104 protein-coding genes and 2 pseudogenes (2 of these 106 only partly in view) are annotated in these 111438 nt (G+C 72.6%); 43 read left to right on the forward strand and 63 right to left on the reverse strand.

Features of this window, described 5'->3' with window-relative positions:
- Window positions 1–392 carry the 5' portion of a TetR/AcrR family transcriptional regulator gene (locus tag ABD419_RS14035; protein WP_344487402.1) on the reverse strand. It extends 178 nt beyond the left edge of the window, so only the first 392 of its 570 coding nucleotides appear in the window; it begins with the start codon at window positions 390–392; the stop codon falls past the left edge of the window.
- 103 nt (window positions 393–495) lie between these two features.
- On the opposite strand from ABD419_RS14035, the gene ABD419_RS14040 reads away from it, so the two are divergent.
- Window positions 496–912 carry a DUF4267 domain-containing protein gene (locus ABD419_RS14040; RefSeq protein ID WP_344487404.1) on the forward strand — a complete coding sequence of 139 codons (417 nt, stop codon included), beginning with the start codon at window positions 496–498 and terminating at the stop codon, window positions 910–912.
- Between the two features lie 69 nt (window positions 913–981).
- Here the strand turns inward: ABD419_RS14040 and ABD419_RS14045 are convergent, their stop codons facing one another.
- On the reverse strand, window positions 982–2280 hold the full coding sequence (locus ABD419_RS14045) for an MFS transporter (RefSeq protein WP_344487406.1): 1299 nt from the start codon (window positions 2278–2280) through the stop codon (window positions 982–984).
- 175 nt (window positions 2281–2455) lie between these two features.
- Here ABD419_RS14045 and ABD419_RS14050 point away from each other — a divergent pair, with 175 nt between their 5' ends.
- A complete protein-coding gene (locus tag ABD419_RS14050; RefSeq protein WP_344487408.1) occupies window positions 2456–3001 on the forward strand; it encodes an ArsR/SmtB family transcription factor in 546 nt (181 codons plus the stop codon).
- A gap of 167 nt (window positions 3002–3168) precedes the next feature.
- Here ABD419_RS14050 and ABD419_RS14055 read toward each other — a convergent pair whose 3' ends face one another.
- The 5 genes from ABD419_RS14055 to ABD419_RS14075 form a co-directional block, all read right to left on the reverse strand.
- Window positions 3169–4800 carry a glycerol-3-phosphate dehydrogenase/oxidase gene (locus ABD419_RS14055; RefSeq protein ID WP_344487409.1) on the reverse strand — a complete coding sequence of 544 codons (1632 nt, stop codon included), beginning with the start codon at window positions 4798–4800 and terminating at the stop codon, window positions 3169–3171.
- 35 nt (window positions 4801–4835) lie between these two features.
- On the reverse strand, window positions 4836–6365 hold the full coding sequence (gene glpK, locus ABD419_RS14060) for a glycerol kinase GlpK (RefSeq protein WP_344487410.1): 1530 nt from the start codon (window positions 6363–6365) through the stop codon (window positions 4836–4838).
- A 55-nt stretch (window positions 6366–6420) separates the two neighbouring features.
- Window positions 6421–7194 (reverse strand): MIP/aquaporin family protein, encoded by a 774-nt coding sequence (locus ABD419_RS14065; RefSeq protein ID WP_344487412.1) that lies wholly within the window; start codon window positions 7192–7194, stop codon window positions 6421–6423.
- 276 nt (window positions 7195–7470) lie between these two features.
- Complete coding sequence (locus ABD419_RS14070) at window positions 7471–8235, reverse strand: IclR family transcriptional regulator (protein WP_344487414.1); 765 nt, start codon at window positions 8233–8235, stop codon at window positions 7471–7473.
- 217 nt (window positions 8236–8452) lie between these two features.
- Entirely contained in the window at window positions 8453–9703 is a 1251-nt protein-coding gene (locus ABD419_RS14075; RefSeq protein WP_344487416.1) for a cellulose-binding domain-containing protein, read from the reverse strand.
- A gap of 163 nt (window positions 9704–9866) precedes the next feature.
- On the opposite strand from ABD419_RS14075, the gene ABD419_RS14080 reads away from it, so the two are divergent.
- Window positions 9867–10757, forward strand: coding sequence for an SMP-30/gluconolactonase/LRE family protein (locus ABD419_RS14080; RefSeq protein WP_344487418.1), 891 nt, complete (start codon window positions 9867–9869; stop codon window positions 10755–10757).
- A 26-nt stretch (window positions 10758–10783) separates the two neighbouring features.
- Here the strand turns inward: ABD419_RS14080 and aspT (ABD419_RS14085) are convergent, their stop codons facing one another.
- From aspT (ABD419_RS14085) to aspT (ABD419_RS14095), 3 genes are read right to left on the reverse strand one after another with little or no spacing between them, the layout of a single operon-like run.
- Window positions 10784–12469, reverse strand: a complete 1686-nt coding sequence (gene aspT, locus ABD419_RS14085) for an aspartate-alanine antiporter (protein WP_344487420.1) — start codon at window positions 12467–12469, stop codon at window positions 10784–10786.
- Window positions 12470–12475: 6 nt separating this feature from the next.
- On the reverse strand, window positions 12476–14095 hold the full coding sequence (locus ABD419_RS14090) for a bifunctional aspartate transaminase/aspartate 4-decarboxylase (protein WP_344487422.1): 1620 nt from the start codon (window positions 14093–14095) through the stop codon (window positions 12476–12478).
- 25 nt (window positions 14096–14120) lie between these two features.
- Window positions 14121–15818, reverse strand: a complete 1698-nt coding sequence (gene aspT, locus ABD419_RS14095) for an aspartate-alanine antiporter (protein WP_344487423.1) — start codon at window positions 15816–15818, stop codon at window positions 14121–14123.
- Between the two features lie 233 nt (window positions 15819–16051).
- On the opposite strand from aspT (ABD419_RS14095), the gene ABD419_RS14100 reads away from it, so the two are divergent.
- From ABD419_RS14100 to ABD419_RS14155, 12 genes and pseudogenes are all read left to right on the forward strand, one after another.
- Window positions 16052–17866 (forward strand): ABC transporter substrate-binding protein, encoded by a 1815-nt coding sequence (locus tag ABD419_RS14100; protein ID WP_344487424.1) that lies wholly within the window; start codon window positions 16052–16054, stop codon window positions 17864–17866.
- On the forward strand, window positions 17863–18912 hold the full coding sequence (locus tag ABD419_RS14105; protein WP_344487425.1) for an ABC transporter permease: 1050 nt from the start codon (window positions 17863–17865) through the stop codon (window positions 18910–18912). The genes ABD419_RS14100 and ABD419_RS14105 overlap by 4 nt, the downstream gene beginning before the upstream one ends.
- Window positions 18909–19835 carry an ABC transporter permease gene (locus tag ABD419_RS14110; RefSeq protein ID WP_344487427.1) on the forward strand — a complete coding sequence of 309 codons (927 nt, stop codon included), beginning with the start codon at window positions 18909–18911 and terminating at the stop codon, window positions 19833–19835. The genes ABD419_RS14105 and ABD419_RS14110 overlap by 4 nt, the downstream gene beginning before the upstream one ends.
- Window positions 19832–20815 (forward strand): ABC transporter ATP-binding protein, encoded by a 984-nt coding sequence (locus ABD419_RS14115; RefSeq protein ID WP_344487429.1) that lies wholly within the window; start codon window positions 19832–19834, stop codon window positions 20813–20815. Before ABD419_RS14110 ends, ABD419_RS14115 begins: the two co-directional genes overlap by 4 nt.
- Window positions 20802–21788: an ABC transporter ATP-binding protein gene (locus ABD419_RS14120; RefSeq protein WP_344487431.1), complete on the forward strand. Its 987-nt coding sequence runs from the start codon at window positions 20802–20804 to the stop codon at window positions 21786–21788. The genes ABD419_RS14115 and ABD419_RS14120 overlap by 14 nt, the downstream gene beginning before the upstream one ends.
- Complete coding sequence (locus ABD419_RS14125; protein ID WP_344487433.1) at window positions 21785–22615, forward strand: M55 family metallopeptidase; 831 nt, start codon at window positions 21785–21787, stop codon at window positions 22613–22615. The genes ABD419_RS14120 and ABD419_RS14125 overlap by 4 nt, the downstream gene beginning before the upstream one ends.
- A complete protein-coding gene (locus ABD419_RS14130) occupies window positions 22608–23915 on the forward strand; it encodes a M20/M25/M40 family metallo-hydrolase (protein ID WP_344487435.1) in 1308 nt (435 codons plus the stop codon). The genes ABD419_RS14125 and ABD419_RS14130 overlap by 8 nt, the downstream gene beginning before the upstream one ends.
- Before the next feature lie 9 nt (window positions 23916–23924).
- Window positions 23925–25904, forward strand: a complete 1980-nt coding sequence (locus ABD419_RS14135; RefSeq protein WP_344487437.1) for a prolyl oligopeptidase family serine peptidase — start codon at window positions 23925–23927, stop codon at window positions 25902–25904.
- Window positions 25901–26824, forward strand: a complete 924-nt coding sequence (locus tag ABD419_RS14140) for a S66 peptidase family protein (protein ID WP_344487439.1) — start codon at window positions 25901–25903, stop codon at window positions 26822–26824. Before ABD419_RS14135 ends, ABD419_RS14140 begins: the two co-directional genes overlap by 4 nt.
- Window positions 26825–26956: 132 nt before the next feature.
- A complete protein-coding gene (locus tag ABD419_RS14145; RefSeq protein WP_344487441.1) occupies window positions 26957–28732 on the forward strand; it encodes a glycoside hydrolase family 3 protein in 1776 nt (591 codons plus the stop codon).
- Window positions 28733–28752: 20 nt separating this feature from the next.
- Window positions 28753–29991: an exo-beta-N-acetylmuramidase NamZ family protein gene (locus ABD419_RS14150; protein ID WP_344488026.1), complete on the forward strand. Its 1239-nt coding sequence runs from the start codon at window positions 28753–28755 to the stop codon at window positions 29989–29991.
- Window positions 29992–30254: 263 nt separating this feature from the next.
- Window positions 30255–31277 (forward strand): annotated as a pseudogene (locus tag ABD419_RS14155) (serine hydrolase domain-containing protein); the annotation flags it as partial.
- Window positions 31278–31760: 483 nt separating this feature from the next.
- Here ABD419_RS14155 and ABD419_RS14160 read toward each other — a convergent pair.
- Window positions 31761–32765, reverse strand: coding sequence for an SDR family oxidoreductase (locus ABD419_RS14160; protein ID WP_344487443.1), 1005 nt, complete (start codon window positions 32763–32765; stop codon window positions 31761–31763).
- Between the two features lie 78 nt (window positions 32766–32843).
- Here ABD419_RS14160 and ABD419_RS14165 point away from each other — a divergent pair, with 78 nt between their 5' ends.
- Entirely contained in the window at window positions 32844–33506 is a 663-nt protein-coding gene (locus ABD419_RS14165) for a VOC family protein (protein ID WP_344487445.1), read from the forward strand.
- An 8-nt stretch (window positions 33507–33514) separates the two neighbouring features.
- Here the strand turns inward: ABD419_RS14165 and ABD419_RS14170 are convergent, their stop codons facing one another.
- Together ABD419_RS14170 and ABD419_RS14175 are read right to left on the reverse strand one after the other, a co-directional pair.
- A complete protein-coding gene (locus ABD419_RS14170) occupies window positions 33515–33694 on the reverse strand; it encodes a DUF2273 domain-containing protein (protein ID WP_344487447.1) in 180 nt (59 codons plus the stop codon).
- A gap of 65 nt (window positions 33695–33759) precedes the next feature.
- Entirely contained in the window at window positions 33760–34662 is a 903-nt protein-coding gene (locus ABD419_RS14175) for a cupin domain-containing protein (RefSeq protein ID WP_344487449.1), read from the reverse strand.
- An 81-nt stretch (window positions 34663–34743) separates the two neighbouring features.
- On the opposite strand from ABD419_RS14175, the gene ABD419_RS14180 reads away from it, so the two are divergent.
- Window positions 34744–35361: an NAD(P)H oxidoreductase gene (locus tag ABD419_RS14180; protein ID WP_344487451.1), complete on the forward strand. Its 618-nt coding sequence runs from the start codon at window positions 34744–34746 to the stop codon at window positions 35359–35361.
- On the opposite strand, the gene ABD419_RS14185 is transcribed toward ABD419_RS14180, so the two are convergent.
- Genes ABD419_RS14185 through ABD419_RS14210 form a run of 6 tightly spaced genes read right to left on the reverse strand, consistent with a single transcriptional unit; the run spans window position 35358 to window position 37895 of the window.
- Window positions 35358–35921 (reverse strand): hypothetical protein, encoded by a 564-nt coding sequence (locus ABD419_RS14185; protein ID WP_344487453.1) that lies wholly within the window; start codon window positions 35919–35921, stop codon window positions 35358–35360. The genes ABD419_RS14180 and ABD419_RS14185 overlap by 4 nt on opposite strands.
- On the reverse strand, window positions 35918–36439 hold the full coding sequence (locus tag ABD419_RS14190) for a DUF6286 domain-containing protein (RefSeq protein WP_344487455.1): 522 nt from the start codon (window positions 36437–36439) through the stop codon (window positions 35918–35920). The genes ABD419_RS14185 and ABD419_RS14190 overlap by 4 nt, the downstream gene beginning before the upstream one ends.
- A complete protein-coding gene (locus ABD419_RS14195) occupies window positions 36436–36801 on the reverse strand; it encodes a hypothetical protein (protein ID WP_344487457.1) in 366 nt (121 codons plus the stop codon). Before ABD419_RS14195 ends, ABD419_RS14190 begins: the two co-directional genes overlap by 4 nt.
- The gene (locus ABD419_RS14200; RefSeq protein WP_344487459.1) at window positions 36791–36970 is read right to left on the reverse strand and encodes a DUF2273 domain-containing protein; all 180 of its coding nucleotides are present in this window, start codon (window positions 36968–36970) and stop codon (window positions 36791–36793) included. The genes ABD419_RS14195 and ABD419_RS14200 overlap by 11 nt, the downstream gene beginning before the upstream one ends.
- 2 nt (window positions 36971–36972) lie before the next feature.
- Window positions 36973–37440 (reverse strand): hypothetical protein, encoded by a 468-nt coding sequence (locus ABD419_RS14205; RefSeq protein WP_344487461.1) that lies wholly within the window; start codon window positions 37438–37440, stop codon window positions 36973–36975.
- A 14-nt stretch (window positions 37441–37454) separates the two neighbouring features.
- Window positions 37455–37895, reverse strand: a complete 441-nt coding sequence (locus ABD419_RS14210; RefSeq protein WP_344487463.1) for an Asp23/Gls24 family envelope stress response protein — start codon at window positions 37893–37895, stop codon at window positions 37455–37457.
- Window positions 37896–38067: 172 nt separating this feature from the next.
- Between ABD419_RS14210 and ABD419_RS14215 the strand changes: the two genes are divergently transcribed.
- Window positions 38068–39525: a glycoside hydrolase gene (locus ABD419_RS14215; RefSeq protein WP_344487465.1), complete on the forward strand. Its 1458-nt coding sequence runs from the start codon at window positions 38068–38070 to the stop codon at window positions 39523–39525.
- Between the two features lie 55 nt (window positions 39526–39580).
- Here ABD419_RS14215 and ABD419_RS14220 read toward each other — a convergent pair whose 3' ends face one another.
- The 6 genes from ABD419_RS14220 to ABD419_RS14245 form a co-directional block, all read right to left on the reverse strand.
- Entirely contained in the window at window positions 39581–40660 is a 1080-nt protein-coding gene (locus ABD419_RS14220; protein ID WP_344487467.1) for a cellulose binding domain-containing protein, read from the reverse strand.
- Window positions 40661–40835: 175 nt separating this feature from the next.
- Window positions 40836–41408, reverse strand: a complete 573-nt coding sequence (locus tag ABD419_RS14225) for a GNAT family N-acetyltransferase (protein WP_344487469.1) — start codon at window positions 41406–41408, stop codon at window positions 40836–40838.
- Window positions 41398–42894 (reverse strand): APC family permease, encoded by a 1497-nt coding sequence (locus ABD419_RS14230; RefSeq protein ID WP_344487471.1) that lies wholly within the window; start codon window positions 42892–42894, stop codon window positions 41398–41400. Before ABD419_RS14230 ends, ABD419_RS14225 begins: the two co-directional genes overlap by 11 nt.
- Before the next feature lie 20 nt (window positions 42895–42914).
- Window positions 42915–43586, reverse strand: coding sequence for a GPP34 family phosphoprotein (locus ABD419_RS14235; protein ID WP_344487473.1), 672 nt, complete (start codon window positions 43584–43586; stop codon window positions 42915–42917).
- A gap of 237 nt (window positions 43587–43823) precedes the next feature.
- Window positions 43824–44198 carry a hypothetical protein gene (locus ABD419_RS14240; RefSeq protein WP_344487475.1) on the reverse strand — a complete coding sequence of 125 codons (375 nt, stop codon included), beginning with the start codon at window positions 44196–44198 and terminating at the stop codon, window positions 43824–43826.
- A gap of 80 nt (window positions 44199–44278) precedes the next feature.
- Window positions 44279–45226 (reverse strand): helix-turn-helix transcriptional regulator, encoded by a 948-nt coding sequence (locus tag ABD419_RS14245; RefSeq protein WP_344487477.1) that lies wholly within the window; start codon window positions 45224–45226, stop codon window positions 44279–44281.
- Between the two features lie 102 nt (window positions 45227–45328).
- Here ABD419_RS14245 and ABD419_RS14250 point away from each other — a divergent pair, with 102 nt between their 5' ends.
- Window positions 45329–45736: a VOC family protein gene (locus tag ABD419_RS14250; RefSeq protein WP_344487479.1), complete on the forward strand. Its 408-nt coding sequence runs from the start codon at window positions 45329–45331 to the stop codon at window positions 45734–45736.
- Between the two features lie 114 nt (window positions 45737–45850).
- Here ABD419_RS14250 and ABD419_RS14255 read toward each other — a convergent pair whose 3' ends face one another.
- Complete coding sequence (locus tag ABD419_RS14255; RefSeq protein WP_344487481.1) at window positions 45851–46690, reverse strand: helix-turn-helix transcriptional regulator; 840 nt, start codon at window positions 46688–46690, stop codon at window positions 45851–45853.
- Window positions 46691–46790: 100 nt separating this feature from the next.
- Between ABD419_RS14255 and ABD419_RS14260 the strand changes: the two genes are divergently transcribed.
- Window positions 46791–47555 (forward strand): SDR family oxidoreductase, encoded by a 765-nt coding sequence (locus ABD419_RS14260; protein WP_344487483.1) that lies wholly within the window; start codon window positions 46791–46793, stop codon window positions 47553–47555.
- A gap of 46 nt (window positions 47556–47601) precedes the next feature.
- Here ABD419_RS14260 and ABD419_RS14265 read toward each other — a convergent pair whose 3' ends face one another.
- Window positions 47602–50892, reverse strand: a complete 3291-nt coding sequence (locus tag ABD419_RS14265; protein ID WP_344487485.1) for a DUF4132 domain-containing protein — start codon at window positions 50890–50892, stop codon at window positions 47602–47604.
- 109 nt (window positions 50893–51001) lie between these two features.
- On the reverse strand, window positions 51002–51367 hold the full coding sequence (locus ABD419_RS14270) for a VOC family protein (protein ID WP_344487487.1): 366 nt from the start codon (window positions 51365–51367) through the stop codon (window positions 51002–51004).
- An 82-nt stretch (window positions 51368–51449) separates the two neighbouring features.
- Between ABD419_RS14270 and ABD419_RS14275 the strand changes: the two genes are divergently transcribed.
- Window positions 51450–52388 (forward strand): helix-turn-helix transcriptional regulator, encoded by a 939-nt coding sequence (locus ABD419_RS14275; RefSeq protein ID WP_344487488.1) that lies wholly within the window; start codon window positions 51450–51452, stop codon window positions 52386–52388.
- A 175-nt stretch (window positions 52389–52563) separates the two neighbouring features.
- A complete protein-coding gene (locus ABD419_RS14280) occupies window positions 52564–53310 on the forward strand; it encodes an SAM-dependent methyltransferase (RefSeq protein ID WP_344487490.1) in 747 nt (248 codons plus the stop codon).
- Between the two features lie 61 nt (window positions 53311–53371).
- Here the strand turns inward: ABD419_RS14280 and ABD419_RS14285 are convergent, their stop codons facing one another.
- Together ABD419_RS14285 and ABD419_RS14290 are read right to left on the reverse strand one after the other, a co-directional pair.
- Entirely contained in the window at window positions 53372–53608 is a 237-nt protein-coding gene (locus ABD419_RS14285; protein WP_344487492.1) for a hypothetical protein, read from the reverse strand.
- Between the two features lie 131 nt (window positions 53609–53739).
- Window positions 53740–55194: a family 43 glycosylhydrolase gene (locus ABD419_RS14290; RefSeq protein WP_344487494.1), complete on the reverse strand. Its 1455-nt coding sequence runs from the start codon at window positions 55192–55194 to the stop codon at window positions 53740–53742.
- Between the two features lie 243 nt (window positions 55195–55437).
- Here ABD419_RS14290 and ABD419_RS14295 point away from each other — a divergent pair, with 243 nt between their 5' ends.
- From ABD419_RS14295 to ABD419_RS14305, 3 genes are read left to right on the forward strand one after another with little or no spacing between them, the layout of a single operon-like run.
- The gene (locus tag ABD419_RS14295; RefSeq protein WP_344487496.1) at window positions 55438–57384 is read left to right on the forward strand and encodes a serine hydrolase domain-containing protein; all 1947 of its coding nucleotides are present in this window, start codon (window positions 55438–55440) and stop codon (window positions 57382–57384) included.
- Window positions 57385–57408: 24 nt separating this feature from the next.
- Window positions 57409–58749: a sensor histidine kinase gene (locus ABD419_RS14300; protein ID WP_344487497.1), complete on the forward strand. Its 1341-nt coding sequence runs from the start codon at window positions 57409–57411 to the stop codon at window positions 58747–58749.
- Window positions 58746–59393 (forward strand): response regulator, encoded by a 648-nt coding sequence (locus tag ABD419_RS14305; protein ID WP_344487498.1) that lies wholly within the window; start codon window positions 58746–58748, stop codon window positions 59391–59393. The genes ABD419_RS14300 and ABD419_RS14305 overlap by 4 nt, the downstream gene beginning before the upstream one ends.
- A gap of 135 nt (window positions 59394–59528) precedes the next feature.
- Here ABD419_RS14305 and ABD419_RS14310 read toward each other — a convergent pair whose 3' ends face one another.
- The 9 genes from ABD419_RS14310 to ABD419_RS14350 all read right to left on the reverse strand — a co-directional run bounded on the left by ABD419_RS14310 (window position 59529) and on the right by ABD419_RS14350 (window position 68995).
- Window positions 59529–60455, reverse strand: a complete 927-nt coding sequence (locus tag ABD419_RS14310; RefSeq protein ID WP_344487499.1) for an NAD-dependent epimerase/dehydratase family protein — start codon at window positions 60453–60455, stop codon at window positions 59529–59531.
- An 82-nt stretch (window positions 60456–60537) separates the two neighbouring features.
- A complete protein-coding gene (locus ABD419_RS14315; RefSeq protein ID WP_344487501.1) occupies window positions 60538–61635 on the reverse strand; it encodes an N-acetylglucosamine kinase in 1098 nt (365 codons plus the stop codon).
- A gap of 4 nt (window positions 61636–61639) precedes the next feature.
- Window positions 61640–62836, reverse strand: a complete 1197-nt coding sequence (locus ABD419_RS14320; RefSeq protein ID WP_344487503.1) for a family 16 glycosylhydrolase — start codon at window positions 62834–62836, stop codon at window positions 61640–61642.
- Window positions 62837–62884: 48 nt separating this feature from the next.
- The gene (locus tag ABD419_RS14325; RefSeq protein ID WP_344487505.1) at window positions 62885–63727 is read right to left on the reverse strand and encodes a carbohydrate ABC transporter permease; all 843 of its coding nucleotides are present in this window, start codon (window positions 63725–63727) and stop codon (window positions 62885–62887) included.
- Window positions 63724–64638: a carbohydrate ABC transporter permease gene (locus ABD419_RS14330; RefSeq protein ID WP_344487507.1), complete on the reverse strand. Its 915-nt coding sequence runs from the start codon at window positions 64636–64638 to the stop codon at window positions 63724–63726. The genes ABD419_RS14325 and ABD419_RS14330 overlap by 4 nt, the downstream gene beginning before the upstream one ends.
- A gap of 22 nt (window positions 64639–64660) precedes the next feature.
- Complete coding sequence (gene ngcE, locus ABD419_RS14335; protein WP_344487508.1) at window positions 64661–66013, reverse strand: N-acetylglucosamine/diacetylchitobiose ABC transporter substrate-binding protein; 1353 nt, start codon at window positions 66011–66013, stop codon at window positions 64661–64663.
- 88 nt (window positions 66014–66101) lie between these two features.
- Complete coding sequence (locus ABD419_RS14340; RefSeq protein ID WP_344487510.1) at window positions 66102–66869, reverse strand: sugar isomerase domain-containing protein; 768 nt, start codon at window positions 66867–66869, stop codon at window positions 66102–66104.
- Complete coding sequence (locus ABD419_RS14345; RefSeq protein ID WP_425556056.1) at window positions 66866–67786, reverse strand: MurR/RpiR family transcriptional regulator; 921 nt, start codon at window positions 67784–67786, stop codon at window positions 66866–66868. Before ABD419_RS14345 ends, ABD419_RS14340 begins: the two co-directional genes overlap by 4 nt.
- Window positions 67787–67927: 141 nt before the next feature.
- Entirely contained in the window at window positions 67928–68995 is a 1068-nt protein-coding gene (locus ABD419_RS14350; RefSeq protein WP_344487511.1) for a hypothetical protein, read from the reverse strand.
- A gap of 241 nt (window positions 68996–69236) precedes the next feature.
- On the opposite strand from ABD419_RS14350, the gene ABD419_RS14355 reads away from it, so the two are divergent.
- Together ABD419_RS14355 and ABD419_RS14360 are read left to right on the forward strand one after the other, a co-directional pair.
- On the forward strand, window positions 69237–70202 hold the full coding sequence (locus tag ABD419_RS14355; protein WP_344487512.1) for an NAD(P)-dependent alcohol dehydrogenase: 966 nt from the start codon (window positions 69237–69239) through the stop codon (window positions 70200–70202).
- Between the two features lie 45 nt (window positions 70203–70247).
- On the forward strand, window positions 70248–71177 hold the full coding sequence (locus ABD419_RS14360; RefSeq protein ID WP_344487514.1) for a diacylglycerol/lipid kinase family protein: 930 nt from the start codon (window positions 70248–70250) through the stop codon (window positions 71175–71177).
- Here ABD419_RS14360 and ABD419_RS14365 read toward each other — a convergent pair.
- A complete protein-coding gene (locus tag ABD419_RS14365) occupies window positions 71174–72193 on the reverse strand; it encodes a LacI family DNA-binding transcriptional regulator (RefSeq protein WP_344487516.1) in 1020 nt (339 codons plus the stop codon). The two genes, ABD419_RS14360 and ABD419_RS14365, sit on opposite strands and share 4 nt — an antisense overlap.
- Before the next feature lie 264 nt (window positions 72194–72457).
- Here ABD419_RS14365 and ABD419_RS14370 point away from each other — a divergent pair, with 264 nt between their 5' ends.
- The 4 genes and pseudogenes from ABD419_RS14370 to ABD419_RS14385 all read left to right on the forward strand — a co-directional run.
- Window positions 72458–73453, forward strand: coding sequence for a LacI family DNA-binding transcriptional regulator (locus ABD419_RS14370; RefSeq protein ID WP_344487518.1), 996 nt, complete (start codon window positions 72458–72460; stop codon window positions 73451–73453).
- On the forward strand, window positions 73450–74979 hold the full coding sequence (locus ABD419_RS14375) for a ribokinase (RefSeq protein WP_344487520.1): 1530 nt from the start codon (window positions 73450–73452) through the stop codon (window positions 74977–74979). Before ABD419_RS14370 ends, ABD419_RS14375 begins: the two co-directional genes overlap by 4 nt.
- Complete coding sequence (locus ABD419_RS14380; protein WP_344487522.1) at window positions 74976–75431, forward strand: RpiB/LacA/LacB family sugar-phosphate isomerase; 456 nt, start codon at window positions 74976–74978, stop codon at window positions 75429–75431. Before ABD419_RS14375 ends, ABD419_RS14380 begins: the two co-directional genes overlap by 4 nt.
- 51 nt (window positions 75432–75482) lie before the next feature.
- Window positions 75483–76769: pseudogene (locus tag ABD419_RS14385) on the forward strand (MFS transporter); the annotation flags it as partial.
- Window positions 76770–76895: 126 nt separating this feature from the next.
- On the opposite strand, the gene ABD419_RS14390 reads toward ABD419_RS14385, so the two are convergent.
- The gene (locus ABD419_RS14390; RefSeq protein ID WP_344488030.1) at window positions 76896–77840 is read right to left on the reverse strand and encodes an anti-sigma factor RsbA family regulatory protein; all 945 of its coding nucleotides are present in this window, start codon (window positions 77838–77840) and stop codon (window positions 76896–76898) included.
- Window positions 77841–78191: 351 nt separating this feature from the next.
- Here ABD419_RS14390 and ABD419_RS14395 point away from each other — a divergent pair, with 351 nt between their 5' ends.
- Window positions 78192–78989 carry a SigB/SigF/SigG family RNA polymerase sigma factor gene (locus ABD419_RS14395; RefSeq protein ID WP_344487524.1) on the forward strand — a complete coding sequence of 266 codons (798 nt, stop codon included), beginning with the start codon at window positions 78192–78194 and terminating at the stop codon, window positions 78987–78989.
- A 5-nt stretch (window positions 78990–78994) separates the two neighbouring features.
- On the opposite strand, the gene ABD419_RS14400 is transcribed toward ABD419_RS14395, so the two are convergent.
- From ABD419_RS14400 to ABD419_RS14410, 3 genes are all read right to left on the reverse strand, one after another.
- Window positions 78995–79960 carry an anti-sigma factor RsbA family regulatory protein gene (locus tag ABD419_RS14400; RefSeq protein WP_344487526.1) on the reverse strand — a complete coding sequence of 322 codons (966 nt, stop codon included), beginning with the start codon at window positions 79958–79960 and terminating at the stop codon, window positions 78995–78997.
- Window positions 79957–80298, reverse strand: a complete 342-nt coding sequence (locus ABD419_RS14405; RefSeq protein WP_344487528.1) for an STAS domain-containing protein — start codon at window positions 80296–80298, stop codon at window positions 79957–79959. Before ABD419_RS14405 ends, ABD419_RS14400 begins: the two co-directional genes overlap by 4 nt.
- A gap of 123 nt (window positions 80299–80421) precedes the next feature.
- Window positions 80422–80571, reverse strand: a complete 150-nt coding sequence (locus ABD419_RS14410) for a hypothetical protein (protein WP_344487530.1) — start codon at window positions 80569–80571, stop codon at window positions 80422–80424.
- A gap of 149 nt (window positions 80572–80720) precedes the next feature.
- On the opposite strand from ABD419_RS14410, the gene ABD419_RS14415 reads away from it, so the two are divergent.
- Window positions 80721–81548 (forward strand): alpha/beta fold hydrolase, encoded by an 828-nt coding sequence (locus tag ABD419_RS14415; RefSeq protein ID WP_344487532.1) that lies wholly within the window; start codon window positions 80721–80723, stop codon window positions 81546–81548.
- A gap of 19 nt (window positions 81549–81567) precedes the next feature.
- On the opposite strand, the gene ABD419_RS14420 is transcribed toward ABD419_RS14415, so the two are convergent.
- Window positions 81568–82314, reverse strand: coding sequence for a TetR/AcrR family transcriptional regulator (locus tag ABD419_RS14420; protein WP_344487534.1), 747 nt, complete (start codon window positions 82312–82314; stop codon window positions 81568–81570).
- A 121-nt stretch (window positions 82315–82435) separates the two neighbouring features.
- Between ABD419_RS14420 and ABD419_RS14425 the strand changes: the two genes are divergently transcribed.
- From ABD419_RS14425 to ABD419_RS14445, 5 genes are all read left to right on the forward strand, one after another.
- On the forward strand, window positions 82436–83668 hold the full coding sequence (locus ABD419_RS14425) for a DUF418 domain-containing protein (RefSeq protein WP_344487536.1): 1233 nt from the start codon (window positions 82436–82438) through the stop codon (window positions 83666–83668).
- A gap of 143 nt (window positions 83669–83811) precedes the next feature.
- The gene (locus ABD419_RS14430; protein WP_344487538.1) at window positions 83812–85212 is read left to right on the forward strand and encodes an erythromycin esterase family protein; all 1401 of its coding nucleotides are present in this window, start codon (window positions 83812–83814) and stop codon (window positions 85210–85212) included.
- Between the two features lie 507 nt (window positions 85213–85719).
- Window positions 85720–86556, forward strand: coding sequence for a CPBP family glutamic-type intramembrane protease (locus tag ABD419_RS14435; RefSeq protein ID WP_344487540.1), 837 nt, complete (start codon window positions 85720–85722; stop codon window positions 86554–86556).
- Complete coding sequence (locus tag ABD419_RS14440; RefSeq protein ID WP_344487542.1) at window positions 86553–88007, forward strand: sensor histidine kinase; 1455 nt, start codon at window positions 86553–86555, stop codon at window positions 88005–88007. Before ABD419_RS14435 ends, ABD419_RS14440 begins: the two co-directional genes overlap by 4 nt.
- Window positions 88004–88660: a response regulator gene (locus ABD419_RS14445; protein WP_344487544.1), complete on the forward strand. Its 657-nt coding sequence runs from the start codon at window positions 88004–88006 to the stop codon at window positions 88658–88660. Before ABD419_RS14440 ends, ABD419_RS14445 begins: the two co-directional genes overlap by 4 nt.
- Here ABD419_RS14445 and ABD419_RS14450 read toward each other — a convergent pair.
- The gene (locus ABD419_RS14450; RefSeq protein ID WP_344487546.1) at window positions 88653–89354 is read right to left on the reverse strand and encodes a MerR family transcriptional regulator; all 702 of its coding nucleotides are present in this window, start codon (window positions 89352–89354) and stop codon (window positions 88653–88655) included. The genes ABD419_RS14445 and ABD419_RS14450 overlap by 8 nt on opposite strands.
- A 59-nt stretch (window positions 89355–89413) precedes the next feature.
- Between ABD419_RS14450 and ABD419_RS14455 the strand changes: the two genes are divergently transcribed.
- Window positions 89414–90049 (forward strand): hypothetical protein, encoded by a 636-nt coding sequence (locus ABD419_RS14455; protein ID WP_344487548.1) that lies wholly within the window; start codon window positions 89414–89416, stop codon window positions 90047–90049.
- 5 nt (window positions 90050–90054) lie between these two features.
- On the opposite strand, the gene ABD419_RS14460 is transcribed toward ABD419_RS14455, so the two are convergent.
- Window positions 90055–90579 (reverse strand): NUDIX domain-containing protein, encoded by a 525-nt coding sequence (locus tag ABD419_RS14460; RefSeq protein ID WP_344487550.1) that lies wholly within the window; start codon window positions 90577–90579, stop codon window positions 90055–90057.
- Window positions 90580–90739: 160 nt separating this feature from the next.
- Between ABD419_RS14460 and ABD419_RS14465 the strand changes: the two genes are divergently transcribed.
- Entirely contained in the window at window positions 90740–92704 is a 1965-nt protein-coding gene (locus ABD419_RS14465) for an ABC1 kinase family protein (RefSeq protein WP_344487552.1), read from the forward strand.
- Between the two features lie 52 nt (window positions 92705–92756).
- On the opposite strand, the gene ABD419_RS14470 is transcribed toward ABD419_RS14465, so the two are convergent.
- From ABD419_RS14470 to ABD419_RS14480, 3 genes are read right to left on the reverse strand one after another with little or no spacing between them, the layout of a single operon-like run.
- Window positions 92757–93200 carry an SRPBCC family protein gene (locus tag ABD419_RS14470; protein WP_344487554.1) on the reverse strand — a complete coding sequence of 148 codons (444 nt, stop codon included), beginning with the start codon at window positions 93198–93200 and terminating at the stop codon, window positions 92757–92759.
- A gap of 12 nt (window positions 93201–93212) precedes the next feature.
- Window positions 93213–93569, reverse strand: a complete 357-nt coding sequence (locus ABD419_RS14475) for an ArsR/SmtB family transcription factor (RefSeq protein WP_344487556.1) — start codon at window positions 93567–93569, stop codon at window positions 93213–93215.
- Window positions 93566–94021: an SRPBCC domain-containing protein gene (locus tag ABD419_RS14480; RefSeq protein ID WP_344487558.1), complete on the reverse strand. Its 456-nt coding sequence runs from the start codon at window positions 94019–94021 to the stop codon at window positions 93566–93568. Before ABD419_RS14480 ends, ABD419_RS14475 begins: the two co-directional genes overlap by 4 nt.
- A gap of 103 nt (window positions 94022–94124) precedes the next feature.
- On the opposite strand from ABD419_RS14480, the gene ABD419_RS14485 reads away from it, so the two are divergent.
- From ABD419_RS14485 to ABD419_RS14495, 3 genes are all read left to right on the forward strand, one after another.
- Entirely contained in the window at window positions 94125–94661 is a 537-nt protein-coding gene (locus tag ABD419_RS14485; protein WP_344487559.1) for a P-loop nucleotide/nucleoside kinase family protein, read from the forward strand.
- Between the two features lie 100 nt (window positions 94662–94761).
- Window positions 94762–95601, forward strand: a complete 840-nt coding sequence (locus ABD419_RS14490; protein WP_344487561.1) for a class I SAM-dependent methyltransferase — start codon at window positions 94762–94764, stop codon at window positions 95599–95601.
- Between the two features lie 3 nt (window positions 95602–95604).
- Window positions 95605–96537: a DMT family transporter gene (locus ABD419_RS14495; RefSeq protein WP_344487563.1), complete on the forward strand. Its 933-nt coding sequence runs from the start codon at window positions 95605–95607 to the stop codon at window positions 96535–96537.
- 25 nt (window positions 96538–96562) lie between these two features.
- Here ABD419_RS14495 and ABD419_RS14500 read toward each other — a convergent pair whose 3' ends face one another.
- The 13 genes from ABD419_RS14500 to ABD419_RS14565 form a co-directional block, all read right to left on the reverse strand.
- Complete coding sequence (locus tag ABD419_RS14500; protein WP_344487565.1) at window positions 96563–96973, reverse strand: VOC family protein; 411 nt, start codon at window positions 96971–96973, stop codon at window positions 96563–96565.
- 48 nt (window positions 96974–97021) lie between these two features.
- Window positions 97022–97780, reverse strand: a complete 759-nt coding sequence (locus ABD419_RS14505) for a helix-turn-helix domain-containing protein (RefSeq protein WP_344487567.1) — start codon at window positions 97778–97780, stop codon at window positions 97022–97024.
- 79 nt (window positions 97781–97859) lie between these two features.
- A complete protein-coding gene (locus tag ABD419_RS14510) occupies window positions 97860–98384 on the reverse strand; it encodes an acyl-CoA thioesterase (RefSeq protein ID WP_344487569.1) in 525 nt (174 codons plus the stop codon).
- Between the two features lie 152 nt (window positions 98385–98536).
- On the reverse strand, window positions 98537–100006 hold the full coding sequence (locus ABD419_RS14515; RefSeq protein ID WP_344487571.1) for an aldehyde dehydrogenase (NADP(+)): 1470 nt from the start codon (window positions 100004–100006) through the stop codon (window positions 98537–98539).
- Window positions 100007–100014: 8 nt separating this feature from the next.
- A complete protein-coding gene (locus ABD419_RS14520; RefSeq protein WP_344487573.1) occupies window positions 100015–101016 on the reverse strand; it encodes a proline racemase family protein in 1002 nt (333 codons plus the stop codon).
- Window positions 101017–101073: 57 nt separating this feature from the next.
- The gene (locus tag ABD419_RS14525; RefSeq protein ID WP_344487575.1) at window positions 101074–101991 is read right to left on the reverse strand and encodes a dihydrodipicolinate synthase family protein; all 918 of its coding nucleotides are present in this window, start codon (window positions 101989–101991) and stop codon (window positions 101074–101076) included.
- A complete protein-coding gene (locus tag ABD419_RS14530) occupies window positions 101984–103657 on the reverse strand; it encodes an FAD-dependent oxidoreductase (RefSeq protein WP_344487577.1) in 1674 nt (557 codons plus the stop codon). The genes ABD419_RS14525 and ABD419_RS14530 overlap by 8 nt, the downstream gene beginning before the upstream one ends.
- The gene (locus ABD419_RS14535) at window positions 103654–103794 is read right to left on the reverse strand and encodes a hypothetical protein (RefSeq protein ID WP_344487579.1); all 141 of its coding nucleotides are present in this window, start codon (window positions 103792–103794) and stop codon (window positions 103654–103656) included. The genes ABD419_RS14530 and ABD419_RS14535 overlap by 4 nt, the downstream gene beginning before the upstream one ends.
- Window positions 103791–104354 (reverse strand): (2Fe-2S)-binding protein, encoded by a 564-nt coding sequence (locus ABD419_RS14540; RefSeq protein ID WP_344487581.1) that lies wholly within the window; start codon window positions 104352–104354, stop codon window positions 103791–103793. The genes ABD419_RS14535 and ABD419_RS14540 overlap by 4 nt, the downstream gene beginning before the upstream one ends.
- Complete coding sequence (locus ABD419_RS14545; RefSeq protein WP_425556059.1) at window positions 104351–105952, reverse strand: NAD(P)/FAD-dependent oxidoreductase; 1602 nt, start codon at window positions 105950–105952, stop codon at window positions 104351–104353. Before ABD419_RS14545 ends, ABD419_RS14540 begins: the two co-directional genes overlap by 4 nt.
- Window positions 105953–106389: 437 nt before the next feature.
- Entirely contained in the window at window positions 106390–107067 is a 678-nt protein-coding gene (locus ABD419_RS14555; protein ID WP_344487583.1) for a GntR family transcriptional regulator, read from the reverse strand.
- A gap of 157 nt (window positions 107068–107224) precedes the next feature.
- Complete coding sequence (locus ABD419_RS14560; RefSeq protein WP_344487585.1) at window positions 107225–110317, reverse strand: beta-L-arabinofuranosidase domain-containing protein; 3093 nt, start codon at window positions 110315–110317, stop codon at window positions 107225–107227.
- Window positions 110314–111438 carry the 3' portion of an aminopeptidase P family protein gene (locus ABD419_RS14565; RefSeq protein WP_344487586.1) on the reverse strand. It continues 297 nt past the right edge of the window, so only the last 1125 of its 1422 coding nucleotides appear in the window; the start codon falls outside the window, past its right edge; the stop codon is at window positions 110314–110316. The genes ABD419_RS14560 and ABD419_RS14565 overlap by 4 nt, the downstream gene beginning before the upstream one ends.

Genomic DNA, 111438 nt, shown 5'->3' on the forward strand with positions numbered 1-111438 from the left:
AAGCCGGCCTTGAGGACCTCGGGCGCGTCGGGGCCGAACGGGAGGCCTTCAGCGAGGGTGAACGCGGCTTCGAAGACGGCGGGGTGGTCGGTCGCGAAGTCGAGGTAGGCCTGTGCGACGGCCGCGAGTTCGGCCCCGGATTCGGCGCCGGCGCGGGCCGCTTCGAGGGACTCGGCGAGCTCGCCGATGCCCTGCATGGCGACGGCGTCGACGATCGCGCCGCGGCCGGCGAAGTGGCTGTAGAGGACCGGCTGGCTGTACTCGATGCGTTCGGCGAGCCGGCGGATGGTGACCGAGGGCCATCCGTCGGCCTCGGCCATCTCGCGGGCGGCGGTGACGATGAGCGTTTCGCGCTCGGCGCGTTCGCGCTCGCGGCGCTGCTGGGTAGCCATGAACGAAATTCTAGCACCGCTAGACATCCGAGCGAGGCTATGCTAGCGTCGTTCCTGTTCCTAGCAACGCTAGATTTTCTAGCCCCCGTTCAAGGAGATCCCCGTGAAAGCCCTCCGCATCACCGCCGACACCCTCACCGTCATCAGCGTCCTCTTCGTCTTCTCCTTCGGCCTCCAGTACCTCCTCACCCCCGCCGCGGTCGCGCCGAGCATGGGCTTCGCCCACTGGCCCACCGGCGAGGCCGCCGAGTTCCTGAGCGTCAAGGGCGCCCGCGACCTCGGCTCGGCCATCGTCCTCCTGGTCCTGCTGGTCATCCGCGAGCGCCGCGCCCTCGGGTGGGCCCTGCTCGCCACCGCCCTCATCCCGATCGGCGACGCCACGCTCATCCTCGTCCACGGCGGCAGCGCCGCCATGGCGTTCGGCGTCCACTACGCGACCGCTGCCGGCGTCATCGTCATCGGCCTGCTCCAGCTCGCGGTCGCCAAGCGTGCCAAGCGGGCCGAGACCGCGGCCGCGTGATCCGACACTCGCACTCCCGCGCGAAGAACTGAAGATCCGCAGCGCCGCCCAGGACCGTTCCAGACGGACCTAGGCGGCCGCTCCCGCGGGTTCGTGGTCGGGTTCGGGGAGCGTGCGCATGTTCCGCAAGGGCGAGAAGAAGACCGGGAGGAACGCGATGCAGATCCCGGCCGCGGCGATCCACAGCGTGGTGCGCGCGCCGAGGTACTGGCCGAGCACGCCGCCGACGATCGAGCCGACGCCGTGGGCGCCGAACACGACGAAGCGGACGGTCGCGTTCATGCGGCCGAGCATGTTGTCCGGGGTCAGGCGCTGGCGGAAGCTGACCTGGGTGACGTTGTAGACCACACCGCCGACGCCGACGAAGGCCATCGCCAGCGCGCCGATCCAGATCCGCCAGCCGGGCTCGGCGGCGGGGATGAGGAGAATCCACGGCGAGGTGACGGCGATGGAGACCCAGACGGCCCGGCCCTCCCCCAGCCACCGGGTGGCGGTGCCGACGGCGAACGCGCCGGCGACGCCGCCGACGCCGAAGAGCGCGAAGAAGAGGCCGATCTCGCCGGGGCTCATGCCCATGTCGCGGGGCAGGAACACCACGATCATCGCCATGAAGGCGCCCATCCAGAAGTTCCAGGTGCCGGTGCAGGCGACGATCGAGGCGAGGATGCGGTTGCGGATGACGAACCGCAGGCCGTCCTTGATCTCAGCGCTGATTTTGGAGCCTTGGGCCACTTCGGGTTTGGGCTCGCGGCGTTTGATGCGCAGGAGGAAGAGCGCGGAGGCTCCCATGGCGACGGCGTCGAAGGCGAGGGCCACGGGGGCGGTGAGCCACTGGATGAGCTGGCCGGCGAGGACGGGGCCGCCGAGTTGGGCGGTGGAGCGGACGGTCTCGAGTTTGGCGTTGCCTTCGACGAGGTTCTGGCGGCCGACGAGGTGGGGCAGGTAGCTCTGGTAGGAGACGTCGAAGAAGACGGTGAAGACGCCGATGAGGAGGGCGACGGCGTAGAGCTGCCAGATGGTGAGGGCGTCGGCCCACCAGGCGAGGGGGACGGTGAGGAGGACGGCGGCGCGGACGACGTCGCTGACGATGAGGACGCGGCGGCGGCGCATGCGGTCGATCCAGGCGCCGGCGGGGAGGCCGATGAGCAGGAAGGCGATCATCGTCATGGAGGAGAGGACGCCGACTTCGAACTCGCTGACGTCGAGTGCGATGACGGCGGCGAGGGGCAGCGCGAGGGAGGTGATCTGGTAGCCGAACTGCGCGACGGTGGTGGAGAGGAAGAGGTCGCGGAAGTCGTGGTCGCGCAGGAGGCCGAGGCGGTCGCGGGCCGGGGGCGGGACGGCGTCAGGGTCGCCGAGGGAGATCATGTGATTGAGTATTCCCAATCAGTTGGGTTTTGTCAATCGCAGGGATGAAACCGAGGATGCTCAGCTCCCAGACGTCGCCGGTCCCGAGCGGGTGCCTCGCCGGGGCGCGCTCCTGCGGGATGGACGGGCCGATCACGGCGGTCCCGGTGGCGCGGGTGGGACCTAAGATGGGGGCGTGGCAGAGCAGCGCGGGGCAGAGGGCTTCAAGGACGACCGGCCGCTGGCCTCCGAGGCGGAGGCGAAGGCGGTGGCGTCGGCGGTGCGCCTGCGGATCCTGCGGCTGTGCCTGGACCAGGCGCTGACGAACAAGGAGATCGCGCTGCGGCTGGGCTCGAACCCGGCGACGGTGCTGCACCACGTGCGCAAGCTGGTCGAGACGGGTTTCCTTGCCGCGCAGGAGGAGCGGTCCGGGGCGCGGGGCGCGCGCGAGATCCCGTACCTGGCGACGCGGAAGTCGTGGGCGCTGCGGCTGGGCGAGGAGTTCCACTCGAACATGACCAGCGCGATGCTCGAGGTCTTCCAGACCGAGGTGGCGCAGCTGGGCGACCCGGCGCAGGTGAACGTGACCCGGCTCGGCCTGCGGCTGAACGAGGACCAGTACGCGGAGGTCACGCGGCGCTTCCGGAGCCTGTACGCGGACCTCACGAAGATGGAACCGGGCCCGGACGCCAAGGCGTACTCCCTGTTCGTGGCGATCCACCCGGACCTCGGCAGGGACTAGGACCGCGTTGAGGTCTAGGGCGACTCAGCAAGCAGGGAACGCGGGCCGTTTCCCCATGCGACTCAACGGGGCCCGGAGACGGTGAAGGGTGGGACGGGGACCCCTCAGACCCCGTCCCGCCCCGCCGAGGCGGTTGCCCTGCCTCGTGTGTGTGGAAGGAAAGCTTGCTACCGCTGGTCGAGCACCCGCTGGACCTGGGCTCGGACCTCGGGTGTGTCGAGGCCGCGGATGGTGAGGGTGGTGCGGCGGCGGAGGACGTCGTCGGGCGTCTGGGCCCACTCCATGTCGCGCGCGTAGACGACCTGGGCCCAGATCTCGGGGGCGTCCGGGTGGACGCGCCGGGCGAGGTCGGGGTGCTCCCCCGCGAGCCGGGCGATGTCGAAGGCGATGGAGCCGTAGTGGGTCGCGAGGTGCGCGGCGGTGTCCTCGCCGAGGTTCGGCAGCGGCGCGCCGCCGTCGGAGAGGAGCCGGTGCTGCACGGCGTGCGGGTTCGCGATGCCGGGGAGCGGCAGGCGCCGCGGGAGGTTCCGCATGGGCTCCATGTCGCTCCCGATGGTGTACCCGGGCATCTCGGCCAGCTTCTGCATGACTGTGCGTCCGATGTGGCGGAACGTGGTCCACTTGCCGCCGGCCACCGAGAGCATCCCGCCGCGGCCCTCGGTCACGACGGTCTCGCGCTTGGCCTTGGCGGTGCTGCCGGGCCCGCCGGGCAGGACCCGGAGTCCGGCGAAGGAGTAGGTGACGAGGTCGCGGCGCAGCTGCTCGGGGCGGACCGAGTGGCCGGCCTCGTCGAGGATCTGCGCGACGTCCTTGTCGGTGACGGCGACGTCGCCGGGGTCGCCCTCGAACTCCTCGTCGGTGGTGCCGAGCAGGAGCATGTCCTCCCACGGCAGCGCGAACGTGATGCGGTACTTGTCGATCGGCGTCGCCAGCGCGGCCTTCCAGTGGGACGTGCGCTTGAGGACGAGGTGAGCGCCCTTGGAGAGGCGGATCGACGGGTCGGCGCCGGCGTCCTCCATGCGCCGCAGGTGGTCGACCCAGGGGCCGGTGGCGTTGAGGACGACGTGGGCGTTGATGCCGAACTCGGCGCCGGTGAGGCGGTCGCGGAGTTCGGCGCCGGAGACGCGGCCGCGGGCGCCGTGCCTGGAGGTGAAGCGGAGGCCGGTCACCTCGGCGTGGTTGAGGACCTCGGCTCCGGCCGCGGCGGCGGCGCGGACGGTCATGAGGGCCATGCGGGCGTCGTTCATCTGGCTGTCGCCGTAGACGGCGACGGCTTTGAGGTCGTCGATGCGCAGTTCGGGCACGGCCATGCGGGCCTTGACGGGGTTGAGCAGGTGGCCGACGCCGTCGCCGAAGCCGGAGAGCGCGGAGTACGCGAAGACGCCGGCGCCCATCTTGGCGGCGCCGTGCGGGCCGTGCTTGTAGATCGGCAGGTAGAAGGTGAGCGGCCGCGAGAGGTGCGGGGCGACCTGGCGGGTGACGGCGCGGCGTTCGAAGTGGTTCTCGGCGACGAGTTTGACGGCGCCGGTCTGGAGGTAGCGGAGTCCGCCGTGGAGGAGTTTGGAGGAGGCCGAGGAGGTCGCTCCGGCGAAGTCGCCGGAGTCGACCAGGGCCACCCGCAGTCCCGACTGGGCGGCGTGCCAGGCGGTGGAGATGCCCAGGATGCCGCCGCCGATGACCAGCAGGTCGAACGTCGTGCGGGACAACGCTTCGCGCTGCTCGGCCCGGTCCGCGCGCTCGGTGAAGCGCGCGACGGTCGGGTCCTCCCAGTTGGCGGGGAGGTGCTGCAAGGTGGTCATGGCCGACTCCTCATTCCACGGTGTTCGTTCGGCGGCTAGTCCTCGAGCCAGCCCATGGTGCGCTCGACGGCCTTGAGCCAGTTCTTGTACTCGCGGTCGCGAAGGTCCGAGTCCATGTCGGGCGTCCACTCGGCGGCCCGGCGCCAGTTGGCGCGGAGGTCGTCGGTGGAGTTCCAGAAGCCGACGGCGAGCCCGGCCGCGTAGGCGGCGCCGAGGCAGGTGGTCTCGGCGACCATCGGGCGGACGACGGGGGCGTCGAGGACGTCGGCGAGGAACTGCATGAGGAGGTTGTTCGAGGTCATGCCGCCGTCGACCTTGAGCGCGGCGAGCTCGACGCCGGAGTCCTTGGTCATGGCGTCGGTGATCTCGCGGGTCTGCCAGGCGGTGGCCTCCAGGACGGCACGGGCGATGTGGGCCTTGGTGACGTACCTGGTGAGGCCCGCGATGACGCCGCGGGCGTCGGAGCGCCAGTAGGGGGCGAAGAGCCCGGAGAACGCGGGCACGAAGTAGGCGCCGCCGTTGTCCTCGACGGAGAGCGCGAGCGTCTCGATCTCGGCGGCGGTGCTGATGAGGCCCATCTGGTCGCGCATCCACTGGACGAGGGATCCGGTGACGGCGATGGAGCCTTCGAGAGCGTACACCGGGTCGTCGTCGCCGATGCGGTAGCCGACGGTGGTGAGCAGGCCCGACTCGGAGTGGATGAGGTTCTCGCCGGTGTTCATGAGCATGAACGTGCCGGTGCCGTACGTGGACTTGGCCTCGCCGGTGGAGAAGCAGGTCTGTCCGAACAGGGCGGCCTGCTGGTCGCCGAGCGCGGAGGCGACGGGGACGCCGCCGAGGAGCTGGCCGAGGGTGCCGCCGGTGACCTCGCCGTAGATCTCGGAGGAGGAGCGGATCTCGGGGAGCACCTGGAGCGGGACGCCCATCTCCGCGGCGATCTCCTCGTTCCAGCTGAGGCCTTCGAGGTTCATGAGGAGGGTGCGGGAGGCGTTGGTGACGTCGGTGACGTGGACGCCGCCGTCCACCCCGCCGGTGAGGTTCCAGATGACCCAGGAGTCCATGGTGCCGAACAGGAGGTCCCCGGCCTCGGCCTTCTCGCGGAGGCCGTCGACGTTGTCGAGGAGCCAGGCGATCTTGGGGCCGGCGAAGTAGGCGGCGAGGGGCAGGCCGGTCTCGCGGCGCCAGCGGTCCTGGCCGGCGTCGCCGCCGAGCTGCTTGCAGAGCTGGTCGGTGCGGGTGTCCTGCCAGACGATGGCGTTGTGGGCAGGCTGACCGGTGTGCTTGTCCCACAGCATGGTCGTCTCGCGCTGGTTCGTGATGCCGATCGACAGGATGTCGTCGCGGCGGGCGCCGGCCTTGACCATGGCGCCGGCGACGACCTCCTGGACGTTCCGCCAGATCTCCGCGGCGTCGTGCTCGACCCAGCCCGGCTTGGGGAAGATCTGGGCGTGCTCCTTCTGGTCGACGGCGACGATGCGGCCGTCGCGGTCGAAGATGATGCACCTGCTGGAGGTGGTGCCCTGGTCGATGGCCGCGATGAACGGGCCGCTGTGCGAGTCGGTCATGGTGCGCTCCAAAACGTCGTTGTCGAGGCGGTATCAGTCGATTGTGTCGTCATGGTCAGGCGAAGGCAACGTTGTACAGGAGGCCGGCGAGGACCGCGCCGACCACCGGGCCGACCACCGGCACCCACGCGTAGCCCCAGTCGGAGCGTCCCTTGTGCTTCAGGGGCAGCAGGGCGTGGACGATGCGGGGGCCGAGGTCGCGGGCGGGGTTGATGGCGTAGCCGGTGGGGCCGCCGAGGGAGAGGCCAACGGAGACGACGACGAGGGCGGTGATGAGCACGCCGAGGGTGCCGAGTCCTTCGCCCGCGCCGTTGAGGCCCTGGGTGAGGATGGCGATGAGGAGGACGAAGGTGCCGATGACCTCGGTCGCGAGGTTCATGGCGGCGTTGCGGACCTCGGGGCCGGTGGAGAAGACGCCGAGGACGGGGCCGGCCTTGGCGTCGTCGGGGCCCTCGGCGGCCTCGGGCTGGCCGGCGAGGTCGGCCATGTGGGCCTGGAACTGGCCGTAGTACGCGACCCAGACGAGGAACGCGCCGATCATGGCGCCGACCATCTGGGAGCCGATGTAGAGGGGGACCTGGTTCCACTCGGTGCCGCCGGTGACGGCGAGGCCGATGGTGACCGCGGGGTTGAGGTGGGCGCCGGAGACGCCGGCGGAGACGTAGGCGGCGGTGAGCACGGCGAAGCCCCACCCGAAGGTGATCGCGAGCCAGCCGGCGTTCTGGGCCTTGGACTTCTTGAGGGTGACCGCGGCGCAGACGCCGCCGCCCAGCAGGATCAGCAGGGCCGTGCCGACGACCTCGCCGATGATGATGTCTGTGTTGGACACTTGCGACTCCTTTGTCCGTGCCCGAGAACGGTGCCGGGGGCGCCGTCCTCGTTGGAAGGGCTGGTGTTCACGTCGGAGGCCAGAGTGATCGCTGAAGCCGTTTGGCGTTCGACAATGTCGACCGACGTACGCAAAGTGTTCTCCTATGTCACCTACTCGTCAATAGGTATGTGACGACCACCACATTTCATTCCTCGAACCATGCGAAACGCCTGCAAGACAGGCATAGCAGGACCACACACGGCCCGCAGCAAAGTGGAGAAAAAGGGCGTTCCGCTAGAAGGGCTTGGCCCCGAGATCGCGGGAGATCGAGCGAGCGGTGTCGCGGACGGCCGCGACCAGCTCCGGACGCACGTCGCCGTCCCTGCACACGCGCTCGACGGCGCCGGTAATGCCGACCGCGCCCACCGGGAGGCGGTGCCGGTCGAAGATCGGCGCGGCCACCGAGGCCACGCCCTCCCAGGTCTCGTCGAGGTCGGTGGCGTAGCCCTGGGCGCGGGTCCGCTCCAGGACCCGCTCGATGTCGGGCAGCCCAGTGAGGGTGCGGGCCGTGAACGACTCCCGCTCGGCCTCGACCAGCTCGGCGTGCGCGACCGGGTCGAACGCGGTGAGCACCTTGCCCAGCGCGGTCGAGTGCATCGGCTGCATCGCGCCGACCTCCAGCACCTGGCGGCTGTCGTCGGGGCGGAAGACGTGGTGGACGATGAGGACGCCGTGCTGGTGGACCACCCCGAGGTAGACCGCCTCGCCGCCGGAGCGGGCCAGGTCGTCGGTCCACACCAGTGCGCGGGCGCGCAGCTCGTGCACGTCGAGGTAGGTGGTGCCGAGGCGCAGCAGCTCGGCGCCGAGCTGGTACCGGCCCGAGCCGGGGTCCTGCTCCACGAAGCCCTCGTGCTGGAGGGTCCGCAGGATGCCGTGCGCGGTGGCCTTGGCCAGGCCCAGCGCCGAGGCGATGTCCGAGAGTCCGAGCCGCCGCTCGCCGCCCCCGAGCAGGCGCAGCATCGCCGCCGCGCGCTCCAGCGACTGGATGTGCTTCGCCATCCGCCCGCCTCCGTTCCGGTCCCGTCAAGGATGCGGCAACGACGTTCAGGTGAACACTGCCGCGCTTCGACTGTGCTCTCTTGAACGCTGCCGCGTTCGACAATGCTAAACACTATCGGTCCTTGCCGACCAGATCGGGACCGACACCACTCTCGACCGGACGATGGGAACGCCGAACGGCGGCGGGCCGGGCCCGCCGCCGCCGGAGCGGAGGCCGCTAGTAGCCGTAGCGGCTCTTGAGGTGGCGCCACCAGTCTCTGAGCATCCACTGGTCGAAGGTGGTGATCGTGCTGGAGGAGCCGGCCTTCATGATGAAGCAGCACTGGCCCGTGGGGGTCCAGTCGTAGAAGTCGTCGAGGCCGAAGGTGTGGCCGAGCTCGTGCAGGTAGATGTGGATCTGGGCCTGGTTGAGCGCGCTGACGAAGTACTCCTGGCCCATGCGCTGGCCCCAGTCGCCGCCGGCGCCGCCGCCCATGCCCTGCGTCAGCCACAGGCTCTGGTCGTAGTGGTGGGCCTCGCCGCCGGGGCACTGGGAGTAGTTCCCGTCCTGGTGGAAGAAGCGGCCGCACTCCTCGGCGCACTGCGGGGCGTCCTCGCGGATGTCGCCGATGTAGACGTCGACGGAGTCGTCGCTCCACTGGAGGAGGTCGCGGTCGTAGGCGGCCCAGCCGACCACGTTGACCTCGATCTCGTCGAACGGCCACTCGTTCCAGCCGGCCATCTGGTCGAACCAGCGGTTGTACTGGTCCTGCAGCTTGGCCGCGATCTGGTCGCGGGTCTGGGCGGTCACGGTGTTCTGCGAGTCCCAGCGGACGCAGTAGTCGATGGTGCCGCCGGTCGCCATGACCTGGTCCCAGCCGAAGTTGCGGAAGTTCAGGTTGTAGGTGTCCTCGACGTGCGCCCAGACCTCGTTGAGCGGCTGGACCAGGTTCGAGGGCGGGTTCCAGTCCTCCTGGCCGGGGTTGCCGGTGGGCGTGGCCGTGGGGGACGGCGACGCGCTCGTGGGCGGGTCCGAGGGGGTGGTGTCGCCGGTGCAGCGGGTCCCGTTGAGCGTGAACGCGGCCGGGACCGCGTTCTGGGAGCCCGCGGTGGTGCCGGAGAAGCCGAAGCTCACGGTGGTGCCGGTGGTGAGGCGCTGGTTGTACGCGACGCCGACGGCGGTGACGTGGGCGCCGGACTGGGTCGCGGTGGTGTTCCAGGCGTTGGTGACCCTCTGGCCGTTGGCGTAGTCCCACTCGACGCGCCAGGGGTCGACCGCGGCGGCGCCGAGGTTGGTGACCTCCACGTTGGCGTTGAAGCCGCCGGGCCACTGGGCCGTGATCTGGTATTCGACGTCGCACCCGGCCGTCTGGGCCGAGGCGGGGTTCATCGCGAAGGAGGCGAGGCTGGCGGCGATCGCGACGGACGCCATGCCCGCCAGGACCATGCCGAGGCGTCGTCTGCGGTGTCTGGGGAGTGCCGGTCCCATGTGTGTGTTCCCGTCTGTCGGGCGCGGCCGGGCCCGTTCCCGGCGCGGCAGTCTCAGGGTAGAGCGGTAACACCGGCGACACAATGAACAGAGCGTAATAAATCGACAACCGTCGATCCCGTAGATTCGGCGGCGACACCACTGCGACCACAGGAGGCCCCCGATGGGCAAGACGCTCGTGAGCTTCGAGGCGCACGACGACCGGTTCGCGGTCGCCGGCGACGACTACCTCGAGTGCCTCTACTCCGGCGGCCGGTGGACCGAGGGGCCCGTCTACGTCCCGCACGGGAAGTACCTGCTGTTCAGCGACATCCCGAACGACCGGATGCTGCGATGGGACGAGACCGACGGCTCGGTGAGCGTCTTCCGCTCCCCCGCGGGCCACACGAACGGCCACGCCCTCGACCGGCAGGGCCGCCTCGTCTCCTGCGAGCACGGCGCGCGGCGCGTGACCCGGACCGAGCTCGACGGCTCGGTGACCGTGCTCGCCGACCGGTGGGAGGGGAAGCGGTTCAACAGCCCCAACGACGCGGTGGTCGACTCGGGCGGCGCGGTCTGGTTCACCGACCCGCCGTACGGGATCACCAGCGACTACGAGGGGCACCGGGCCGAGCCGGAGATCGACGGCTGCCACGTGTACCGGATCGACCCCGGGACCGGCGCCGTCGCGCGGGTCGCCGACGACTTCCAGCGGCCCAACGGGCTCGCGTTCTCCCCCGACGAGCGGACCCTCTACATCGCCGACACTGCGGGCGGGCATATCCGGTCCTTCGCGGTCGACGGCGCGTCGCTCAGCGGCGGCGGCGTGTTCGCGGAGTCGCCCGGCGGGAACTTCGACGGGCTCCGCACCGACGTCGAGGGCCGCGTGTGGGCCGCGGCCGCGGACGTGTACTGCTTCGACCCCGACGGCGCCCACCTCGGGACGCTCCCGATCCCGCAGCCCGCGGTGTCGAACCTGGTCTTCGGCGGCCCCAGACGCAACCGCCTGTTCGTGACCGCCACCGACTCGGTGTACTCGATCATGCTGAACACCGCCGGGGCCTGGCGGCTGTAGTCCGGGGCCCGGGGCCCCGGACCTCCCTAGCCGATCGCGTGCGCCATGGCGACCACGATCGGCCCCAGCAGCGGCAGCACGACGTTCGAGAACGCGTAGACGATCGTGTACGCCATGAGCGGCGTCGCGTTGCCGGCGGCGCCCTGCACGGCGGTGACGCCGGGCGTCGAGCACTGCTGGCCGGTGACCGCGCCGAGCGTGAGCGGCGCGGGCAGCTTCATGACCTTCCAGGCCACGAACAGCGAGATGAACGCCGGGATGGCGGTCATCGCGATGCCCGCGATCGGCAGGCCGATGCCGAACTGCTCCACCAGCTCCACCGCCTGCGGGCCCGACGACAGGCCCACCGCGCAGATGAAGGTGGCGAGGCCGAGCGTCTTGATGACGTCGGCGGCGCCCGAGTCGTACTGGCCGAACGTCGGCCGCTTCGAGCGGATCCAGCCGAACAGCAGGCCCGCGAGCAGGCAGCCGCCGCCGGTGCCGAGCGTCAGCGGGATCGTCCCCACCGTCCACACGAGCATCCCGATGAGGAAGCCGAGGACCACCCCGACCGCGATGAACACCATGTCGAAGGTGACCTTCGGGTCGATCCGGAAGCCGACCATGGGGATGACCCGCTGCATGTCGCGCGAGGCGCCCGCCAGGCGCAGCGTGTCGCCGCGCTGGATCAGCGTCTTCGGCTGCACGGGCAGCTCGTGGTCGCCTCGGGTGATCCGCTGCAGGAAGATGCCCTGGCGCTCCTCCTCGAAGTCGCTCCTGATCTGCCCGAGCGTGGACGAGGTGTAGCCCTTGCGGGTCACCACCACGTCGGCGAGGTCGAGGTTCATCCCCATCGACTCGTCGAGGTTGACCTCGGTGCCGATGCTCGCGGCCGCGCCGACGAGGGCCTCGCGGCGCCCGACCACGAGGACCTTGTCCCCCTGGGCGAGCGCGAGGTCAGGGGCGAGCTCGACCTTCGCGCCCGACCGGAAGACCTCCTCCACGGTGGCCTCGCCGAGGTCGCCCTGGAGTTCGGCGACGGTGCGGCCGGCCGCGGTCGTGACCAGGTACTCGCGTCCGACGACCGCCGGGGCCGCGGGCGCGGCGGTGGCGTCGTCGCTCGCGCCGCCGAGCTTCTCCCACAGCTTCGCGGCCTCCTCGCGCAGGTTCACCCGCATGATGAGCGGGAAGAACTGGCTCGACAGGAGCACGATCGTGATGAGGCCGCAGATGTACGAGATCGAGTAGGCCGTACCGACGTTCGCCTGAAGCGTCGCGATCTCGTCGGCCGACAGGTCGAGGCGGCCGATGGCGTCGGTCGCGGTGCCGACCGCGGCGGACTCGGTGGCGCCGCCCGCGAGCAGGCCCGCGGCGGTGCCGACGTCGAGGTTCATGATGAGCACCGCGGCGGCCGTGATCGCGAGGACCGAGACCACCTCGATGCCCGTGAACGTGGCGTACCGCAGGCTCTTGCGGTTCAGGCTGGCGAAGAACGTCGGACCCGAGATGTAGCCGAGCGTGAAGATGAACAGCGCGAACGCGATCGTCTTGACCTGGTCGTTCAGTTCGATGTCGGCGACCATGCCGAGGAAGATCGCCACGATCAGCGTCCCCGCGACGCCGCCGAGGGAGATCTTCCAGATCTTCACCCGCCCGACCGCGAAGCCGAGCGCCAGGCACACGAACAGCGCGATCTCGGGCGTCGACTCCAGTGTCGACTTGATCCAGTCCATGCCGGGCTACCGCCTGCTCGCCTGGAAGGCCTCGTGGTACTCGTCGCCGATGCGGCGCAGGGCCGCGCCGATGCGCTTGTAGGCGTCCATGCGCAGGTTCGCCATGCTCACGCGGACCGACCACTCGGGCCCGTCGAAGCCGCCGCCGTTGAGCAGGACGACCGACTCCTCCTGCGCGAGGCGGAAGATCGGGTCGACCGGCTCGTAGTTCGCCTGCATCCAGTCGGCGAACTCCGGTCCCCAGTTCCGCGCCGCCCAGCTGAGCAGGTCGAGCTCCACGTAGTAGTGCGCGGCCTCGGCGTCGTCCGGGTAGGGCACGTCGAGGCCCTCGACGAGCTGCTTGAGGCGGCGGGCGATGACGGCCTGGCAGTCGCGCTTGTAGCGGCCCTCGGCGTCGGTGAGGCAGTGGAGCGAGAACAGGACCATCTGGACCTGCTGCGGCGTCGAGAGCCCCGCGGTGTGGTTGAGCGCGACGTCCCGCGAGTCGGCCACGATGCGGTCGATGAACTTGAGCTTCTCCGGTTCGAGCGTGATCGACGCGTAGCGCTCGCGCAGGGCCGCGGTGCGGGTCTCCTCCAGCGCGGCGATGCGCTGGTCGAAGACGTTGTCCTTCGCGACGGCGATGACGCCGAGGCGCCAGCCGGTGCAGCCGAAGTACTTCGAGAACGAGTACACGCCGATGGTGTTGGCGGCCTGGCTCGACATGAGCGAGGTGAACCCGTCGGTGAACGTGCCGTACACGTCGTCGGTGATGATCGTCAGGCCCGGGTTGTGGTTCGCGACGATGTCGCGGATGCGCTCCAGCGTGGCCTCGGCGAGCTTGACCGATGGCGGGTTCGACGGGTTGACCAGGAACAGCGCCTTGATCGACGGGTCCTTGAGCTTGTCGATCTCCTCGTCCGGGTACTGCCAGGTGTGGATGCCCTCGGCGGAGGTCGTGGACGCCTCCAGGGAGACGATGTCGAACGCGTACCGGTCGAGCAGCGGGATCTCCAGGTACGGCGTGAAGATCGGGACCATCAGCGCGATCCGGTCGCCGCGGTGGAGCAGGCCGTTGACCTGCGCGGAGTCGAAGAGGTAGCACATGGCGGCGGTGCCGCCCTCGACCGCGTACAGGTCCCAGCCGCCCTTGGGCGCGCCGCCCATCTCGGCGTCGAGGTAGGCGTGGACGACCTGCTCGGCGTGGACGAGCATCCGGTCCGGGACCGGGTAGTGGTCGCCGATGATCGCGTCGGCGAGCTCGCCGACCCAGTCGTCGGCGTCGAAGCCGAGAACGTCGGTGCCGTGCGCGACGTAGGATGCCAGCGCGGCGGCGCCGGGCGCGGCGGCGTTGGCCTTGAGGTAGTCGTCGAGGCGCTGGGCGATGCCGTCGCTCTGCGGCATGCCGCCGAAGCTCTCGAACTCGTCCCAGTCGCGGCGGGTCTCGGTGACCGCGAACTGGCCGAGGAGGAAGAACGCCTCCCGGGGCGCGGTGGCGGTCCAGTTGGGGTTGCCGCGGCCGGCGTTGACCATGGCGAGGGCGTTGGCCTTCTCGTTCTCGCCGGCCAGCTCGATGAGCCGGTTCTTGAGTTCGAAGGGGCTGAGCCCTTCGAGGCGGCGCTCTTCGTCGCGGTCGACCGTGGTCATGGTGGCTCCCTTTCGGATGTGCGGGTCAGGCGAGGACGGCCACGATGACCGCGCCCCAGATCGTCAGCAGGACGTTGCCGATGGCGTAGGGGATCGTGTAGCCGAGGACCGGGATCTGGCTCTTGGCGGTGTCGGTGATGGCGCCGATCGAGGCGGTGGTGGTGTTGGCGCCGGCGGTGATGCCGAGGTTGACCGGGACGGGGATCTTGAAGAGCCACTTGCCGAGGTACATGGTGAGGACCATCGGCAGGAGGGTGACGACGAGGCCGGCGAAGACGAGGCTGAGGCCTTCGGACTTGACGCCGGAGATGAAGTCGGGGCCGGCCATGATGCCGACGATGCCGACGAACATGCAGAGGCCGCCGGTGGAGAGCATCCAGTTGGCGGCGGGCGGGAACTGGCCGAAGGTGGGCGACTTGGCGCGGAGCCAGCCGAAGACGAGGCCCATGATGAGGGCGCCGCCGGAGGTGGTGAGGCCGATGTCGGCGCCGGCGACGGCGATGGTGGGGACGCCGATGAGGGCGCCGACGACGATGCCGAAGCCGACGTAGCTCATGTCGGTGGCGTCCTTGGCGCGGTTGGGGTAGCCGAGGTCGCCGGAGACGGCCTCCACTTCGTCCTTGCCGCCTTGGACGGTGATCTCGTCGCCGCCGTGGATGACGGTGTCGTCGCTCCAGGGGATCTCCTGGCCGCCGCGGACGACCTTGGTGACGAACAGGCGCGGGGCGTGCTCGGCGAAGGCGGGGCCGATCTTCTGGCCGGCGAGCTTCTTGCTGGTGATGACGATGGGGAGGGTCTCGACGCGGTAGTCGAGGAGCGCTTCGTCGTCGACCTCCTCGCCCCACTGGTCGACGCTGAGGGCGACGAGGTCGGGGCGGCGGGCGGCGAGGGTGACGACGTCGCCGGTCTCGAGGACGGTGGACGGGCCGGTCTTCTGGACGGTGTCGCCGCGGCGGAGGTCGTGGAACATGATGCGGTGGCCGAGGTCGAGGGCGCGCTGCTCGAGGTCGCCGACGGTGCGGCCGACGACGGAGCCGCCGGTGACGCGGTAGGAGCGGCGGACGACGGAGTAGTAGGCGGGGCCGATGCCGGGTTCCTTGGCGACGCCGAGCTGCTGCTCCATGGCGTGGGCGTCGGCGGCGAGGCTCTTGGAGCCGAGCATGCGGGGGGCGATGGTGGAGAGGAAGAACGCGGCGGCGGCGGTGCCGAAGAGGTAGCAGACGGCGTAGCCGACGGCGACCTGGGACTCCATCTCCTTGACCTCGTCGGCGCTGAGGCCGGGGAGGGCGGCGATGGCGGAGTCGGCGACGCCGATGACGGCGGACTGGGTGAGGCCGCCGGCGAGGAGGCCGGCGCCCCAGCCGGGGCCGTAGCCGAGGGCCTTGGCGAGGACGATGACGACGAGGAGGCCGAAGACGCAGTTGATGACCGCGAGGAGGACCTGCTTGAGGCCGTCGCCTTTGAGGCCGGCGAAGAACTGGGGGCCGACGTTGTAGCCGAGGGCGAACAGGAAGGCGACGAAGGCGACGGTCTTGACGAGGTCGGGGATGTCGATGCCGGTGAAGACGATGCCGACGAGGACGCCGGCGAGGAGCGTGCCGGTGACCGGGCCGAGGGCGATGCCCTTGATCTTGAGCTTGCCGACGAGGAAGCCGAGGCCGAGCGCGAGGAAGATCGCGATCTCGGGGTGCGCGACGAGCGATTCCTCAAGCCAGTTCCACACCGTGACCCCCGATTGACCGACAGTAGTGCCGTGAATCTACTGGAGACCGGGGGTCCGGCGAGGGGGTTCGGGAGTTCGCAGTGGACTCATGTTGCAGCAATGAAAACTTTCTTCACATCGTTGACAAGTCAAGAAGTGTTCCGTCATGCTGTCCGATACATCTGAGGACCGCGGCGAGTTGCACGCCGCGGGATCGCCAGGCGCCCGGAACCGAATGCGAGGACCTGCACCCCATGAATCCCCATGCCCTGACGCGGCGGCTCCTCTCCGCCGCGGCCGCGCTCCTGATGTCGGCCGGAGCGCTGGCCGTCGCCGCGCCCGGCGCGGCGGCCCAAGAGGAGGACAAGGACTCCCTGCTCATCGCCACGAGCCAGGAGGTCGACACGTTCAACCCGTTCAAGCGGCGGTTCGTGATCACCTACAACACCAGCATCATGACGTACGAGACGCTCGTGCGCATGGGCGCCGACTACGAGCCGGTGCCGGGTCTGGCGACCGAGTGGGAGGAGTCCGCGGACGGTCTCACCTGGACGTTCACGATCCGCGAGGGCGCGAAGTGGTCGGACGGCGAGCCGCTGACGGCCCAGGACGTCGCCTACACGTACGGCCTGCTCATCGAGAACCAGGCCATCCACGACTGGAACATCGACTTCGCCGGGAACCTGGTGAGCGCCGAGGCCCCCGACGACACCACGTTCGTGCTCACGCTCGCCCAGCCGTCCCCGTGGGACGTGCTCACCCGCGAGGTGTTCATCGTCCCCGAGCACGTCTGGTCGCAGTACCCCGACCCGTCGGCCGACGACGCGAACCAGCTGCCGCTGGTCGGCTCCGGCCCGTTCCAGGTGACCGAGTACCAGACCGACGAGTTCATCCGGCTGGAGGCGAACGAGGACTACTGGGACGGCGCGCCCGGGTTCGACGAGATCGTCTTCGACTACTACGCGGAGAACGACGCCGCGGTGGCCGCGCTGGAGGCCCACGAGGTCGACGTGGTCTCAGGCCTCAACCCGGCGCAGATCGGGGCCCTGGAGGGCCAGGACGGCATCACCGTCAACAACGCCCAGGGCCGCCGGTACGTCTCGCTGACCATCAACTACAACTCGGTGACGCAGGACGGCACCGAGTTCGGGGACGGGCACCCCGCGCTCAAGGACCCGGTGGTGCGCCAGGCCATGCACATGGCGATCGACAAGCAGGCGCTCGTGGACACCGTCCTCGACGGCAACGGCCAGCCCGCGACCTCGATCATCCCGGAGATCTTCGAGCAGTACCACTGGGACGGCGGGGACGACCTGCTGGCGTTCGACATCGACGCGGCCAACGCCCTCCTCGACGAGGCCGGGTACGTGCGCGGCGACGACGGCATCAGGACGATGCCGGGCACCGGGGAGCGGCTGAGCTTCCGGTTCTTCCAGCACGCCGACAACACCGACTACGCCACGATCGTGCAGTTCGTGTCCGAGTGGTGGGCCGAGCTGGGCCTGGAGATCAAGCCCGAGGCCATCGAGCAGGGCACGCTGAACGACCTGGCGTACCTGGGCGAGTTCGACATCGCGTTCTCCGGCTGGGGCGTCGGGCCGAACCCGACCGAGCAGCTGGGCATGCACACCTGCGCGGTGCTCCCGACCCTCACCGACGGCACCGAGCGCTCCAGCGAGAACAACTACTGCAACGCGGAGTTCGACGCGCTCCACGAGCAGCAGAAGGTCGAGTCCGACCCCGACGCCCGCGCCGAGCTGGTGCGGCAGCAGCAGGCGCTCATGTACGCGGACACGCCCGTGATCTACCTGTACTACCAGAACGTGCTGGAGGCGTACAACAGCGACAAGATCACCGGCATGACGCTTCAGCCCAGCGAGGGCGGCATGATCACCGGCCAGCAGGGCTACGCCTGGGCCTACGTCTCGGCGCAGCCGGTCGGCGGGGCCGAGGAGGAGGGCACCCCGGCCTGGGTCTGGATCGCCGTGGCGGCCGCCGTGGTCGTCGTCATCGCCGGCGGCGTCGTGTTCGCGCTGCGGCGCAGGAAGACGGCGGACGAGCGCGAATGACCGCCGACAGTCCGACACCCGTGGACGGGGCCGCGCCGGCCCCGTCCACGGGGCGCCGCCCGGGCCGCTCGTCGAGCGGCTTCGGGCGGTACCTCTTCAAGCACGTCAGCGGTGCCGCGGTGTCGCTCCTGCTGGTGCTGTTCTCGTCGTTCTTCATCTTCCGGCTCATCGCCGGGGACCCGATCGACCAGCTCACCAAGGAGCGGCCCGTCTCGCCGGAGGAGCGCGCCGCGCTCCGCGCCGAGCTCGGCCTCGACCAGCCCATGTGGCAGCAGTTCTGGGACTACATCACCGGCACGCTCACCATGGACCTCGGCGACTCGTTCCAGTACCGGCGCCCGATCTTCGACCTCATCGTCGAGCGGCTCCCGGCCACGATCCTGCTCTCGGGCACCGGCATGGTCCTCGCGGTCCTGCTCGGCTTCTGGATCGGGACGCGCACGGGCTGGCGGCAGGGCTCGCGGTTCGACCGCGGCCACGTCGCCACCGGCCTGCTGCTGTACTCGGCGCCCACGTTCTGGCTCGGCATGATCGTCATCCTGGTCTTCGCCAGGTACCTGGGGATCTTCCCGGTCAACGGGATGCGCTCGCCGAGCACGCCGCCGGAGTTCTGGCCGCAGGCGGCCGACATCGCGCACCACCTGGTGCTGCCGGTCCTCACCTACACCGCCGTCGTGTACGCCGGGTACCTGATGATCATGCGGTCGTCCATCCTGGACGAGATCGGGAACGACTACCTGACCACCGCGCGGGCCAAGGGGCTTCGGGACGACCAGGTGCGGGACCGGCACGCCGTGCCGAACGCGCTGCTGCCCACCGTGACCCTGGTGTTCCTCGCGATCGGCGGCGTCGTCAACGGCTCCATCGTGACCGAGACCGTCTTCAGCTGGCCCGGCCTCGGGAGCCTGTTCGTGCAGGCGATCTTCTACCCCGACCGGCCGGTCCTCCAGGCGCTGTTCGTGCTCTTCTCGGCCTCGACCATCCTCGCGGTGCTCGCCGCCGAGATCCTCTACTGGTTCATCGACCCACGGATTCGGAAGTCATGACGACATCCACCACCCCGGCCTCGCCGAAGGCCGCGCGGCGCCGCCTGGCATGGGCCCGCAGGCGGCAGTCCTTCGCCCGCTCCTGGGCCGCCTACCGGGCCCAGCGCACCGGCATGATCGGACTGGTCCTCCTGGGCGCCATCGTGGTCCTCGCGCTCGCCGCACCGGTCCTCATCGACGAGTCGGCGCTCTCGGTCACCCAGGCCACCGGCGGGAGGATGGCGCCCCCGAGCGCCGAGTTCCCGCTCGGCACCGACGAGGTCGGCCGCTCGATCCTCGCGCTGACGCTGTGGGGCTCGCGCCTGTCACTCCTCATCGGACTCACCGCCACTGTCGTCGCGATCGTCATCGGCACGACCGTCGGCGTCACCAGCGGCCACGTCGGCGGCTGGTACGGCTGGTTCGCCCTGCGGATCTCCGACTGGTTCATGGTGCTGCCCAGCCTCGTCGTCGCCATCGCGCTCCTCGCGGTGCTCGGCCGGAGCATGGGCACCACCATCGTCGTCATCGCGCTCGTCTCCTGGTCGGGCACCACCCGGCTGGTGCGGGCGCAGACGCTCACCGTCCAGTCCCGGCCCTACCTGGAGCGCGCCAGGGCGCTCGGCGCCGGGCACTGGCACCAGATGACCAAGCACATCCTGCCGAACGTCCTCCCCCTCGTGCTCGCCAGCGCGACCCTGCTCGTGCCCTCGGCGATCCTCATGGAGTCCTCGCTCGCGTGGCTGGGCCTGGGCGACCCCAACGTGGTGTCGTGGGGGTCGATCCTCAACCGCGCCAGCGACAACGGCGCGGTCTCGGCGCACGCCTGGTGGTACCTGCTGCCGCCGGGCCTGGCGATCCTGCTGGTCGTGCTCGCGTTCATGATGTGCGGCCGGGCCCTGGAGGCCGTGTTCAACCCGAGGCTGCGAGGTGAGCCCTCATGACGCTCCTGGAGTTCCGGGACGTGCACGTCACGTACACCGGCTCGCGCGGACGCATCCCGGCCGTGCGCGGCGTGGACCTGACGGTCGAGGCCGGGACGACGCTCGGCATCGCGGGCGAGTCGGGCTGCGGCAAGTCGACGCTGGCGATGGCGGTGCTGCGGCTGCTGCCGAAGTCCGCGCAGGTGCGCGGGGAGATCCTGCTCGACGGCGAGGACCTGCTCCGGATGGGGTGGGGCCGGCTGCGGGGGGTGCGGTGGACGGGCGCGTCGATCGTGTTCCAGGGGGCGATGCACTCGCTCAACGCGGTGCAGCGGATCGGGCGGCAGGTCGCCGAGCCGATGCTGGTGCACGACAGGGACTTGCGCCCGTCGGTGGCCGCGAAGCGGGCCGAGGGCCTGCTGGAGCGGGTCGGACTGCCGCCCTCGCGGGCGCGGAGCTACCCGCACGAGCTGTCGGGCGGGCAGCGCCAGCGCGTCATGATCGCGATGGCGCTGGCGTGCGACCCGGACCTCATCATCGCCGACGAGGCGACGACGGCCCTCGACGTGATGGTGCAGGCCCAGGTGCTGCAGCTGATCTCGGGCCTGGTGTCCGAGCGCGGGGTGGGGCTGGTGATGATCAGCCACGACCTGTCGGTGCTGTCGTCGGTGTGCGACACCGCGGCGGTCATGTACGCGGGCCGGGTGGTGGAGCAGGGGCCGGCGCACGAGGTGTTCGCGCAGGCGCGGCACCCGTACTCGGCGGCGCTCGGCGCGGCGTTCCCGGTCATCGGGGACCCCGCGGCCCGGTTGCGGCCGGGCGGCCTGGCGGGCGATCCGCCGGACCCGGCGCGGCTGCCGGAGGGCTGCTCCTTCCGGCCGCGCTGCGCGGTGGCCGTGGAGCGGTGCGGCGAGGAGTCGCCGGAGCTGCTTCGGATCGAGGGCGCGCGCTCGAGCGCGTGCTTCGTCGCCCAGGAAGGGGAGCCCGTTGTCGTCGCATGAGGTCGCGGAGAAGGTGCTGACGGCCCGGGGGCTGCGGGTCGAGTTCGGGCTGCCCGGCGGGCGGACCGCGCGGGCCGTGGACGGGGTGGACCTGGACGTGGCGCCCGGGGAGATCGTGGCGCTCGCCGGCGAGTCCGGCTGCGGGAAGACGACGCTGGCGCGGACCCTGCTGGGGCTGGAGCCGGCCACGGGCGGGGAGGTCGCGTTCGGCGGGGCGCCGCTGGGGCGGTCCACGAAGGCGCTCAAGGCGTACCGGCGGCAGGTGCAGCTGGTCCTGCAGGACCCGTCGGGGGCGCTGAACCCGCGGCACACCGTGTACGAGGCGGTGGCCGAGGGGCTGCGCATCCACGGGATCTCCGACGACGAGCCGGGCCGGGTCGCGGACGCGCTCGCGCGGGCGGGGCTGCGGCCGCCGGAGCGGTTCTTCCTGGCGTACCCGCACGAGCTCTCCGGCGGGCAGCGGCAGCGCGTGGTCATCGCGGGGGCGCTGGTGCTGGAGCCGAGCATCCTCGTCGCGGACGAGCCGGTGGCGTCGCTGGACGCGTCGGTGCGCGGGGAGATCCTCTCGCTCCTGCTGCGGCTCAAGGAGGACGCGGGTCTGGGGGCGCTGGTCATCACGCACGACCTGGGTCTGGCGTGGAGCATCGCGGACCGGATCGCGATCATGTACCTGGGCCGGATCGTGGAGCAGGGCCCGGTGGAGCAGGTGCTCACCGACCCGCAGCACCCGTACACGCGGGCGCTGGTGTCGGTCCTCCCGGACTCGCCTGTCGCGGAGCCGATCGTGCTGGCGGGCGAGCTGCCGGACGCGTCGCGCATCCCGGGCGGGTGCCGGTTCCGGCCGCGCTGCCAGGAGGTGGCGTCGGGGAACGCGCTCACGGTGCTGGGGCGGTGCGAGGGCGAGGACCCGGTGATCGGGCCGGAGGCGCACGCGACCGCCTGCCATCTCGTGCATGCGAGGATGGCGGCGTGAAGATCCTCATCAGCGCCGACATGGAGGGCGCGACGGGCGTGACCTGCCCCGAGGACGTGCTGCCGGGCGGGCCGGGCTGGGAGCGGATGCGGCCGGTGTTCACCGGTGACGTGAACGCGGCGGTCCAGGGCCTGTTCATGCAGGGCGCGGACGCGGTGGTGGTGAACGAGGCGCACTGGTCGATGCGGAACCTGCTGCTGGAGCGGCTCGATCCGCGGGCGGCGATGATCACCGGCCGGCACAAGGACCTCTCGATGATGGAGGGCGTGCAGCACGGGGACGTGGACGGCGTGGTGTTCCTCGGGTACCACGCGGGGGCCGGCGCCGAAGGGGTGCTGGCGCACACGTATCTGGCGAACTCGATCACGGGCGTGTGGCTCGACGGGGTGCGCGCGAGCGAGGGGCGGCTGAACGCGGCCGTGGCGGCCGAGTTCGGGGTGCCGGTCATCATGGTGATCGGCGACGACAGGACCGTCGAGGACGCGAGCGGCTATGCGCCCGAAGCGGTCGGCGTGCAGGTGAAGCAGTGCGTCTCGCGGTACGCGGCGCTGTGCGACCCGCCGGAGGTGACGGCCGAGGCGATCACCGCGGGGGCCGCGGCCGCCGCGGCGCTGGCGGTCCGGCACGAGCCGGTCGTGGCGCCGCACCGGGTGGAGGTCGAGTTCGACGCGGACCACCTGGCGCGCGCGGTGACGGTGGTGCCGGGCGTGGCGGTGTGCGGCGAGCGGCGCGTCGGGTACGAGACGGAGACGATGTACGAGGCGATCCGCTGCTTCAAGGCGGTCACGACGCTCGCGAGCGCGGCGATGGAGGAGCAGTATGGCTGACGGCAAGGCACTCGAGGAGGTCGTGGAGTTCGCCCGGGACCTGATCCGGTTCGACACCACGAACCGGGGCGGCGGCGACGGGGACGAGCGCGCGGCCGCGGAGTACGCGGCGGAGCGGCTCGTCGAGGCCGGGCTGGAGCCGGTGCTCGTGGAGAAGGAGCCGCGGCGCTCCAATGTGGTCGCCCGGTTGGAGGGGACGGACCCAGGGGCCCCGGCGCTGCTGGTGCACGGGCACCTGGACGTGGTCCCGGCCGCGGCCGCGGACTGGAGCGTCGACCCGTTCTCGGGGGAGGTCGACGCGGACGGGATGCTGTGGGGCCGCGGGGCGATCGACATGAAGGGCATGGACGCGATGATGCTCGCGGCCGTGCGGTCGTGGGCGCGCGACGGCGTGCGGCCGCGGCGGTCGATCGTGTTCGCGTTCGTCGCCGACGAGGAGGCCGAGGCCGACTACGGCTCGCGGTACCTCGCCGAGGAGCACGCGGCCCTGTTCGAGGGCTGCACCGAGGGGGTCTCGGAGTCCGGCGGGTTCACCTTCCACAGCACCGCCGCGAACGGCGAGGCGCTGCGGGTCTACCCGATCGCGGCGGGCGAGCGCGGCACGGCGTGGCTGGAGCTGACGGCGCGCGGCCGGGCCGGGCACGGCTCGAAGAAGAACCCCGACAACGCGGTCGTCAAACTGGCCAGCGCGGTGGCGCGGATCGGCGCGCACGAGTGGCCGCTGCGGGTGACGCCCGTGGTGGAGGCGGCGGTCGCGGAGCTGGCCGCGCTGCACGGCGTCGCGCCCGACTACGAGGACCTGACGGGTCTGGGCGAGGCGGCGCAGCTGGTCGAGTCGACGCTGCGCAACAGCGCGAACCCGACGGTCCTGGGGGCCGGGTACAAGGTCAACGTCATCCCCGAGCACGCCAGGGCCGAAGTGGACGGCCGGGTGGTGCCGGGCGGGGAGGACGAGTTCGAGGCGACGATGGACGCGCTGTGCGGGCCGGACGTCGCGTGGCGGTACGCGCACCGGGAGCGGTCGCTGACGGCCCCGGTGGACTCGCCGACGTTCGCGGCCATGCGGGCGGCGATCGTCAAGCACGACCCGGAGGGGCACCCGGTGCCGTTCTGCATGTCGGGCGGGACCGACGCGAAGCAGTTCTCGCGCTTGGGGATCACCGGGTACGGCTTCTCGCCGCTGGCGCTGCCGCCCGGGTTCGGGTACGGAAGACTGGCCCACGGCGTGGACGAGCGGGTCCCGGTCGAGGGGCTCCGGTTCGGTCTGCGCGTCCTGGACGACTTCCTGCTCAACGCATAGGAGACGAACGTGAAGCGATCCCCTTACGGCGCCTGGGACTCCCCCATCGGCACCGACCTGGTCGCGGCGTCGGACGGGCGGCCGGGGTTCCTCGGCGCCGTCGGCGGCGAGCTGTGGTGGACCGAGCCGCGCCCGTCCGAGGGCGGGCGGCGGGCCCTGGTGCGGCGCAGGGAGGACGGCACGACCGAGTCGGTGCTGCCGGCGCCGTGGAACGTGCGCAACCGCGTCCACGAGTACGGCGGCCGCCCGTGGGCGGGCGCGATCGGCGAGGACGGCCCGGTCATCGTGTTCACGAACTACGAGGACCAGCGGCTGTACGTGTTCGAGCCGGACGGGCGCCGCGACCCGCGGCCGGTCAGCCCGGCGCCGGCTTTCCCGGGCGCGATGCGCTGGTCGGAGCCGGTCGTGGACGTGGAGCGGCGCGAGGCGTGGGCGGTGCTGGAGGAGCACACCGGGCCGAACCCGACCGACGTGCGGCGCGTGCTCGCCGCGGTGGACCTGACGCGCTCCGGCGACGACGCGGTGCACCGGGAGCTGACCGACGACTCGTACCGGTTCCTGGCCTGCCCGCGGGTGAGCCCGAGCGGCGCGGGCATCGCGTGGATCGCCTGGAACCACCCGCACATGCCCTGGGACGAGACCGAACTGCGGGTCGCCGAGATCACCGCGGACGGCGGCCTGGCCGAGGTCCGCACCGTCGCCGGGGGCGGCGGCGAGTCCATCGCGCAGGTCGAGTGGACCCGCGACGAGACGCTGGTGTTCGCGGGCGACCGCACCGGCTGGTGGAACCTGCACTGGCTCGACCCGCACACCGGGGAGCACGGCACGGTCCTGGAGGCCGAGGCCGAGTTCGCAGGTCCGTTGTGGACGCTCGGGTCGCAGTGGTTCCAGATCCTCGCCGGCGGCGACATCGCCGCCGTCCACGGCAGAGGCGAAGGGCGCCTGGGGGTCTTCGACTCCTGGGAGCGGCGGATGAACCCCGTGGAGGGGCCCTGGACCGAGTGGTCGCCGGGGCTCGCCGCCGTCGGCGACACCGTGTACGGCCTGGCCGCGAGCGCGCACACCGGCTACGAGGTGGTCGAGGTCGACGCCCGCTCGGGCGCGGCGAAGGTCGTGGCGGCCGAGCACGCCGACGCGGTCGACCGCGCGTACCTGCCGGTGCCCGAGCACCGTACCTTCACCGGGCCGGGCGGCCGCGAGATCCACGCGCACGTCTACCCGCCCCGCAACCCCCTGCACGAGGGGCCCGAGGGCGAGCGCCCGCCGTACACGGTGTGGGTCCACGGCGGGCCGACCAGCGCCGTGCGGGCCGTGCTCGACATGGAGCTGGCGTACTTCACCTCGCGGGGCATCGGCGTCGTGGAGGTGAACTACGGCGGGTCCACCGGGTACGGGCGGGCCTACCGCGAGCGCCTGCGCGAGGCGTGGGGCGAGGTCGACGTGGAGGACTGCGCGGCGGTCGCGCGGGCCCTGGCGGCCGAGGGCGCGGCCGATCCGGGCCGGATCGCGATCCGCGGCGGCAGCGCCGGGGGCTGGACCGCGGCGGCGTCGCTGACCTCCCCTGCGGCGCAGGGCGTGTACGCGTGCGCGGTGGTGAAGTACCCGATCCTGGACCTGGCGCTGTGGAGCGGCGACGACACGCACGACTTCGAGTCGCAGTACGTGCACTCGCTCGTGGGACCGCCGGGCGGGCCGCTCGAGGAGCGCTCGGCGGAGCGGTCGCCGGTGCACCACGCCGAGCGGATCGAGGTCCCGTTCCTCCTGCTCCAGGGCCTGGAGGACGAGATCTGCCCGCCCGCGCAGGCCGAGCTGCTGCTGGAGCGGATCGAGGGCCGCGGCGTGCCGCACGCCTACCGGACCTACGAGGGCGAGCAGCACGGCTTCCGCCGGGCGGCGACCATCGAGGACGCCGTGCTCGCCGAACACGCCCTGTACGCGGAGGTCTTCGGCTTCGAGGGCCCCGGCCTCGACCTGGGGCTGGCGCCGTGACACTGGCACCGCTGCGCCGGCCGCGGCGCCTCGTCCCCGGCGACCGGGTCGCCGTCGTCTCCCCCGCAGGCCCCACGCCGCCTGCGAACCTCGAAGCGGGACTGGGGGTCCTGCGCTCGTGGGGCCTGGAGCCGGTCCTGGCGCCGCACGCGGCGGCGCAGGGCGCCTACCTGGCCGGGAGCGACGCCGAGCGGGCCGCGGACTTCGAGGCCGCGTGGGCCGACCCGTCGTTCGCCGCCGTGATCTGCGCGAGGGGCGGCTACGGGGCGCAGCGGATGCTCGACCGCGTCGACTGGGTGCGTCTGCGCGGTGCCGAACCGAAGGCGTTCGTCGGCTTCAGCGACATCACCGCCGCGCACGAGGCGATCGCGCTCAACCTCGGCACCGCCACGATCCACGGTCCCATGCCGGGCTGGTCGGCGTTCGTCACCGACGAGGCGATGCGCGAGCACCTGCGGCTGACCCTGTTCGCGCCCGAGCGGGTGCAGACGCTCGCGCCGCCGGGCGCGAAGGCGATCGTCGGGGGCACGGCCGAGGGCGTGACCGTGGGCGGGACGCTGACGCTGCTGGCCTCGGGGATCGGCACCGCCGAGCACCGCGAGGGCATCGCCGGGGGCCTACTGCTCCTGGAGGACGTCGGCGAGGCGCCGTACCGGCTCGACCGGGCCCTGACGCAGCTGCTGCGGGCCGGGTGGTTCGACGGGGTCGCCGGGGTGGTCCTCGGTTCGTGGACCGACTGCGGGCCCGAGGCGGAGGTCCGGGCCCTGTTCGAGGACCTCCTCGGGGGCCTGGGCGTGCCGGTGGCGTGGGACTTCGGGTTCGGGCACTGCGTCCCGTCGCTCACGATTCCGCTGGGGCTCAAGGCGACTCTGGACGCAGACGCCGGAACGCTCCACTTCGGAGTCCCGGCGCTGGCCTGAGCGGGGCGGGCACGCGATTTGAAAATTCTCTCCGTAGTCTTGCCTTTACATGAAGTTTTCTGCCAGGATGAGCGGATCGGGCAAACCCCGTCGAAAAGGGACCCGGACCCCCGCACAGACTGGAGTCGCTCCATGGAGACGCATCCCCGCCGGACCGTGCTCGCCGCCGCCCTCGGGGCCGCGGCGGCGGTGGCCGCCGCCGGCACCGCCGAGGCCCACGGCGACCGCGGCGAGCGCCGCTTCGTCAAGCGCCGCCTCAAGGGCATGAGCCTGGAGGAGAAGGTCGGCCAGCTCTTCACCACCTACGCGTACGGCCAGACCGCCGACACCACCGCCGCGGCCGACGTCGCGAGCAACCAGGCGGCGCACGGCGTCGACAACGCGGCCGAGCTGATCGAGACGTACCACCTCGGCGGCATCATCTACTTCGCCTGGTCCAACAACGTCGCGAACCCCGCCCAGATCACCGCCCTCTCCAACGGTCTCCAGGACGCGGCCCTCGACGACTGCGGCACGCCGCTGTTCATCGCCACCGACCAGGAGCACGGCCTCGTCACCCGCATCGGCCCGCCCGCCACGCAGCTGCCCGGCGCGATGGCCCTCGGCGCCACCCACGACCCCGAGGCCGCCCGCGCCGCCGCCGTGATCGCCGGGACCGAGCTGCGCGCCATGGGGCTCAACCAGAACTTCGCGCCCGACGCCGACGTCAACGTCAACCCCGCCAACCCCGTCATCGGCGTGCGCTCCTTCGGGTCCGACGGCGAGCACGTCGCCGCGTTCGTGGCCGCCCAGGTCGAGGGGTACCAGGCCCGCGGCGACCTCGCCGCCACCGTCAAGCACTTCCCCGGGCACGGCGACACCGAGGACGACAGCCACAGCGAGCTGCCGCGGATCGACCACACCTACGAGGAGTGGCAGGCGATCGACGCCCCGCCGTTCCGCGCCGCCGTCGAGTCCGGCGTGGACCTCGTGATGACCGCGCACATCCAGTTCCCGGCCCTCGACGACTCGCTGCGGCCCGCCACGCTCTCCGAGGAGATCCTCACCGGGCTGCTGCGCGAGGAGCTCGGCTACGAGGGCGTCGTCATCACCGACTCCCTGCGCATGGAGGGCGTGCGCAACGGCTACGGCGACGACCGCATCCCCGTCCTCGCGCTCCTCGCGGGCGCCGACGTCCTCCTCATGCCCGAGCACATCGACATCGCCTACAACGCCGTCCTGGCGGCGGTCGGCACCGGCGAGCTGACCGAGCGGCGGATCGACGAGTCGGTGACGCGCATCCTCGGCCTGAAGTACCGGCTCGGCCTCTTCGGCGACCCGTACGCCGACCCCGAGCTCGTCGACGACGTCGTCGGGATCCCCGCGAGCCTCGAAGCGGCGCAGGGGCTCTCGGACCGGACCACGACCCTCGTCACCAACGACGGGACGCTCCCAGTGCCCACCGACGGCGGTTCCGTCCTCGTCACCGGCTGGGGCGTCACCACCGTCGCGCGCCTCGCCGGGGAGTTCGCCAACCGCGGGTGGTCCCAGACGAACCTCGTCACCGGGGCCGCGCCCACGCAGGCGCAGATCGACGCGGCCGTCGCCGCCGCCGCGGGCAAGGGCCTGATCGTGGTGTCCACCAACAACACCAAGCTCAACCCCGGGCAGGTGTCGCTGGTGGCGGCCCTCGCGGCCACCGGCACGCCGGTCGTGGCGCTCGGCGTCCAGAACCCCTACGACATCGCGTACCTCGGCGACCTCCCCAACGCCTACCTCGCGACCTACTCGTACTCCCTCGACGGCCTCGAATCGGCCGTCCACGCGATCCTCGGCTCGGTGAACCCGCAGGGTCGCCTGCCCGTCGACATCCCCCGCGCCGACGGCGCCGGCGTCCTGTTCCCATTCGGCCACGGCCTGAGCTACTAGGAGCACCAGTGAAACGCAGGATGGTCATCGGCGGCGCCGTAGCCGGCGCCGCGCTCGCGGCCACCGCCGCCGCACCCGCCGCCGCCCGCGGCGGACGCCGCGTCAGGACCGGCGTGGAGGTCCTCGCCCGCAGGGACTTCCGCGACCTCTCGGGCCAGCGGGTCGGCGTCATCTCCAACCCCACCGGCGTGCTCCCCGACCTGAGCCACGAGGTGGACCTCATGCACGGCAGCGGGAAGGTCGACATCTCCGCGGTCTTCGGGCCCGAGCACGGCTTCCGCGGCGTCTCCCAGGCCGGCGAGGGCGAGGACTTCTTCCTCGACGCCAAGACCGGGCTGCCGGTGTACAACGCGTACAACGACATGGACCGGATGGCGGAGGTGTTCGCCGAGACCGGGATCGAGACCGTGGTTTTCGACATCCAGGACGTGGGCGCGCGGTTCTACACCTACATCTGGACCATGTACCTCGCGATGGAGGCCGCCGGGCAGCTCGGCCTGCGCTTCGTCGTCCTCGACCGGCCCAACCCCGGGTCGGCGCTCGCGGCGAGCGGGCCCGTCCTCCACCCCGAGCACGCGACCTTCGTCGGCCTCAAGCCGATCGCGCAGCGCCACGGCATGACCGTGGGCGAGCTGGCGACGCTGTTCAACGGCGAGTTCCTCGCCCAGCCGGTCGACCTGGCGGTCGTCAAGATGGAGGGCTGGAGGCGGAGCATGTACTTCGAGGAGACTGGGCTGCCGTGGGTGCCCCCGTCGCCGAACATGCCCACCGTGAACACCGCCGTGGCGTACCCGGGGACGTGCCTGTTCGAGGCGAGCGCGCTCTCGGAGGGCCGGGGCACCACCAAGCCGTTCGAGTTCCTCGGCGCCCCCGGGATCGACCACGCGTGGTCGGAGTCGCTGGAGGGGCTGCCGGGCGCTTCCTTCCGTGAAGCGTATTTCACCCCCACATTCTCGAAATGGTCGGGAAAGGTCTGCGGCGGCCTCGAACTGCAAGTCACCCGAAGGGATGAATTCGATCCGATCAGGACGGCCCTGGCGATGATCATCGCGCAGCGCCGGGCCTTCCCGCAGTACGGCTGGCGGTCACAGGACGTGACCTCGTTCTGGCTGGACAAGCTGTCAGGGAACCAGGCCGTGCGCCTCGCGATCGAGGCCGGCGCGGACGTCGACGAGGTCACGGCCGTCTGGGCCGACGAATTGGATGCGTTTTCCGAGCAAAGAGAGTCGTACTTGCTCTATCGCAGCACCGCTCAGTGATGGCACGATAACCAGGAGACACGATGCAGCGTCGAACCATGCTCGGGGGCGCGGCGGGGGCGCTATGGTCGGCGTTCGCGCTCGCCTCCGCCGCCAACGCCGAGGAGCGCCCCTCCATGCCCGAACTCACCGGCCCGCCGAGCGCCGGGCCGTACGACGTGACCTTTCCCGAGCATCCGCGCGAACTGCGGTACGGGCCCTGTTCGGAAGCGCGGTTGACCGCCGCCCACGTCGACCTGATCACCCCCCGCCTCAAGTCCTATATGGAAGGTTCTGCGCCCTCGTTCCCGGGCTTCACCGTGCTGGCCGCCCGCCGCGGCGTGGTCGTGGTCCACGAGGCCGCCGGGCAGCGCCTGCGCTACTCGGGCTGGGACGACGAGACCGAGACCGCGGTCGAGCTGCCCGAGTCCGAGTGGCTGCCCGCCGAGACCGGCACCGTCTACGACCTCGCCTCGATCTCGAAGCTGTTCACCGCCACGGTGACCGGCCGCCTCATCGACGACCACGTGGTGGACCTGAAGCTGCCGGTGGTGGAGTACCTGCCCGAGTTCGACTCCGCCGACCCGTCCAAGTCCCCGATCACGCTGGAGCAGCTCCTCTCCCACACCTCGGGGATGATCTCGTTCATCAACCTGTACGACAAGCCCGACGACGCGGCCCGCATGGCCGCGATCTACGCGCAGCCCCTGCGCCGCGTCCCCGGCAGCGGCTACGAGTACTCCGACCTCAACCTCATCGTCCTCGGCAAGGTCCTGGAGCGCGTCACGGGCCAGCGCCTGGACGAGCTGGTCGCCGAGTACGTGTGCGAGCCCCTGGGGCTCGCGGACACCGGTTACAACCCGGCCGACCGGTCGCGGACGGCGGCGACCGAGTACCAGCCGTGGACGGGCCGGGGCACGGTACACGGGGAGGTCCACGACGAGAACGCGTGGGCGTTCGGCGGCGTCGCCGGGCACGCGGGGGTGTTCTCGACCGCGTGGGACCTGGCGGTGTTCGGGCAGATGATCCTCAACGGCGGCCGCCACGGCGACGCCGAGATCCTCTCCGAGGCCACCGCGCGCGCGGTCTTCACCGACATGAACGCCGGGATGGGCGAGTCCGCGGCCCGCGGGCTCGGCTGGCAGCTCGGCCAGCGCTGGTACATGGACGCGATGAGCTCGCCGGTGACGGTGGGGCACACGGGGTACACGGGCACGTCGATCGTGCTCGACCCGCTCGCGGGCACGCTGCTGGTGCTGCTGACGAACCGGGTGCACCCGACGCGGAACCGCGGCACGGCCAGCGCCTACCGGCGGGCGGCCTCGCGGCCGCTGGGCCGGGCGGTGCCGGTGCGGCCCGAGCGGGGCCGGGACGCGTGGTTCGCGGGCCAGGTCGACGCCTCGACGGCGACGCTGACGGCGGCGCTGCCGCGGGCGACGGACTGCGCCACGGCGCAGTTCGCGCTCTGGTACGACACCGAGTCCACGGACCTCGCGGTGCTGGAGTCGAGCCCGGACGGGGCGGCGTGGACGCCGGTGCCGCTGGACCTGCGGACCGAGGACCACTGCTGGCGGGTCGAGGGCGCGTTCTCGGGCTTCTCGGGCCGCCAGTGGATCCGGGCCTCGGCGGCGCTGCCGGACGGCACCTCGGTGCTGCGGTGGCGGTACACGTCGGATCCGGTGTACCAGGGCCGGGGCGTGTACGTGGACGACGTCGAGGTGCGCGAGGGCCGCGCCGTCCTGTGGGACGGCGACGGCTTCGCGGCGGTCGGCTGGGAGCGCGTCAGGGATTTACCGCATCGGATGCGGGGCGTAGCGGTCGGCGAGCCAGTCCATGACCTTGTCGCGCTCCGCGTCGACGGTCCGGTGCTCGGGGTGGGCGTCGTACCAGGCGACCACCTCGCGCGCGCCGAGCTTGTAGGGCGTGGTGCGGCGCCCGAACTCGGGTACCAGGGTCTTGATCTTCGTGTTGTCGAAGACCATCGAGTGCGCCTTGTCGCCCAGGAGGCCCGGACCCCAGTCGGGGTCGGCGGCGGCGATCGCGTCTGAGGGGACGTGCACGAGCACGGGCTCGTCGACCCCGGCCGCGGCGGCGACGTGCAGGAAGATCTGGTTCCAGGTCGGGGCCTCGTCGCCGGTGATGTGGAAGGCCTCGCCGACGGCGGCCTCCTTGCCGAGGAGCCCGGTGAACCCGACCGCGAAGTCGCGGGCGTGGGTGATGGTCCACAGCGAGGTGCCGTCGCCGTGGACGACGACGGGCTTGCCGGCGCGCATCCGCTCGACGACGGTCCAGCCGCCGTCGAAGGGCAGCAGGGTCTCGTCGTAGGTGTGGGAGGGCCGCACGATGGTGGCGGGGAAGCCGTCCTCGCGGTAGGCGGCGGTGAGGATGTCCTCGCACTCGATCTTGTCGCGGGAGTACTGCCAGAACGGGTTGCGCAGCGGCGTGGACTCGGTGACGGGCAGGTGCGAGGGCGGGGTCTGGTAGGCCGAGGCCGAGGAGATGAAGAGGTACTGCCCGGTGCGGCCGGCGAAGAGCTCGATGTCGCGGCGGACCTGCTCGGGGGTGAACACGACCCAGTTGACGACGGCGTCGAAGGTGCGGTCGCCGAGGACGGCGCGCACGGCCGCGGGGTCGCCGGCGTCGGCGGTGAGGACTTCGGCGCCGTCGGGGACGGCTCGCTCGCTGGTGCGGCCGCGGTTGAGGACGGTGACGTCGAGGCCCTGGGCGACGGCCTCGCGGACGCAGGAGGTGGAGATCCGGCCGGTCCCGCCGATGAACAGCACGCTGACGCTCACGTGAAACCCCTTTCGTGTTGACGACGGTCCCACCCTACTCGCGCCCGCGTGTCGGACCCGGGGGTTACGGTGACCGGCATGGACGAGATGCTGAGCCCCAGGGCCTTCCAGGAAGCCGACGCCAGCGGGCAGTGGAGGGTCCTCGGCGACGGCGCGTGTGCGCACTTCAGGACCGGGTCGATGCGCGAGGCCGCCGAGTTCGCTGCCGCGGTCGCCGACCTCCCGGGCGTCAAACCGCACCGGCCCGACCTGGACCTCCGTTCCGAGGGGGTGACGGTCCGGCTCGTCGCGGTGGAGCCGGGCCTCTGGGGCCTCACGGCCGCGGAGGTGGCGCTCGCGCAGGACGTCTCGGCCGTGGCCGCCGGGCTGGGGCTGGAGTCGGACCCCTCGCGGCTCCAGTCGGTCCAGGTGGCGGTCGACGCGCTCTCGCATCCGGAGGTGATCCGGTTCTGGAAGGCGGTGCTGGGCTACGAGGAGCGCGGCGAGGAGGACCTGGCCGACCCGATGAGCCGCAACGCGGCGTTCTGGTTCCAGGAGATGGACGAGCCGCGCCCGCAGCGCAACCGCCTCCACGTGGACGTGTTCCTCCCCCACGACCGGGTCGAGGCCCGGCTGGCGGCCGCCCTCGCGGCCGGGGGCACGCTGGTGCGGGACCGCTCGCCGCACTGGTGGGTGGTGGCCGACCCCGAGGGCAACGAGGCGTGCGTGTCGACGCTGGGGACGCGGGGCTCCGGGGACTAGTACGGGTCCTAGCGGCGCACGCGGCGGCCGTAGCGGCGGAAGCTGCGCGTCTCGCCGCCGATGAGCATGCCCACGACGAAGCCGAGCGCCCCGAGCAGGATCGCGAGGACGAGGCCGTTGACGCCGCCCGCGATGAACGCGACGGCGATGAGGAGTCCGGCGACGAGGCCGGTGGCGGAGGCTGACATTGGGGGCTCCCTTCGGTGGAATCCACTGTGGTTACCCATCGGTCGCCGGGCCAACCGCGCCGGATTCAGGCCCCGCGGAAGGCCCTGGGGCTCATGCCCTGGACGCGTTTGAACGCGGTGCTGAACGCGAACGGGTCGGCGTATCCGACGCGGCGGGCGACCGCCGACACCGGGGTCTCGGGGTCGGCGAGGAGGTCCTCGGCGAGGGACATGCGCCATTCGGCGAGGTAGCCGAGCGGCGGGCGGCCCATGACTGCCGTGAAGCGCTTCGCGAAGTGGGCGCGAGAGACGCCGGCCTCCGCGGCGAGGGACGCGACGGTCCAGCGCGCGGCCGGGTCGCGGTGCATCGCCTCGATGGCGGGCCCGGCGACCGGGTCGAGGACGCCGAGGTACCAGGCCGGGGCGTCGGCGCCCTGGAGGTCGAACCAGCAGCTGAGCGTGCAGACCAGGCCCCAGTCGAGGACGCGGTCGACGAGGGAGCCGCCGCCGGGCCGGCGGCTGCGGGCGATCGCGTCGTCGAGGGCCTTGAGCCACAGGACGTCCGCCGGGTCGTCGTCGAGGACGAGGGCCCGCGGGAGGGTCCGCAGAAGCCGCTCGTGGCTCGGCCGCAGGTCGCGGTAGGCGCCGACGACGAGGACGGTGGGGCCCTGCGGGTCCCGCTTCGGCTCGCAGTCGGCGTCGGGGTCGAAGCACGAGACCTGGTAGGCGGGGCCGGCGGCGCCGGGCGGGGCGTCGCGGTCGACGAGGTGGAACGGCTCGGTGTCGCGCACGATCGCGGTGGAGCCGGGCCCGAGCGGGTACTCCTCGCCGTCGGCGAGGACGAGGCGGCCGCCGCCGTGGACGACGGTGACGAGGGTGAGCGGGGCGCGGTCGGGGAAGCCGATGCGCCAGGCGGGCTCGAGGGCGGCGCGGGTGACCGAGGCGCGCTCGGCGCGGATGCCGCGGAGCATGTCGCTCAAAGGGTCCATGCCCGCAATGGTAGACGCTCGCAAAGGTTTCCCCGGGTTCTGTCCATGGCACGTCTGCTCCGGGGCGGGTGTACTTGTCTCATGAGCGAAACCAGCGAAACCGAACCCGTCGCCCTCGTCGTCATCGGCCACCACCGGTCCGACTCCCTGACCGCCGCCGTCGCCGAGCGGACCGCGAAGCGCCTCGCCGCGGGCGGCTACCGCGTCGACGTGCTCCACCTGGAGGAGGAGGCGTTCGACCCGCGCAACGGCGTCGCGGACGAGCCCGACTACGGCGACCGCGAGAAGCGCTACAGCGAGGAGGTCCACCGCCACATCGCCCGCGTGCACGCCGCCGACGTGATCGTGCCGGTCTTCCCGGTGTGGTGGTACGGGCTCCCGGCGCTGCTCAAGGGCTGGATCGACCGGGTGTGGAACTACGGGCTGACGTACGGGCGCAGCAAGTCCCCGATGGCGGGCAAGCGGATGCTGTGGATCGCGCTCGCGGGGCTGGCCGAGGACGACCCGAACTCGGCGCTGACGCGGGCGTTCCTCGACGGGCCCCTGCGGGTGGGGATCTCGGCGTACTGCGGCATCCCGGACGCCACGGCGGTCGCGCTGTTCGACTCCGAGGGGCAGGGCCTGACCGGCGCCGAGCGGGACCGGCACTACCGGGAGCTGTTCGCGAAGGCCGACGCGGCGGTCGACGTGCTGCTCTAGTGGACGCGGGGCGTCTTGCGAGCGCGCTCGCGCCGGGGGCCGTCGACGATGACGCGCACGGCGACCTCGCCGTCGGGGAACGCGGCCCGGACCGACTCGGCGAGGCCGCCCGCGGCGTTGACGAGGGACTCCCCGTCGGCGCGCGGGTCGACATGCGCGCGCAGCTCCACCAGCTGCCCGCCGCGGACGTCGAAGCGGCGGCTGGTCACGCGGTCGACCGGGGCGGCGCGGCCGAGGTCGGCGCGCAGCCTCGGGGCGACCGAGCGCACGTCGAGGTCGATGCGGTCCGCGCCGGCGCCGGCGAGGGCGACGCGGCCCTCCGCCGGGCGCGGCACGCGCGCGAAGAGCCACCACAGGGCCAGGACCGCGAGGACGACGGCCGCGGCGAGCGCGGCCCAGGCGAACCAGTCGGCGTCGACGGCGGCGTGGACCTGATCGGTGTCGAGGCGGGGCCACAGGCCCGCGAAGTCGAAGCGCCAGTCCGCGATCGCGAAGCCGGCCGCGAGCAGCAGCAGGCCGATGACGACGGCGGCGGGACGGTCGATCGCGGGTCGCCTCATCGTCCGCCCTCCTTGGCCTGCACGGAGACCTCGAGCTCGGCGAGGCCGGACAGCCGGTCCCCCACCGATTCGAGGATGTCGGCGATCGTCGCCTCGTGGCCGGGCGCGAGGAGCGCCTTGACGCGGAGGCGGCGGCGCCGCAGTTCGGTGGCGGCGTGGAGGACGCCGGGAGCGCGCTCGGCGGCGTCGGCCGCGATCGCCTCGACGGCGCGCGGCGAGACCCACAGGTCGCCGGGCCCGTCGGCGGGCAGGTGGCTGCGGCGGGCCGGCGTGAACGCGGCGACGAGGAACCACAGGCCGAGGACGACCGCCGCGGCGCCGCCGACGAGGACCCAGGTGGAGGGCTGGCGGTCGTCAAGGGCCGCAAGGGCTTCGCGAAGCCACGAGGGCTGGTCGATCCAGCCGCGCTCGGCCGCGGCGTGCTGGGCGAGGAGGACGGCGAGCGCGAGCACGAGGATCGCGCCGAGGACGGCGAGCCAGGACGCGGCGGGCCGGCGGCGGGGTTCGCGGAGCTTCATCGGACCCTCCGCTCCACGCGTGCGGGGGCGTCGACCAGGCGGACGGCGACGTCGAGCGCGACCACGTCGTACCCGGTGATGCGGGCGGTCTCGGACCGGACCCGGCCGGTGAGCTCGCGGGCGGTCGCGGCGATGGGCCCGGGCCAGGCGAGCGCGACGTCCAGGCTCGCCCAGATCCGGCCGTGCCGGACGGTGGCCTTGGCGCGCGGGCCTTTGGGCCCTGCCGTGCCGCACGCGCGGGCGGCGCCTTCGAGGACGCGGGCGACGGCGGTGTCGGACAGGCGCAGGGCGCCCCGGTCCTCCGGCGGCCGGTCGGAACCGGAGCCGGGGAGGTCGGCGAGGGCGAAGGCGTCATCGGTCACGGCGGCCTCGGAAGCGCTCGAAGAGGTCGATCTCGCCGCTGAGCTTGCCCGCGACGGCGAAGCCGAGCGCGCCGAGGACCACCGCGAGGAGGAACCCGGTGAAACCGCCGCCGATGACGGCCAGCGCCAGCAGCAGCCCGGCCACCAGGCCGGCGAAGGATGCCTTCATGGTCAGTCCCCTTTGATCGTTCGGCTGGCGGGTGCGGCGGCGCCCTCGACTCGGTCGTCGCCGGGCCCGGAGGCGGTGGCGCCGGTCCCGGCGGCCTCGTCCACATCCGCGGAGTCGACGCCTTCGCCCGCGCCGCTGAAGTCGACGTCCTCGCCTGTCCCGCTGAAGTCGACGTCCTCGCCTGTCCCGCTGAAGTCGACGTCCTCGACGGTGACCGCCACTGGGCGACCTCCGGTCAGCGGGGCGACGGCCGCGTGGACCGCGGCGGCGGTGCGGGGGATGTCGGTGTCCCAGTGGACTGCCACGTGGACCTCGCACTCGGCGTCGCCGAGCCGCAGGCCCGGCACGCGGCGGCCGGGCAGCAGGACCGCGACCTCGCCGAGCGGTCCTCCGTGGAGGCCGCTCACGCCGGGCACGGCGCGGACGGCGGCTGCGATGGCGTCGACGCCCGCGGCGAAGTCCTCGACCATGTCCCCCGCCTCCGCTACTCGACCCTCGGTTCGCCCTCGGCGTCGTCGTCCGACTCGTCGGGCAGGTGCACGTCGTGGACGGTGAGGTTGACCTCGGTGACCTGCAGGCCGGTCATGCGCTCGACGGAGGCGACGACGTTCCGGCGGACCCCGGCGGCGAGGTCGGCGATGGCGACCCCGTACTCGGCGATGACATCGAGGTCGACGGCGGCCTGGCGCTCGCCCACCTCGACGGAGACGCCCTGGCCGTAGTTGGTGCGGGAGCCGGGGATGCGCTCGCGGAGCGCGCCGACGGCGCGGCTGCCGGCCCCGCCGAGCTGGTACACGCCCTCGACCTCGCGCGTGGCGATCCCGGCGATCTTGGCGACCACCTGGTCGGCGATCGTCGTCTTGCCCTGGTCGCTCGCCAGCGGGCCGTCGTCCTTGGCCCCTGCCGCCGTCGTCTTCTCCGTCATGTCCGACCTCCCCTGTCGCGATCCGCCCTTCACCGTCGCACAGAAGCGCAGCCGATGTCACGGAAAGTGACGAACCTGAGGCAGGGTACTTTTTCTCATGCTTTATCGAAGGAGTTGACTTTATGAATGCCTTCTGCAATCATCGATGAATCTCGATGTACTGGAGGCAGGCATGCGCCGACGCACACTCTTCACCGCCGCCGGGACCGGGGCGCTGGCAGCGGGCGCGGTGCCCGCCGCGGCCCGGGCCGACTACACGACCGCCGTCAACCCCGCGACCACGTGGGGCGTCTGGGAGGGCTGGGGCACGTCCCTGTGCTGGTGGGGCCGGGCGTTCGGGAACCGGAACGATCTCGCGGACCTCATGTTCACCCGCAACACCGTCGTGTACAACGGCGCCTCGCTGCCGGGCCTGGGCATGAACATCGTGCGCTACAACGCGGGCGCGTGCTCGTGGAACTCGATCAACGGCGAGACCATGGCGGTCTCCCCGAACATGATGCGCTCGCGGCAGATGGACGGGTACTGGCTCGACTGGAACTCCAGCGACCCGGCCTCCTCGAGCTGGAACTGGAACGTCGACGCCAACCAGCGCAACCTCATGTGGAAGGCCCGCGATCGGGGCGCGAACCTGTTCGAGCTGTTCTCGAACTCGCCGATGTGGTGGATGTGCGCCAACCACAACCCCGCGGGCGGCTCGGACGGCAACGCCGACAACCTCCAGTCGTGGAACCGGCAGCAGCACGCGGTGTACATGGCGACGATCGCGAAGTACGCGCACGACAACTGGGGCGTGGACTTCGACTACGTGGACCCGTTCAACGAGCCGATCGCCAACTGGTGGACGGCGACCGGGACCCAGGAGGGCTGCCACTTCAACGTGTCGACCCAGTCGGTCGTCATCGACCACCTGCGCACCGAGCTCGACGCGCGCGGCCTGTCGTGGATGCCGATCACCGCCTCCGACGAGTCGCTGTACGACCAGGCCGTGAGCACGTGGAACGGGCTCACGAGCTCGGCGAGGAGCAAGGTGTCCAAGGTCAACGTGCACGGCTACCAGTACGAGGGCGGGCGCCGCGACTCCGTCTACAGCGCCGTCCGCGCGGCCGGCAAGCGGCTGTGGAACTCCGAGTACGGCGAGAACGACGGCACCGGCCTGCGCCTGGCGCGCAACCTCAACCTCGACTTCCGCTGGCTCCACCCGACGGGCTGGTGCTACTGGCAGGTCCTCGACGGCGGCGGCTGGGGCCTGCTCCAGGCCGACAACGAGGCGGGCACGCTCGGCGCGGTGAACACCAAGTACTTCGTGTACGCCCAGTACGCGCGCCACATCCGGCCCGGCATGACGATCGTCGACGGCGGCGAGGGCAACACGATCGCCGCCCACGACAACGCCTCCGGCAAGCTCGTCATCGTCACCACCAACTACGGCACGGCGCAGACGATCACGTACGACCTCTCCGCGTTCGGCATCGTCCCGAACGGCACCGCGGTGCGGTGGTCGACGCAGACGAACGGCTCCGAGCGGTACGCCCGGTACACCGACACGACCGTGACCTCCAAGCGCTTCTCGCGGGCCTTCCCCGCGAACACGGTGATGACCTTCGAGATCGAGGGCGTGCGCCGCTGAGGCACGCGAACGGCGCCCGGTCCTTTCCCGACCGGGCGCCGTTCCCGCGAGGGCGCTAGGACGCGTCGAGGATCGGGTCGAGGGCCGCGAACCAGTTGGCGGCGAGCTTGACGTAGCCGTCCTCGTCGGGGTGGACGCCGTCGTAGGTGTCGACGGACGGGACCCAGCCGGTGTGCTGGTCGACCACGACGATCGGCGACTGCGCGGTGGTGTGCGCGGCGGCCCAGGCCGGGATCTGGGCGTTGAAGTCGATCGTGCGCTGCGGGCAGTCCGCGCAGTTGCTCGGCGCGAGCGGGATGAGCTTCGCGACCAGGACCACCGCGTCGGGGTTGCGCTCGCGCAGGTCCGCCACGATGGTCGTGTAGGCGGCGAGGATCGTGGCCGGCGGGATCGAGGACCAGACGTCGTTGGTGGCGAAGTGGAGCAGGAGCACGTCGGGCGTGTTCTGCTCCAGCCAGCCCTCCACGCTGCCGTTGTTCACCGACTGGGTGACCAGGAAGCCGCCGTGGCCTTCGTGGTCGGGGTCGGAGCCGGCCGGGTTGCAGGCCTGGGAGAGCGAGCCGACGAAGTCGACGTCGTGGCCGGCCTGGTCGAGGAGCTGCCACAGGTTGCCGCGCCAGCAGCCGGGGCTGCCGGTGATGGAGTCGCCGAGCGGCATGATCGAGACCGGCCCGCCGGGCGGGTCGGTCGGGTCGTCGGTGGTGGGCGGGTCGGTGGGGTCGACCTGGCCGTCGCACAGGTCGCCGTTGATCGAGATCCCGGTGGGGTCGGCGGTGCTGCCGGAGCCGATGAAGCCGAAGACCTGGCGGGTCTGCCCGGCGGCGATGGTGCCGTTCCAGCCGACGTCGGAGCCGGTGAAGGCGGTGCCGCTCTGGCTCCACGAGACGTTCCAGGCGCTGGTGACGGCGGTGCCGGAGGGGAAGGTCCACTCCAGGTCCCAGCCGTTGACGGCCTCGCCCGCGGTGATGGCGACGTTGGCCTGGAATCCCGAGCCCCAGCTGCTGACCACGGTGTAGTCGACGCTGCACCCGTCCTCGGCGAGTGCCAGGTCCGCCGGGCCGAGCGCCAGCGCCGCGGCGCCGAGTGCCGTCGCGGCCGCTGCCGCGAGGGCGGTGATCCTGCGATTTCTCCGCATTCGATGTCCTTCCCGTGCACCGGGAACTGAGGGAGCGCTCCCAGAGCGAATGCGGAGATCATATCAATTCGACATTTGTATAGTCAAGTGCGTCAATATAGAGGAGTGCTTGGGCCCCATGGGTTCGAGCCGGCGCGGAGTGGGCGGCGGGCCCTTCCGGGCCCCCCGCCGTCGTTCAGACGGTCTGCGGCTCGCGCCACATCGGATAGAGCCACGGGCCGCCCTTGTCGAGGCCGTACCGGTCGCCGAGCGGCTTGTAGCCGAGCCGGCCGTACAGCTTCGCGGTCTGCGGCGAGACCGCCTCCAGGTAGGCGGGGATGCCGTCGCGGTCCAGGACGCGGTGGTGGCGCCGGAGCATCGCGGTCGCGATCCCGTTGCCGCGCCGCCGCTTCCGCACCCCGACCAGCGCCACGTAGTGGTGCGGGGCCTGCGGGTGGTGGTCGTCCATGACCTGGTCGAGGCGCCGGAACCGGTCGGTGTGGGCGCCGCACGCGGCCAGCAGCCGCTCGTCGTAGTGGGGAATGGGCCGGGCGGCGGCGGTGTGGTCGAACCAGACCACCGCGCCGTCGAGGTCGCCCGAGGTGACCACGCCGCCGTGGCCGAGCGCGTGCTCCACGAGCAGCTCGAACTGGCCGCGGACCGCCTTCAGGCGCTCGTCCGGGTCGTCCACCAGCCACCGTGCGGTCGGCAGGTCGTTGAACTCGTCGGCGAGCATGGCCGCCACGGCCCCGTACGCGCTAACGCTCACCGGCGGCTCCAACCGGCACCGCGGCCCGCTCGGCCGCCTGGACCAGGGGCGCCTTCGCGCCGTGCCCGATCCCGGCGTAGACCTCGGGGCGGGCGCGCTTGAGGAACAGGGCCCAGAGGGCGCCCAGGAGCGCCAGGACCGCGAAGACGATCGGCACCAGCTTCGGCAGGAGCGATCCCTTCTCGACGCCCAGCAGCGTGTGGAAGTGGATGACGGACAGGTACATGACGCCGCCCATGACCAGCACCGCCAGCACCGGCGCGATCCGCGCGGCCCACAGGGACTCTTCACGCCGATCCCGCGCGAAGTAGACCAGGACCGCGATGCCGCAGGTGAGGATGAGCGCGATCAGGCCGATGCCCGACGCGGTGCCGAGGTAGTAGAACAGGTGCACCACCGGGTCGAGGCCGAGCACTGCCCACAGCACGATGACCAGGCCGCCGACGACGGTCTGGGTGACCGAGGCGGCGACGGGGGCGCAGGTGCGCACCGAGGTGCGGCCGAGCCAGGAGAAGACGACCTGCTCGCGGCCGAGCGCGAACAGGTAGCGGGCGGTGGTGTTGTGGAAGCTCAAGGCCGCGGCGGTGACCGAGGTGAGCAGGAGGACCTGGCCGATCGTCACCCACGCGCTGCCGAGCTGGTCGCCGGCGAGGGTGAACATGAGGTCGGGGTCGGCGCTGGCGGCGACCACGTTGTCGTCGCCCACGGCCGTGATGATCGACCACGACGAGGCGATGTAGATGAACGCGAGGATGCCGATCGTGGCGAGGGTGGCGCGGGCGACGGTCCGCTTGCGGTCGCGGGCCTCCTCGCCGTAGACGGTGGGCGACTCGAAGCCGATGAAGCCGATGACGGCCAGGGCGAGGACGGCGCCGGCGGCCTCGCCGCCGAGGGCGTTCGGCGACAGCGCGGCGAACGACACGCCGTCCGCGGGGTTCGCGAAGTTCGAGACGCTGAACAGGAGGATGACGGCGATCTCGACGGTGAGGAGCACCGCCAGGATCTTCGCGTTGATGTCGACCGCGCGGGTGCCGAGGAGGCCGACGAGCAGCCAGGCGACGAGCGCGAAGGCCCACCAGGGCAGGTCGAGCCCGGTGGAGGCGAACAGGTTCTGGGCGGTGAAGCCCAGGAGGCCGTAGAGGCTCGCCTGGAGCGCGCAGTAGGAGGTGGCGGCGACCCACGCGGCGGCGACACCGGGGACCCGGCCGAGGCCGCGGGCAACGAACGCGTACATCGCGCCGGCGTTGGCGATGTGCCGGGCCATGGCGGTGTAGCCGACGCTGAACAGCCACAGGGAGACCGCGATGATGACGTATCCGAGCGGGATGCCGATCTGGCCGGCCACGGCGAACATGACGACGACGCCGCCGGCGATCACCGTCAGCGGGGTCGCCGCGGTGAGGGAGAAGTGGAGCAGGCTGAGCGTGCCGAGTTTGTCGCGGGCCAGTGCGGACTGGACCGCGCTCGCGGGTGAGGGAGCTGACATGGGGCGGGACTCCTAATTGCTTAGAGGTTGCCGGTGATGGCGGTGTCCGCCACCGCGGCGGTGAGGTGCCCGCGGATCGCCTGGAGGGGCGCGGGCAGCACTCGCAGGTGTCCTTCGGCGTATTCGCGCGCGCCGGAGGGCATCTGGGAGTACAGCGATTTGGACAGCCCGACCGACTCGGTCAAGGCGAGGAGGAATGCGTCGAGCAACGGCATTCTCCTGTCCATCATGGACAGATAACGGCGCAGCCGGGCCAGCGGCGCCTGGGCGATGAGGGCGTCGGCCGCGTCGTAGGTGACCTGCACCTTGCCGAGCCAGCGGCTCCGCTGCTCCCCGCGCACCATCAACCCGGCCACCACCATGTGCTCGGCGGTCTTGGAATGGGTGTCGGCGATGGCGAGGTACTCGAGCCACTCGGGCACGGCGAGGTGCTCCGGCTCGCCCTGGACGAGCTCGGTCAGCCACAGCCCCAAGGAGTCGCGCGGCGGTCCGCCGCGCGGCTCCGCGAGGACGAGGTCCCGGCCCTCGTGGCTGCGCACCGCGAGGTGGCCCGAGAACACCAGCTCCGCCAGCAGCGCCGCGCCGAGACCCAGGCCGATCACGCGAGGCGCGACCGCGGGTTTGTAGAAGTCGTGGTAGGCGGTGATGAGAAAGGCGTCGTACACCAGCCGGGGGGTGGGTGCGTCGGGCACCGGGAGTGATCCTTCCAGTACAGGAGCGTTCGATCGGATTATGATACGGTCACGCGTTTTCGCGATTGGATTCGGTATTCCGACAATTTCCGGCCTGCTAGAAGGCTTGTTGCCAATTGGCGCGCTCTACACCCCGCACGGTGGAAACGCGCAGAAGCTCCGCACTGATTGGACAGTGCGGAGCTTCGATGCCAGAGTTGCTATTGCGTCGTTTCGAGCCTTCTCGGACGGACGGGGTCAGCCGTTGACGACGTCGCAGTACGGCTGGACGGTCTCGACGATCGTGGGGCCCTCGGCCTCCTCGACGCCGAAGAGCGAGGCGGCGTCGCGGGCCAGCTGCTCCTCGTCGGCGCCTTCGGCGGCGGACTGGCAGAGGTCCCGCGCGCCGTCCACGATCTCCGTCGCGGTGACGTCGGGGGCGATCTCCTTGAGGTCGCCGGCGAGGTCGGTGGGGAAGTCGGGGGCGAGGTCGCTCAGCGACTCCTCGAGGTCGGGCAACGTGGGCGGGTCGATGGGCAGTTCCCCTTCGCCGCAGGCGGAGAGCGCCAGCGCGGTGCCGAATGCGAGTGCGAGCGCGGCGATGGTGCGGGTCGTGCGAACGGCTCGTGCCATGTGAACAGCTCCTTTGCGAGACTTGCGGCCACGGTATCAAGGCGAATGCGGATCAACGAGACGATTCGTGATGCGTTCGGTCACAAGGACGCCGCGGCGAAGCGGGTCGCGAGGCGGGCGAAGGCGCGGGCCAGCTCGGGCGGCCGGGCGGACTCGATGCCGGCGTCGAAGCGGCCGAAGGACGCGGCGAGGGCGGGCCAGGACCAGGAGCCGAGCGCGACCCGGCAGCGCCCGGGACCGAGGGCCTCGACGTGGTCGACGCCGTCGAAGGCGCCGTCGAGGAAGGGCGCGACGGCGTCGGCGGAGCGCAGGAGCACCGCGTCGCCGCGGCAGGGCCACTCGGGGTGCTCGCCGCCGCGGAAGCGGGCGCGCACGAAGGCGGTGACGTCGCCGCCGGGCAGCTCGCGGGGGGTGAAGCGCGGGCCGGCGGGGGTGCGGGGCGCGATGCGGTCGACGCGGAAGACGCGCCAGTCGTCGCGGTCGAGGTCCCAGGCGACGAGGTACCAGCGGTCGTTCCAGGTGACGAGGTGGTGGGGGTGGACGCGGCGGCGGGCGCCCTGGTGGTCGAAGCGGAGCTCCTCGCGGTCGCGCACGGCGGCGGCGAGCGCGAGCAGGACCTCGGTGTCGATCGGCGCGGGGCGGGGGCCGCGAGGCACGGCGGCGACCTGGACGGCGTCGACGCGGCGGCGCAGCCGCGGGGGCAGGACCTGCCGGACGGCGGCGAGCGCGAGGGCCGCGGCGTCCTCCATGCCGGTGCCGGTGGCGGTGCGGAGGGCGACGGCGAGGGCGACGGCCTGCTCGTCGTCGAACAGCAGCGGCGGGAGGGCCGAGCCGGGTTCGAGCCGGTAGCCGCCGTGGGGGCCGCGGACCGCGGTGATGCGGTAGCCGAGGTCGCGCAGGCGGTCGACGTCGCGGCGGACGGTGCGCTCGCTGGCGTCGAGCCGCTCGGCGAGCTGCGGGCCGGTCCAGTCGGGGCGGGTCTGGAGGAGCGAGAGCAGGCGCAGGGTCCGCGACGAGGTTCCGGTCATGGCCCCGATCCTGCCAGGAGGAGCGGACGGTAGCTGTCCTGAATGCGGATCACGCTGGTGCGGCACCGGGCGAGCGGCGCCCGGGCGAGCGAAGGAGCGGTCATGAGCGTGCACGTCACTCCCCACTTGAACTTCCGCGGCGAGGCCCGGGAGGCGCTGGAGTTCTACCGGTCGGTCTTCGGCGGCGAGCTGGCCGTCACAACGTACGGCGAGATGGGGTCCACGGACCCGGCCGAGGCCGGTCTGGTGGTGTGGGGCCAGGTCGCGGCCCCGAACGGGTTCCGGGTGATGGCCTACGACGCGCCGGCGGCGCGGCCGTGGAGCCGCGGCGAGGACCCGTTCTTCGTCTCGGTGCGCGGCACCGGTGCCGAGGAGCTGGCGGGCCTGTGGGCGGGGCTCGCGGAGGGCGGGACCGTGGTCCAGCCGTTCGGGCCCTCGGCGTGGGCCGCGGCATACGGGATGGTGCGGGACCGCTTCGGGATCACGTGGGTCCTGGACGTGCTCGGCTAGTGCGCAGGCCGCTGACCTGGTGTTAGATAGCAGGGCGGCCCCCGGCCGCGAGCCGGTCGGGCCGCCCTGCTATCTTATGAGGGGAAGGTGCCGATGGCCCTTCTTTTTTTGCGTTCAGGGGCCGGTGCGGGCCGGGCCGAGGACCGCGAGGAGCTGCAACTTTTCTTCGGCCTCGCTGCGGGGCTCGGCGGTGAGCACGAGCAGGGCCTGCGACTCGTCCTCGGTGAACAGGACCTGGCAGTCGAGCTCGATGGGGCCGACTTCGGGGTGGATCAGGGTCTTGTGGTCGGCGAACCGCTTGGCGACCTCGTGCCGCTCCCACAAATCCGCGAACTCCGCCGACCGCTGCTGCAGCGCGGTCACCAGCTCGCCTGCCCGGGACTTCGGGCCCATGGCGCCGTAGGCGACGCGCAGGGCCGACACGAGCGCGCGGCCTTGGCGGTCGCGGTCGTCGGCGGGGTACCGCTCGCGGTCGCCGGGGCGCGTGAACCAGCGGTAGGCGTCGTAGCGGTCGAGCCCGGTGTAGGAGGTGCGGTCGCCGAACAGGGCCTTCGCGAGGTCGTTCTGGACGAGGGCCTCGCCGAGGTTCGAGAGGATCAGCGCGGGCGTGTCGCCGAGGCGGTCGAGGACCCGCAGGAGCGCGGGGGCGACGTGGGCGGCGTCGGACAGGCGCGCCGGAGCGTTGTGCCCGGCCATCTGGAACAGGTAGTCGCGCTCCTGGTCGGTCAGGCGCAGGGCGCGCGCGAGCGAGGCGAGCATCTGGACGCTCGGCTGCGGGCCGCGCCGCTGCTCGAGGCGGGTGTAGTAGTCGGTCGACATGGCCGCGAGCGCGGCGACCTCCTCGCGGCGCAGGCCGGGGGCGCGGCGGCGGGCCCCGGGAGGGAGCCCGACGTCGCCGGGCTGGAGCCCTTCTCGGCGGCGGCGGAGGAACTCGGCGAGCGCGGTGCGGTCCATGCGTCAAGTATCGGCCCGGCGGGGGCCGCGAACCAGGGACCGGCGATCCCCCGACAAGCGGTCTCTGCACGGCGGCGCCGAAAGCGCCCAGACTCGGGGCATGGACATTACAGGGAACACGATCTTCATTCCGGGTTCGACGAGCGGCATCGGCCTGGCGCTCGCGCTGGCGTTCCAGGAGCGGGGCAACCAGGTGATCGTCGGGGGCCGGCGCACGGCGGAGCTGGAGCGGATCGCCGCCGCGCACCCCGGCCTCGACACGGTGCGGATCGACACCGCCGATCCGGCGAGCATCGCGGCGGCCGCGGCGGAGGTGCTGGATCGGCACCCGGACCTGAACGCGCTCATCGCGATGGCCGGGATCATGCGCGCCGAGGACTGGCGCCGGCCCGAGGGCTTCCTGGCGTCGGCGGAGGCGACGGTCACGACGAACGTGCTCGGCCCGATCCGCCTCATCGGGGCGTTCGTCGAGCACTTCCAGACCCGTCCGGACGCGACGATCATGACCGTCTCCTCGGGTCTGGCGTTCACGCCGCTGCGCGCGACACCGAGCTACAACGCGTCGAAGGCCGCGATCCACATGCTCAGCGAGTCGCTGCGGCTGCAACTGGAGGGGACCTCGGTGCGGGTCGTGGAGCTGGTGCCGCCGTCGGTGCGGACCGAGCTCATGCCCGGGCACTCGGAGGACCCGCACGCGCTGCCGCTCGACGAGTACGTCGCGGAGGTCATGGGGCTCGTCGAGTCGCAGCCGGATGCGAAGGAGATCCAGGTCGAGCGCGTCAAGTTCCTGCGCTACGGCGAGGCCCGCGGCGACTACGACCAGGTCGTGGCGGCCCTGAACGGGAACGAGCGGGCGAACCGGTAGCGGGGGCGGAGGGCCCCTCCGCTGCGGGAGGGGCCCTCCGACGTGCCTACGCGCCGGCGTCCACGACCTTGGCGAGCGCGGTGAGGGCCTCGGAGGCGGCGACCGGGTCCCCGACCTGGAGGCCGGGCGTGGCCTGGGCGCGGCTCCAGCCGCCCATGTCCCGGTCGGCGATCACGACCTGGCCGAGGATCTGGACCCACATGTCGTGGACGTCGCCGGCGGAGATGCCCGGGTCGAGGTCGAGCACGAGGTAGCCGGTGCCCGGCAGCGGGCACCACATGCCGTTCTCGATGCCGGCGTCGAGTGCGGGGGCGCGGACCCAGCCCTTCTTGACCAGGCCGAGGAGGCCGCCGACGGTGACGCGGGCCTGCTCGAAGCGGGTCACGTGGCCGGTGGCGAGCTCCTCGTCGGTGAAGGCCGCGGTCTCGCGGCCGAGCTGCGGGAAGGGCTGCACGATCTCGTAGTCGGCGAAGATCTCCGACCATGCGGCGACCTCTTCGCCGAGGTGCACGGGGTGGGCGATGCGGATGACGGCGTCGTCGGCGACGGCGAGCGCGTTCTCCTCGACGTCGGTGCGGCTCCTGTCCTCCGCGAGGCGGAAGGGGACGCCGTCGGCGGTCCACACCAGGCGGCGGGCGAGGTGCCACACCAGCGGGTGCCCGGCGAAGTGCTCCCCGAACTCGGCCGGGGTCCAGGTCCGTCCGGTCACCATGGCGCGTTCGAGGCGCTTGACCTGGTCGGCGGCGACGGTGCGGAGTTCCTTGCGGAGGTTCGCGAACCGCTTGTAGGCGGCGTCGGCGAGCTCCTGGTCGTCCTTCGCGGCGGGCTTGGGCAGGGATTTGCGGGGCTTGCCGTCGCCGTCGGTGACGAAGGGCTTGAGCTGCTCGTCGAAGCCGACCTTGAAGCTCCTGGGGCCGTAGTCGAGGACGAGCGCGGAGGCCTCGCGGAGCCCGAAGTCGGGCACGAGGCGGTCGGCGAGCTGCTCGGCGGAGAGGCCGAGGTTCGCGGCGATCGCGGTGATCTGCTCGCGGGCCTCGAGTTTGATGGCGGCGAACTTGGCCTTCTCGCCGATGCCCTGGATGGCGCGCAGTGCGGCCTCGGAGCCGATCGCGCCGAGCACCTTGAGGCCCTTGACGGCCCGGTGGTGCTGGTTCTCCCCCGGCCAGCGGCCGATGAGCGGGGTCAGGGCGCGCACGGTCTCGTCGTCACCGAAGTGCATGAGCTGGGTGAGGGCCCACGACTGGTCCCAGGGCGCGCCGGCGACGAGCCACTGCTCGAACAGGGCGTGGGAGAAGCGGGTGAGCGAGGCCCGGTCGCAGGTCTCGGCGAGGACGGCGACGCCGGGGTAGTCGTACTCGGGCGAGCCGAGGGCGAGCACGGTGGCGGCGGTGCGGACGACCGAATCGGGAAGGGCGCGTTCACCGCCCGCCAGGAGGATCTGCGGGAGCGCGGGCGGGGCGACCCAGGGGCCGGGCTCGGGGACGGGGACGCCGGCGGGCGCGAGCGGGTCGACGTCGACGAGGGTCTCGACGGCGGCGACCGCTTCGGGTCCGTACTGGACGGCGGCCTGGCGCACGAGGTCGGCGCGGCCGCAGCCCGCGAGGTAGCGCAGCGCGGCCTCGGCGGCGGCCCGGGGCTTCTTGGTCTTGCCGAGCGCGTCGGGGATCAGGAGCGCGGCGGCGTCGGCGGCGTGGCGGTCGAGCCACTCGAATGCCAAGGGGCGCAGGGTCTTCAGGCGCGCGAGCGCGTCGGCGGCGAGGCGGGCCGCGGTGAGGTTCGCGATGGGCAGGAGCACCTCGCGCAGGGAGGCGTCCGACCCGGCGCAGTCCGCCACCAGGCCGGCGGCGGCGTCCCCGTGGGCGGCGAGGAGCCGCCGGAGGAGGTCCGCGGCGAGGTAGCGCACGCCCGGCTCCCAGTCGGCCAGGAGGGGGGCCGACAGCTCGATCGGAGCGAGCGCGATGATGCGGGCCTGGTAGTGCGGGGCGAACGTGGCGAACTGCTTCACGTCCTCGGTCCAGTCGCGGTCGTCGCCGTGGACCGGGGTCGCGGCCCACTCCTCGCGTTCGCCGTCGGCCCAGGCGACCCGGTCGATCGCGGGCGGCACGAGTCCCTTGAGGACGACGGGTGCGGCGTCGGTGCGGGCGGCCTGCCACGGCGGGGCCGTGAGCAGGGCCGGGAGCGTCTCGGCGGGGGCGGCGGCGAGCCGGCCGGGAACGGAGGTCGCGGCGGTGACGGCGTCGCGGACGGCGTCGCTCTGGCGGTCCAGGGCCGCGCCGAGGACGACCGGGTCGCCGTAGAGGATCGTCGTGAGCCGCCTGCGGACCGCGGGCTCGGCGCCGGGGAGGCGCGCGGCGACGGCGCGGAGGGCGCGCTGCGGGAACCGGGCGGCGGCCTCCATGGCGAAGCCCATCGCGACCGGGTCGTCGAGGCCGTCGAGGATGCGGTCGAACGCGGCGTCGGAGGGGATCGCGGCCAGCGCCCGGTAGAGGACCTTGCGGTCGTCGGTGTCGGCCCACCTGGTGAACATGGAGTCGAGGACGGGCACGGCGTCGGCGCCGAGCCGGTGGACGAGGTCGGCGAGCCCGGAGGTCTGGAACCAGTAGAGGTACACGCCGCTGTAGTCAAGGCTCTGGAGCTGCTGACCGGTGGTGATGACGCCGAGGAGCAGGTTGGACATGGTGGCGTCCGGTTGCAGCGTCGTGAGTTCGGCGCAGACCTGGTCAAGCCAGTCGGTCTCGTGCGGGACGAGGAGGCTCGCGCCGAGCCGGCGGAGCGGGTCGGTGCGGCGCGCGGCGAGGGCGTCGATGACGGCGGCGTGCTCGGCGTCGGGGAGGGCGGCGAGGTGCGCGCGGATCGCGGCGAGCTCGGTCGAGTTGTTGAGGCGGCCCCAGCGGTGGTTCTGGGGGCTCAGCGGGCTCAGTCCGATCATGCCGTCGCGGTCGGCGGCGGCGATGTCGAGGAGGAAGAACTCGGTGAGGGCGACGGCGGCGAACGGCAGTCCGTGCTCGGCGGCGGCCAGGTCGAAGAGGGGGCGCCGGACGTAGGGGTCGGCGGTGGCGGTGGGGCGCGCGAGGGCCCAGACCGCGGCGGCGCCTTCGGGGTCGGCCTTCCCGGCGAGGAAGGCCAGGCCCGCCTCGCGGTGGTCGGCGTTGGCCTCGTGGTCGAGGCGCTCGCGCACGCGGGCGTCGAACTCGGCGAGGAGCGCGCGGCCGGCCTCGGGGTCGAGTTTGAGCCGCCTCGGCCTGTCGCTGCCGCGCCGCGGCTGCACGAATCGGTTCCAGGAGTCGGGGAAGGCGAGGAGGCGCTCGTCGGGGAGCGGGGTCTCGGATGCGGTCACGGGCGCAAGTCTAGGAACCGGGTGTGACACCGTCCTCTTTGGTACGCAGCGTGATCGGTCGAGTGCGGAGCAGCGCGGGCGGCGGCTCGGGGCCGCCGCCCGCGGGGTGCTAGTCGACCGGGGCGACCCGGATGAGGTTGCCGTCGGGGTCGGCGGCCACGAAGGTGCGGCCGAAGACCTCGTCGCGCGGCTCGTCGACGATGGTGACGCCCTTGGCCTTCCAGGCCTCGAAGAGGGCGTCGATCGCATCGGACCCGCCCGGCTCGGCGACGCAGAGTTCACTGGTGCGCACCGGGTTCGCGGCCAGGTCGACGCTCGCGCGGCCCCACAGCGAGAGGCTGATGCCGGGGGCGAGGTCGAAGGCGATGTAGCCCGGGGTCTCGAAGACCGGTGTCATGTCGAACAGGTCGCCGTAGAAGCGGGCCGCCGCGGGTGCGTCGGAGACGTAGACGATGAAGATGTTCGGCTTGGGCATGGCGCCCTCCTTTTCCGTCGGGACCGCCACCGTAGGCGGAGAACCTGACGGAATCCGTCAGGTTCTCTGGAAGAATGGCCCGGTGACTCCCGACAGGTTCTTCTCCCTGCTCCTGGCCCTGCAGACCCGGCCGGAGACCACGGTCGCGGCGCTGGCGGCCGAGACCGGCGTGTCGGACCGCACGGTGATGCGGGACCTGCGCTGGCTCCAGGACGCCGGGTTCCCGGTGCTCATGCGCCGCGGCCGGTACGGCGGCGTCTCGATGCTCCCCGGCGGCGGGCTCGACACCGCCCGCCTGACCCCGGGCGAGCGGGAGCACCTGGCGCTGACCGGACTCGACGGCGACCAGCGGCGGCGGCTGGGCGTCGCGGAGGTGAGCGGCCGGGCCTTGCGGAAGGTGTCCGGGTCGGGGCCGCCCGACGACCTGATCGCGGTCGGCGACCTCGTCGTCAGCGACAACCGGCCCTGGTTCGGTCCCGAGCCCGCGGGCACCTCCCCCGCCGCGCTCGTCGGCGACCTGCGCCGCGGCGTGCGGCTCCGGGTGCGGTACGAGCGCGAGGGCGAGGCGGCCCGGTGGCGGACCGTGGACCCGTACGGGCTCTTGGCGAAGGGCGGCCGCTGGTACCTCGTCGCCGACGAGGAGGGGGAGCCGGCGCTGCTCAACCTCCAGCGGATCGCGCGGTGGGAGCCGCTGCGCGCCGCCAGGCGGCTGCGCCCCGGCGCGCGTCTCGCCGCAGTCGCCGCCGAGCTGACGTCGGGGTGGGAGTCCGCGGGGGACCTCGAAGTGCGCCTTCGGTTCCAGGAGTACCAGGTGGGGCGGGCGCGGCGGCTCCTCGGCTCGCGCCTGACGATCGGGGAGGCCGAGGAGGACGGCTGGCGGCCGGCGGTGCTGCGGTGCCGCGTGCTGGAGGACGTGCGCCAGCTCCTGGCGTTCGGCGACACTGCCACGGTTCTGGGCCCGCCGGAGGCGGTGGCCCGCGTGCGGGAGCTCGCCCGGCAGATCCTCGACCACTACCGATGAGGCCCGGAAAACCGCTGGACACGTGCGCTATGGCGGCGTAGTTTCTCGGGGTTCCGCACGCCCCGAACACAGAAGCAGGTGCATTCGATGGTCGTCCAGGCCCTCGCGACCGGTGCCCACCGGTCGCGACTCGCAGCCGTTCACACCACTTCCAAGAGAAGGACGACCAACCACAGTGGATCTCCCACGTAGCTTCACCATCCGCGAGAGCAGCCACCGCCTGCTCAACCCGTTCACGCCCGAGAAACTGGCGGTCCTCGGCCGGGCCGTGCGCCCCGTCCCGGGGACGGCCGTGCTCGACCTCGCCTGCGGCAAGGGCGAGTTGCTGTCCACCTGGGCGCGCGACCACGGCACGACCGGCACCGGCGTCGACATCAGCACGGTCTTCATCGCCGCCGCCCGCGAGCGCGCCGACGAACTCGGCGTCGGCGACCGGGTCGCGTTCGTCCACGGCGACGCCTCCGCGCACGTCGCCGACCGGCCGGTCGGCATCGCGTCGTGCATCGGCGCCACCTGGATCGGCGGCGGCGTCGCGGGCACCGTCGAACTGCTGCGCCGCAGCCTCGCCCCCGGCGGGATGATGCTCGTCGGCGAGCCGTACTGGCGGCTCGACCCGCCCGACCGGGCGACCGTCGAGGGCTGCCACATGTCGGCGAAGGACGAGCTGCTCGCCCTTCCCGAGCTGCTGGAGCGGTTCGGCGCGCTCGGCTGCGACGTCGTCGAGATGGTCCTGGCCGACCAGGACAGCTGGGACCGCTACGCCGCGGCCCAGTGGCTCAACGTCAGGCAGTGGCTCGACGCCAACCCCGATGACGAGCTCGCCGCGCAGATGCGCGCCGAACTCGACACGGCGCCCGTCACGCACGTCCGCTACCAGCGCGAGTACCTCGGCTGGGGCGTCTTCGCCCTGATGAACCGCTAGCGCTCGACGCGAAGGGGCACCGCCGGTCCGGCGGTGCCCCTTCGTGATTCGTCGTGCGCCCTCAGGCGGCCATCGCCGCGACGAGCTCCCATCGCGCCGAGGCCGCGGCGCAGCCCGTGCACTCGTGCTCACCGTCGAGGTCGGGACTGGTGGTCCAGCCCTCGGCTTCGGCGGCCGCGCACAGTACCGGCCAGCTGTAGAACGAGTCGTCGCCGCAGCGGAAGGCGTCACCGCACCGGTCGCAGCGCAGCTCGTACTCGACGGCGCCGTTGCTCCACTCGAAGGTCCGTCCGCTCATGGTCCCTGCTCCAATCCGAGGTCGGCCCGGGGCGGCCCGGCCGGGCCGCCGCGTGTCGCACCCCTGGTGCCCCGGACCGGCGCGGGCCAAACCACGGGCGGCCGCGGCCGAGGGGCCGCGGCCGCGCAGGGCTACTCGAGGCGGAACGTCGCCGCGGCGCGCTCGGCGTCGGAGGCGACGGTGAGCAGGTTGACCAGGCCGCTCGCGTTGCGCAGGTAGCGGCCGGCGAAGTTCGCGGACTCGAACGAGACGGCGGCGGCGTCGGCCAGGCCCGCGCGGCGGTGGAAGCTGGCGTCCTGGCGGAACTGCGCGGTGCCGTCGTTCGCCTCGACCCACAGCTCGTAGTTCTTGTGCCGCAGGAAGCGGCCGGGGAAGTTCGCCGACTCGAGCGAGACCGTGCCGGAGCCGGACAGGCCCGTGACGATCCGGAACTGCGAGTCGGCGAGCATCGCGGGCGTCGCGTTGGCGCGCACCCGGAAGTCGTAGTGGTTGAGGAACACCGTGGTCGAGCCGTGCGCGGCGAGGCGGTACGGGGTGGCGCCGTCGGCCACGGGGATCCCGAAGTCGGGCGTGCCGTCGGCCTTCCAGTAGAACTTCTGGACCCTGGTGTGGCGGTTGGGGTCGTAGAGCGGGTCGCCGCTGATGTTCTTGTAGGGCCGCGCGTGGTAGACGAGGAGGTCGCTCTGGCCGTCCTCGGAGACGGTGAACGAGTTGTGGCCGGGCCCGAACTGGCCGGTGGCGTCGCTGCTGCGCAGCACCGGCTGGGCGCTCTTGGTCCACGAGGAGGCGCTGAGCAGGTTGGCGCTCTCGGACGCGGTGAGGAGGCCCATGGCGTAGTTCGCGTCGGTGGCGCTGGCGGAGAACGTCATGAAGACGCGGCCGTTGCGCTTGATGACGGCGGCGCCCTCGTTCACGTTGTGGCCGATGGTCTCCCACGAGTTGGTGGGCTTGCTGATGCGGACCGGGGTGCCGGTGATCGCCCACGGGCTCGCCATCGCGGCGAGGTAGAGGCTGGTGCCGCTGCCGAGTTCGGGGTCGCTCTGGGCCCAGCAGAGGTAGCGGGTGGAGCCGTTGGTGAAGGTGGTGGCGTCCAGGGAGAAGGAGTCGCGCGGGGTGGTGATCTGGCCGCGCTCGGTCCAGGTCCCGGCGAGCGGGTTCGCACTGGCGTTCTCCAGGGCGTACATGCGGATGGCCCAGACGTCGTCGGCGCGGCCGGCCGCGAAGTAGACGTACCACTTCCCGCTGATGTAGTGCAGTTCCGGCGCCCAGATGTGGGCGCTCATCGGGCCGCTGGAGTGCTTCTGCCACACCGTGACCTCCTGCGCGGTGGCGAGGCCCTGGACCGTGGTGGCGCGGCGCATGACGATCCGGTCGTAGGCCGGGACGCTCGCGGTGAAGTAGTAGTAGCCGTCGCTGTGGCGCACGATGAACGGGTCGGCGCGCTGCTGGATGAGCGCGTTGGAGTAGAGGACGCCGGGGCTCGCCGCGGCCGGGGCGGCGGCCCCGAACGGGGAGACGGCGGCGGCGACGGCGGCCGCGCCCGCGGCCTGGAACAGGAGGCGGCGGTTGAGGGGTGAGCTGCGCATGGGAACTCCGGTGAGGGTCGGGTCAGGACATACATGGCGGCCACCAGGTGATGTTCACGGTAACCAAGTGAGCGGTTCGAGTCAATACATCCATTGATATGAATGTCGTGGCGGGGGCCTCTCCCAAAGGTCGCAACTCGATTTCCGCCTCGCGGCAGCAGTCGGGAACGCCTCCGCGCGGACACGATGGTGTGGTCCGACCGATTCGGTCCGCACCGGACCGCCGCACCCACTGGAGACGACATGACCGCCCGACACTCCGCCTGGAGCCGCACCGGCAGGACGGCGGCCGCGCTCGCCGCGGTCGCGGTCCTCGCGACCGCCTGCGGCACCGGAGACCCGGACCTCCCCGAACCCGAGACCCCCGCGGCGCCAGAAGAGTTCACCGCCGCGAACGTCGACGCCTGGCTCGACGCGACCGTGCCCGAGATGCTGGAAGAGGCCGGCATCGCCGGCGCGACCGTGGCCGTCGTCGGCGACGGGCAGGTCCTCACCACCCGCGGCTTCGGCTTCGCCGACGTCGACGGCGGGGTCGAGGTCGACCCCGCCGAGACGCTGTTCCGACCCGGGTCGGTGTCGAAGGTGTTCACCGCCACCGCCGTCATGCAGCTCGTCGAGCAGGGCCTGGTGGACCTCGACGCCGACGTCAGCGAGTACCTCGACTTCGACATACCACGTGAGTTCGACGAAGATCTGACCCTGCGGCACCTGCTCACCCACACCGGCGGGTTCGAAGAGCGCGTCTCCGGGCTCATCGCCTTCGAGGGCACCGGGGCGCACCTCCGCGAGGCGCTCGCGACCGACCCGCCCGAGCAGGTCTTCCGGCCCGGCACCACGCCCTCGTACTCCAACTACGGCAACGCGCTCGCCGGGTACATCGTGGAGCGGGTCGCCGGCGTGCCGTTCGAGGAGTACATCGCGGTCGAACTCCTCCAGCCGCTCGGCATGGACTCCTCCTCGTTCGAGCAGCCCCTCCCCGCGGACCTCGCCGACCGCATGTCGAACGGGTACGCGAGCGCCGACGGCCCGGCGCAGCCCTTCGAGCACGTGGGCACCCCGCCCGCCGGCGCGCTCTCCGCGACCGCCGACGACATGGCGCAGTTCATGCTCGCGCAGCTGGGCGCCCGCCCCGACGGGGTCGAGCTGCTCGACGCCGCGACCCGCGAGCAGATGTACTCCCCCGCCCTCGACGGCGGCAGCCTCGCCGAGTTCGCCGGGGCGCAGCGGATGACGCTCGGCTGGTTCCAGGAGGACCAAAACGGGCACCGCGTCGTCGGCCACGGCGGCGACACCAACTGGTTCCACTCGCACCTGAACCTCTACCCCGACGACGGGGCCGGGATCTTCGTGTCCTTCAACAGCTCCGGCACCGCCGGAACCGAGACCCTCGGCCTGCGCGCCGACCTCATGGCCGGGTTCGCCGACCGGTACTTCCCCGGCGAGACCGAGGCCGCTGTCGCCGAGGGCTGGAGCGCGGACGACGTCGCGGGGACCTACTACTCCTCGCGCGGCTCGGAGTCCACGTTCCTGTCGGCGCTCGGCGTCTTCAACACGACCGAGGTCACCGCGCTCGACGACGGCCGCCTGTACTTCGCGGCCGACCCCGGCACCCAGGAGCCGGGCGTCTTCGAACCCGTCGGCGGCGGCGTCTGGAGGGAGGTCGGCGGCGACCGCACCATCGCGGTCCGCACCGAGGACGGCGAGGTCACCGGCATCGTCCACGACGCGGCGTTCACCCTGCTGCCCTTGGACGTCGAACGCGAACTGAGCGCGCCGCTGCTGGCCGCCGCGGTCGCGGTGCTCCTGCTCGCCCTGCTCGCCTGGCCCGCCGGCGCGGTCTACCGGAGGCTCCGGCGCCGTCCCGGTCCCGGCCGCGAAGGCCGCGTGTCGCGCGCGCTCGTGCGCGTGGGCGCCGCCTGCGCGGTCCTGGCGATCGCCGGCTGGGTCGCGATCGTCGTCATGGCGATGTCGCTCCAGGAACCCTCGGCCGCGCTCATCCGCACCGTGCAGGTCGTCCAGCTGATCGCGGCCCTCGGCCTGATCCCGGCGGTCGTGCGGTTCGTGGGCGAGATCCGCCGCAAGGCGGGCTGGAGGGCCGTCACCGGTACGGTGGTCGTGTTCCTGGCCCTCGCCGCGGTCGCGGACTTCGCGATCGAGTTCCACCTGCTCTCGCCGAACATCAGCTACTGACCGCCCGACGACAGGAGGGTCCGCATGACCGCGTCCGCCAAGGCCCGCCGCAGGCCCACCCCGGGCGAGCGCCTCGACCGCGCGCTCTCCCGGGTCGGGGCCGCGGGGCCGTTCTCCAGGGACGCCCTGTTCGCCGTGCTGGTGGCGGCGGTGACGCTCGGGTCGTTCGAGGTCATGGCGCGGCTCGCCCCGGCCGACCCGTCGCTGCGGGTGACCGCCGGCGAGGTCTGGACCATGGGCGCGCTCGCCACCGCGCAGTCGCTCCTGTTGTGCGCGCGCCGGGTGCGGCCGGGCTGGTGCCTCGGCGCGATGATCGCGCTGCAACTGCCGATCATCGCGATCGCCCCGCAGATCATGGCCCAGGGCTTCGGTCCGGCGATCGCGGCGTACACGGTCGGCGGCCTCGCCACCGCCCGCTTCGCCGTGGCGATCGGCGCGGTGGCGGTGGTCCTGGAGACGGCGGTGTCGACCGCGGCCACGTGGGGCGAGCCCGGCGCGGCCGCGACGGTGGCGAACCAGTTCGCGTCGAGCGCGATGCTGTACGCCGGGGCCTCGGTCATCGGGGCCTATGTGGCGACGCGGCGGCGCAACCGGGCGATGGCCCGCGAGCGGGCCGAGGCGGTGCTGCGGGCCGCGCGCGAGCGGGAGGAGTCCGCCGTCCGCTCCGAGCGGACCCGCATCGCCCGCGAGCTCCACGACGTGGCCGCGCACCACCTGTCGGGCATGGTGGTCCAGGCCGCGGCGGTGGAGCGTCTCATCGACCGCGACCCGGACGCGGCCCGGGAGGGCGCGGCGTGGATCCGCTCGCAGGGCAAGGAGACCCTGGCGAACCTGCGGCAGGTGGTGGGCCTGCTGCGCGAGCGCGGCGGCGCCGGCGAGGGCACCGCGCCGGTGCCGGGCCTGTCGGCGCTCGAAGCCCTCGTGGAGGAGTCGCGGCGGCTCGGCGACGACGTCAGGTTCGAGCGCGAGGGCGAGCCGCTGGTGCTGCCGCCGATCGCGGACATCTCGCTGTACCGGATCGCCCAGCAGGCGCTCACGAACGCCCGGCAGCACGCGCCCGGTGCGGCGGTGCGGCTGCGGCTGGTCTACGAGCCGCACCATGTGGACCTGGACGCCGTCAACGGCAGACCGCGCCGCGAGCCCGCGGACGCGGAGCACGGCGGGACCGGCCTGGTGGGCATGCGCGAACGCGCCGACCTCGTCGGGGCGGACTTCGAGGCCGGACCCACAGTGGACGGCGGCTGGCGGGTGCGGCTGCGCCTGCCGGTGCGCGAGGCCGACCGGGAGCGGCCCGGCGGGCCGCCGGGCGGCGGGGCGGACGGCGGAGTGCGCAGTGGAATCGCAAGCGGGACGGGAGAACGATGATCAAGGTGCTGCTCGTCGACGACCAGGCGGTGGTCCGTGCGGGCTTCCGCGTGCTGCTGGAGGACGCCGGCGACGTCGAGGTCGTGGCCGAGGCGTCGAACGGCCGGTCCGCGGTGACCGCGGCGGCGCAGTTCGCGCCCGACGTGATCTGCATGGACGTGCGCATGCCCGGGGGCGACGGCATCGAGGCGACCCGGCGGATCGCGGCCGATCGCGAGGGCGAGTCGCCCGCGATCCTCATCGTGACCACCTTCGGACTCGACGAGTACGTGTTCGGCGCGCTCGAAGCGGGCGCGAGCGGGTTCCTCATGAAGGACTGCGAGCCGGAGGAACTGGTCGACGCCGTCCGCAGGCTCGCCGCCGGCCAGGGCCTGGTGGACCAGGCGGTGACCCGCAGCGTCATCGCCGAGTTCGCCCGGCGCAGGCGGGTCGCGGCCGATCCCGCTGCGGCGCAGCTGCTCACGGCCCGGGAGACGGAGATCGTGCTGCTGCTGGCGCGCGGCATGTCGAACGCGGAGATCGGCAAGGAGCTGTTCGTGGAGGCCAGCACCGTGAAGTCGCACCTGAGCCGCGCGATGGCGAAGATCGGCGCCCGCGACCGGGTGCAGACCGTGGTGTGGGCCTACGAGAACGGAGTCGTGTAGGGCCCGTCCTGTGCGTTCGGGAGCGACGGTGTCCGAGTCCGCTCGTTCGCTCGTTCGCTCGCAGAGCGGAAGCAGGCCCTAGGCGGGAGAAGGGCAGTCAGGTGAGCGCGTCGACGGACAGCGCTCGGTGCGGGGTCAGGCCGGCTCGCCGGAGCGGACCCACCGGACCTCCTCGGCGATGAGGTCGATCCCGGTGCCGGCCGGCTCGTATCCGAGTTCGCGGGCAGCGGTCGTGTCGAGCACCATCGGGGTCTGCCACGGGTGCCGGCCGGACTCGTCGTCATCGGGGACGATCTCGATCGTGCCGGGCCAGGAGAGTTCGGCGGCGATGGCGCGCACGATCTCGTGCGCCGAGGGAGTGTCCGGATCGGCCGCGTTGAGGATGCGCCGGCCCGGCCGCTCGGCGACGGCGGCGATGAGGGCGGCGGCGTTCCGGGCGGCGGTGAGGTGGTCGACGGTGTCCGCCCGCGCGAGCGCGATGCGGTCGGCCCCGGCCCGCATCCGCTCGACAATGCCCTTCGTGCGGGCGTTGCGGGCCCAGGGGCCGTGGACCTTCGAGGGCCTGACCACGGTGACCGGAAGCCCCGAATCGAGTGCCACGGCCTCGGCCGCGGCCTTGCAGGGGCCGTAGCCCTCGCGGGTGAACGGGTCCGTGCCGTCCGGGGCCGGCGGCAGGGTCGGCGACGCCTCGGTGAGGGGGCCGGAGAACTGCGGCGGCTCGTCGCCGTTGAGGTGCCTGCCGGCGTCGTCGACGTACACGGCCCGGCCCGAGACCAGCACGGTGCCCCGCACGGCCGACATGGCCGGCAGGAGCGCGCGCACGTCTTCGGCCCGGTAGGCGAGCAGGTCGACGACGAGGTCGGCCCCGTCGCCGACGAGGGCCTCGACACCGCGGGCGTCGCCGCGGTCGAGTCGATGGAACCGGGCTCCGGCACTCGAGAGCGCTTGCGGCATCAGGGACGGGTCGCGCCCGGTCACGTCGACCTGCCACCCGGCCGCCGCCAGGCGCATCGCGGTCGCACCGCCGACGGCACCGGTCCCGCCGAGCACGATGGCGCGCATGCCGTTCTCCGATCATCGAGATGAACTGGGACTGTACAAGATCGGTGAGGCGCGGTGCGCAGGCGGACGGCGGCCGCTCGACTCACGGGGACCGGAGGGAGAGCGCGGCGAGTTTCGCGGCCCCGAGTTCGGCCGGGCCGGCCTCGGTGACCGGGGCGTCGGGCCAGGCGGCGGCGAGGCGGACGCGCACCGAGTCGCGGACGGGGGCGGCGCCGCGGAGCACGCTGCCCGACAGCACGATCGGCGTGCGCTCGTGCGGTTCGCGGACCGCGGCGACGGCGGCCGCGAGGTGTGCGGCGGCCTCGTCGAGGATCGCCGCGGCGAGCGCATCGCCTGCCAGCGCGGCCTCGGTGACGATGGGCGCGAGGCGGTCGAGGCTGCGGGGCGGGCGGCGGTGGACGGCGATGACGAACGAGTCGGATGCGGAGGCGCGCTCTGAAAGATCATCGCCGGTCGCTCCGGCCGTGCGGCTCGCATCAGCGAGCGCTGTCGAGGCGCTGGAACCGCTGCCGACCGCCTCGGCTGCTGGACCGGTCGGCGCGGGTTCCGGTCGAGTGGAGGAATTGCATTGCCGCGCTTCGGTTGCAGGCGTTGCGTTCTCGATGCCGTCGGCGTCGAGGACCGCCCTCGCCACGAGTTCGGTGAGCAGCGTTGGCGGCAGGCCCGCCTGGAGTCTCAGGGCGGTGTCGGCCGCCGCCTTGCGGCCGATCCAGAAGCCTGAGCCCCGGTCGCCGAGGAGCCAGCCGAGGCCGTCGCCGACGCGGGTGATGCGGTCGCCGTCGATGCGGGCGGCCGCGGCGCCGGTGCCGGCGATGAGGACGGTGCCGAGGGGTTCGTCGGTGCCGGAGGCGAAGGCGACCTGGGCGTCGCCGACGGCGCGGACGGGGCAGCGGAGGCCGGCGGCGTTCCAGACGCGCTGGAACGCCGCCGCCGTCTCGGGCTGGTCGAAGCCGCTGACTCCGGCGAGGCCGAGGACGGCGGCGGCGATGCGGGCGGGGTCGGTACCGGCCAGGGCGCCGTGCAGGGCGCGGGCGACCTCGGCGGCGGCGAGGTCGGGCGGGACGGCCAGCGGGTTGCCGCCGCCGGCGTCGCCTCTGCCGACGATCTCGCCGTCGAGGGTGGTCGCGATCGCGCGGGAGGAGGTCCCCCCGACGTCGAGGCCGAGTACCAGCTCGCTCATGTGATCAGCATGCCCCGAGGTCGGTCCACTGCGGCGTCCAGCCCGGCTCGGAGCCCTGGGTCCACCAGTTGGCGCGCCACAGGTGCTCGCCGTCGCCGGACTTGGGGCCGCTCGGGTTGCCGTTGGCGCTGCGTTCGTGGACGACGGTGTTCCCTGCGGTGTAGACCGATCCGAAGGCCCAGTCGGGGGCGGTGGCGCAGTCGGCGCCGCCGGTCGGCGGGTCGGTCGGGTCGGTGGGGTCGTCGGTGGTGGGCGGTTCGGTGGGGCATTCGCCGCCGCCGCTGCCCACGGTGTCGGTGTGCTCGACGCCGTCGGCGCGGTAGCCGTTGACGCGGGCGGTGGCCTCGGCGGGGGTGAGGACCTCGCCGGCGGTGTGCATGACGTAGTCGACCTGCTGCTGGTAGACGCTGGTGCCGCCGGCGTGGGCGGCGGTGTCGATGAACCAGAGGTTGAAGTTGATGGACATGGGGGTCTCCGGGTAGTACTTCCCGGAGTGGTCGGCGACGAGCGCGCCGTCCACGTAGTACTTGACGTGGCCGCCGGAGACGGTGAAGACGAGGTCGTGCCAGCCGGCGAAGCTCTGGCGCTGGGAGGTGTGGGTGTTGTCGGCGATCCAGGGTTCGGCCTGATAGGTCTCCCAGGTGGTCTGGTAGAAGATCGGGCCGGTCTCGCCCCAGCCGCCGTTGGGGAGGTACTCGAAGTCGATCTCGCCGTAGTCGGGGTCGAGCGGCGCGTCGAGCGGCGTGATGGTGAAGAACGTCTCGACGAGGTGGTCGCCGTCGGTGCCGCTGACGGGGGTGTCGGCGAACTTGACGCGGGCGGCGTAGGTGCCTTCGAAGAACTTCTGCTGGTGGAAGAGCTCGGCGTGGCTGGTGCCGCCGCCGGTGCCGTCGGTGGCGGCGCGGAGCTGGAGCGACTTGGCGCCGTCCACGGTGGGGAACGAGACGTTGCTCGCGGGCCAGGCGGCGCCGGGGACGCCGGGTCCGCCGGCGTTGGTGCGGACGGTCCAGCCGCGGGCGGCGATGTCGGGGTCGGACGACGAGTCGTAGGCGAAGTCGTCGAAGAGGACGCCGTCGCAGGCGGCGGTCTCGGCGGCGTCGGCGGTGCGGTCGACCGCGGTGGTGACCGCGGCGGCCGCCGCGACCGCGAGGACCGCGGCGGCGACGCCGGCGGTGCGGCGGGTGGTGCGGGTGGTTGCCATGGTGAGCTCCCTTTCCGGTTGAACTCTGTTCGGATGGACGGGGATCGGTCAGCGGACCGCGCCGGCGGTGAGGCCGGAGCGGATCTGCCGTTGGAACAGGACGTAGGCCAGCAGGACCGGGAGGATCGCGATGACGAGTCCGGCGAAGAGGCCGGAGAAGTCGCTGCGGTAGCCCTGGCTGACGGCGAGGGCGGCGAGGCCCTGCGCGAGGACGTAGCGGTCGGGGTCGGGGTTGAGGACGAGGGGCAGCAGGTACTGGTTCCACAGGCCGAGGAAGTTGAAGATGCCGACGCTGACCATGCCGGGGCGGGCCATGGGGAGCATGACGCGGAAGAAGACGCCGGTGTGGGAGCAGCCGTCGATGAACGCGGCCTCGGCGGTGGCCGTCGGGAGGCCGCGGAAGAACGCGTGGAGGAAGAACACGGTGAAGGGCAGGGCGTAGGCGGCGTACACGAGGATGAGCCCGTGGTAGGTGCCGAGGAGGCCGAGCTGGTCGACGACGAAGAACAGCGGGACGAGGGCGAGGAAGACGGGGAAGAGCATCCCGGCGACGAGCAGGTGGTAGACGAGGCGGTTGCCGGGGAAGTCGTAGCGGGCGAGGCAGTAGGCGGTGAGCGCGCCGAGGAGCATGACGAGGGCGAGCGCGCCGCCGACGACGATGAGGGTGTTGAGCAGGTACTTCCCGATGTTCGCCTCCTGCCAGGCGCGGGCCCAGTTGTCCCACTGGGGCGAGGCGGGGAGCGACCAGGGGCTGGCGAAGATCTCGGCGTCGGTCTTGAGGGAGGAGAGGACGGCCCAGGCGAGCGGGAGGGTGACGAGGGCGGCCCAGACGATGAGCGCGAGGTGGAGAGCGCCGTCGCCGATGCGGGGTGTCCAGCGGCCGGGGTTCATGCGAGTTCCACCCGTTCTCTCTTGGTGGCGCGCAGGGCGAGCGCGGTGAGGGTCAGGGTGATGAAGAAGAGCGTGACGCCCATGGCGGAGGCGTATCCGAACTCGCCGTAGGTGAACGCGGCGCGGTAGAGGGTGAGGCCGATGACCTCGGTGGCGTTGTCGGGCCCGCCGGGGCCGACGGACATGATCTGGACCAGCGCGAACCCGTCGAGGGCGAGGATGCCGAGGTAGACGTAGGCGGTCTGGACGCTGTCCCACACCAGCGGGAGGGTGATGCGGCGGAACACGGTGAACCTGCCGGCGCCGTCGAGGGTGGCGGCCTCGACGACGTCGGCGGGCACCGATTCCATGGCGGCGGTGAAGAGGACGACGTAGAAGCCGACGGCGGACCAGATCATGACGGCGGTGACGGCGGGCAGCGCGGTGGCGGGGTCGGCGAGCCAGGACCGCTGGAGCCCGTCGAGGCCGACCGCGCCGAGGAGGCCGTTGAGGAGTCCGTCGCCCGGGGTGTAGACGAACTGGAAGAGGACGCCGAGGATGGCGACGGACAGGAGCTGGGGGAAGAAGTAGACGATGCGGTAGAGGCCGGAGCCGCGGACGCCGCGTCCGCGCCGCCGCATGCCGCCGCCGAGGGTGAGGCAGGCGGCGAAGAACAGGGCGAGCGTGATCGTGGCGGTGGGGACGACCAGGAGCAGGAATCCGTTGTTGCGCAGGGCGGCGAGGAACAGCGGGTCGCTCCAGAGGTCGGTGAAGTTCTGGAGCCCGACCAGGCCGGCCTCGGCGGAGAGGCCGTTCCAGTCGGTGAGGGCGAGGTAGAACGCCTGGGCGTAGGGCGATACGACGAAGACGCCGTAGAGGAGCAGGGGCGGCGCGAGCGCCCCGATCAGGAACCGGTACTTGCCGTGTCGCATGGCTCGGGCCTCCCCTGCGTGCTCAGCGCTCGTACTTGGCGATGGAGTCGTCGGCCGCGACGGCGTCGGCGGCGGCCTGGATGCGGTCGGCCCACTGCTCGGGGTCGGCGCGTCCGGCGAGGAGTTCGCCGGTGGCGGTGTCGACTTCGACGGCGAGTTCGGGGTACCAGGTGCGGTACTTGTAGCCGAAGACGTTGTCCCCGGCGGTCTCCAGGGCCGCGGCGACGGAGGCGAGGCCGGAGGAGAGTTCGAGGCCGTCGGTGGCGCCCTTGACGACGGGCATGGCCTTGGCGGACTCGGCGAAGCCGCGAGCGACCTCGCCGGAGAACAGGCAGCGGAGGTATTCGAGGCCGCCACGCGGGTTGAGGGCCTGCGCGGGGACGAGGAAGGACTCGCTGCTGGAGCCTTGGACGGCCCCGTCGGGGAGGGCGTCGGCGGCGGTGAGGGCGGGGACGGCGGCCATCGCCATGTCGAAGCCCTCGGGGGTGACGCCCTGCTGCTCGCCCTCGATCCAGGAGCCGCAGGGGATGAACGCGGCCTGTCCGGTGCACCAGGCGTTCTGGGCCTCGGTGTGGGAGAGCCCTTCGGAGCCTTCGAGGAGGTGGCCGCCGGCGACGAGCCGGTGGATCGCGTCGGCGGCGGCGAGGACGCCGTCCTGCTTCCAGGCGTCGGGTTCGAGGTTGTCGATCGCGTACACGAGGTCGAGGCCGCCGGCCTTGGCGGCGAGGGACTGGAGCGGGTCCATCATGTACTCGGGGTACTTGCCCTGCCAGGTCCAGGGCGCGATCCCGGCGCCTTTGATCTCCTCGCAGAGGGCGAGCATGTCGTCCCAGGTCGCGGGCACGGTCCAGCCGTGCTGGTCGAAGAGGCTGCGGGAGTACCAGATGCCCCAGACCACGTAGGAGTAGTTGAGGAACCTGACGGTGCCGTCGAGGGTGCCGTCGGCGACGACGCCGGGCAGCAGCAGGTCGCGGACCTTGACGGCCGGGTCGTCGAGGCTGGGGGCGTCGAGGAGGTCGGCGAGGTCGGTGAGCTGGTCGGCGGCGGCGAGCGCGGCGATGTCGAGGCGGCCGGCGCCGGAGTTGTCGACGACGTCCGGCGGTTCGCCCGACACGAAGCGGGGCTGGAGGACCTCGCCGACCTTCTGGAGCCCTTCGTGGGTGACGGCGGCGCCGGGGTGGCGCTCCTCGTAGAGGGTGACGGCGTGCTGGGTGTACTCCTGGCCGTAGCCGCCGTCGAACATGACGACTTCGAGGTCGGCGCCGTCGGGGACGCCGAGCGGGTTGTCCTCGGTGACGGCGCCGGTCGCCTGCTCGGCGGGGTCGTCGCCGCCGGCGGTGACGCAGCCGGACAGCACGGCCGCTGCACCGGCCATTGTGGAGGCTTGCAGGAGGGCGCGACGGGTCGCTTGGACGTTCATGAGGGGCCTTTCGTGAGGTCGGAGGGGGACTGGTTCGACGGGGTCAGGCGGAGCGGCGGATGCGCCCGGCGTACCGGGCTTCGAGGGCGAGGTTGTGGTCGTCGCCGCCGGGGATGTTGGCGGACAGGTAGACCGGCGGGGTGTGCCCGGCGTCGACGAGGCGCTGCACGGCCTCGCTGACGACCATCTGGGCGAGCACGGCGGAGGTCACCGACGAGACGGCCCCGACCGCGCCGCCGCCTGGCAGCGGCATCGCGGCGTCGCCGTAGGGGGCGCCGTTGTCGAGCACCACGTCGGCGATCTCGCTGAGCCGCTTGCCGGACGGGTGCCGCGAGGGGGTCACGGCGCTGTGCTGCGCGGAGGTGAAGGCGATGAGGGGGTGGCCCTTCTCCTTCACCAGGAGCGCGAACTCCACGATGACGCCGTTGATGCCGGAGTTCGAGGCGATCGCGAACACGTCGCCAGGCTCGGTCGGCACGGTCTCCAGGAGCTGGCGGGCGATGTCGGGGTCGCGCTCCAGGAACGGGTCGTCGAGGGTCTCCAGCGGCCGGCCGCCGAGGAGGACGAGGTCGCGCAGGGCGATCTTGTTGGAGGGCACGAACCCGCCGGCGCGGCCGGCCAGCTCCATGGCGAGGGCCTCGGAGTGCCCGGACCCGAACGCCTGGAGGACGCCGCCGGCGGCGATCGAGTCGGCGATGAGCCGCCCGGCCTCGGCCACCGCGCCGGCCTGCCCCTCCCCCGTCCGGCGGATGGCCTCGGTGGCGAGGTCGAGATAGGCCCGGCCGGTGATGCGGGGCGTCTGGTCGGTCACTGGTCCTCCTGGGATCGGTTGCGGCGGTTGCGGTTCGGCTCGTCGGCGAACCGGTGGGCCTGCACGGCGCGGGCGGTCACCTCGAACGCCTCGGTGGTGCGCTCGTAGGTGCGCTGCGCGACGGCGACGTAGATGAGGTCGAGGACCAGCAGCTGGGAGTGCAACGCCGAGAGCGCGGCGAGGCGGAACGTCGTCTCGTGGACGGCGGTCGTCAGGACCACGTCGGCGGCCTGGGCCATGGGCGAGCGCTCGAACGAGGTCACGGCCACCGTCAGGGCGCCCTGCTCCCGGGCCTCGGCGAGGACCTCGACGACCTCGCGGGTCCGGCCGCTGTGGGAGAGGCCGATCGCGACGTCGCCGGAGCGCAGCAGGGCCGCGTTGGTGAGCGCGGTGTGCGTGTCGGGCCGAAACCAGCAGGGGACGCGGATGCGCTCCAGCCGGAACGCGAGCTCCCGTGCGGCCGTGCCGCTGCTGCCCAGGCCGACCAGTTCGACGCGGCCGGCCTCGGCGACCGCCTGGGCGACGCGGTCGATGCGGTCGAGGTCCACGCGGGAGGCGGTCTCCTGGATGGCGCGCGAGTCGGCGCTGGCGACGATCCCGAGGACGCGGTCGAGCGGGTCGCCCGGCTCGATCTCGCGGTCGATGTCGGTCTCCCACCGCGCCTGCTCGGCCCGGCCGCCCTCGGCGGCGAGCGCGACGCGCAGCGCGGCGTACCCGGAGAATCCGAGCACCCGGCAGAACCGCGTCACCGTGGCCGTCGAGGTGCCGGCCCGCTCGGCGAGGTCCGCGATGGACGCCCGCGTCGCGCCGTCCGGGTCCTCCAGGATCTGCATCGCGACCCGTTGCAGCGCATCGGGAAGCGTCTCCAACTCCGTACGCAGCCGCCCGACCACCCCCTGGTTTCGCACCACCGTCACTGGAAATTCCTTTCATTGAACTTTCCTTATGAAGAAAATTACGATGAACGTCCGGCCAAGTCAACGCTTCAGGAGAATAAATTTCATCGACTGGCGCAGACGAGGGCGCCCGGGCCGCGGCCCGGGCGCCCTCGCGGCCGGTCAGGGGCGTTCGGCGCCCTCCCGGTCGCCGAGGGGCCAGAGCTGGAAGAAGTCGGCGTGGAAGGCGAGGAGCGGGAAGGTGACGGCGAGGAGGGCGGAGGCGAGCCACACCTCGAGGTCGTAGCCGGGCGCGCCCGAGGCGAGGTCGCCGGTGAGAACCGGGGCGAGGAGGCGGTAGACGAGCGAGAGGACGAGGCCGATCACCGCGGCGCCGACCGTGGCGAGCACGCCTTTGAGCGGCTGCTTCGACTTCGCGAAGAGGGAGCCCTCGAAGGTGTTCAGCATCAGGATGGAGCCGAAGATGAACGGGATCGGGACGGTGACGAGGTAGACCGGGGCGTCCTGGCCGAAGGCGCCGGTGCCGACCAGGTGGACGAGGGCGGCCAGCGCGAGGACGGTGACGGTCCAGACCGCGCCGAGGACGGGCTGCCGCATGAGCTTCGGGGACCGCGACAGCGGCCACAGGTCGAAGTGGAGCGTCAGGAACATGACGGCGACGGTGGTGACGAGGTAGGCGACGGCGCTCCAGCCGTCGAAGAGGCCGCCGGGGTCCTGGTCGGCGTGGTAGAGCGGGCTGCCCTCCAGGAACGCGAAGTCGAAGCAGACCAGGAACACCGCGATCGCGATGGCGTAGGCGGCGGCGAGGAGGGCGGCCCCGGCGACGAGCGGGTTGCGGATCTTCGTGAAGGGCCAGCCCTGCCAGATGATCGTGAGCCAGAAGGTCACGACCACCGAGACGATGATCGCCTGCACCAGGGGCGGGGTGGGCGGCGTGGTCCCGCCGCCCAGGGTGACGACGTAGAGGAGGGCGACGACGGCGGCCGCGGCCAGCGCGAGGAGGAGGAAGAGCAGGCCGCGGACAGGCTGGCGCCGGGAGGCGATGAACGCGGGCTGCTCGCCGTGCCAGAAGATCCCGACGACGAGCGCGGCGGGGATCGAGCACATGAGGGAGAAGGAGACCCATCCGGTGAAGACGGGCCAGTCGAAGAGGGAGATGAACACGAGGGCGACGACCATGACGAAGAGTGCGGCGGCGATACCGCGGACGGGTTGCTTGAGAGTCGGCACGGGCCGGCTCCTTTCCTCGATTCGGGGCGGTCCGGGGAGGGGACCCCGCCGGGCCTGCGGCGGAGGCGGGGTCGAGTCGAAATGCATTGACACATTTGAATGTGCTCTCCATCACATTGCTCGTATGAGTCGTCGATTGTCAAGGCCCCCAGTGCATATCGAATGAATTTGCAGGCCGATGTGCGCATCGCGAACATCTTTTGTCTATGCTGGACATACCGGCGCGAGACAGGAGTCCGCCATGCGAGCCGTCATCCAGGATCGGTACGGAAGCCCCGACGTCATCGAGCTCGGCGAGCTCCCGGAGCCGGTCGCGGCCGAGGGCGAGGTGCTGATCGAGGTCAGGGCCGCGTCCCTCAACGGCTCCGACCGCGAGAACCTCGCCGGGAGCCCCTTCTACGCCAGGCTCGGCGGCCTGCGCCGCCCGCGGCGGCCCGTGCCGGGGTCCGACGTGGCCGGCGTCGTCGTCGCGGTCGGGGGCACGGTGACCGAGTTCGCGCCCGGCGACGAGGTCTTCGGGGAGCTCGCGGGCTACCGGGGCGGGCTCGCCGAGTACGTGGCCACGCCGCCGCGGCTGCTGGCGCGCAAGCCGCCCGGGCTGTCGTTCACCGACGCGGCCGCGATCCCGCAGGCGGGCTGCATCGCCTTCCGGGCCACGCAGGGCGTCAAGGGCGGGGACGCCGTCCTCGTCAACGGCGCGGGCGGCGCCGGGGGTGCGCTCGTCATCGGCCTCGCCAAGCACCTCGGCGCCGAGGTGACCGCCGTGGACCGGGCCGACAAGGCCGCCTACCTGCGCCAGGTCGGCGCCGACGAGACGATCGCGTTCGAGGACGAGGACTGGGCCGACCGGCGCGGCCGCTACGACCGGGTCGTCGACCTGGTCGGGCACCGCTCCCCGTACCGGGTGCAGCGGGCGCTGCGACCCGGCGGGTCCTACCTCATGGTCGGCGGGCACGCCCGCATCCTGCTGGCGGTGCTCGTCGCCGGGCCGACCGCCGGGGTGCGGACGCGGAAGCGGGTCCGGGTGCTGGCGGTGCCGCAGTCGCGGACCGACCTGGAGGCGGTGACCGCCCTGATCGTCGCGGGCGTCGTCACGCCGGTGATCGACCGGGTGTATCCGCTGGCAGAGGCCTCGGCAGCCTTCGCGCGGCTCGCCGCGGGCGACAATCGGGGGAAGGTCGTCGTCGAGGTCTCGCCCTCCCGATAGGCTGGACCGCGAGACGCTGACCCACTGCGGGGCAAGGAGAGATCGATGGCGGGCGACCGGATCGCGATCGTGTGGAACCCGGCGAAGACCGCGCGCGAGGACCTGCGGAAGGCGCTGCCCGCGACCGACGCCGTCCTGTCGTGGCACGAGACGACCCCCGAGGACCCCGGCCGCGGCGCGGCCGACGAGGCGATCAAGGCCGGAGCCGAGGCGATCGTGGCCGTCGGCGGCGACGGCACGGTGCGCGCCGTCGCCGAGCGGCTGGCGCGGAGCGACACCAGGGCCGAGCTCGGGATCGTCCCGCTCGGCACGGGCAACCTCCTCGCCCGCAACCTCGGGGTCCCCCTGAACAACCTCGCGAACGCGTTCGAGCGGGCCTTCGACGGCGCCGCGCGCCCCCTCGACCTCGGCTGGGTCGAGGCCGAGGCCGGCGGCGAGACCGTGCGCAGCGCCTTCGTGGTGATGGTGGGCTTCGGCCTCGACGCGCACATGATCGCCGAGACCGACGAGGACCTCAAGAGCCGCGTCGGCTGGCTGGCCTATGTGGAGTCGCTCGGGCGGGCCGTGAACGCGACCCAGGTCGTGGACATCGACCTCGCCGTCGACGGCGGCGAGCACGAGCGCATGGCCGGGCACACGCTCATCGTCGGCAACTGCGGGACCCTCCAGGGCGGCATCCGCCTGCTCCCCGACGCCGACCCGGCGGACGGCGAGCTGGACCTGCTGCTGCTCAGCGCCGAGGGCATCGGGCAGTGGGTCGACACCCTCCGGTCCTTCGTGTGGGACAACGGGGTCCGGCGCCTGCTCACCGGCCAGGACCGCGCCGCCAGCGCCGACACCGCCGAGCACGGCCGGGCGCGGCGGCTGGAGGTGCGGCTGTCGGAGCCGCTCATGCTGGAGATCGACGGCGACGACTTCGCCGAGTCCGCGTCGTTCAAGGTCGAGGTGCAGGAGCGCGCGGTCCTGGTGCGCTAGCGGCCGGGCGCGGCCACCGAGGCGCGGGAGACGAACTCGGTGGGCAGGTTCAGCTCGGCGCCGCTGGCGTCGCCGTCCTGGATGGCGCCCAGGAGCTTCGCGACGGCGCGCTCCCCCATGTCGCCCCACGAGCAGCGGACGGTGGAGAGCGCGGGCGCCGAGAGGTCGGCGCCGAAGATGTCGTCGAAGCCGATGAGGCTGAGGTCGCGCGGCACGGCGACACCGTGCTCGAGGCAGGCGCCGAGGAGGCCGAGGGCGACGAGGTCGTTGTAGGCGAGCACGGCGGTGACGTCGGCGGCCATGACCGCGGCGAACGCGTCGGTGCCGCCCTCGCGGGTCGGCGCGGAGGACTGGATCTCGGCGATCGACATGCCGCGGTCGACGGCGAGGTCGTGGGCGGTGACCCAGCGCATCCCGTTCATCCAGGAGGCCTCGGGGCCGGCGAGGTAGGCGATGCGCCGGTGGCCGAGCCCGTGGAGGAGGTCGAGGGCCTCGATCATGCCGGGGCGCACGTCGGGGGCGACCGAGGGCACGCCGGGGACGGGGCGGTTGACGGCGACGAGGGGCTTGGCGGCGGCGAGCTCCTGGATCTGGGCGTCCTCGAGCCGGGAGGCGACCAGGAGGAGGCCGTCGACGGCGATCTGGAGGCGCTCGGCGGTGGAGCGCTCGAGCTCGGCGGACTCCTGTGAGTCGGCGAAGACCAGCATGGTGTCGTGCTCGCGGGCGACCCGCTCGGCGCCGCGCACCAGGTCGAAGTAGACGGGGTTGGTGAGGTCGGAGACGAGGAGGCCGAGCGTCCCGGTCTTGCCGGTGGGAAGGGCGCGGGCCATGGGGTTGGTGCGGTAGCCCAGGTCGGCGGCGGCCTCGCGGATGCGCTGCTCGGTGCTGGCGCTGACGCGGCCGGGCTGGTTGAGGGCCCGGGAGACCGTCGACGGGTTCACGCCGGTGATGCGGGCGATGTCATAGATGGTCGCGGGGACCCTGCCCTTCGGCGCCGGACGGCCTTTGTCGCCCATGCCTCCCCCTTCGGATCGTCGATCGCCTCGCATGGGTGTGGATCACCGTCCGGGCAAGCTGATCATAAGAGTTTGTTTCTCGTACGGCGCACCTCGGGTCGCCCGCGCACCACCCGTGCCCCTCGACGGTACCCAGCCGCGGCGCGACGGGCCGAGCGGCCGGGAGGGGGCGGCCGGGTTGCGGACCGCTGCGGCCGGTGTTACGGTGGAAACGTTTCCGTCATGGAATCGTTTCCATAGCCATCTGACAGAGAGGTCGGACAGTTGGCCACGATCAAAGACGTCGCGTCGCGCGCCGGGGTCGCCGTCGGCACCGCGTCCCGGGTCCTGAGCGGCAGCCCCCAGACGTCCCCCGACTCGCGCAGGCGGGTGCTCGCGGCCGCGGCCGAACTCGGCTACATCGCGAACGCCCAGGCCCGCTCGCTGCGCCGCGCCCGCACCGACGTGCTCGGCCTGCTCGTCTCCGACATCCGCAACCCGTTCTTCTCCGAGCTCGCCCACGCGGCGGAGCAGGAGGCGCGCGCCCACGGCTACACGGTGATCCTCGCGAACGCCAACGAGGACGCCGCCCAGGCCGACGCCGTGCTCGACGTCTTCGCCGCCCAGCGCATCGACGGCATCCTGCTGTCCCCGCAAGGGCCCCGGACGCCCCGGCTGGAGGCGCTGCTCGCCTCGAACCTGCCGATCGTGCTGCTCAACCGGTCCATCGAGGGCGTCGACGCGCCCCTCTACGGCACCGACAACGCCGGCGGCGTCGCCCAGGCGCTCACCTGGCTCCAGCGGCGCGGCCACCGCGACGTCGCCTTCATCGGCGGCCCCGAGAGCTTCTCCACCGGCGCCGAGCGCCACGACGCCTACCTGGCCGGGCGCGCGGCCCACGGCATCAGCACCGACGACGCGCTGGTCGACGCGGGCGACTTCCTCGCCGACGGCGCCGCCGACGCGATGCGCCGCATCCTCGACCGCGGCGCCCTCCCCACGGCCGTGTTCGGCGCCAACGGCCAGACCACCCTCGGCGCCATGCGCGCCGTCCACGACCGCCTCGGCGCCGAGGCCGCCTCCCTCATCGAGTTCGTCTCCTTCGACGACGTCGAGTGGTTCGCCTTCATGTCCCCGCCCGTCAGCGCCGTCAGGAACGACGCGCCCGAGATCGGCCGCGCCGGCGTCCGCGGCCTCCTCGCCCTCATCGCCGGGAACACCGCCGAATCCCAGCGCATCCCGACCTCGTTCGTCGACCGCGCCGAAGGCGGCCAGGCATGAGCGCCGTGAACGGGCCGGCGCACCTGCCCGGACGGGGCGCCGGGAACCGGTCCACCGGCACTGCGACCGAAATCGACTGCGCCGCAATCGAACCCGACTGCGCCTCGACCGAACCCATCGGCACCGACCGCTCGCGGCGGTCGCCCGCGACCGGCCCCGGACACGGCTCCGAGGCAGCCGGCACCGACGCGCTGCACGATCGGGCGGTCCGGAAACCGGCGCAGCCCGACCCGGCGGACCGGCATCCGGCATCGGCGGCCGCCGGCCCGAGCTCCGGGGCGGACGCCCGGGTGCTCGTGGTCGGGAGCGTCAACATCGACACCGCCGTCCGGGTGTCGCGCCTCCCCGGGCCGGGTGAGACCGTGAGCGCCCGCGGCTCGGACACCGCGCTCGGCGGAAAGGGCGCGAACCAGGCCGTCGCGGCCGCCCGCGCCGGAGCCGCGGTGTGCATGGTCGGCGCGGTCGGCGCCGGTGACGGCGACGCGGCGCTCCGCGCGCTCGATGCCGGCGGCGTCGACACGGGCGGGATCGCCCGCCTCGACGGGACCCCGTCGGGCCGCGCCTATGTGTTCATCGACGACGCCGCCGAGAACTCGATCGTCGTCGTGCCCGGCGCCAACCACGCGATTCCCGAAGCGGCAGTGCGGGAGGCGTGTCGCGCGCTGCGTCCCGGCGATGTGGTGCTGCTCCAGAACGAGATCCCCGCCGAGACCTCGCGGCTCGCCGCGAGGCTGGCCCGCGAAGCGGGCGCGACGGTCGTCTGGAATGCGGCGCCTGCGCCGGAGTCAGTGGAGGAACTGGTCGATCGGCATGACCTCCTCATGGTCAACGAGCACGAGCTCGCCCGGATCGCAACGCTACTCGGGGCCGCCGACAGCCCCTCCGGATCGGCTTCGAACACCGGACCCGCGGCGGCCGTGAACCGCGGTCTTGAGCGGCCCGCAGGCAGCGGCGGAGCCGGGCCGAGCGCCGATCCGGGCACCGACACCGACACCGACACCGACACCGAGCATTCCGCACGGACCCGCGAGATCCCGACCGGGACCGAGGGACTCGATCCGGGCCGCGCTCCCGTCGAGCGACTGCTCGCCGCCGTCGCCGCCGCGACCGGTGCCGACGTCATCTGCACCCTCGGTTCCGAAGGGGCCGTGTACATCACCGGCGGCGAAACCGGCCGCGCCGAGGCCCGGCGGGTCGAGGCGGTCGACACCACCGCGGCCGGGGACACGTTCGCCGGATACTTCGCGGCGCTCGCTGGACTGCCGCCACGCGAACGGCTCCGGTTCGCCCTCGACGCCGCCTCCCTCGCCGTCACCAGGCCCGGCGCCTCGCCCTCGATCCCCATGCGGGGCGAGGTCGAAGCCCTCGCGCCGCATCCGGCGATCGCCGACGCCGCACCGCCGGGGGCCGTGCCCGCAGACCCGGCGGCAGCCCTCGCCGGGCCGCACGCCGAACCACTCGCCACCGACCCGGTCGCGGCGGACTCCGCCGCGGCGCACCGCACCGAAAGGAACACCGCCCGATGAGAATCGCGCTCGGAGCCGACCACGCCGGCTTCCCCATGAAGGACACCGTCCGGAAGGTCGTCGAAGACCTCGGGCACGAGGTCCTCGACTGCGGGACCGACGGCACCGACCCCGTCGACTTCCCGGACATCACGCAGGCGACCTGCGCGCCGGTGCTCGACGGCCGCGCCGACCGGGCGATCCTCGTGTGCGGCACCGGGCAGGGCGCGGTCATGGCCGCCAACAAGCTCCCCGGCGTCCGCTGCGGGCTCGCGCACGAGCCGTACTCGGCGCACCAGGCCGTCGAGCACGACGACGCCAACGCGATCGCGATGGGCGCCTGGCTCGTCCCCCACGCGCTCATCCCCGACATCGTGCGGGAGTTCCTCGGCGCCGTCTTCGACGACGACGAGGACACCCGCCGCCGGGTCGCCAAGCTCAACGCCCTCGACCGGTCCGCGCCCGCGGGCTGATCCGTCCGCTCCCGACCGTCCACCCACGACACCGATCAAAGGAGATCCCCCATGGCCCAGACGGCCACCGCCCCGATACGGAGCCCCCTCGGCTCGAAGGACCGCGTCAAGACCGCCATCGCGGCGGCCGCGGGCACGAGCGTCGAGAACTACGACTTCATCGCCTACGGCACGGCCGCGGCACTGTACTTCGGCCCCGTCTTCTTCCCCTCGGAAGACCCGCTCACCAGCACGCTCCTGGCGTTCGCCACGCTCGCCGTCGGGTTCGTCATGCGCCCGCTCGGCGGCGCGGTCGGCGGCTACCTCGGCGACCGGTTCGGCCGCAAGCCGGTCCTCGTCGCGGCCATGATCGTGATGGGCGCGGCGACCTTCGCGATAGGCCTCATGCCGACGTACGCGCAGATCGGCATCGCCGCGCCGATCATCCTCACCGTCGTGCGCATGGTCCAGGGCCTCGCGTTCGGCGCCGAGTGGGGCGGCGCCATCACGATGGCGTACGAGCACGCGCCGTGGCACCGCCGCGGCATGTTCGCCGCGATCCCCCAGTCGGGCAACCCGCTCGGCATCGCGCTCGCCAGCGGCATGTTCGCGTGGAGCTCGACCCTCGAAGGCGATTGGCAGTGGCGCACGCCGTTCCTGTTCAGCGCCGTGCTCGTCATCGTCGCGCTCATCGTGCGCTCGCGGCTGTCCGAGTCGCCGGAGTTCCAGGAGGCGCAGGCCGCCGGGAAGACCGAGAAGAACCCGTTCCTCGCGACCTGGCGGCACGACTGGCGCGGCATCCTCCGCGTCATCGCCCTGCGCGTGGTCGAGTCCTTCGCGTACTACTCGACGGCGACGTACCTGCTCAACTACATCTCCGAGCGCGAGCCCGAGCTGCGCCCGGTCGCGCTCGGCGCGATCACCGCGGCGAGCATCACCGCGATCGCCGTGACGTTCCTGGCCGGGACCCTCACCGACCGGATCGGCAGGCGGCCCATCTACATCGGCGGGTGCATCGCGGCGGCGCTGTTCGCGTTCCCGATGTACCTCCTGACGAACGACGGCGAGCCGGCGCTCGTGGTCGCGGTGTTCGTCATCGGCATCGGCCTCATCCACGCGTCGCTGACCGGCACGCAGGGCGCGCTGCTGACCGAGCAGTTCCGCACCGCCACCCGCACCTCGGGCGCCTCGCTCGGCTACCAGATCGCGGCCGCCCTCGGCGGCTTCGCGCCGCTGCTCGCGGCCGCGCTGGTCGGGCGGTTCGGCTGGCCCGGCGCGTCGATGCTGTATCTCGCCGCCGCGCTGGTCGGCCTGGTCGGCATCCTGCTCACCAAGGAGACGTGGGACCGCGAGGAGCGCGCCCGCGTGAACGCGCTCGTGGCGGACGCCCGCCGCGCGTTAGGCGCAGCGAGCGCAGGGGCGGAGCCGGGCCGGCTCCGCCCCTGCATTCGTCCTCGAATCGTTCAGGCCGCCGCTGGTCGCGTCCTAATCGGACAGTCGCAGATAGAGGCGCATCGTGGTGCCCTCGGGGCCGGTGTGCGTGCGGAGCAGGTCCACGACGTGGTTGACGAGCAGCAGCCCGCCGCCCTGCGAGTACTCGTCGACCGGGCGGCGGCCCACGAGCGGGTCGGTGATGCGCCCGGCGTCGCTGACCTCGCACACGAGGTGGTCGTCCTCGGTCCAGATCCGGAGCACGCCGGTGCCGCCGCCGTACATGACGCTGTTGGTGACCAGCTCGGTCACGGCGATCTCCAGGTCGATGAGCCGCAGCGCCGAAAGCCCCGCGTTGCGGCCGTAGGAGGCGGTGAACCAGCGGGCGTTGTCGACCGACTCGCGGTCGACGCCGCGCGCCACGGCGTGGCGCGGCGGGGCCGGGAGCGGGCGGTTGTAGCGGTCGAGGACCCGCTGCGGGTCGTACGCGCCGCTGGCGCGGGTCCCCTTGGCGTCCATGAGGACCGGGTGCGTGGCGAGGGAGTCGGCGAGCGCGCGCTCGTCGAGGGTGTCGAGGCCGTAGGGGCACAGGATGGCGGCGTCGCGGCCGGCGAAGGCGAGGTTGATGAGCGCTTCGTGCTGGGCGCAGGCGGGGTACTCGGCCTCGCTGCGGGAGGCCCAGATCGGCTCGCCGACGATGCTGACGCGGCGGCCGGGGTGGCGGTCGGCGAAGTCGCGGAGCACGCCGGGGATGATGCGGCCGGGGTTGGCGCCCTCCTCGGCCATGTCGAGCATGAGGACGTGCTCGCCGGTGGCGCCCAGGGCGTCGCGCAGGAGGGCGAGGTTGGGTCCGGGCACGGATACGGCGACGGGTTCGCCCGCGGCGAGGGCGGATTCGACGAAGGGCACGATGCCGGCGAGGTACTCGGCGGGACCCGAGTAGTACAACGCAGGGTGATGGAACGGTTCCTCAACCGCATGTTCCGCCACAGCCGTCATCCCCCACCTCCGCTACAGATTCCGGGAACAGTCGCACCACTTGTCAGGGACCCTACAACGACCATTGCAGGAGTCCGACAGCGCATTCGTCGACTCGCGTTCAATAGTGCCACAGAATGACTACTCTAAATCATTGCGGCCCTAGTCAAATGAGCCTGTGATGTGCATCACAAATAGGTTTATTAAATGAGTTACCGCCCGGTAGATGACATTGCCATCTGCGTTGCCTATGATGATGACAACGGCGTTCCGAGGACACCCCGGTCCTTCGGAACGATGGAGCAAATAGACGGACAGGCAACATGGCGTCTGCGCCCCGGCCCCACAGAGAAACGGGAGGACGACGATCTCATGACGAACACACGACAGGAACAGCGGAAGAAGTCCGACGACTACGGACACCTCGAGCCCCTCTTCGAGGAGCTCGCCCGCCTCGAGCCTGAGGACCCCCGGCGGTCCGAGGTCAGGGACGAGCTGGTCACCGGCTACCTCCCCCTGGCCGAGCACATCGCCCGCCGCTACTCGGGCAAGGGCATCGCCAAGGACGACCTGGTGCAGGTCGCCTCGGTCGGGCTCATCCACGCGGTCGACCGCTTCGACCCCGCGAAGGGCTCGGACTTCCTCTCCTTCGCCGTCCCCACGGTGATGGGCGAGGTCCGCCGCCACTTCCGCGACACCACCTGGCCGATGCGCGTTCCGCGCCGGCTTCAGGAGCTGCGCCTCTCCCTCAACAACGCCGGCGCCGAGCTCTCCCAGACCCTCGGCCGCCCCCCGACGGAGGCCGAGCTCGCGGAGCACCTCGGCGTCACCGAGCGCGAGGTCCTGGAGGGCATGGAGGCGCGCCAGGCGTACCGCCCCGTCTCGCTCGACGAGTCCCCCTTCGAGAGCGACGGCCGACTCCCCCTGGCCGAGACGATGGGCGACGAGGACGCGTCGCTGGAGTTCGTGGAGAACCACGAGTCCCTCGCGCCGCTCATCCAGGAGCTGCCCGAGCGCGAGCGCAAGATCCTGGCGCTGCGGTACTTCGGCGACATGACCCAGACGCAGATCGCCGAGGAGATCGGCATCTCGCAGATGCACGTATCGCGGCTGCTGAGCCGCACGCTGAACGAGCTCCGGGAGGAGCTCGCCGACACGATGAGCGGTTGAGCGCCTTATGCGGCGGGAAGCCGCAGGTAGAACCGAACAGTGGTCCCGCGAGGGCTGGTGTGTACGAGGAGCAGGTCGACGATCTGGTTCACGAGCACCAGCCCTCGGCCGTGGAACTGGGAGTCGTCGGTCGGCATCCGACCCGCCAGCGGGTCGGTGATGTGCCCGGCGTCGCTCACCTCGCAGACCAGCTGCGAGTCCTCGGCCCAGATCCGGAACAGGCCCTCTCCCCCGCCGTGGCTGATGGAGTTGGTGAGCAGTTCGGTGATGACGATCTCGAGGTCGATGAGCTGCATGCTCGACATGCCCGCGGCGCGCCCGTAGGACGTCGCGAACCAGCGCGCGTTGTCGAGGGTGTGCCGGTCGGCGCTGCGCTCGACGGCCCGCTTCGGGGCGGCGTCGAGGGGCCGGTTGTAGGCGTCGAGGATGCGGTCGGGGTCGAACTGCTCGCTCAGGTGGCGGCCGGTGCTGTCGATGAGCAGCGGGTGCGTGGCGCGCGCGTCGGCGATGGTCTGCTCGCTCAGCCCCTCGGTGTCGTAGGGGCACAGCTTGGTGACCGGGCGACCGGAGAAGGCGAGGTTGAGCAGGGCCTCGTGCTGGACGCAGGCGGGATACTCGATCTCGCTGCGGCCGGGCCAGATCGGCTCGCCGATGATGCGGACGCGGTGGCCTTCGCCCTTGTGCGCGTCGATGAACGACTTCAGCACGCCCGGGATGATGCGGCCCGGGTTCGCGCCCGCGTCGCTCATGTCGACGAGCATGACCCGCTCGGCGTCGGACCCGAGCGCGTCGCGCAGGGCGTCGAGGTTGTGCCTCGGGACCGCGGCGGCGACCGGCTCGTCTGCGTCGAGCGCGGCCTCGATGAACGGCACGGTGCCGGCGAGGTACTCGTCGGGGCCGGAGTAGAACAGCGCCGGGTGCTCGAACCCGTCCTGCACGCCCGGCTCCCCTTGAGCGGTCCCGGTGTTCATCGTTCACCTTCGATCGCGATCGCGGCCCCGGCCTCCGGCCACAGGACCTTCATGACGCGTTGCAGTCCCGGAGGCGCGTCGTGCACGACGATGCGCTTCCCTTCGCCCAGGGTGTCAGCGATGTTCACGAGCAAGGTGACTCCTCGAACGTCGATGAATCTGAGCTCGGCGAGATGGAGATGGGCCGCGGCCGTCCGGGCGGTCGCCCGCCGCAGCGCCTGTTCCCATTCGTCATGGCCGTTCAAATCTATCTCACCGGAGACGACGAGGCCGTCCCGATGGCATTCACATTCCTCGATCCGCAAGGGCCAGATGCCGATCGTGGGATCTGCCGTCACGACTCCTCCCAAAGGTCTCTACTGCTCCAGCCGACGACGCTGAGGAATGCTATCACCGGGCGGCGCGCCTCCGTTCGGAGTCGCGGTGCAGTTCAACGGTCGAGAGGCCCTTGGGGAGCGGGGTCAGTCCTTGTGAAGGCGGCGGCGCTCCTGAGCGGCGTCGAGCTTGCGCTCCGAGCGCTTCTCCGCATGGTGCTCGATCGCGTATTCGAGCAGCGCCCGGGCCACTGCCAGTCCGACCGTCCACGCGACGGTCCTGATGATCACCATCATGTCGAATCTCCTCCGGTCCCCGCATTCGCTCGATATCCACTCAGAGCGTTCCCGAGGCCGCAAACCGCCAAACTCCCGCCGGCGGACCCGGTGGCCCGGCGGGCGGCGGTACCCTCGCTCTGGCACTGCGACGTCCGGACAGGGGTGCGATGCGCGACTGGAATCTGAGGCGCCTGCGTGAGCGGTACAAGCTCGCCACCGCCGCCCCGCGGCCCGACGGCGTCTTCGAGAGCCGCTGGACCACCGTGGACGGCGTGCGGCTCCACTGCCGGGCGACCCGGGAGGACCCGGCGGGGCGGACGCCGGTGCTCCTGGTGCACGGCCTGACCGTCTCGCACCGGTACCTCATGCCGCTGGCGGCGCGGCTCGCCGAGCGGCACCCGGTGCGGGCGCTGGACATGCCGGGCTTCGGCCTCAGCGGCGACCCGGCGGCGACGCCCGACGTCGCGGCGCTCGCCGGCTGGATCGCCTCCTGGATCAAGGCCGTGGACGAGGGCCCGGTGGCCGTCCTCGGCAACTCCTTCGGCGCGCAGGTGGCGACCGCGCTCGCCGCCGGGCACCCGGACCTGGTGCGATGCCTGATCCTGGTGGGGCCCACCATGGACCCGTCCGCGCCCACGAAGCTGCGGCAGACCTGGCGGTGGGTCCGCGGGCTCCCCCACGAGGACCCGGGGCAGTTCCCGGTGCTCCTCCGCGACCTCGCCGACGCCGGGCTCAAGCGGGCGTGGCGGACCTTCGGCATCGCGCTCGACGACCGCATCGAGCGGCGCCTCCCCGACGTGCGGGCGCCCGTCCTCATCGCCCGCGGCGCGAAGGAGACGGTGGCCCCGCAGTCGTGGGTGCGGCAGCTCGACCGGGTCCTCCCCCGTGCCGAGACCGCCGTCGTCCCGGGCGCCCCGCACGACGCGAACTACACCAGCCCGGACGAGCTCGCCGCGCTCGTGTTCCCGTTCCTGGAGGCCGAACTGGGGGAATGAGCGCCTCGCGCGGGGCCGCTCACCCGTGCCGGGCCACGGCGGCCGCGACGCCGTCGAGGAGCAGTTCCAGGCCATGGTGGAAGTCGTTCTCTCCGGTGTCCTCGCCCGTGTCCTCCAGCAGGCCGCCGGTGAAGAGCGCGGCGGCGTCGGGGAAGCGCTCGGGGTCGACGAGGCGGGCCATGGCGCGGCCGTACTCGCGCTCGGCGGCGGCCTGGTCCATGCCGGTGCCCTCGCGGCCGGCGGCGAGCGACTGCGCGAGGAGCGAGGCGCTGGTGACGTAGCCGCCGACGATCATGAGCACGCCGACCTTGGCGCCCCAGTCGAGGCTCGTGAGCCGCATCGCGCGCAGCCCGGCGTCGAACCAGTCGATCCCGTTGGGGCCGTTGGGCGGGCCCGAGGGCTGGACCTGCGCGAGCCACGGGTGCAGTGCGAGGACGCCCCGCTGCTCGGTCGCCCACAGCCGCAGGCGCTCGCGCCACGGGCCGGTGCCGGCGAGCGAGTCGGGGACGGGCCCGTTCGCGGCGTCCCGCATGAGGTCGAGCAGCTCGTCCTTGGACCCGACGTGCCGGTAGAGGGACATCTTGGTGACCCCGAGGGACTCGGCGACGCGCGGGAGGGTGGCGGCGGCGAGGCCCTCGCGGTCGGCCAGGGCGACCGCGGCGTCGACGACGGTCCCGACGTCGAGCCTGGCGGGGCGGCCGAGCTTCGATTCGAGTGGGATGCGCCATAGTCGTGCCAGTTCGAGCGGCACGCGGTCCTGGTCCATCGCTTGGCCGTCCTCCGTTCCGTCCTCGCGGGAATGCGGGGCCATCATCGCACACCCTGTTAGTGTCTCTCGTATAGTATCCTTCAGACACTATCTTGATCCGCCGAAACGAAGGAACGACATGACCACCCCAGTCGCCACCGCGCCGCCCGCCCGGTCCGGGACCACCCGCGGCCCCGTCCGCGCCGGCGAGCGCGCCCTCGCCCCCGACCTGGCCCGCGGCGCGATGCTCCTGCTCATCGCCCTCGCCAACAGCGCCGGGTACTTCCTCGCCAGCGCCCCCGGCGTCGCCGTGGACCCTCAAGGCGCCGAGCGCGTCTACAACTTCCTCATGGTCGAGCTCGTGCACGCCCGCGCGTTTCCCCTGTTCGCACTGCTGTTCGGGTACGGCCTGGTGCAGCTTTCGCGCCGCCAGGAGCAGTCCGGGGCCTCGCCCCGGCAGGTGCGCTCCGTGCTGCTGCGCCGCGGCCTCGCGCTGTTCGCCTTCGGCGCCGTCCACGGCGTCCTGCTGTACTCGGGCGACTTCCTCGGCGCGTACGGCATCATCTGCGTCCTCTTCACCCTGCTGCTGCTCCAGCGCTCGGAGAAGGTCCACCGGTTCGCGCCCTGGTATCTCGCCGTCGGCGGCGCCTACCTCGTGGTCGTCGCGGTGTTGGCCGCGACCGGCCTGGCCGGCGGCGGCAGCGGCGCGGCCGTCCCGGTGTCGCCCTTCCCGTCCGCGGAGGCGGGCACCTACGTGGAGTCCCTCGCCGAGCGGGCGGCCGAGTGGCCGGTGCACACGCTGACGGTGGTGCCGATGATCCTCATGGTGTGGGTCGGCGCGTGGGCCGCGCGGCACCGCGTCCTCGAAGCGCCGCAGGAGCACCTGCGGCTGCTGCGCACCACCGCGATCGGCGGCTTCGCCGTCGCGATCGCCGGCGGCCTGCCGATGGCGCTGCTGACCGCCGGGGCGATCAGCGTCGACGCCGGCACGGCGGGGTCGGTGCGGATGCTGTACGAGACGTCCGGGTTCTTCGGCGGCCTCGCCTACGGCGCGCTGTTCGGGCTGATCGCGCACGCGTGCAGCCGCAGGGACTCGACCGGGCCGGTGCTCACGGCGATCGCGGCCCTCGGCCAGCGCTCGCTGACGGGGTACCTGTTCCAGTCGGTGGCGTGGCTGGCGCTGGCGGCGCCGTTCGCGCTGGCGCTGCCCGAGCGCTCGGGCAGTCCGCTGCTGGTGTCGGGGCTGTGCGCGGTCCTGGTCTGGGTGCTCACGGTGGTGGCCGCCGACGTCATGCGGCGCTTGCGGTACCGCGGCCCGGCGGAGATGCTGCTGCGGCGCCTCGTGTACTTCCGCAAGGCGGGCGAGCGCTGAGGCCGGCAGGGCCCGCCGGGCGACCGGCGGGCCTTTTCCTTACTTTCGTCAGGTCGACTTCGGTCGTTCGACAGATGCGGCCCCAGTCATCGCGCCCGTAGCTTGGCCGTCGGAGACAGCACCACCAGGCAACGGAGGCCATCATGAACACCACCCGCACTTGGATTCGCGACCACGCACGTCCGCTGGAGGACCTCGGGCCGGTCGTGGCGGCCGCGAAGGCGGCGACGGTCGTGGGGATCGGGGAGAACACCCGGGAGTCGGCCGAGATCGACCACCACCGCGTCGCGCTCGTGAAGGCGCTCGTGGCGGAGGCGGGGTACCGGGTCGTCGTGATCCCCGACAGCGCGAACGTCGCCTCGCGCATGGACGAGTACGCCCTCGGCAAGCGCGATGACCTGCGCGAGATCGTCCTCTCCGGATGGCTGCCGAACCGCACGGAGGCCGCGGCCGACCTGCTCTCGTGGCTGCGGGGCTTCAACCGGCGGCACGCGGACGATCCGGTGCGCATCATCGGCAACGGCCCCTGGCAGACCGAGCCCGGGGACTACGACCTGGTCCTCGCGGCGGCCGAGGGGATCGATCCGGCAGCGGCCGCGGCGATCCGCGAGCGCTACGACGTCGTGCGCACGGCGCACGACGTCAACGAGCACATCCAGATCCACCAGGGGACCCATCCGGGCCGCCCGTTCGCCGAGCTGGCGGGCGAGGCCCTGGACCTGGTCAGGGTCCTGGCCCCGGAACCGGGTGTGCTGGCCCTGGCCGAGCGCATCGTCGGCTTCCACGCGAACTCGGTCGCGGGGAAGCTCGACTTCGCGGAGCTCTCGAAGCGGATCGCGGGGCTGATCGTCGCCGCGCACGAGGAGTCGGGTCGGAAGGTCGTCTACTTCGACGGCTTCGCGCTCACCGGGGTCCTGTCCGAGATCGAGGTGGCGGTGAGCCCGGGGAGCCGGTTCGCGACTTCGGGGCAGCTGCTGCGGGAGCGTTTCGGCGAGGGGTACGTCTCGGTGCTCCTGGCCTTCGGGCACGGCACGATCAGGGACGGCCTGGAGATCCCGGAGCCTGGGGAAGGCAATGTGGAGCGGCTGCTGCTCGACAGTGGCGGGGCTGAAGGCGGGGCCGAGGCTGAGGCTGAGGCTGAGGCTGAAGTCAGGGTCGGTGCCGGGGCCGAGACCGAAGCCGGGGTCGGAGGCGGGGCCGGTGCCGAGGCCGGGTTCGCTGACGGTGCTGATGCCGGTTCCGGTTCCGGTGCCGGTGTCGGTGCGGGTGCGGGTGCCGGTCGCGGTGCCGAGGTCGCCGACCGGGCGGGCCGAGGCGAGCGCGCACCGGGTGGCGCCGGTGGCGGATTCCTGCTGCCGCTTGCCGACGGCGGGTGGCCGGGCGGTGCGACGCGCCTGCGGATCATCGCGGGGGTCTACGACCCGGCCGAGGACGACAAGCACTCGATCGACCTGCCGTCGCTGCCGCAGGCGGTCGACTTCCTGGGATTCGTCCCGGCGATCACCGAGACCCGGTCGCTGCGGGAGGAGGCCGTGGCCGGGTAGAGCGACGAGCGGTCGCTCCGGCGCCTGCCCCGGCGTTCGCGGTCGCCGAACCCCGGGCGTTGCGGGAAGTGGCCGTGGCCGGGTAGAGCGACGAGCGGTCGCTCCGGCGCCTGCCCCGGCGTTCGCGGTCGCCGAACCCCGGGCGTTGCGGGAAGTGGCCGTGGCCGGGTAGAGCGACGAGCGGTCGCTCCGGCGCCTGCCCCGGCGTTCGCGGTCGCCGAACCCCGGGCGTTGCGGGAAGTGGCCGTGGCCGAGTAGAGCGACGAGCGGTCGTTCCTGCGCCCGCCCGGCCCTTCGTGGTCGCCGAACCCCGGGCGGGCGGAAGGCGGGCCCGGCGGGCGGAACGCGGGCCCGGCGGGCGGTGCGGGAGGGTGGGCAGGGGAAGGCTTGTCCCCCATGCGAGCCACACGCAGGTGTCCACTCCACAGGGATGTCCGCGGGCGCCGCGATCCGTAGCGTTCCTATCAGCCGCAGCGCCCCCGCCGCGGCACCTGAGAAGGAGTGCTCATGAGACTCGTATGGCAACTGCTCACAGTCGCCCTGGTCGCCTTCCTCGGCAGCCAGGCGCTCAACGCCGTCAAGGGCAGGCCCTGGCTCACGCTGGCGATCGGCCTCGCCACCGCCGTGCTCGCGGTGGTCGCCTACCGCTGGGTCGTCGGCAGGACCGAGCGCCGGCCGGTGGCCGAGCTCGGCCGTGCGGGCGCGGTCGGACGGACCTCGCTGGGGACGCTGCTTGGCGTCGTCATGTTCGGGTTCGTCATCGCCAACATCGCCTTCCTCGGCCACTACACGGTCGACGGCCTCGGCTCCCCGGGCGGCGCGATCGGGCTGATCGGGTTCATGGCCGTCGCTGCCGTCACCGAGGAGCTGTTCTTCCGGGGCGTGCTGCTGCGGATCGTGGAGAGCCGCTTCGGCACCTGGATCGCCCTGGTGTTCACGAGCCTCCTCTTCGGACTCACCCACCTGGTCAACCCGAACGCGACCCTGTGGGGCGTGATCGCCATCGCGATCGAGGCCGGCGGGATGCTCGGCGCCGCCTACATCGCCACCCGCAACCTGTGGCTCCCCATCGGACTCCACTTCGGATGGAACACCGCCGCCTCCTCGCTGTTCAGCACCGAGGTCTCGGGCAACGGCACCCCGCAAGGGCTTCTCGACGCCGCGACCTCCGGCCCCGTCGCGGTCAGCGGCGGCGCCTTCGGCCCCGAGGGCAGCCTCTACGCGGTCGCCCTCGGCGCCTTGATGACCGCGGTCTTCCTGTGGATCGCGAAGCGGCGCGGCAACCTCGTGCCGCCTCGTCGCCGCGCCGACCGCGCGGACGCCGCCGCTACACTGCCCCGGTGATGGATCTCCGGCGGATTCCGGACCGGTGGCGGCGCCTCGACGTCACCGTCCGGGACCTCCCCCTCGGCCTGCTCCTCGCCGCCCTCTCGTTCCTCCCCGTGCTGCGCGGCCACGAGACCCAGGTCGGCGACCTCCCCGCGCGGCCGCTCGACGCCCTGGGCCTCGCCGTCCTGGCGCTCGAATGCCTCCCGCTGGCCCTCCGCAGGCGCGTCCCGGCCGCCTCGCTCGCACTGGTCTCGCTCGGCTTCATCCTGGCCTCGCTGGGGAGCTACCACACGGTCGCGGGCACGGCGCTCCCGATCGCGGTCCTCAGCGCCGGTGCGCACCTGGAGCGGTTCCGCCGCACGGCGATCGCGGTCCTCACACTCGCGTACGCGGGCCTCGCGCTGGCGCTCGTGCAGCTCGGCTCCACCGAGGGCGCCGACTCCTTCACCATGTTCTACCTCCTGCTCGCCGCCATCTGGGGCATCGGCGCCTGGCTGCGTTCAACCCGCGCCGCCGAGGCCGAACGCCGCCGCCACGTCGCGGCCGCCACCCGCGCCGCCGAACGCACGCGCATCGCCCGGGAGCTCCACGACGTCGTCACCCACCACGTGACCGCCATGGTCGTCCAGGCCGAGGCGGCCCGGTACCTCACCGCCGCACCGGAACGGCTCGACCGGGCGCTGGAGGCGATCGGCGACACCGGCCGCCTCGCCACCACCGACCTCCGGCACCTGCTCGACCTGCTGGACCCGGGCCACGGACCGGGGTCCTCACGTGTGCGCATAGAGGAGGGGCAGGAGGCGGGGTCCTCGCGCGTGCGCATTGAGGAGGGGCACGAGGCGGGGTCCTCGGGCGTCGCCGCCGGGACCGCGCGCGTCGGCGTCTCGTTCACAGGCGAGCCCGGCGACGGGCGGGCGTCACTCGTTCAGGACGCCGGCCTCCTGAACGCGGACGAGGAAGCCGAGCTCGGCGTCGAGCCGCGGGCGCCGCTCGTCGGACGGCTGCTCACCCTCGTCGAGCAGACGCGCCGGGCCGGACAGCCCGTCGAGTTCACCGAGGAGGGCGCGCCGGCCGAAGCGGCCGGGAGCGCCGACCTCGTCGCCTACCGAGTCGTCCAGGAGGGACTCACGAACGCGCTCAAGCACTCCCGAGGCACCGAGACCCGGGTCCTCGTGCGGCGCCGCGGGACCGAGATCAACGTGGAGGTCAGCTCCGCGGGCGCCGGGGACGGGGCCACGAAGGCCGCGGGTCGATCCAAGACCGGGTCCCCGAGCATGGACCGCTCCCCGACCGGGTCCGCGAGCACAGTGGACCGCTCACCGACCGCCGGCACCTCTGGCAGCGGCCGGGGGCTGGCCGGGCTCCGCGATCGCGTGGACCTCCTCGGCGGCGAGTTCGAGGCGGGTCCCGGGGCCGACGGGGGCTTCACCGTGCGGGCGCGCATCCCCGCCGGGAGGCCGTCGTGACCGGCCCGATCCGCGTCCTGGTCTGCGACGACCAGATGCTGGTCCGCACCGGCCTGGTGACCATCATCGACGCCCAGCCCGACCTCGAGGTGGCGGGCGAGTGCGGCGACGGGCAGGCCGCCGTGGACCTCGCCCGGCGGCTGCGGCCCGACGTGGTGCTCATGGACATCCGGATGCCGGTCCTCGACGGCATCGAGGCCACCCGGCGCCTCGCCGGGGCGACCGTGACCGACCCGGTCAAGGTCCTCGTGGTGACCACGTTCAACCTCGACGAGTACGTCTACGAGGCCCTGCGCGCCGGCGCCAGCGGGTTCCTCCTCAAGGACGCCCCTCCCGTGCAACTGCTGCAGGGCATCAGGACGGTCGCCACCGGCGCGGCACTCCTCGACCCGGAGGTCACACGCGCCCTGGTCGGCAGGTACGCCGCCCGCATCCGCCCGACCGAGGCCCCCGCGGGCCCGCCGCTGACCCCGCGCGAGCTGGAGGTGCTGCGCCTCATCGCCGACGGCCGCTCCAACGGCGAGATCGCGGCGGCGCTGGTGATCAGTCCCGAGACGGTGAAGACGTTCGTCTCGCGCATCCTCGCCAAGCTCGGCCTCCGCGACCGCGTGCAGGCGGTCGTCTACGCGTACCGGCACGGCCTGGTCACCTGACCGGGATCTCCAGGACGGTGACGCCCGCGCCGTCCTCGTCGACCAGGCGCTCTTCCAGTGTGGGCCCGGCGACGGCGAGCCGCTGGCGCCCCAGCCAGGCGAACAGCTCCCGGCCCGCCGGAACGAGCCCGGTCCCGGGCGGCACGACCGCCCGGACCACCCGCCGGGGAGGCAGGGTCAGCGCCTCGCCGCCGGTGCGGGTCGCGAACGCGGCCGCGAAGCCGCCGTCCGGGTCGCCGGTCAACCAGGTCAGCAGGGCCTCCGGGGCCTCGCCGCAGACGGCGGCCAGCTCGGAGGGGTGCCCGACCCGGATCCGGTGGACGCGCAGGCGCCGCTCCCCCACCAGGGCCTCCTGCGGCAGGATCGCGGCCGCCACCGCGAGGCGGTCCTCCGCGGCGGCCAGCGCGGCGGTCATGGTGGCGATGTCGCGCCGCAGGTGGTCCACAGTGGTGTCGAGGAGTTCGCGGAGGCGCGGTTCGGGGGCGTCGACGGCCTCTTCGATCTGCCGCAGCGACAGGCCGAGCCGCTGGAGTCCGCGGATGCGCTCGAGCCGGGTCAGCTCGGCCGCGCCGTACCAGCGGTAGCCGGTCGCACGGCTCACGGCCGCGGGCGGGAGCAGTCCGATGCGGTCGTAGTAGCGCAGGGTCCGCTCCGAGACCCCGGTCATGCGCGCCAGCCGGCCGATGCGCCACACGGTCGTCCACCTCCCGGGCTTGACCTTGCCTCTGCGTCAGGGTTCTAGCGTCGCAGCACATGAGCACTGAACGCAATGCCTCGCGCCCGCTTGGCGGGCTCCTCGTCGCCGCGATCGCCTTGATGGCCGCGAGCGCCGCGATCGTCGTCCCGGCCGGTCTGACACTGAATCCGGCCGACGCGGCCGCGACCCTGGAGGCGGTGCGGTCCAGGCCCGGGCTCCATCTGCTGGAGCTCGGGTTGGACGTCCTCGGCTGGCTGGCGCTCGCCGCCGCCGGGCTCGCCATGGCCGCCGGCGGCGTCAGGGAGCGGCCTGGCGTGGTGGTCCCGGCGGGGCTGCTGGCGCTCGCGGGGGCCGCGGGCCTGCTCCATGACGCGGGGAACCTCGCGGTGACCCAGTTGGCGGCCGATCCGAGCGCGGCGGACGCGGCGGCGGCGGTGCTGCTCACGGCGAAGTGGACGGTGAACCTGGCGGGGCTGCTCTGGACCGCGGCGACGGCGGCCTCGGCCGTCGGGATGCCGAAAGTGATGCGCCGCAGCGGGTTCGGGGCGGCCGCGTGCGGTCTGGCCGCGGTGGTGCTGCCGTGGACGACCGGCACGGCCGGTCCGGGTCCGGTCCTGGAGCAGCTCGGGTACGCGCTCCACCTGCCGGTGATGGCCTGGTGGGCGGCGGTTGCGTGGCGGCATCTGCGGTGAGTCCGCTACCAGCGGATGTGGATCGGGGTCTCGGGGGCGCCTTCGGCGAGGAGGCGGCGCAGGAGGTCGGGGAGGCCGCGGGGCAGGATGCGGTCGGGGGCGGCGTCCATGGCGTCGGGGTCGAGCCAGCGGTGGGTCGGGGACGGGAGGGCGATGGCGGCGGGGTCGGCGCGGAGCATGAAGAAGGTGTCGTCGGCGGCGACGAACGCGCCGGTGTCGATGCGCTGCTGGAGGCTGTAGCAGGTGGCGACGGGTGCGCCGAGGTCGCCGGGGGCGACGCTGAGGCCGAGTTCCTCGCCCAGTTCGCGGGCGGCGGCCGCGGCGGGGGTCTCGCCGGGTTCGAGGCCGCCGCCGGGGGTGTGGAGGTAGCGGTCGCCGACGTCGCGGATCTTCGCGTCGCGATGGAGCAGGAGGGCCCGGTCGCGGCGGTCGAGGACGAGGGCGCGGGCGGTGCGGCGGCGGATGGTGGTGCGGCCGGGGTCGTCCGGTTCGGGGCGGGCCGCGGGTCGCGGCGCTTCTGCGATGGTCATGGAACTCAGCGTAAACGCGGTGTCCGACATGGGGCTGTTCGAACTGCGCGTCCGTTTGGACCGGAGGCGGCGCGACGCGCGTCGGGGCACGGCCGGGATGGCCGCTGCGGCGTAGCCTGTGCTGTCGAGCACCGTCCCGTCCGCTGAGAGGCCGATCCGCATGACCGAGCTCTTCCTGTCGCTGTTCGGCATCGCCGTGAACACCGCGGCCGTCGCGTACGTGGCGACGCGCCTGCTGGACGTGCGCTACACCGTGTGGCGGCTGATCGTGGTGAGCGTGCTCGGCTACAGCGTGATGCAGTACGGGCTGCTGCCGGCGCTCATGGAGCCGTTCCGGACCCGCGAGCCCACGTCGGAGGAGATGCCGGGCGCGCTCGCGTTGTGGGCGTTGATCTTCGTGACGGCGCCGGTGTTCGCGATGATCATGCTGGTGGTGTGGGAGGCGGTGATCCCGACCGGGGCGGTGCCGCCGGCGCGGACCTGGTTCAAGGGGCTGCGCACGCGGGTGCGGCGGACCCGCCGGTACCTCCAGATCCTCGCGATCGCGGGGCGCCACGGCCTCACGGGGCTGCTGCGGGGACGGCGGCAGGCGGCGCAGGACGCGGAGATGGCGCGGGCGCTGCGGCTGGCACTGGACGACGCGGGCGTGACGTTCGTGAAGCTGGGGCAGATCCTGTCGACGCGGCGCGACCTCCTTCCGGCCGTGTACATCGCGGAGCTGGCGAAGCTCCAGGACCAGGCGGCGCCGGTGCCGGGGACGAGCGCGGTGCGGCTGGTAGAGGCGGCCGCGGGCGCGCCGGTGGACGAGGTGTTCGCGCGGTTCGATCCCGAGCCGGTGGCGGCCGCGTCGATCGCGCAGGTGCACACCGCGGTCCTGCACGGGGGCGAGGCCGTGGTGGTCAAGGTGCGCCGGCCGGGCGCGGCGCAGACCGTGGAGCGCGACCTCGACATCATCCGGCGCCTCGCGCGCAGTCTGGACCGGCACACCTCCTGGGGCCGTTCGATGGACGTCCTCGGGCTGGCCGACGGCTTCGCGGAGGCGCTGCGGGAGGAGGTCGACTTCACCGTGGAGGCGCGCAATCTCGCGCAGGTCGCGGCGGCGCACGACCGGCGCCGGGCGGAGGTGCGGGTGCCGCGGCCGTACGCGGACCTGTCGGACGAGCAGGTGCTCGTCATGGAGCGGCTGCCGGGAGTCCCGCTGGCGTCGGCGCGCCCGGAGGAGCGCGGGCTCGTGGGCCGGGAGCTGGCCGCCTCGCTGCTGCGGGAGATGTTCGACGAGATCATGGTCGACGGGATCTTCCACGCCGACCCGCACCCGGGGAACCTGATGCTCCTCGACGACGACCGGATCGGCCTCATCGACTACGGCTCGGTCGGGCGCCTGGACCGGGAGCTGCGCGCCTCGTTCGAGGCGATCCTCCAGGCCGTGGACCGCCAGGACGGGCCGGGCCTCGCCGACGCCCTCATCGGCGTCTCGACGCGCCCCGACGAGCTCGACCGGACCGGGTTCGAGCGGGCGCTCGGGTCGTTCATGGCCCGGCACCTGGTGCCGGGCGCGGCGCCGGGCATCCGCATGTTCACGGAGCTGTTCCGCATCATCGCGAGGCACCGCACCGTGATCCCGCCCGAGCTCGCGGCCGTGTTCCGCACGCTCGCCACCTTGGAGGGGTGCCTGACCGCGCTGGATCCGGGCTTCGACCTGATCGCCGAGGCTCGCGACATCGGCCAGCGCTACGCCGAGCGGCGGCTGCGCCCCGCGGCCGTGCAGGACCTCGTCATGGAGGAGGTGCACGACCTGCTCCCGGTGCTGCGCAAGCTCCCCCGGCGGATGGAGCGGCTGCTCGCCGCGGTGGAGTCGGGGCAGATGTCGGTGAACTTCCGGCTGTTCGCGAAGGCGGAGGACCGCCGGACGGTGACGGCCTGGCTGCACCAGACGCTGCTGACGGTGCTGGCGGCCGCGGCGGGCGTGATGTCGGTGATGCTGCTGGGCACCGACAGCGGGCCGGCGCTGACGGAGGCGTTCACGCTGTACCAGTTCTTCGGGCTGTCGCTGCTGCTGATCGCCTCGGTGATGGCGCTGCGGGTGCTGGCGGACATCTTCACGCGGCGGTCGCGGGAGGACTGAGGACGGCCGGCGGCCCCTCCCGGATGCGGGAGGGCCCGCCGGCCTGCGAAGGTCACTTCCAGTTGTCGACGTACACGTCGCCGGGGGCGGGCCGGCCCTTGCCGTCCTCGAGGAGCGCCTTGAGGCTCATCAGGAACGAGGCCCATTTGGTGGAGCAGTGGTGCATGAACTCGACGGGCTCCTTCCAGCCCTCGTGCTTGAACAGGACGACGGCCCAGTCGTCCTCCTGGCGGAGGTCCCAGTGGATGCGGGTGCCGATCCACTCGGGAGTGCCGCCGACGACCTCCCAGAGGACGCGCTCGCCCGGTTCGGACTCGACGACCTTCATGTCGAAGCCGCCCTGGGGGAACCGGAAGGCGATCTCCTCGCCCGTGGCGGTCCCGCCGGTGGTGTCCTCGGTCCACCAGGCCGCGAGGCCCTCGACGGTGGCGAGCGCCCGGTAGACGTCGTCGGTGGTGTGGTGCTCGACCGCGATGCGGTGCAGGATGTCGACCATTGCCGTACTCCTCTACTTCTGGTCTTGCTCGGTCTGCTGTTCCTTGGTCTGCTGGATGGACTCGGCGAGGCGCTTGATGCGCTCCATGCGGGAGTCCCAGGCGTCGCCGACGGCGGTGAGCTGGGCGACGGCGCGCGCCAGCTGGGCCTCGTCGACGCGGTAGCGGCGCTCGCGTCCGGCGGTGGCCGCGTGGACGAGGCCGACGCGGTCGAGGACGGCGAGGTGCTTGGCGACGGCCTGCCTGGTGACCGGCAGCTGCTCGGCGAGGCCGGTGGCGGTGGCCGCCCCGGCCAGGAGCAGGTCGATCATGCGGCGGCGGATCGGGTCCCCGACGGCCGACCAGAGCTCGTCGTCGACCAGGGCGTTCATCGGGCGGCCTTCTCGGCGGCCGCGGGCAGCCGCGGCAGGAAGAAGTCCCAGCCCGAGACGTGGTCGGCGTGGGCCTGGGCCGCGACGGCCTCGGTCCAGCCGCGCTCGCGGAAGCCGGTCTCGGTCATGCGCAGGACGGTGCCGTCGCCGTCGGGTTCGAGTTCGAAGACGACGAGGAAGGAGTTCCCCTGCGCGGCCTCCTCGCCTTCGGCGTGGGTCCAGCGGAAGGAGAACATGCGCGGCGGCTGCGCGTCGACGACGGTGAACTGCTCCCATTCGACGCCGCCGCCGTCCTGGTGGAAGCCGATGCGACCGGACGAACCGGGGATCGGGGTGTACTCGGCCTCGTCGGTCCACCAGTCCTTGAGGTGCTCGGGGCTGCTGACGACCTCGAAGACGACCTCGGGTGCGGCCGCGATCCGGATCTCGCGTTCGATGCTGGCGTACTCCATGTCCCTCTCCTAACGTGCAACCTTTTGTTGCCTATGACGCTAGCACGCGTCGGACCGAAGCGCAACCTTTTGTTGCATTGCGTTGAGCGGGTAGAAAGAACCCATGCATGCCGACGACACGCCCGCGAAGCAGATCATCGCGTTCACCGGCCTCCCGGGCACCGGGAAGTCGACCTTGAGCGAACGGCTCGCCCGCACCCTCCGGATCCCGGTCTTCGCCGGCGACTGGATGATGGGGGCGCTCACGCCCTACCGGATCCTCGACGACCTCGACCGGGACGCCTTCATCTCCCTCCACGACCACGTCCTGGAGACGCTCGCGCTCCGCCAGCTCCTCCTCGACCAGTCCGCCGTCACCGACTCGGTCCTCTCCGACGCGACCGCGAGGAAGTGGGCCGGGACCGCCGCCGAGCACGGCGCGCGCCTTCGCGTCATCGAGTGCGTGTGCTCCGAGGTCGACCTGCACCGCTCCCGCCTCGAGGGACGCGTCCGCGGCATCCCCGGCTGGCACGAGATCGGCTGGGACCACGTCGAGCGCCTCCAGACCTGGCTCCCGCCCCTCACCGTCGAACGCCTCCAGGTCGACGCGGTCGACTCCGTCGAGGCGAACCTCCGGAAGGTGCTCGACTACGTGGCCTGAGCCGTCGCGGGTGACCGGTCCGACCCGGCGGGGCCCCCGAACGCGGCTGGGTGGACGATCGCAGCCGCATGAGTAGGGTGGCGCTGTGGCGAATGAATCGATGCGACGGAACTGGACCGACGGCGCGGCGGGGTGGGTGGCGAACCAGGCGGTGTTCGACGCCGTGTTCGCGCCGGTGACCGCGGCGATCCTCGACGCGGCCGACCTGGCGGCGGGGCGGCGCGTCCTCGACGTCGGGTGCGGGACCGGCACGCTCCTCGCGGCCGGGACCGCCGCCGGGGCCGAGGTCGTCGGCGTGGACATCTCCGAGGGCATGGCCGCCGCCGCGCGCGAGCGCGTGCCCGGGGCGGCGGTACTCGTGGCCGACGCCCAGACCGCCGACCTGCGCGAAGCGGCCCCCGGGGCGGCCTTCGACCGGGTCGTCTCGCGCTTCGGCGTCATGTTCTTCGAGGACCCCGAGGCCGCGTTCGCGAACCTGCGCCGCGCCGCCGCCCCCGGCGCGCGGCTCGTCTTCGCCTGCTGGCGCTCCCTCGCCGAGAACCCGATGTTCAGCCTCGGCTCGCAGGTCCTCGCCGACCGGCTCGACCCGCGCCCCGAGCCGTCCGCGCCCGGAGCGCCCGGCCCCGACGCGTTCGCCGACGCCGACCGCCTCCGCGGGCTCCTCGGCGGCGCCGGGTGGACCGGCGTGCGCATCGACCCCCTCGACTTCACCTGCGACTACGGTTTCGACGGCACCGACGGCGTCGAGGAGCGGCTCGCCCAGATCCGCGCCGTCGGCGTCGGCCGCCTCGCCGAGGAGCAGCTCGTCCCCCGCATCGGCGCCGACGGCTGGGAGGCCCTGCTCGACGAGGTGCGCGCGGAGCTGCGCGGCAGCCTGGTCGACGGCGTGCTGCGCTTTCCCGGCGCGGTCTGGCTCGCCACCGCCGCGAACCCGGCCTGAACCGTGACCGCCCTCGCCGACACCGCCGCCCCGACGCGGCGCGCCACCTGGATCGCCGTCGCCGCGCTCGTGGGGGCGACCCTGTTCTGGGCCGGGAACTACATCGTCGGCCAGCGCGCCGTCGAGACCATCGACCCGGTCAGCCTGACGCTGCTGCGCTGGGCGATCGCGCTCGTCCCCCTCGCCGTCGTCGCGCAGGTCGTGGAGCGGCCGGACTGGCGCGCGGTCGCGCGGGCGTGGCCGTGGCTGCTGGTGCTGAGCGCCTCCGGCGTCCTCGGCTACAACCTGTTCCTGTACGCGGCGCTGGAGTACACCGACGCCTTCAGCGCCTCGCTCGTCAGCGCGTTCAACCCGGCGCTCATCACGCTCGCGGCGGCGGTGTTCCTGCGCGAGCGGCTGACGGCGCTGTCGGTCGGGGGCGTCGTCGCGGCCCTGGCCGGGGTGCTGGTGGTCCTGAGCGACGGCGACCCGGCCTCGCTCCTGACGAGCGGCTTCGGCACGGGCGAGCTGCTCATGATCGGCTCCATCGGGGCGTGGACGGTGTACACGATCGTGGGCCGGAGGGGTCCGCGGTTGCCGGCGGTGACCTCGACGGCGGTGCAGGCGGGGATCGCGGTGGCGGCGCTGGTCCCGTTCAGCCTCGCGGCGGGCGGCCCCGCGCTGCCGCAGTCGGGGGCCGCGATGTGGTCGCTGCTGTTCATCGCGGTGTTCCCGTCGGTGCTGTCGTACCTGCTGTGGAACCGCGCGCTGACGGCGATCCCGCCGGGCCGGGCGGGGGTGTTCCTCAACCTGATCACGGTGTTCACGGCGGTGTTCACGATCCTCGCGGGGCAGCCGTGGACGGCGGCGCAGCTCGTCGGCGGCGCGATCGTCCTGGGCGGCGTGGTGCTCACGAATCTGAAGGCGTTCACCGGGCGGGGGCGCGCCCCCGACTGAGGCGTCGGGGGCGGGCGCGGCCGTTCTACTCGGGGGCGCCGGGCATCTGCGACGGGTCGTAGGACATGAGCTCCCACGAGTGGCCGTCCGGGTCGTCCACGGCGCGGTTGTAGAGCCAGCCCATGTCCTGGGCGGGCCGCGGTTCGGTGCCGCCGGCGGCGACGGCGGCCTCCACGAGGCGGTCGACCTCGTCCTTCGCCTCGGCGGCGAGGGCGTTGATGGCCTCGATCGGGCCGGCCGCGATCTGGCGCTTCGTGAAGCCGGAGAACTGCTCGTGCGTCATGAGCTGCACGGCGATCGCGTCGCTGAGGATGATCTGCGCGGAGGTCTCGTCGGTGAACTGGGGGTTGAGGGCGCCGCCGAGGGCGAGGTAGAACGCCTTGGCCGCCTCCAGGTCGGCGACGGGGAGGTTGATGTAGATCTGCGTGAAGGCCATCGGAGTCTCCTCGGTTCGAGCGGCCGGTCGTTCCGGCCTGGTTCGAATCTACGGCCGGACCTCGGCGTCGGTCTTGTACAGAAGCGACAGCATCTCGTCGGGGGCGGGCCGCTGGAGCTCGGTGGCCCTGCGGCCGACGAACCGGGCCATGGAGCGGGCGAGGTGGGGCTGGTCGTGGTAGCCGACGAGGTGCACGACGTCGGCGGCGGCCTCGCCCCGGCGCAGCAGCATGGCGGCCTGCCGGGCGCGTTCGATCTGGCGGATGGTCCCCTGGGTCAGGCCGGTCGCGGCGGCCACGCGGCGCTGCACGGACCGGGGCGTGACGAGCAGGGGCGTGTCGCCGGCGAGGACGTCGGCGACGAGGGGGTCGCGGACGAGGAGGCCGGCGCGTACGAGGCGGTCGACGAAGGTCTCTGCGTTGCCGTAGGCGGGGATCTCCCATTCGGCGCCGTCGAGGACGAACGTGCGGGAGGTCGCGTGCGGGCTCCGCACGGCCGTGTCGACTAGGCCGGCGACGGGCAGGCTCCGCAGGTGGGCGCCGTGCCGGAAGATCACGCCGAATGCGCCGTCCATCGGGCCGCCCATGGGGACGACGGTGGGCCGGGTCTCGGGGCCGCGCACGGACACGTTGGTGACGCCTTCGGAGGTCCAGGCGATGAGCTCCCAGTTGGAGTTCGCCACGGACACCATCCGCTCGGGCGCGGCGGCGCCGTCGCCGGGCTCGACCCGGTAGACGCGCTCGACGTACGGGGAGTCGGAGGGCCGGTGCTCCAGCCCCGGGAGGTCCTCGGGCAGGTCGTGCGCCATGCCGCCGATGATACCGATCAGGGCCGACGCGAGGGCGCGTCCGGTCGTGCGGCAGCCGGGTCAGGGACCGCCTGTCGGCTCAGGCGGCGGACTCGGTAATGCGGGTGGCGGCCGTCCAGTCGAGCAGCCACTGCGGCAGCTCGGTCTCAGGGAAGCCGCCAGCGAGGCGCTCCAGCTCGTCGTGGTCGACGGACCCGCCGCCGCGCTTGAGGAACCGGGTCCGCACGTACGCCTTGGCGTACACGGTCTCGCCGGCGCGGAAGACCTGCTCGATGTAGCCCCACCGGTCGTCGAACCCGAGGACCTTCGTGTGGATCTCGAACCGCTGCCAGGGCTGGAGCGACCTGCGGTAGGTGATGGTCTGCCCGGCCACGACCGGGTACCAGCCGGCGCGCTGCATCTTCTTGAGGAAGCCCGCGCGCAGCATGAGGTCCATGCGGCCGACGTCCATGATCGTCAGGTACCGGCCGTTGGTCATGTGCCCCAGCGGATCGAGATCGGTCGGCACCACCCGGAACGGCGTCACCGCCGTGTCCCACAGCCCGACCGGCCCCCGCCGCCTCGCGCGGAGCCACAGCCCCAGCAGCCGGAAGTACATGTTCATCAGCCCACCACCGGACCTCGACGCCAACAAGTTACCCGACAGTAGCAAAGTTGCCGGGGTGTCCGCGACGCGACTGCGCCCCGGACGGCGCCGCGTCCTCGGCGCGCCGCGGTGTCGATGACGCCGGGCGCGGCGCCGTGATCGGTCGGCGCTCAGTCGATGCCGTCGCCCCAGGTGGTGGACTCGCCCGCGGGGGCGATGCGCTGCGGGACGTGCCAGGGGTTGTCGTCGCGCAGGGGCGCGGGGAGGGCGTCGTGGGGGGCGTTCTGGTAGGCGACGGCGCGCACGAAGCGGGCGATGGCGGCGGTGCCGACGCTGGTGGCGCCCAAGGTGGTGGCAGGCCAGGGGCCGCCGTGCTGCATGGCGGGGGTGACGGCGACGCCGGTGGGCCAGCCGTCGAAGAGGACGCGGCCGGCGCGGCGGGCGGCGGTGCGCACGAGGCGGGCGACGTCGTCGCCGTCGGCGCGGTGGATCGCGACGGTGAGCTCGCCTTCGAAGAGCCTCTCGAGGAGGTCGGCGTAGTCGGTGCCGGCCGGGGACTCGACGAGGATCGTGACGGGGCCGAAGCACTCGCTGAGGAGCGCGTCGGGGTGGGGGCCGAAGTCCGCGAGGGCGACGGCGGCGATCGTCGGGGTCACCCAGCCCTGGCCGTCGCCGTCGATGCGGACCGAGCCGGGGGCGATCAGGCGCACGCCCGCGGCGGAGAGGATCGCGTCGCGGCCGTGCTGGTAGTGGTCGGCGATGCGCGGGTCGAGCATCCGGTGCTCCTCGACGGCGGCCGCGGCCGCGAGGGCCTCGTCCAGGCCGTGGTCGGCGGGGAGGAACACGAGGCCGGGCTTGGTGCAGAGCTGCCCGGCGGAGCCGCCGACGCTCGCGGCGAGGCCGGCGGCGAACTCGGGGCCGCGCTCGGCGATCGCGGCGGGGGTCGCGAAGACGGGGTTGACGCTTCCGAGCTCGCCGTAGAACGGGATCGGGGCGGGGCGCGCGGCGGCGACGTCGGCGAGGAAGCGGCCGCCGCGGAGTGAGCCGGTGAAGGAGGCGGCCTTGACGACCGGGTGCTTGAGCATCGCGACGCCGGCGTCGACGCCTTCGACGAGTTGCAGCGCGCCCGCGGGGAGCCCGGCGCCTCCGAGGGCGGCGGCGGCGATCTCGGCGGTGCGCCGGGAGAGGCGCGGGTGGCCCGGGTGGGCCTTCACGACGACCGGGTTGCCGGCGGCCAGCGCGGAGGCGGTGTCGCCGCCCGCGACGGAGAACGCGAACGGGAAGTTCCCGGCGGCGAAGTTGAGGACGGGGCCGATCGGCTCGTTGCCGCTGCGCACGTCGGGCCGGGGTCCGAGCGCGAACTCGGGGTCGGCGCGGTCGATGCGGACGTCGAGGTACGCGCCGTCTACGACGGTCTCGGCGAAGAGCCGCAGCTGGACGGCGGTGCGCTTGAGCTCGCCGCGGAGCCGGGCCTCGGCGAGGCCGGTCTCGTCCATGCCGAGGGTCACGAGTTCGTCGGCGTTCGCGGTGAGCGCGTCGGCGACGGCGACGAGGGCCTTGGCGCGCACGGCGGGCGCGGTGTCGGCGAGGTCGCGCGCGGCGGCGTCGGCGGCCTGGGCGGTGGTGTCGATCGAGGTCATCTGCGCTCCTAGAACTGGAAGCCGGTCGGGAACGGGTCGGTCGGGTCGAGCGTGTACTGGGCGGTGCCGGTGATCCAGGCGCGGCCGGTGACCGTCGGGACGACGGCGGGCCGGTCGCCCACGGTGGTCTCGGCGACGAGGCGCCCGATGAAGCGGGAGCCGATGAACGACTCGTTGACGAAGTCGGTGTCGAGGGCGAGTTCGCCGCGGGCCCAGAGTTCGGCCATGCGCGCGGAGGTGCCGGTCCCGCACGGGGAGCGGTCGAACCAGCCGGGGTGGATCGCCATGGCGTGGCGCGAGTGCGCCGCGTCGGAGCCGGGCGCGATGAACTCGACGTGGTGGCAGTGGTCGAGCCCGGCGATGTAGGGGTGCACGGGCGCGGCCGTCGCGTTGACGGCGTCCATGATGGCCAGTCCGGCGGTGAGGATGTCCTGCTGCCGGTCGCGGTCGAACGGGAGGCCGACGTCGTCGAGGTCGACCATGGCGTAGAAGTTGCCGCCGAAGGCCATCGAGTACGGGACGGTGCCGAGGCCGGGGACCTCGACGCTCGCGTCGAGAGCCTCCACATAGCTCGGGACGTTCTCGATGGTGACCGACTCGGCGCGGCCGTCCCGGACGGCGACGCGGGCGGTGACGGGCCCGGCGGGGGTGTCGAGGCGGATCTCGGTGACCGGCTCGGTCACGGGGACCATGCCGGTCTCGACCAGGACGGTGGCGACGCCGATGGTGCCGTGCCCGCACATCGGCAGGCAGCCGGAGACCTCGATGTAGACGACGCCCCAGTCGCAGTCGGGGCGGGTGGAGGGCTGGAGGATCGCGCCGCTCATCGCGGCGTGGCCGCGCGGCTCGTTCATGAGGAACAGCCGCAGGTCGTCGAGGTGCTCGATGAAGTGGAGGCGCTTGTCGTTCATGGTGGCGCCGGGGATGACGCCGACGCCGCCGGTGACCACGCGGGTCGGCATGCCCTCGGTGTGCGAGTCGACGGCGCTGATGAGCCGGTTCGTTCTCATGTTCGTCCTTCCGCTGGGCGCCCTGCACGGCGGTGCCACCGTACAGGGCGCGGGGCGCTATCGGGCGGCCGCGAAGTCCAGGGCGCGCCGGGTGTCGCGGACGACCTGCTCGCGCTGGGCCTCGGAGAGGGGGCCGCGCGGCGGGCGGGTGGGGCCGCCGTAGCTGTGGCCGGCGATGTCCATGGACAGCTTGATGGCCTGCACGAACTCGGTCTTGGAGTCCCAGCGGAACACCGGCACGAGACCGCTGTAGAGGTGCCGGGCCTCCTCGATGCGGCCTTCCTGCACGAGGGTGTAGATCTCGACGGCCTCCTTCGGGAAGGCGTTGGGGTAGCCGGCGAACCAGCCGGTGGCCCCGACGACGAGGGACTCGAACAGGAGGTCGTCGGCGCCGGCGATGACGTCGATCCCGCAGCGCTCCTTGATCTCCAGGACGCGGCGGATGTCGGTGGAGAACTCCTTGATCGCCACGACGTTCTCGAGCTCGAAGAGTTCGGCGACGAGGTCGGGCACCAGGTCGACCTTGGTGTCGATCGGGTTGTTGTACATCATGATCGGCAGGCCGACCTCGTTCACGCGGGTGTAGTGCTCGACGACCTCGCCGCGGTTGGCGCGGTAGATGGTGGGCGGCAGGAGGAGCACGCCGTCGGCGCCGTCCTCTTTGGCGTACTCGGCCCACTGGACGGCCTGGTGCCACCCGACGCCGTGGACGCCGGCGACGACGAGGCCGCGGTCCCCGACGGTCTCGACGGCGACCTGCACGACCGTGCGGCGCTCCTCGTCGGTGAGCGAGGAGTACTCGCCGAGCGAGCCGTTGGGGCCGACGCCGCGGCAGCCGTTGCGGATCAGGAAGTCGCAGTGCTCGGCGAACTTGTCGTAGTCGACGGCGAGGCCGCCGGGCGCCTTCGGGTCCTCCTTGAACGCGAGGGTCGTGGCGACGACGACGCCGCCGAGATCGAAGTGCTTCTCAGACATGGGTGTCCTTCCCAAGGGTGGTGGCGAGCCCGGCGAGGTCGCCGAGCCGGATGGGTGCGGCCAGCGGCCGCCGATCGGTGGTGTCCTCGGCGCGGGCGCCGCCCGCTCCGGTGAGGTCCTCTACGGTGCGACCGCACATGCGGGCCTGGCAGATGCCGAGTCCCGCCCGGGTCGTGAGCTTCACTGAGCGCAGCGAGGCCTGGTCCGTCGCCGCGGCCGTGTCGCGGAGGCGCCCGTACGGGACCTCCTCGCAGCGGCAGACGACGGTGTCGTCGCGCAGCCACGACGTCCACCCGGGCCTGATGCCGTGGGCGGCGTCGATGCGCCGTGCGAAGTCGGTTGTGCCGCGGCGGTGCCGCAGGTCGGCGTGGTGCGCTTCGGCCCCTGCGGCGCGGCGTCCGGCGATCCGGCCCTCCACGAGCGCGGCGTCCACGCCGCCGATGCCGGTGATCTCCCCTGCGGCCCAGACACCTGCGGCGCTGGTGGCCTGGTCGGCGTCGACGGTGACGAAGCGGTCGGGGCCGATCGCGCATCCGGCGGCGATCGGGAGTTCGAGGCGTGGCGTGAACCCGTGGGAGACGCAGACGGCGTCGGCCGCGACGGTCCGCTCGGTACCGGGGATCGGGGCCCAGTCGGGGCCGAGGCGAGCGGTCACGACCTCCTCGACTCGCCCGTCGCCCCGGGCCTCGACGACGGCGTGGCCGAGGCGGTAGGGGACCCGGCGGGCCAGGTGGTGTGTGACATATCCCGCCAGCTCGGGGCCTTTGCGCGCGGCGGCCAGGAGCCGCCAGGGCTTGGGCAGCCAGCCTTTCGCGAGCGCGGTCGGCCGTGCGGCCTCGTATACGCCGACGACGTGTGCACCTGCGGCCGTGAGCGACTGGGCCACCGGCAGCAGAAACGGCCCGGCGCCCGCGACGACGGCCCGCCGCCCGACGGCGATCCGCTCGCCCTTGGCGAGCGCCTGGGCCGCCCCGGCGGAGAAGACCCCGGGCAGGTGCCAGCCGGGGAACGGCAGCGTGCGGTCGTGGGCGCCGGTGGCGATCACGAGCGCGTCGGCGGTGAAGGTGCGGGCCTCACGGCCGGCGGCGTCGGCCGGACCGATGAAAGCGTGGACGGTGACGGCGGCGCGGGCCTCGGAGCCGTTGGCAGCTTCGGCGATCGGCGCTTGTTCGTTCAGGGCGGTTGTGTCTTCGGAAACAGCGACGCGATCAACGATGCCGGTTTCGGCGTCGCCGCCGTTGGCGAACGGGTCGCGCGGCACGCTGTGCGGCGGGGCCGCGGAAGCGGGCGGGTCAAGCACGGCACCGGTCGAGCCTGGGGTGGTCGCGGCGACGGTCGGTGCGGTCGTTCCCGGGGCGGTCGCGGCCGCGGTGTGGCGGCTCGGGGCGTAGGCGGGGTCGTGCGTCTCGATCGCCCACACTTGGGCCCCGGTGACGACCTCGATCGCGGGGTCGTCGAGGCGGGCACGAAGGCGCTCGAAGGCGGGCCAGCCGTGGTGGAGACGGGACTCGCGGCGGCTCGGCCGCTGCGGCGGCAGGTGCCTCCAGTACTGGCCGCCGAGGCCGTCGCCGGAGTCCAGGAGGGTCACGCGGGCCCCGGCGTCGCACGCGGCGACGGCGGCGGCGAGCCCGGCAGGACCCGCGCCGATGACGAGGACGTGCTTCACGAGACCTCCTTCAGGTGCTCGACGGCGGACAGAGCGCGACTGTCAGCCACCGGCCTGCCGCCCCGGGCGGCGTCGGGAGCGTCGAGGGCAGACGAGAGCCCGGTGGGCCAGGCCTCGATGTCGAAGACGTGCTTCACGAGGTCTCCTTCGGGGGCTCGGCGGCCGGGTGGGCGAGGTGGAGTCCGCGGTCCGCCTCGCCGGTGCGGGTGGCGTCGGACCGGTCGGCGATGCGGTCGTCTGCGGCCGCGGCGCTCTCGCGGCCGGTTGCGCCGCGAGGGCCATGCCCGTCGGCGTCACCCTGCGGCTCGTTGCCGGGGCCGGCAGCGGTCCCGCTGGCTACGCTCTCGCGGCCGGCGGCGGCAGAGCCCGAGAGAACCTGCGGACCGCGGTCGCAGGCGATGGTGTCGTCCTGGGTCGCCACGACATCGCCGTCCTGTGCTCGCCGCATGCAGAGGCGCACGTCGGACTCGCCGTTGACGGTGGCGATGCAGTCGAAGCAGACGCCGATGCCGCAGAAGACGCCGCGAGGGCGGCCCGCGGTCGTGGTGCGCCACGCGGTCCGGTCCTGGGAGAGGAGGACGCCGGCGATCGACTGCCCTTGCAGCCCTTCGACTCGCGTGCCGTCCACGGTGATGTGGAGCGGCTGCGGCCGCTCGGGGCGGATCGGGTCGGTGGTCCAGGGGACGAGGCCGCTCATGCGGTGCCTCCGTTCAGGGCGTCGGCCCGCGCGGCCGGAGGCTGCCCCGCCTCGGCGCCCGCGACTCGGGTCGTCAGGTGCGCGGCGAGGGACGGTCGCGAGGGGAGGAACGGGGCTGGATCGAGTGCGGGCTCGGTCCCGGTGAGCTGTGCGCACAGGAGGTCGCCGGTGACGCCTGCGAGGCCGATGCCGGCGCCTTCGTGGCCGGTGGCGTACCAGAGGCCGGGGTGGCGGTGGTCCTCGCCGATCACGGGCAGGTGGTCGGGCACGTAGGGGCGGAAGCCGCCGTAGGCGCGGATCACGGGAGTGCCTTCCAGGAACGGGAACAGGCGCAGCGCCCGCTGCGCGACCTGCGCGAGGACCTCGACGCGGAGCCGGTCGTCGAAGCCGATCTGCTGGCGGCTCGATCCGATCAGGACTGTGCCGCCGGGGGTCGACTCGACCACGCTCGACGTCTGGAGGTCGGCGTCGGCCGACTGGGTCGCGCCGAAGTAGTCGCCGTCGTAGACCTTGTGGAAGACGCGCTGGGGCATCCGGGCGGTCACCAGGACTATCCCGCGGCGGGGCCGCACGGGCAGGTCGGCGCCCAGGACGCCGGCCACCGCGCCGGACCAGGGCCCGGCCGCCACGACGACAGTGTTCGTGCCGATGACCCCGGTGGAGGTGCGCACGCCGGTGATCCGCTCACCGACCCGCTCGACACCCAAGACCTCGCTGTTCGCGACGACGCGCACGCCGGCGAGGCGCGCGGATGCGAGCAGCGCCTCGGTCGCGACCACGGGCTGAAGCTGCGCGTCCTGCGGGTAGTGGACCGCTGCCGTGATCCCGGGGTGCAGATGCGGCTCAAGCGAAAGCGCCTCGGCCGCACTCAGATGCTCGACCTCGACCCCGACCGCCGCCTGGCCGCGGGCGAAGGCTCGCAGCGGCTCGGCGCCCTCCTCGGTCGTGGCGACCACGATGCCGCCCTTTCGGTCGTACTCGATGTCAGGGAAGGCGGTCCGAGCCGAACCGAGCCCGGTCGCCGCACCGCTGGAGGCGGCAGGACGCCGTTCCGGGTCACCCGAGCCTGCCGAACCGCTCACAGGCCCAGGAGGAGCTGAACCGGCACCGCCGTCAGCGGCGTCGCCGGAGCGCACGGGAGATGGAGAAGCGGGCTCAGCAGAGTTCGGGCTTCCCGGGCGCGTGCCCGAGGGGTCAGCGAGCGCCGAAGTCGAGGAAGCGGCCCCACCGGCGGTCGCGCGCGTGCCCGAGGGGTCAGCGAGCGCCGAAGTCGAGGAAGCGGCCTCACCGGCGGTCGCGCTTCCCGATGGTGCGCCGGAGGAGTACGCGGTGCCGGAGGCGATTGCTTTGGCCGGGTTGAGTTCGTCGGCGAGTTCTTCGGCGAGCTGGGGCCAGTGGGCGGCGGCGAGGAGGGCGAGGTCGAGTTCGGGGCCGGGGGCCTTGTCGGAGACCAGGAGGTTGCCTTCACCGCGGGCGCTGGTCGCGCTGGCAGGCGCGCCGCGGTCGACGATCACGATGCTCAACCCCGCCCGCGCCAGCGCGCGGGCACACGCCGCACCGACGATGCCGGCGCCGATGACGACGACGTCTGCGTTCACGTTCCCTCCTTCTTCTACTACTACGTCTTCTATGGCTGCTGCCGCTCCTGGCTCGGCTCGGCCGGCCTCACTCGGTCCGGTCGGCCACCCAGCTGGTCGGACCTGCCGGTAATGGCAGTTCGACCGGGCCGGCCGGTCGTGCCCATCGCTCGGTCGATCCCATCCGATCCGATCCGATCGGGCCGGTGTCGGCTCGGCCGAGCCGGATTCGGCTTGCCGGGCCGAGTTCAGCTGAGCTCGTTTCGACTCAGTTCACTTCGACCTTGCTTGAGCGATTCGATCGTCGCTGCCGATCGGTTCGGGTGTGCTCGGTATGGCTGGATCGGTCGGGTTCGCCGCATCGATCCGGTCTGTAATATGTCACATATTTCTATCGTGCCGGTTGGTCCCGTCTGTTTCACCCTGCGTGTACGTGCGTTGGCCTACAGGCGAACGGCTCAGTCCGCCACCGGTTCCTCGGTCTTGCCGGCCCACCAGCCGATGGCGTGGCGGATGTGCTGGCGCATGAGTTCGGCGGCCGCGTCGGCGTCGCCCTCGGCGAGGTGGTCGAGGAGGCGGTGGTGTTCGGCGGCCGAGACGTCGAGCATGCTCGTCTCCACCAGCGAGACCAGGCCGACCAGGCGGGTGCGGGCCCGCAGCTCGGCGATCGTCTCGACCAGGACCGGGTTGCCGAGCAGCGCGGTCAGGTCGAGGTGGAACCGCTGGTCGGCCAGGAGGTAGGCGGTGAGGTCGCCGGTCCGGGCGCCCGCGACGATCTCGTCGGCCTGGGCCCGGAGCGACGCGATCCGGTCGGCCGGGAACGAGGCGGCGAGGCGCGCCATCGCGGGCGGCTCCAGCAGGAGCCGGATCTCGACGATGTCGTGGAGGAGGTCGTCGCTGACGGCCGTCACGCGGAACCCCTTGTTGCGCACCGGCTCCACGAACCCGCGCTTCTCCAGGTCGAGGATCGCCTCGCGCACCGGCGTCGCCGACACGGCGAACTGCTCGGCGAGCCGCGGCACGGTCAGGAGCGCCCCCGGCGCGAGCTCGCCGGAGATGATCGCCAGCGACAGCGTGCGCTCCACGCGCACGCGCAGGCTCTCACCCGGTTCGAGACGGTTGTCAGAGGTCAGCATGTCGCTCCAGCTTCCTGATGGCCCGCGGTCCCCGCGGTTCCGTTGCGCGCGTGCGCCGCTTCGTACGCGCGTGTTCCACGCACCACTCGGTGAACGCGTGTACCACGTCGGCGTGCAGCGTACCCGATGCCGACCGCTCGGCGCCCGTTTCCCGAGGTCACGGCCGATCACGCTGCCCGGGGATCACGAGGCGCCGCCGGGGCTCCTCGTTGCCGGCGCGGTCGGTCGCGGCGTACTCGATCACCTGCGGCTCGTCGTCGAGCGCGCGCACGAACGCTTCCTGGAACGTGCCCCAGAACGTGCCCGGGCCCTCCCACTGGATGCGCTCGACGCCCGAGACGCCGTCGTCGGCGTACAGGGTGATCTCGACGCTCGCGCCGAGGTCCTTCACGGTGGCGCGGGAGACCGGCGGGGTCGTGTCGACGCTGATCTCGCGGCTGGTCGTGCCGGTGAGGCCGTCGGGGTCGGTCACGCGGGCCTCGATGCGGTGCACGCCCTCCCCGGTGATCGCGATCGGTTCGGCATAGGGGGTCCAGTCGCCGCCGGAGACGCGGAGTTCGAGCCGGAGCCCGGCGTCGGCACCGGGGCGGTCGATGTCGAAGCCGCGCAGGCGGATCCGGGGCGCGGTGGTGAACCAGCCGGAAGGGGCCGGGTCGTCGAGGATCTCGATCGCGACGGTCGGCGGCACGCGGCCCGGGTCGGTGACGGCCGGAATGTCGCCGGGCGCGAAGGGGCGCGGGTTGCCGGTGGCGCCGTCGAAGGCGGCGGCTGCCGCGAGGACGGTGTCGATCTCGTCGCGGCCGAGGAGGCCCTCGGCGCGGACCCGGCCCGCGACCGCGGCGACGCGGTCGAGGAAGGCCGCGCGGTCAGGGAACGATCCGGGCGCCCAGAGCTCGTCGAGGAAGGTGCCGCCGTCGGAGCGCTGGCGGTTGGGCACGCCGGTCCCCTTGCCGCCGAACGCGATCTCGGCGTCGGCCGACCGGACGTACATGTGGTACCTGCCGTCCTCACCGGACCAGCAGGGCTCGAACGCGATGCGTTCGGGTCCGGCGGAGGTACCGGAGCGCGGGGTCGCGGTGCCTACGGCGCTCGCGCTGTCGCGGTCGGTGCCGGTGTCCCCGGGGCCGGTGCCGCCGGAGCTTGAGTCTGCATGGTCGGCGGTCCCTGTGCCGGCGCCTCCGGTGTTCGCGAGCTCGGGATCGGCGGCGCCGAAGCCGGTGTTGTCGAGTTCGATCGCGCCTTCGCGGGCGAGTTCGGCGAGGAGCTCGGTGCCGGTGCGGCCGGTGATGAGACCGCCGTCGAAGGCGCGGCGGCCGTTGAGCCCGAACGGGAGCGCGGTGGTCGCCGCCGACTGCGCGAGCAGGAGCGTCGGACCGAGGAACAGCGCGCACTGACGTGGGTCGTCGGGTGTCGGCTCGGCCCGGAGCGAGACGGGGGTGGAGAGGACGAGCTCGTCGCCGTGACGCCACACGCGAGTCACCGCCGCGTACTCCCCCGGCACGGCCGAGGTGTCGAGCGGTTCGCCGTTGAGGCGGAGTCCGGGTCGGCCGGCGACCCAGGCGGGCACGCGAAGGTGCACGGTCCGCTCGGTGCCGTGTGACATGGCACTGGCAGATGCAGGACCGCCGGTTGCGGCGACGGCCGAGACCGCCCCGCCGAAGCTGGCGCCGTCGAGGGCGAGCGCCGTCAAAGGCGCTGCGATTCCGCTCGTGGCGGCGTCGGTCAGCGGGGTGCCATGTGATGTGGCACTGCCGTTTGACGCAGTGCCATGTGACACGGCACCTTCATCAGATGCAGTGCCGTGTGACATGGCACCGGCGGTCGAGGTGCCCGCGGTTGCGGCGGGGAAGGCCTCGAAGCGGAGCGTGATTGTCTCGCCGAGGGGGAATCCGGATTCCTGGGTGACCAGGAGGCCGGCCTCCGACCAGCGGAGTTCGGCGTCGAGGGCGAGGTTGGCGTAGAGCGCGCCCTCGCCCGTGAAGAACACGGTGTCCTGGTACTTCACGTGATTCTCGAGCCCGGTGCCGCCGCAGCAGGTGCCGACGTTGTCGTACTCGCGGAGCGCGCCCGGGTGGACCGGGAACATGTAGGTCACCTCGGGACTGGTGTCCGAGCGTGTGGCGCGGCGGGAGCCGAGGATGTGGTTGAGGAGGGTGCGTTCGTAATATGTCATGTACTGCGGGTCGAGGGTGTGCCCGAACAGCCGCCGAGCGAGCTTGAGCAGGTTGTAGCTCGCGCAGGTCTCGGCGTTGCGGTGCCCCACGTCGCCCGCGACCGAGCCGGGCGGGCCCCACAGTTCGCTCTCGCCCGTGCCGCCGTGGGCGTACGTGCGCCCGGGGACGATCTGGGCCCACAGGCCGATCGCGGCGTCGAGGTAGCGGCGCTCGCCGGTCAGCTCGAACTCGTCGACGTACCCGATGAGCTGGGGCAGGTGCTGGTTGGCGTGCATGTCGGTGAGGACGTCCGTGCCCGAGGCCCCGGCGTCGAGCAGGGCGTCCTGGTCGAAGAACGCCGCCGTCTTCAGGAACCGCGGCACTCCGGCCGCCGCGCTCAGGCGCGCCATCGTCTCGTTCATCCCGCCGAACTCGCCCGCGATGTACAGCGACCACATGCGCTGGCGGCGTTCGGGATCGAGGCGGGAGAGGCGGGCGTGGACCCAGTGGCCCATCGCTGTCGCGATGTCGAGCGCCTGAGTATTGCCGCACAGCTCGTACGCGTCGAGCAGGCCGGCCATGATCTTGTGGCAGGTGTAGTACGGCGCCCAGATCTCCCCGTAGGGCGCGAAGTGCTCCAAGCGCGAGAACTGCCACTCGCCGTACGCGGCGAGGAATCCCGGGTGCGAGTAGCGGCCGGTCGCGGCCAGCGCGGTCTGGACCTCGCCGAGGCCGGCGACGAAGTCGTCCACTTTGGCGCGCAGCGCGGGCTCCCCTGTGGAGGCGAGGGCGAGGAGCGAGAGGAAGTGCCCGGCGTAGTGCCCGCGCAGGAGGTTCGCGGTCTGGGCGTGTTCGCGCCCGGGGTAGTCGTGCTCGCCCCAGGCGTCCTCGTTGGGGTGGCCGAAGTCCTCCCAGTTGCCCGGTGCGAGTGCGCCCCGGGTGTCGAGGCCGGCGTTGCGGCGGAAGACGGCGAGGAGGCGGTCGACCGGGTAGACGCGGGCGAGGTGGAGGAGCTCGTCGCGGGCGCGGGCGAAGACGCTCGCGTCGGCGAGGCGGACGGCGTCGTGGGGGAAGGGGCGGAGGCGGGGTGCGGTCATCGCTGCTGCGCCTTCGTCCAGGCCTCGATGCCGGCGGCGTCGATGGGGAGGGCGGCCGAGAGGACTTCGGAGCCGGTGGCGGTGACGAGGACGTCGTCTTCGAGCCGCACGCCGATGCCGCGGAGCTCCGGCGGGACGGTGAGGTCGTTGGCGTGGAAGTAGAGGCCGGGTTCGACGGTCATGACGACGCCGGGTTCGAGGTCGGCGCCCATGTAGTCCTCGTACTCGGCCTTGCCGCAGTCGTGGACGTCGAGGCCGAGGTGGTGGCCGATGCCGCAGGCGAGGTAGCGGCGGTGGTGCTGTCCGGCCGGGGAGAGGGCCTCGTCGACGGAGACGGGGAGGAGGCCCCAGTCGTGCAGGCCGGTGGCGATGACCTCCATTGCGGCGTAGTGGAAGTCGAGGTACTCGGTGCCGGGTCGGATCTGGGCGAGGCCGGCGCGGTGGGCGCGTTCGACGAGGTCGTGGACCTCGCGCTGGTGGGCGTTGAAGGCGCCGGAGGCGGGGAGGGTGCGGGTGACGTCGGCGGTGTAGAGGCTGCGGGCCTCGACGCCCATGTCGAGGAGGAGGACCTCGTCGGGGAGGACGGGGCCGTCGCACCTGACCCAGTGGAGCGTGGGCGCGTGGGGGCCGGAGCCGACGATGGTGGTGTAGCCGGTGCCGTTGCCGTGGGTGCGGGCGTGGCGGTCGAAGGTGCCTTGGAGCCAGCGCTCGCCGAGGCCGTGGTCGATCGCGTGCGGGATCTCGGCGGCGACGGCGGCGAAGCCGGTGACGGTGGCGTCGACGGCGTCGCGGAGTTGCTGGATCTCCCAGGGGTCCTTGATCATTCGCAGTCGCGAGAGGTGGCGTTCGAGGAGCGGGGAGGGTTCGAGGCCGTGCTGGGCGACGAGGGCGGTGGCGGTGGTCTCGGTGGTGAGGGCGCCGGTGAGGTCCTGATCGTCGAGGTCGGGAAGGGGTTCGACGGGGAGCCGGAGGGCGTCGGACCATTCGGGAAGGCCCGGGGAGGCGCCGACCCAGAGTTCGCCGTGGGCGGCGTTCGCGAAGAAGCCGGTGTCGCCGGGGCGGAACGGGGCGGGCATGAAAAGGCGGGCGTCGTGGCCGCCGGGGCGGGGGGTCATGACGAG

Origin of the sequence: Glycomyces endophyticus (assembly GCF_039531525.1) — a bacterium.
Classification (GTDB): domain Bacteria; phylum Actinomycetota; class Actinomycetes; order Mycobacteriales; family Micromonosporaceae; genus Glycomyces; species Glycomyces endophyticus.

Coding starts and splice junctions, on each gene's coding strand:
- ABD419_RS14230 (WP_344487471.1), bottom strand. CDS start 42,894: ATGTCAGCTCCCTCACCCGCGAGCGCGGTCCAGTCCGCACTGGCCCGC.
- ABD419_RS14465 (WP_344487552.1), top strand. CDS start 90,740: ATGACCGAGCTCTTCCTGTCGCTGTTCGGCATCGCCGTGAACACCGCG.
- ABD419_RS14145 (WP_344487441.1), top strand. CDS start 26,957: ATGGAGACGCATCCCCGCCGGACCGTGCTCGCCGCCGCCCTCGGGGCC.
- ABD419_RS14430 (WP_344487538.1), top strand. CDS start 83,812: ATGAACACCACCCGCACTTGGATTCGCGACCACGCACGTCCGCTGGAG.
- ABD419_RS14045 (WP_344487406.1), bottom strand. CDS start 2,280: ATGATCTCCCTCGGCGACCCTGACGCCGTCCCGCCCCCGGCCCGCGAC.
- ABD419_RS14560 (WP_344487585.1), bottom strand. CDS start 110,317: ATGACCGCACCCCGCCTCCGCCCCTTCCCCCACGACGCCGTCCGCCTC.
- ABD419_RS14255 (WP_344487481.1), bottom strand. CDS start 46,690: ATGGACCGCACCGCGCTCGCCGAGTTCCTCCGCCGCCGCCGAGAAGGG.
- ABD419_RS14485 (WP_344487559.1), top strand. CDS start 94,125: ATGCATGCCGACGACACGCCCGCGAAGCAGATCATCGCGTTCACCGGC.
- ABD419_RS14220 (WP_344487467.1), bottom strand. CDS start 40,660: ATGCGGAGAAATCGCAGGATCACCGCCCTCGCGGCAGCGGCCGCGACG.
- ABD419_RS14520 (WP_344487573.1), bottom strand. CDS start 101,016: ATGAGAACGAACCGGCTCATCAGCGCCGTCGACTCGCACACCGAGGGC.
- ABD419_RS14475 (WP_344487556.1), bottom strand. CDS start 93,569: ATGAACGCCCTGGTCGACGACGAGCTCTGGTCGGCCGTCGGGGACCCG.
- ABD419_RS14070 (WP_344487414.1), bottom strand. CDS start 8,235: ATGGCGAAGCACATCCAGTCGCTGGAGCGCGCGGCGGCGATGCTGCGC.
- ABD419_RS14525 (WP_344487575.1), bottom strand. CDS start 101,991: ATGTCTGAGAAGCACTTCGATCTCGGCGGCGTCGTCGTCGCCACGACC.
- glpK (WP_344487410.1), bottom strand. CDS start 6,365: ATGACCGACTCGCACAGCGGCCCGTTCATCGCGGCCATCGACCAGGGC.
- ABD419_RS14380 (WP_344487522.1), top strand. CDS start 74,976: ATGAGAATCGCGCTCGGAGCCGACCACGCCGGCTTCCCCATGAAGGAC.
- ABD419_RS14090 (WP_344487422.1), bottom strand. CDS start 14,095: ATGACCACGGTCGACCGCGACGAAGAGCGCCGCCTCGAAGGGCTCAGC.
- ABD419_RS14515 (WP_344487571.1), bottom strand. CDS start 100,006: ATGACCTCGATCGACACCACCGCCCAGGCCGCCGACGCCGCCGCGCGC.
- ABD419_RS14500 (WP_344487565.1), bottom strand. CDS start 96,973: ATGGCCTTCACGCAGATCTACATCAACCTCCCCGTCGCCGACCTGGAG.
- ABD419_RS14260 (WP_344487483.1), top strand. CDS start 46,791: ATGGACATTACAGGGAACACGATCTTCATTCCGGGTTCGACGAGCGGC.
- ABD419_RS14150 (WP_344488026.1), top strand. CDS start 28,753: ATGGTCATCGGCGGCGCCGTAGCCGGCGCCGCGCTCGCGGCCACCGCC.
- ABD419_RS14170 (WP_344487447.1), bottom strand. CDS start 33,694: ATGTCAGCCTCCGCCACCGGCCTCGTCGCCGGACTCCTCATCGCCGTC.
- ABD419_RS14425 (WP_344487536.1), top strand. CDS start 82,436: ATGACCACCCCAGTCGCCACCGCGCCGCCCGCCCGGTCCGGGACCACC.
- ABD419_RS14190 (WP_344487455.1), bottom strand. CDS start 36,439: ATGAAGCTCCGCGAACCCCGCCGCCGGCCCGCCGCGTCCTGGCTCGCC.
- ABD419_RS14185 (WP_344487453.1), bottom strand. CDS start 35,921: ATGAGGCGACCCGCGATCGACCGTCCCGCCGCCGTCGTCATCGGCCTG.
- ABD419_RS14270 (WP_344487487.1), bottom strand. CDS start 51,367: ATGCCCAAGCCGAACATCTTCATCGTCTACGTCTCCGACGCACCCGCG.
- ABD419_RS14415 (WP_344487532.1), top strand. CDS start 80,721: ATGCGCGACTGGAATCTGAGGCGCCTGCGTGAGCGGTACAAGCTCGCC.
- ABD419_RS14215 (WP_344487465.1), top strand. CDS start 38,068: ATGCGCCGACGCACACTCTTCACCGCCGCCGGGACCGGGGCGCTGGCA.
- ABD419_RS14420 (WP_344487534.1), bottom strand. CDS start 82,314: ATGGACCAGGACCGCGTGCCGCTCGAACTGGCACGACTATGGCGCATC.
- ABD419_RS14250 (WP_344487479.1), top strand. CDS start 45,329: ATGAGCGTGCACGTCACTCCCCACTTGAACTTCCGCGGCGAGGCCCGG.
- ABD419_RS14480 (WP_344487558.1), bottom strand. CDS start 94,021: ATGGAGTACGCCAGCATCGAACGCGAGATCCGGATCGCGGCCGCACCC.
- ABD419_RS14555 (WP_344487583.1), bottom strand. CDS start 107,067: ATGCTGACCTCTGACAACCGTCTCGAACCGGGTGAGAGCCTGCGCGTG.
- ABD419_RS14130 (WP_344487435.1), top strand. CDS start 22,608: ATGGCTGACGGCAAGGCACTCGAGGAGGTCGTGGAGTTCGCCCGGGAC.
- ABD419_RS14505 (WP_344487567.1), bottom strand. CDS start 97,780: ATGGCGCACGACCTGCCCGAGGACCTCCCGGGGCTGGAGCACCGGCCC.
- ABD419_RS14375 (WP_344487520.1), top strand. CDS start 73,450: ATGAGCGCCGTGAACGGGCCGGCGCACCTGCCCGGACGGGGCGCCGGG.
- ABD419_RS14365 (WP_344487516.1), bottom strand. CDS start 72,193: ATGGGCGACAAAGGCCGTCCGGCGCCGAAGGGCAGGGTCCCCGCGACC.
- ABD419_RS14395 (WP_344487524.1), top strand. CDS start 78,192: ATGACGAACACACGACAGGAACAGCGGAAGAAGTCCGACGACTACGGA.
- ABD419_RS14330 (WP_344487507.1), bottom strand. CDS start 64,638: ATGCGACACGGCAAGTACCGGTTCCTGATCGGGGCGCTCGCGCCGCCC.
- ABD419_RS14510 (WP_344487569.1), bottom strand. CDS start 98,384: ATGAACATGTACTTCCGGCTGCTGGGGCTGTGGCTCCGCGCGAGGCGG.
- ABD419_RS14490 (WP_344487561.1), top strand. CDS start 94,762: ATGCGACGGAACTGGACCGACGGCGCGGCGGGGTGGGTGGCGAACCAG.
- ABD419_RS14285 (WP_344487492.1), bottom strand. CDS start 53,608: ATGAGCGGACGGACCTTCGAGTGGAGCAACGGCGCCGTCGAGTACGAG.
- ABD419_RS14390 (WP_344488030.1), bottom strand. CDS start 77,840: ATGACGGCTGTGGCGGAACATGCGGTTGAGGAACCGTTCCATCACCCT.
- ABD419_RS14455 (WP_344487548.1), top strand. CDS start 89,414: ATGAGCACTGAACGCAATGCCTCGCGCCCGCTTGGCGGGCTCCTCGTC.
- ABD419_RS14245 (WP_344487477.1), bottom strand. CDS start 45,226: ATGACCGGAACCTCGTCGCGGACCCTGCGCCTGCTCTCGCTCCTCCAG.
- ABD419_RS14320 (WP_344487503.1), bottom strand. CDS start 62,836: ATGGCAACCACCCGCACCACCCGCCGCACCGCCGGCGTCGCCGCCGCG.
- ABD419_RS14105 (WP_344487425.1), top strand. CDS start 17,863: ATGACCGCCGACAGTCCGACACCCGTGGACGGGGCCGCGCCGGCCCCG.
- ABD419_RS14325 (WP_344487505.1), bottom strand. CDS start 63,727: ATGAACCCCGGCCGCTGGACACCCCGCATCGGCGACGGCGCTCTCCAC.
- ABD419_RS14080 (WP_344487418.1), top strand. CDS start 9,867: ATGGGCAAGACGCTCGTGAGCTTCGAGGCGCACGACGACCGGTTCGCG.
- ABD419_RS14310 (WP_344487499.1), bottom strand. CDS start 60,455: ATGCGCGCCATCGTGCTCGGCGGGACCGGTGCCGTCGGCGGTGCGACC.
- ABD419_RS14055 (WP_344487409.1), bottom strand. CDS start 4,800: ATGACCACCTTGCAGCACCTCCCCGCCAACTGGGAGGACCCGACCGTC.
- aspT (WP_344487420.1), bottom strand. CDS start 12,469: ATGGACTGGATCAAGTCGACACTGGAGTCGACGCCCGAGATCGCGCTG.
- ABD419_RS14110 (WP_344487427.1), top strand. CDS start 18,909: ATGACGACATCCACCACCCCGGCCTCGCCGAAGGCCGCGCGGCGCCGC.
- ABD419_RS14240 (WP_344487475.1), bottom strand. CDS start 44,198: ATGGCACGAGCCGTTCGCACGACCCGCACCATCGCCGCGCTCGCACTC.
- ABD419_RS14315 (WP_344487501.1), bottom strand. CDS start 61,635: ATGAGCGAGCTGGTACTCGGCCTCGACGTCGGGGGGACCTCCTCCCGC.
- ABD419_RS14300 (WP_344487497.1), top strand. CDS start 57,409: ATGACCGCGTCCGCCAAGGCCCGCCGCAGGCCCACCCCGGGCGAGCGC.
- ABD419_RS14295 (WP_344487496.1), top strand. CDS start 55,438: ATGACCGCCCGACACTCCGCCTGGAGCCGCACCGGCAGGACGGCGGCC.
- ABD419_RS14435 (WP_344487540.1), top strand. CDS start 85,720: ATGAGACTCGTATGGCAACTGCTCACAGTCGCCCTGGTCGCCTTCCTC.
- ABD419_RS14075 (WP_344487416.1), bottom strand. CDS start 9,703: ATGGGACCGGCACTCCCCAGACACCGCAGACGACGCCTCGGCATGGTC.
- ABD419_RS14210 (WP_344487463.1), bottom strand. CDS start 37,895: ATGACGGAGAAGACGACGGCGGCAGGGGCCAAGGACGACGGCCCGCTG.
- ABD419_RS14165 (WP_344487445.1), top strand. CDS start 32,844: ATGGACGAGATGCTGAGCCCCAGGGCCTTCCAGGAAGCCGACGCCAGC.
- ABD419_RS14410 (WP_344487530.1), bottom strand. CDS start 80,571: ATGATGGTGATCATCAGGACCGTCGCGTGGACGGTCGGACTGGCAGTG.
- ABD419_RS14205 (WP_344487461.1), bottom strand. CDS start 37,440: ATGGTCGAGGACTTCGCCGCGGGCGTCGACGCCATCGCAGCCGCCGTC.
- ABD419_RS14460 (WP_344487550.1), bottom strand. CDS start 90,579: ATGACCATCGCAGAAGCGCCGCGACCCGCGGCCCGCCCCGAACCGGAC.
- ABD419_RS14290 (WP_344487494.1), bottom strand. CDS start 55,194: ATGCGCAGCTCACCCCTCAACCGCCGCCTCCTGTTCCAGGCCGCGGGC.
- ABD419_RS14175 (WP_344487449.1), bottom strand. CDS start 34,662: ATGGACCCTTTGAGCGACATGCTCCGCGGCATCCGCGCCGAGCGCGCC.
- ngcE (WP_344487508.1), bottom strand. CDS start 66,013: ATGGCCGGTGCAGCGGCCGTGCTGTCCGGCTGCGTCACCGCCGGCGGC.
- ABD419_RS14470 (WP_344487554.1), bottom strand. CDS start 93,200: ATGGTCGACATCCTGCACCGCATCGCGGTCGAGCACCACACCACCGAC.
- ABD419_RS14100 (WP_344487424.1), top strand. CDS start 16,052: ATGAATCCCCATGCCCTGACGCGGCGGCTCCTCTCCGCCGCGGCCGCG.
- ABD419_RS14355 (WP_344487512.1), top strand. CDS start 69,237: ATGCGAGCCGTCATCCAGGATCGGTACGGAAGCCCCGACGTCATCGAG.
- ABD419_RS14305 (WP_344487498.1), top strand. CDS start 58,746: ATGATCAAGGTGCTGCTCGTCGACGACCAGGCGGTGGTCCGTGCGGGC.
- ABD419_RS14115 (WP_344487429.1), top strand. CDS start 19,832: ATGACGCTCCTGGAGTTCCGGGACGTGCACGTCACGTACACCGGCTCG.
- ABD419_RS14360 (WP_344487514.1), top strand. CDS start 70,248: ATGGCGGGCGACCGGATCGCGATCGTGTGGAACCCGGCGAAGACCGCG.
- ABD419_RS14180 (WP_344487451.1), top strand. CDS start 34,744: ATGAGCGAAACCAGCGAAACCGAACCCGTCGCCCTCGTCGTCATCGGC.
- ABD419_RS14540 (WP_344487581.1), bottom strand. CDS start 104,354: ATGAGCGGCCTCGTCCCCTGGACCACCGACCCGATCCGCCCCGAGCGG.
- ABD419_RS14200 (WP_344487459.1), bottom strand. CDS start 36,970: ATGAAGGCATCCTTCGCCGGCCTGGTGGCCGGGCTGCTGCTGGCGCTG.
- ABD419_RS14400 (WP_344487526.1), bottom strand. CDS start 79,960: ATGAACACCGGGACCGCTCAAGGGGAGCCGGGCGTGCAGGACGGGTTC.